Annotated in this window: 97 protein-coding genes (1 of these 97 running past the window's edge); 50 read left to right on the top strand and 47 right to left on the bottom strand. The window is 59.2% G+C overall.

Features of this window, described 5'->3' with window-relative positions; all coding sequences use genetic code 11:
- The 3 genes in view from LRK71_RS17945 to LRK71_RS17935 are tightly spaced (at most 4 nt apart) and all read right to left on the bottom strand, a layout consistent with a single transcriptional unit that may run on beyond the window.
- A protein-coding gene (locus LRK71_RS17945) for a Na(+)-translocating NADH-quinone reductase subunit C (RefSeq protein WP_232405343.1) crosses the window boundary here: on the bottom strand, positions 1-712 show its 5' portion. The gene continues 95 nt to the left of window position 1, outside the view; 712 of the gene's 807 nt are visible here — the first part of the coding sequence; the start codon lies at positions 710-712; the stop codon falls past the left edge of the window.
- Positions 705-1,904, bottom strand: a complete 1,200-nt coding sequence (locus tag LRK71_RS17940) for an NADH:ubiquinone reductase (Na(+)-transporting) subunit B (protein WP_232405342.1) — start codon at positions 1,902-1,904, stop codon at positions 705-707. Before LRK71_RS17940 ends, LRK71_RS17945 begins: the two co-directional genes overlap by 8 nt.
- Positions 1,905-1,908: 4 nt before the next feature.
- Positions 1,909-3,246: a Na(+)-translocating NADH-quinone reductase subunit A gene (locus LRK71_RS17935; RefSeq protein WP_232405341.1), complete on the bottom strand. Its 1,338-nt coding sequence runs from the start codon at positions 3,244-3,246 to the stop codon at positions 1,909-1,911.
- Positions 3,247-3,442: 196 nt separating this feature from the next.
- Between LRK71_RS17935 and LRK71_RS17930 the strand changes: the two genes are divergently transcribed.
- Both LRK71_RS17930 and nqrM read left to right on the top strand, forming a co-directional pair.
- The gene (locus LRK71_RS17930) at positions 3,443-4,468 is read left to right on the top strand and encodes an FAD:protein FMN transferase (RefSeq protein WP_232405340.1); all 1,026 of its coding nucleotides are present in this window, start codon (positions 3,443-3,445) and stop codon (positions 4,466-4,468) included.
- A 14-nt stretch (positions 4,469-4,482) separates the two neighbouring features.
- Positions 4,483-4,731 (top strand): (Na+)-NQR maturation NqrM, encoded by a 249-nt coding sequence (nqrM, locus tag LRK71_RS17925; RefSeq protein WP_232405339.1) that lies wholly within the window; start codon positions 4,483-4,485, stop codon positions 4,729-4,731.
- 89 nt (positions 4,732-4,820) lie between these two features.
- Here the strand turns inward: nqrM and LRK71_RS17920 are convergent, their stop codons facing one another.
- Complete coding sequence (locus LRK71_RS17920) at positions 4,821-5,009, bottom strand: hypothetical protein (protein ID WP_232405338.1); 189 nt, start codon at positions 5,007-5,009, stop codon at positions 4,821-4,823.
- 97 nt (positions 5,010-5,106) lie between these two features.
- Here LRK71_RS17920 and LRK71_RS17915 point away from each other — a divergent pair, with 97 nt between their 5' ends.
- Positions 5,107-5,628: a CBS domain-containing protein gene (locus LRK71_RS17915; RefSeq protein WP_232405337.1), complete on the top strand. Its 522-nt coding sequence runs from the start codon at positions 5,107-5,109 to the stop codon at positions 5,626-5,628.
- Positions 5,629-5,684: 56 nt separating this feature from the next.
- Here LRK71_RS17915 and LRK71_RS17910 read toward each other — a convergent pair whose 3' ends face one another.
- From LRK71_RS17910 to LRK71_RS17890, 5 genes are all read right to left on the bottom strand, one after another.
- Complete coding sequence (locus tag LRK71_RS17910) at positions 5,685-6,479, bottom strand: IclR family transcriptional regulator (protein ID WP_232405336.1); 795 nt, start codon at positions 6,477-6,479, stop codon at positions 5,685-5,687.
- Between the two features lie 67 nt (positions 6,480-6,546).
- Positions 6,547-7,887 (bottom strand): TRAP transporter large permease, encoded by a 1,341-nt coding sequence (locus LRK71_RS17905; RefSeq protein ID WP_232405335.1) that lies wholly within the window; start codon positions 7,885-7,887, stop codon positions 6,547-6,549.
- A gap of 47 nt (positions 7,888-7,934) precedes the next feature.
- On the bottom strand, positions 7,935-8,438 hold the full coding sequence (locus LRK71_RS17900; RefSeq protein WP_232405334.1) for a TRAP transporter small permease: 504 nt from the start codon (positions 8,436-8,438) through the stop codon (positions 7,935-7,937).
- Positions 8,439-8,521: 83 nt separating this feature from the next.
- Positions 8,522-9,586: a C4-dicarboxylate TRAP transporter substrate-binding protein gene (locus LRK71_RS17895; protein WP_232405333.1), complete on the bottom strand. Its 1,065-nt coding sequence runs from the start codon at positions 9,584-9,586 to the stop codon at positions 8,522-8,524.
- A gap of 78 nt (positions 9,587-9,664) precedes the next feature.
- Entirely contained in the window at positions 9,665-11,191 is a 1,527-nt protein-coding gene (locus LRK71_RS17890) for a class I adenylate-forming enzyme family protein (protein ID WP_232405332.1), read from the bottom strand.
- 370 nt (positions 11,192-11,561) lie between these two features.
- Between LRK71_RS17890 and LRK71_RS17885 the strand changes: the two genes are divergently transcribed.
- The 3 genes from LRK71_RS17885 to LRK71_RS17875 all read left to right on the top strand — a co-directional run bounded on the left by LRK71_RS17885 (position 11,562) and on the right by LRK71_RS17875 (position 14,806).
- Entirely contained in the window at positions 11,562-12,647 is a 1,086-nt protein-coding gene (locus LRK71_RS17885) for a TRAP transporter substrate-binding protein (RefSeq protein ID WP_232405331.1), read from the top strand.
- Positions 12,648-12,759: 112 nt separating this feature from the next.
- On the top strand, positions 12,760-13,263 hold the full coding sequence (locus tag LRK71_RS17880) for a TRAP transporter small permease subunit (RefSeq protein WP_232405330.1): 504 nt from the start codon (positions 12,760-12,762) through the stop codon (positions 13,261-13,263).
- Positions 13,256-14,806: a TRAP transporter large permease gene (locus LRK71_RS17875; protein WP_232405329.1), complete on the top strand. Its 1,551-nt coding sequence runs from the start codon at positions 13,256-13,258 to the stop codon at positions 14,804-14,806. The genes LRK71_RS17880 and LRK71_RS17875 overlap by 8 nt, the downstream gene beginning before the upstream one ends.
- A gap of 197 nt (positions 14,807-15,003) precedes the next feature.
- On the opposite strand, the gene LRK71_RS17870 is transcribed toward LRK71_RS17875, so the two are convergent.
- A complete protein-coding gene (locus tag LRK71_RS17870; protein WP_232405328.1) occupies positions 15,004-16,164 on the bottom strand; it encodes a lytic murein transglycosylase in 1,161 nt (386 codons plus the stop codon).
- Positions 16,165-16,343: 179 nt separating this feature from the next.
- On the opposite strand from LRK71_RS17870, the gene LRK71_RS17865 reads away from it, so the two are divergent.
- Positions 16,344-17,585 carry a lytic murein transglycosylase gene (locus LRK71_RS17865; RefSeq protein WP_232405327.1) on the top strand — a complete coding sequence of 414 codons (1,242 nt, stop codon included), beginning with the start codon at positions 16,344-16,346 and terminating at the stop codon, positions 17,583-17,585.
- A 31-nt stretch (positions 17,586-17,616) separates the two neighbouring features.
- Here LRK71_RS17865 and LRK71_RS17860 read toward each other — a convergent pair whose 3' ends face one another.
- Positions 17,617-18,762: a trans-sulfuration enzyme family protein gene (locus tag LRK71_RS17860; RefSeq protein WP_232405326.1), complete on the bottom strand. Its 1,146-nt coding sequence runs from the start codon at positions 18,760-18,762 to the stop codon at positions 17,617-17,619.
- A gap of 192 nt (positions 18,763-18,954) precedes the next feature.
- On the opposite strand from LRK71_RS17860, the gene LRK71_RS17855 reads away from it, so the two are divergent.
- A complete protein-coding gene (locus LRK71_RS17855) occupies positions 18,955-19,440 on the top strand; it encodes a GNAT family N-acetyltransferase (RefSeq protein ID WP_232405325.1) in 486 nt (161 codons plus the stop codon).
- A gap of 2 nt (positions 19,441-19,442) precedes the next feature.
- On the opposite strand, the gene LRK71_RS17850 is transcribed toward LRK71_RS17855, so the two are convergent.
- The 3 genes from LRK71_RS17850 to LRK71_RS17840 form a co-directional block, all read right to left on the bottom strand.
- Positions 19,443-20,651 carry a pyridoxal phosphate-dependent aminotransferase gene (locus LRK71_RS17850; protein WP_232405324.1) on the bottom strand — a complete coding sequence of 403 codons (1,209 nt, stop codon included), beginning with the start codon at positions 20,649-20,651 and terminating at the stop codon, positions 19,443-19,445.
- 134 nt (positions 20,652-20,785) lie between these two features.
- Entirely contained in the window at positions 20,786-21,721 is a 936-nt protein-coding gene (locus LRK71_RS17845; RefSeq protein WP_232405323.1) for a LysR substrate-binding domain-containing protein, read from the bottom strand.
- 1 nt (position 21,722) lies between these two features.
- Positions 21,723-22,619, bottom strand: a complete 897-nt coding sequence (locus LRK71_RS17840) for a LysR substrate-binding domain-containing protein (RefSeq protein WP_232405322.1) — start codon at positions 22,617-22,619, stop codon at positions 21,723-21,725.
- A 144-nt stretch (positions 22,620-22,763) separates the two neighbouring features.
- Between LRK71_RS17840 and amaB the strand changes: the two genes are divergently transcribed.
- Positions 22,764-24,266 (top strand): L-piperidine-6-carboxylate dehydrogenase, encoded by a 1,503-nt coding sequence (gene amaB, locus LRK71_RS17835; RefSeq protein WP_232405321.1) that lies wholly within the window; start codon positions 22,764-22,766, stop codon positions 24,264-24,266.
- Positions 24,256-25,533 carry an NAD(P)/FAD-dependent oxidoreductase gene (locus LRK71_RS17830; RefSeq protein WP_232405320.1) on the top strand — a complete coding sequence of 426 codons (1,278 nt, stop codon included), beginning with the start codon at positions 24,256-24,258 and terminating at the stop codon, positions 25,531-25,533. Before amaB ends, LRK71_RS17830 begins: the two co-directional genes overlap by 11 nt.
- 63 nt (positions 25,534-25,596) lie before the next feature.
- Here the strand turns inward: LRK71_RS17830 and LRK71_RS17825 are convergent, their stop codons facing one another.
- Positions 25,597-26,637 (bottom strand): zinc ABC transporter substrate-binding protein, encoded by a 1,041-nt coding sequence (locus LRK71_RS17825; protein WP_232405319.1) that lies wholly within the window; start codon positions 26,635-26,637, stop codon positions 25,597-25,599.
- A gap of 114 nt (positions 26,638-26,751) precedes the next feature.
- Between LRK71_RS17825 and LRK71_RS17820 the strand changes: the two genes are divergently transcribed.
- The 3 genes from LRK71_RS17820 to LRK71_RS17810 are packed head-to-tail and all read left to right on the top strand — an operon-like array spanning position 26,752 to position 28,846.
- Complete coding sequence (locus LRK71_RS17820; protein WP_232405318.1) at positions 26,752-27,240, top strand: transcriptional repressor; 489 nt, start codon at positions 26,752-26,754, stop codon at positions 27,238-27,240.
- The gene (gene znuC, locus LRK71_RS17815; RefSeq protein WP_232405317.1) at positions 27,231-28,016 is read left to right on the top strand and encodes a zinc ABC transporter ATP-binding protein ZnuC; all 786 of its coding nucleotides are present in this window, start codon (positions 27,231-27,233) and stop codon (positions 28,014-28,016) included. Before LRK71_RS17820 ends, znuC begins: the two co-directional genes overlap by 10 nt.
- Entirely contained in the window at positions 28,013-28,846 is an 834-nt protein-coding gene (locus LRK71_RS17810; RefSeq protein WP_269751795.1) for a metal ABC transporter permease, read from the top strand. The genes znuC and LRK71_RS17810 overlap by 4 nt, the downstream gene beginning before the upstream one ends.
- A 2-nt stretch (positions 28,847-28,848) precedes the next feature.
- On the opposite strand, the gene LRK71_RS17805 is transcribed toward LRK71_RS17810, so the two are convergent.
- Together LRK71_RS17805 and LRK71_RS17800 are read right to left on the bottom strand one after the other, a co-directional pair.
- The gene (locus LRK71_RS17805) at positions 28,849-31,152 is read right to left on the bottom strand and encodes a hybrid sensor histidine kinase/response regulator (RefSeq protein ID WP_232405316.1); all 2,304 of its coding nucleotides are present in this window, start codon (positions 31,150-31,152) and stop codon (positions 28,849-28,851) included.
- Positions 31,153-31,170: 18 nt separating this feature from the next.
- Entirely contained in the window at positions 31,171-32,022 is an 852-nt protein-coding gene (locus tag LRK71_RS17800) for a PhnD/SsuA/transferrin family substrate-binding protein (RefSeq protein WP_456300283.1), read from the bottom strand.
- 460 nt (positions 32,023-32,482) lie between these two features.
- Between LRK71_RS17800 and LRK71_RS17795 the strand changes: the two genes are divergently transcribed.
- On the top strand, positions 32,483-36,340 hold the full coding sequence (locus LRK71_RS17795) for a PEP/pyruvate-binding domain-containing protein (protein WP_232405395.1): 3,858 nt from the start codon (positions 32,483-32,485) through the stop codon (positions 36,338-36,340).
- A 123-nt stretch (positions 36,341-36,463) separates the two neighbouring features.
- Positions 36,464-37,375 carry a MurR/RpiR family transcriptional regulator gene (locus LRK71_RS17790; protein ID WP_232405315.1) on the top strand — a complete coding sequence of 304 codons (912 nt, stop codon included), beginning with the start codon at positions 36,464-36,466 and terminating at the stop codon, positions 37,373-37,375.
- Here LRK71_RS17790 and LRK71_RS17785 read toward each other — a convergent pair whose 3' ends face one another.
- From LRK71_RS17785 to LRK71_RS17770, 4 genes are all read right to left on the bottom strand, one after another.
- Positions 37,376-38,158: a dimethylarginine dimethylaminohydrolase family protein gene (locus LRK71_RS17785; protein ID WP_232405314.1), complete on the bottom strand. Its 783-nt coding sequence runs from the start codon at positions 38,156-38,158 to the stop codon at positions 37,376-37,378. It abuts the gene before it with no gap.
- The gene (locus LRK71_RS17780) at positions 38,139-39,770 is read right to left on the bottom strand and encodes a 5-guanidino-2-oxopentanoate decarboxylase (protein ID WP_232405313.1); all 1,632 of its coding nucleotides are present in this window, start codon (positions 39,768-39,770) and stop codon (positions 38,139-38,141) included. Before LRK71_RS17780 ends, LRK71_RS17785 begins: the two co-directional genes overlap by 20 nt.
- Positions 39,767-40,975, bottom strand: a complete 1,209-nt coding sequence (locus LRK71_RS17775; protein ID WP_232405312.1) for a pyridoxal phosphate-dependent aminotransferase — start codon at positions 40,973-40,975, stop codon at positions 39,767-39,769. Before LRK71_RS17775 ends, LRK71_RS17780 begins: the two co-directional genes overlap by 4 nt.
- A gap of 232 nt (positions 40,976-41,207) precedes the next feature.
- Positions 41,208-41,891 carry a hypothetical protein gene (locus tag LRK71_RS17770; RefSeq protein ID WP_232405311.1) on the bottom strand — a complete coding sequence of 228 codons (684 nt, stop codon included), beginning with the start codon at positions 41,889-41,891 and terminating at the stop codon, positions 41,208-41,210.
- A 648-nt stretch (positions 41,892-42,539) separates the two neighbouring features.
- Here LRK71_RS17770 and LRK71_RS17765 point away from each other — a divergent pair.
- Positions 42,540-43,844 carry an AAA family ATPase gene (locus LRK71_RS17765; RefSeq protein WP_232405310.1) on the top strand — a complete coding sequence of 435 codons (1,305 nt, stop codon included), beginning with the start codon at positions 42,540-42,542 and terminating at the stop codon, positions 43,842-43,844.
- Entirely contained in the window at positions 43,841-44,986 is a 1,146-nt protein-coding gene (locus LRK71_RS17760; protein ID WP_232405309.1) for a ParB/RepB/Spo0J family partition protein, read from the top strand. The genes LRK71_RS17765 and LRK71_RS17760 overlap by 4 nt, the downstream gene beginning before the upstream one ends.
- Before the next feature lie 137 nt (positions 44,987-45,123).
- On the opposite strand, the gene LRK71_RS17755 is transcribed toward LRK71_RS17760, so the two are convergent.
- A complete protein-coding gene (locus tag LRK71_RS17755; protein ID WP_232405308.1) occupies positions 45,124-46,164 on the bottom strand; it encodes an OmpA family protein in 1,041 nt (346 codons plus the stop codon).
- Positions 46,165-46,370: 206 nt separating this feature from the next.
- On the opposite strand from LRK71_RS17755, the gene LRK71_RS17750 reads away from it, so the two are divergent.
- Positions 46,371-47,894, top strand: a complete 1,524-nt coding sequence (locus tag LRK71_RS17750; RefSeq protein ID WP_232405307.1) for a caspase family protein — start codon at positions 46,371-46,373, stop codon at positions 47,892-47,894.
- 71 nt (positions 47,895-47,965) lie between these two features.
- Here LRK71_RS17750 and LRK71_RS17745 read toward each other — a convergent pair whose 3' ends face one another.
- The 6 genes from LRK71_RS17745 to LRK71_RS17720 all read right to left on the bottom strand — a co-directional run bounded on the left by LRK71_RS17745 (position 47,966) and on the right by LRK71_RS17720 (position 52,305).
- Positions 47,966-49,213 carry a DUF4384 domain-containing protein gene (locus tag LRK71_RS17745; protein ID WP_232405306.1) on the bottom strand — a complete coding sequence of 416 codons (1,248 nt, stop codon included), beginning with the start codon at positions 49,211-49,213 and terminating at the stop codon, positions 47,966-47,968.
- A 239-nt stretch (positions 49,214-49,452) separates the two neighbouring features.
- Complete coding sequence (locus tag LRK71_RS17740) at positions 49,453-49,872, bottom strand: ExbD/TolR family protein (protein ID WP_232405305.1); 420 nt, start codon at positions 49,870-49,872, stop codon at positions 49,453-49,455.
- The gene (locus LRK71_RS17735; protein WP_232405304.1) at positions 49,869-50,279 is read right to left on the bottom strand and encodes an ExbD/TolR family protein; all 411 of its coding nucleotides are present in this window, start codon (positions 50,277-50,279) and stop codon (positions 49,869-49,871) included. Before LRK71_RS17735 ends, LRK71_RS17740 begins: the two co-directional genes overlap by 4 nt.
- Before the next feature lie 30 nt (positions 50,280-50,309).
- Entirely contained in the window at positions 50,310-50,927 is a 618-nt protein-coding gene (locus LRK71_RS17730; RefSeq protein ID WP_232405303.1) for a MotA/TolQ/ExbB proton channel family protein, read from the bottom strand.
- 2 nt (positions 50,928-50,929) lie between these two features.
- The gene (locus LRK71_RS17725; RefSeq protein ID WP_232405302.1) at positions 50,930-51,388 is read right to left on the bottom strand and encodes a hypothetical protein; all 459 of its coding nucleotides are present in this window, start codon (positions 51,386-51,388) and stop codon (positions 50,930-50,932) included.
- A 65-nt stretch (positions 51,389-51,453) separates the two neighbouring features.
- Positions 51,454-52,305, bottom strand: coding sequence for a hypothetical protein (locus LRK71_RS17720; RefSeq protein WP_232405301.1), 852 nt, complete (start codon positions 52,303-52,305; stop codon positions 51,454-51,456).
- 178 nt (positions 52,306-52,483) lie between these two features.
- Between LRK71_RS17720 and tssA the strand changes: the two genes are divergently transcribed.
- The 20 genes from tssA to LRK71_RS17615 all read left to right on the top strand — a co-directional run bounded on the left by tssA (position 52,484) and on the right by LRK71_RS17615 (position 80,387).
- Positions 52,484-53,530 (top strand): type VI secretion system protein TssA, encoded by a 1,047-nt coding sequence (gene tssA, locus LRK71_RS17715; protein ID WP_232405300.1) that lies wholly within the window; start codon positions 52,484-52,486, stop codon positions 53,528-53,530.
- A gap of 95 nt (positions 53,531-53,625) precedes the next feature.
- Positions 53,626-54,144 carry a type VI secretion system contractile sheath small subunit gene (gene tssB, locus LRK71_RS17710; RefSeq protein WP_232405299.1) on the top strand — a complete coding sequence of 173 codons (519 nt, stop codon included), beginning with the start codon at positions 53,626-53,628 and terminating at the stop codon, positions 54,142-54,144.
- 9 nt (positions 54,145-54,153) lie between these two features.
- Positions 54,154-55,650 (top strand): type VI secretion system contractile sheath large subunit, encoded by a 1,497-nt coding sequence (tssC, locus tag LRK71_RS17705; protein ID WP_232405298.1) that lies wholly within the window; start codon positions 54,154-54,156, stop codon positions 55,648-55,650.
- Positions 55,651-55,706: 56 nt separating this feature from the next.
- Entirely contained in the window at positions 55,707-56,210 is a 504-nt protein-coding gene (locus LRK71_RS17700) for an Hcp family type VI secretion system effector (RefSeq protein ID WP_232405297.1), read from the top strand.
- Between the two features lie 71 nt (positions 56,211-56,281).
- Complete coding sequence (locus LRK71_RS17695) at positions 56,282-57,121, top strand: type VI secretion system accessory protein TagJ (RefSeq protein ID WP_232405296.1); 840 nt, start codon at positions 56,282-56,284, stop codon at positions 57,119-57,121.
- Positions 57,114-57,611, top strand: coding sequence for a type VI secretion system baseplate subunit TssE (gene tssE, locus LRK71_RS17690; protein ID WP_232405295.1), 498 nt, complete (start codon positions 57,114-57,116; stop codon positions 57,609-57,611). The genes LRK71_RS17695 and tssE overlap by 8 nt, the downstream gene beginning before the upstream one ends.
- A gap of 2 nt (positions 57,612-57,613) precedes the next feature.
- A complete protein-coding gene (gene tssF / locus LRK71_RS17685; RefSeq protein ID WP_232405294.1) occupies positions 57,614-59,491 on the top strand; it encodes a type VI secretion system baseplate subunit TssF in 1,878 nt (625 codons plus the stop codon).
- On the top strand, positions 59,455-60,492 hold the full coding sequence (tssG, locus tag LRK71_RS17680) for a type VI secretion system baseplate subunit TssG (RefSeq protein WP_232405293.1): 1,038 nt from the start codon (positions 59,455-59,457) through the stop codon (positions 60,490-60,492). The genes tssF and tssG overlap by 37 nt, the downstream gene beginning before the upstream one ends.
- Before the next feature lie 25 nt (positions 60,493-60,517).
- Positions 60,518-63,241: a type VI secretion system ATPase TssH gene (tssH, locus tag LRK71_RS17675; protein WP_232405292.1), complete on the top strand. Its 2,724-nt coding sequence runs from the start codon at positions 60,518-60,520 to the stop codon at positions 63,239-63,241.
- 83 nt (positions 63,242-63,324) lie between these two features.
- On the top strand, positions 63,325-64,182 hold the full coding sequence (locus tag LRK71_RS17670) for an ion transporter (RefSeq protein ID WP_232405291.1): 858 nt from the start codon (positions 63,325-63,327) through the stop codon (positions 64,180-64,182).
- Positions 64,172-67,930 (top strand): type VI secretion system contractile sheath small subunit, encoded by a 3,759-nt coding sequence (gene tssB, locus LRK71_RS20595; RefSeq protein ID WP_408636021.1) that lies wholly within the window; start codon positions 64,172-64,174, stop codon positions 67,928-67,930. The genes LRK71_RS17670 and tssB (LRK71_RS20595) overlap by 11 nt, the downstream gene beginning before the upstream one ends.
- A 96-nt stretch (positions 67,931-68,026) precedes the next feature.
- Positions 68,027-70,138: a type VI secretion system Vgr family protein gene (locus LRK71_RS17655; RefSeq protein ID WP_232405290.1), complete on the top strand. Its 2,112-nt coding sequence runs from the start codon at positions 68,027-68,029 to the stop codon at positions 70,136-70,138.
- A 10-nt stretch (positions 70,139-70,148) separates the two neighbouring features.
- Positions 70,149-70,772: a DUF6931 family protein gene (locus LRK71_RS17650; protein WP_232405289.1), complete on the top strand. Its 624-nt coding sequence runs from the start codon at positions 70,149-70,151 to the stop codon at positions 70,770-70,772.
- A 1-nt stretch (position 70,773) separates the two neighbouring features.
- On the top strand, positions 70,774-71,073 hold the full coding sequence (locus LRK71_RS17645) for a PAAR domain-containing protein (protein ID WP_232405288.1): 300 nt from the start codon (positions 70,774-70,776) through the stop codon (positions 71,071-71,073).
- A gap of 8 nt (positions 71,074-71,081) precedes the next feature.
- Positions 71,082-72,527 carry a type VI secretion system-associated FHA domain protein TagH gene (gene tagH / locus LRK71_RS17640; protein ID WP_232405287.1) on the top strand — a complete coding sequence of 482 codons (1,446 nt, stop codon included), beginning with the start codon at positions 71,082-71,084 and terminating at the stop codon, positions 72,525-72,527.
- A 39-nt stretch (positions 72,528-72,566) separates the two neighbouring features.
- The gene (tssK, locus tag LRK71_RS17635; protein WP_232405286.1) at positions 72,567-73,907 is read left to right on the top strand and encodes a type VI secretion system baseplate subunit TssK; all 1,341 of its coding nucleotides are present in this window, start codon (positions 72,567-72,569) and stop codon (positions 73,905-73,907) included.
- 69 nt (positions 73,908-73,976) lie between these two features.
- Complete coding sequence (gene tssL, locus LRK71_RS17630; RefSeq protein WP_232405285.1) at positions 73,977-75,404, top strand: type VI secretion system protein TssL, long form; 1,428 nt, start codon at positions 73,977-73,979, stop codon at positions 75,402-75,404.
- Positions 75,401-78,973 carry a type VI secretion system membrane subunit TssM gene (gene tssM, locus LRK71_RS17625; protein WP_232405284.1) on the top strand — a complete coding sequence of 1,191 codons (3,573 nt, stop codon included), beginning with the start codon at positions 75,401-75,403 and terminating at the stop codon, positions 78,971-78,973. Before tssL ends, tssM begins: the two co-directional genes overlap by 4 nt.
- Complete coding sequence (tagF, locus tag LRK71_RS17620) at positions 78,973-79,668, top strand: type VI secretion system-associated protein TagF (RefSeq protein ID WP_269751794.1); 696 nt, start codon at positions 78,973-78,975, stop codon at positions 79,666-79,668. Before tssM ends, tagF begins: the two co-directional genes overlap by 1 nt.
- Positions 79,665-80,387 (top strand): PP2C family protein-serine/threonine phosphatase, encoded by a 723-nt coding sequence (locus LRK71_RS17615; protein ID WP_232405282.1) that lies wholly within the window; start codon positions 79,665-79,667, stop codon positions 80,385-80,387. Before tagF ends, LRK71_RS17615 begins: the two co-directional genes overlap by 4 nt.
- 75 nt (positions 80,388-80,462) lie before the next feature.
- Here the strand turns inward: LRK71_RS17615 and LRK71_RS17610 are convergent, their stop codons facing one another.
- Entirely contained in the window at positions 80,463-82,610 is a 2,148-nt protein-coding gene (locus LRK71_RS17610) for a serine/threonine protein kinase (protein ID WP_232405281.1), read from the bottom strand.
- A 111-nt stretch (positions 82,611-82,721) separates the two neighbouring features.
- Positions 82,722-83,300, bottom strand: a complete 579-nt coding sequence (locus LRK71_RS17605; RefSeq protein ID WP_232405280.1) for an OmpA family protein — start codon at positions 83,298-83,300, stop codon at positions 82,722-82,724.
- 162 nt (positions 83,301-83,462) lie between these two features.
- Between LRK71_RS17605 and LRK71_RS17600 the strand changes: the two genes are divergently transcribed.
- Positions 83,463-84,302: a M15 family metallopeptidase gene (locus LRK71_RS17600; RefSeq protein WP_232405279.1), complete on the top strand. Its 840-nt coding sequence runs from the start codon at positions 83,463-83,465 to the stop codon at positions 84,300-84,302.
- A gap of 53 nt (positions 84,303-84,355) precedes the next feature.
- On the opposite strand, the gene LRK71_RS17595 is transcribed toward LRK71_RS17600, so the two are convergent.
- From LRK71_RS17595 to LRK71_RS17555, 9 genes are all read right to left on the bottom strand, one after another.
- A complete protein-coding gene (locus tag LRK71_RS17595) occupies positions 84,356-84,985 on the bottom strand; it encodes a hypothetical protein (protein WP_232405278.1) in 630 nt (209 codons plus the stop codon).
- A 58-nt stretch (positions 84,986-85,043) separates the two neighbouring features.
- Positions 85,044-86,540 carry a caspase family protein gene (locus LRK71_RS17590; protein WP_232405277.1) on the bottom strand — a complete coding sequence of 499 codons (1,497 nt, stop codon included), beginning with the start codon at positions 86,538-86,540 and terminating at the stop codon, positions 85,044-85,046.
- A 130-nt stretch (positions 86,541-86,670) separates the two neighbouring features.
- Entirely contained in the window at positions 86,671-87,021 is a 351-nt protein-coding gene (locus tag LRK71_RS17585) for a DUF8776 family protein (protein WP_232405276.1), read from the bottom strand.
- Positions 87,022-87,023: 2 nt separating this feature from the next.
- Entirely contained in the window at positions 87,024-87,410 is a 387-nt protein-coding gene (locus LRK71_RS17580) for a response regulator (protein WP_232405275.1), read from the bottom strand.
- A 33-nt stretch (positions 87,411-87,443) separates the two neighbouring features.
- On the bottom strand, positions 87,444-88,310 hold the full coding sequence (locus LRK71_RS17575) for a CheR family methyltransferase (protein ID WP_232405274.1): 867 nt from the start codon (positions 88,308-88,310) through the stop codon (positions 87,444-87,446).
- On the bottom strand, positions 88,310-88,789 hold the full coding sequence (locus LRK71_RS17570) for a chemotaxis protein CheW (RefSeq protein ID WP_232405273.1): 480 nt from the start codon (positions 88,787-88,789) through the stop codon (positions 88,310-88,312). The genes LRK71_RS17575 and LRK71_RS17570 overlap by 1 nt, the downstream gene beginning before the upstream one ends.
- Entirely contained in the window at positions 88,779-90,950 is a 2,172-nt protein-coding gene (locus LRK71_RS17565; protein ID WP_232405272.1) for a chemotaxis protein CheA, read from the bottom strand. Before LRK71_RS17565 ends, LRK71_RS17570 begins: the two co-directional genes overlap by 11 nt.
- A 1-nt stretch (position 90,951) precedes the next feature.
- Complete coding sequence (locus tag LRK71_RS17560; protein WP_232405271.1) at positions 90,952-91,326, bottom strand: response regulator; 375 nt, start codon at positions 91,324-91,326, stop codon at positions 90,952-90,954.
- Positions 91,323-91,610, bottom strand: a complete 288-nt coding sequence (locus LRK71_RS17555; RefSeq protein WP_232405270.1) for an STAS domain-containing protein — start codon at positions 91,608-91,610, stop codon at positions 91,323-91,325. Before LRK71_RS17555 ends, LRK71_RS17560 begins: the two co-directional genes overlap by 4 nt.
- A 456-nt stretch (positions 91,611-92,066) precedes the next feature.
- Between LRK71_RS17555 and LRK71_RS17550 the strand changes: the two genes are divergently transcribed.
- From LRK71_RS17550 to modC, 6 genes are all read left to right on the top strand, one after another.
- Positions 92,067-94,439, top strand: a complete 2,373-nt coding sequence (locus LRK71_RS17550; protein WP_232405269.1) for a methyl-accepting chemotaxis protein — start codon at positions 92,067-92,069, stop codon at positions 94,437-94,439.
- 147 nt (positions 94,440-94,586) lie between these two features.
- Complete coding sequence (locus LRK71_RS17545; RefSeq protein ID WP_232405393.1) at positions 94,587-95,528, top strand: CheB methylesterase domain-containing protein; 942 nt, start codon at positions 94,587-94,589, stop codon at positions 95,526-95,528.
- A gap of 22 nt (positions 95,529-95,550) precedes the next feature.
- Complete coding sequence (locus LRK71_RS17540) at positions 95,551-96,117, top strand: chemotaxis protein CheD (RefSeq protein WP_232405268.1); 567 nt, start codon at positions 95,551-95,553, stop codon at positions 96,115-96,117.
- A 158-nt stretch (positions 96,118-96,275) separates the two neighbouring features.
- On the top strand, positions 96,276-97,085 hold the full coding sequence (modA, locus tag LRK71_RS17535; RefSeq protein ID WP_332460279.1) for a molybdate ABC transporter substrate-binding protein: 810 nt from the start codon (positions 96,276-96,278) through the stop codon (positions 97,083-97,085).
- A gap of 6 nt (positions 97,086-97,091) precedes the next feature.
- Positions 97,092-97,784, top strand: a complete 693-nt coding sequence (gene modB / locus LRK71_RS17530) for a molybdate ABC transporter permease subunit (RefSeq protein WP_232405267.1) — start codon at positions 97,092-97,094, stop codon at positions 97,782-97,784.
- Positions 97,784-98,881: a molybdenum ABC transporter ATP-binding protein gene (gene modC / locus LRK71_RS17525; protein WP_232405266.1), complete on the top strand. Its 1,098-nt coding sequence runs from the start codon at positions 97,784-97,786 to the stop codon at positions 98,879-98,881. Before modB ends, modC begins: the two co-directional genes overlap by 1 nt.
- 26 nt (positions 98,882-98,907) lie before the next feature.
- Here the strand turns inward: modC and LRK71_RS17520 are convergent, their stop codons facing one another.
- Complete coding sequence (locus tag LRK71_RS17520; protein ID WP_232405265.1) at positions 98,908-100,284, bottom strand: formimidoylglutamate deiminase; 1,377 nt, start codon at positions 100,282-100,284, stop codon at positions 98,908-98,910.
- An 83-nt stretch (positions 100,285-100,367) separates the two neighbouring features.
- Between LRK71_RS17520 and hutI the strand changes: the two genes are divergently transcribed.
- Genes hutI through hutU form a run of 4 tightly spaced genes read left to right on the top strand, consistent with a single transcriptional unit; the run spans position 100,368 to position 105,593 of the window.
- A complete protein-coding gene (gene hutI / locus LRK71_RS17515; protein WP_232405264.1) occupies positions 100,368-101,579 on the top strand; it encodes an imidazolonepropionase in 1,212 nt (403 codons plus the stop codon).
- Positions 101,576-103,114: a histidine ammonia-lyase gene (gene hutH, locus LRK71_RS17510; protein WP_232405263.1), complete on the top strand. Its 1,539-nt coding sequence runs from the start codon at positions 101,576-101,578 to the stop codon at positions 103,112-103,114. Before hutI ends, hutH begins: the two co-directional genes overlap by 4 nt.
- Positions 103,111-103,914 carry an N-formylglutamate deformylase gene (gene hutG, locus LRK71_RS17505; protein WP_232405262.1) on the top strand — a complete coding sequence of 268 codons (804 nt, stop codon included), beginning with the start codon at positions 103,111-103,113 and terminating at the stop codon, positions 103,912-103,914. Before hutH ends, hutG begins: the two co-directional genes overlap by 4 nt.
- Entirely contained in the window at positions 103,911-105,593 is a 1,683-nt protein-coding gene (gene hutU, locus LRK71_RS17500; protein WP_232405261.1) for a urocanate hydratase, read from the top strand. Before hutG ends, hutU begins: the two co-directional genes overlap by 4 nt.
- Positions 105,594-105,683: 90 nt before the next feature.
- Here hutU and hutC read toward each other — a convergent pair whose 3' ends face one another.
- The 7 genes from hutC to LRK71_RS17465 all read right to left on the bottom strand — a co-directional run bounded on the left by hutC (position 105,684) and on the right by LRK71_RS17465 (position 112,798).
- Entirely contained in the window at positions 105,684-106,373 is a 690-nt protein-coding gene (hutC, locus tag LRK71_RS17495; RefSeq protein WP_232405260.1) for a histidine utilization transcriptional repressor HutC, read from the bottom strand.
- A gap of 83 nt (positions 106,374-106,456) precedes the next feature.
- Positions 106,457-106,906 carry an Lrp/AsnC family transcriptional regulator gene (locus tag LRK71_RS17490; protein ID WP_232405259.1) on the bottom strand — a complete coding sequence of 150 codons (450 nt, stop codon included), beginning with the start codon at positions 106,904-106,906 and terminating at the stop codon, positions 106,457-106,459.
- A 102-nt stretch (positions 106,907-107,008) separates the two neighbouring features.
- The gene (locus LRK71_RS17485) at positions 107,009-108,178 is read right to left on the bottom strand and encodes a M24 family metallopeptidase (RefSeq protein ID WP_232405258.1); all 1,170 of its coding nucleotides are present in this window, start codon (positions 108,176-108,178) and stop codon (positions 107,009-107,011) included.
- Positions 108,168-109,361: a diaminopropionate ammonia-lyase gene (locus LRK71_RS17480; RefSeq protein ID WP_232405257.1), complete on the bottom strand. Its 1,194-nt coding sequence runs from the start codon at positions 109,359-109,361 to the stop codon at positions 108,168-108,170. Before LRK71_RS17480 ends, LRK71_RS17485 begins: the two co-directional genes overlap by 11 nt.
- Positions 109,361-110,509: an amidohydrolase gene (locus tag LRK71_RS17475; RefSeq protein WP_232405256.1), complete on the bottom strand. Its 1,149-nt coding sequence runs from the start codon at positions 110,507-110,509 to the stop codon at positions 109,361-109,363. Before LRK71_RS17475 ends, LRK71_RS17480 begins: the two co-directional genes overlap by 1 nt.
- A gap of 167 nt (positions 110,510-110,676) precedes the next feature.
- Positions 110,677-111,201, bottom strand: coding sequence for a hypothetical protein (locus tag LRK71_RS17470; protein ID WP_232405255.1), 525 nt, complete (start codon positions 111,199-111,201; stop codon positions 110,677-110,679).
- 412 nt (positions 111,202-111,613) lie between these two features.
- On the bottom strand, positions 111,614-112,798 hold the full coding sequence (locus LRK71_RS17465) for a GAF domain-containing protein (protein WP_232405254.1): 1,185 nt from the start codon (positions 112,796-112,798) through the stop codon (positions 111,614-111,616).
- A 290-nt stretch (positions 112,799-113,088) separates the two neighbouring features.
- Here LRK71_RS17465 and LRK71_RS17460 point away from each other — a divergent pair, with 290 nt between their 5' ends.
- Positions 113,089-115,206 carry a molybdopterin-dependent oxidoreductase gene (locus LRK71_RS17460; RefSeq protein WP_232405253.1) on the top strand — a complete coding sequence of 706 codons (2,118 nt, stop codon included), beginning with the start codon at positions 113,089-113,091 and terminating at the stop codon, positions 115,204-115,206.
- The last annotated feature ends 137 nt before the right edge of the window (positions 115,207-115,343 follow it).

Genomic DNA, 115,343 nt, shown 5'->3' with positions numbered 1-115,343 from the left:
GCGTGGCACCCGACAGGGCATCCACATGGAATTCCTTGCCAGCCGCTGGCGCTGTCTTGGCGACGGTGATTTGCAGCTCACCGCTGTTATCCCTCAGGCGCTTGCCCTTCCACTGCGCTTTCCAGCGCGGGTTGTCGACCTCGGCTCCCAGGCCGGGGGTTTCAGCATGGCTGTAGAATTGCAGACCAAAGATGTCATTGCCGTTTTCTTCCACGGCGATAAAGCCATAAAGCGTCGACCACAGACCATAGCCATGCAGCGGCAGGATCACCTTGTCGACCGCGCCAGCCGCATCTTTCAGCAGATAGACGGTCATGTATTTTGACTGCCGCCCAATCGAGGCCGGGTCATAGTCCAGTTTGATCGAGGTAGCCGGATCATCCGCCGCAGCACGGTCGTCGAATTCGGCCACATCAAACTGATCAGTAAATCGCCCGGTTGCCAGCTCCAGCACCCGCGGCTCAAACGAGGCGCCAAAGGCCTCAGTCACATTGACGCCGGGCTCATACAGGCCTGCGACCTGCAGAATATTGATCTGCTTGTCTTTCAGCTTGTTGGCTTCCTGCGTTGGGCGCAGCGCCACTGCCGCCGCCGAAACGATCATCGAGGCACAGAGGCAGAGCACCACAGCGACAAACAGGGTTTTGCCGGTTGAATCAGGCGAGGCCTCCAGAAAGCGGCGGATGACACCTTTGTTGGTTTGCTCAGACATAACGCTTCGCTCTCCGTTTGATATTGGCCTGCACGACAAAATGGTCGATCAGCGGCGCAAAGACGTTGCCGAACAGAATGGCGAGCATCATGCCTTCGGGGAAGGCCGGGTTGATCACCCGGATCATCACCACCATGAAGCCAATCAGCGCGCCATAGATATAGCGCCCCATATTGGTATGGCTGGCCGAAACCGGCTCGGTGACCATAAAGACCATGCCAAAGGCAAACCCACCGGTGACCAGATGCCAGTACCAGGGCATTGCAAACATTGGATTGCTGTCGGACCCAATGGTGTTGAGCAGCAGCGAGAAACCCACCATGCCCGCCATGCAGCCAATGATCAGACGCCAGTTGGCAATCTTGGTGATCAGCAGGAAGGCCAAACCAATCATACAGGCCAGGGTCGAGGTCTCGCCAAAGGAGCCTTGAATGGTGCCGATGAAGGCATCCATCCATTCCACCCCATTGGCCGCCAGCTGGTCAAAGCCGGACGAGGCGGAAACCGACAGCGCAGTTGCGCCAGAAAACCCGTCAACCGGCGTCCAGATGCTATCGCCGGACATATAGGCGGGATAGGCAAAATACAGGAAGGCCCGCCCGGTCAACGCCGGGTTGAGGAAGTTCTTGCCAGTGCCGCCAAAGACTTCTTTGCCGATCACCACGCCAAAGGAAATGCCAAGCGCCACCTGCCACAGCGGAATGCTGGCCGGCACGATCAGGGCATAAAGCATCGACGTCACCAGGAAGCCTTCGTTGACCTCATGCCCGCGCACGGTGGCAAAGATCACTTCCCAAATGCCGCCCACGACCAGCGTGGTGATATAGATCGGCAGGAAATACAGCAGCCCATGCGCCATATTGACCAGCGGATTGCTGGGATCAAAGCCAATGCCAAAGAATTCCAGCACGGCAACGCGCCAGCCCGTGGCCTCGTAGGCACCAAGCGCGGTATTGACCTGCAAGCCGGTGTTATAAAGACCAAAGAGGATACAAGGGATCGTTGCGATGACCACATAGGTCATGATCCGCTTCATATCGATATAAGACCGCGCGTGGGGCGCTGCGGTGGTGACCGTCTTTGGTGTGTAGAGAAAGCTCTCGACCATCTCGTAGATGGGGAAGAGCTTTTCCCATTTGCCGCCCTTAGTAAAGTTCGGCTCAATGCGGTCAAAAAAGTTACGGAGACCCAAGAGACTATCCCTCCTTTTCGATCTTCGTCAGACTGTCGCGCAGCGCCAGTCCGTATTCGTATTTTGCCGGGCAGGCAAAGCCGACCAGCCCGAGATCTTCTTCGTCCAACTCCAGCGCACCCAGCGCCTGGGCCTGGTCGGTATCCATCACCAACAACGCGCGCAGCAACTGTGTTGGCAAGTAGTCCTGCGGCATCAACCGTTCAAAGGTGCCAGTGGGCACCATAGCCCGGCGCCCGCCATTTAGGTTCGATGTCAGCGCATAGAGCTTCTTGGAAAACAACGAGCCAAGCACCGGCTGCACCGCATATTTGCTCGCCATCGGGCGGATCCAGCCCAATGGGATCTGTTTATTGTCTTCTTCGATCACGGTGATCTGCCGCGCATAGCGCCCCAGATAGCCATCAACCCCGGTACCAGCGCGTCCCGACAGGATAGAACCGGAAATCATTCGGGCAGCGACCGTATTTTCCAGCTCGTCGGCCAGCAGCTCTTCCATAGAGGCGCCAGCGATGGTGCGCAGCAGACGCGGATTGCGCAGCAGCGGACCTGACAGCGCCACGACGCGTTCGGCATTAATGGTGCCCGTGCTCAGCAGTCGACCAATGGCAATCACATCCTGATAGCCAATGCTCCAGACCGTCTTGGTGGCGGTGGGCGGTTCGATGAAATGCATATGGGTGCCAGCCAGACCGGCCGGATGCGGGCCTTCAAAAGCGGCAACCTCAACCTCGTCGACGCTGGGGACCGAGGTCTCAGCCGATTGACACAGGTAAGTCTTGCCCTCGGTCAGGGTGCTGATCGCGCGCAGGCCGGTAACAAAATCCTCTGCCGCATCATTGATGACAACCGCCGCATCTGGCGCCAACGGCTCGGATTCCATCGCGGTGACATAGATCGCGGCCGGGCGACTATCGTGGCTGGGCACCTTGGAATAGGGGCGACTGCGGAACGACGTCCACAGGCCCGCCGCACAGAGCCGCTCTGCCAGACCTTCAGGGGTGGTGACATCGCCCACCGCCGAGAAATCAACCGGATCGGCCGCCGCCGCGTCCACTTCGATTTCAACGCTGATCAGCACCCGTCGGGCACCCCGGTTGATCGCTTTCACACGGCCCGCCACTGGCGAAACCACCTGCACCTCAGGGGTGTCTTTATGGGCAAAGATCGGAGTGCCAGCGGCGACCACATCGCCTTCTTGCACCGCGAGACGGGGTTTCAGACCCAGGTAATCGCTGCCCAGAAGGGCAACGGTCCTGACTGCCGGACCCACGTGAACCTCCTGCGAAGGCGCGCCTTCAACCGGGAGTTCGAGTCCTTTTTGTAGCTTGTAATGCCGCAACTCTATCTCTTCTTCTCTGCTATCGGTCAGAACCAACACATCGTGGCCGTTGTTCGGATTCGGCCTGCAAATAGTCTGATCTGGACCAAGTTCCCACTGGAAAAATGCAAAAGTGTCAGATCAGGCCCACCGAGGCTTGATTGACAGAGCCGCGAATAGCGTACAATAGGAGGGCGTTTCAAGGGTAGGTGAACAAATGGCTCGGCTCTTTCTTGTTGCTCTGATGGTTCTGCTTGCCGCCTGCAAGTCAGATCCGGTCACCCTGACCTTCAGCGGTGAAACAATGGGCACAACCTATAACATCATCGCAGTCGACAAGACCGCCGCGCTTTCACCCGATGTGGTGCAGGATGCGATCACCCAGGCGCTGGATCAGGTCAATGCGCAGATGTCCAATTGGGACCCCAGATCAGAGATTTCACGCTTCAACGCCGCCGCTGTGACCGACCCGATCGAAATCTCGCCGGAACTGGCCAAGGTGATGCGCGCCGCCACCGAGATCCACCGCAAAAGCGAAAAGCTGTTTGACGTCACCCTTGGCCCGCTGATCGAAATCTGGGGCTTTGGGGCGCGCAACGCCAACAGCCCGGTGCCGTCGGATGCAACGATCCAGGCCGCGCTGGCGATGGTTGGTCAGGACAAGATCCTGTCCCTGTCAGCGGCCCCCAACAGCCTGCGCAAAAGCCTGCCTGAAACTTCGGTATATCTGGCCGCCATCGCCAAGGGCTATGGGGTAGATCAAGTTGCAGCCGCACTGCAGGCGGCGGGTCTGCGCGACTATATGGTTGAAATCGGCGGCGATCTGGTCACCGCAGGCCAGAACCCGAATGGTGCCAGCTGGCGCATCGGCATTGAACGCCCTGATGCCGCAGCCCAGACGATTGAAGAAATCCTCGATGTCTCCGGGCTTGGCATGGCGACATCCGGCGATTACCGTAATTATTTTGAACAGGATGGCATCCGCTATTCCCATATCATTGACGCGGTCACCGGCCGCCCGATTACCCATGGGACCGCCTCTGTCACCGTGCTGGCCGATTCTGCCATGATGGCAGATGGCTGGGCCACCGCACTGCTGGCCTTGGGTCAGGACCGTGGGCTGCCCATCGCCGAGGCAGAGGGGCTCGCAGTTTTGTTCATTGCACGTCAGCCCGATTCCGGTGAAACAGGGTTTGAAATAACCGTCAGCACCCAGTTTGCAAAGCTGCAGGCAGAGCAATAGAAGGCACAGATCCCATGACCACTTTCCTGTTTACCTTTGGGCTTTTGACACTTGTCATGCTGGGCATGTCGCTGGGTGTTTTGTTGATGGGTAAGACCATCAAGGGCAGCTGCGGCGGGCTGAACGCCATTTCCGGCGCCGATAAATGCGTTGTCTGCAGCAAGGATATCGATCCTGACAGCCCGCTGCGTGACAAATTACAGTGTAAGCGCGCCCGGAAGATAGTGGAACAAATGGAAGCAGAGATGCAGGCCAATCCCTGACCTGCCCAGATGATTGCCAGGCCTATGTACGACAGGCGGCCCCTTGGGTCGCCTTTTTGCTGTGTCTGCCCAAGGCTTTCAGCAGGTTGTCATGACGTCTGCATCGGCACAAAGGCCAGCAACAACAGCGCCCCAGCCGCCAGCAGACCAAACAGCCAAAGCTGCCAGCGCGGCCCCTCTGCCTTCCAGACCCGGCGATAGCGATTGCCCGCCAGCACCGCCAGAAATATCAGAACCGTGGCAACAAGAGGCGTCAGAGTGATCTGCGAGGCAAGCAAGGTATTTCCCCATCGATGTTTTGTCGTCTAGACTGAATGGCACGGCACAGCACCATGAGACAACCCAAGCACCGCAACCAAAAGGGAGCATTTCGACATGCCAAGTTCATATCAGGCGCCCCACGTGGGCGACCAGCCCAAACAGGCCAGTCACAGCCAGTCTGTCGATAGCAATATCGCGCAAGAGACGGCCACAGTTGAAAAACTGATCGCGCGCAAGGGCAGCACAGTCTACACGATCTCTCCCAAAGACACGATCAGTACCGCCGTCAAGATTCTGCGGGATCGCAAAATTGGTGCCCTCTTGGTCACCAGTACCGAAGGCGGGCTTGAGGGCATCCTGTCAGAGCGCGACATCGTGCGCAAACTGGCGGAAACTCCCGGCCAGACCCTACCGCAAACGGTGGCCGACAATATGACACGATCGGTGGAGATCTGCGCCCCAGCGGATCCGCTTGTGACGGTGCTGCGGCGCATGACCGAAGGGCGGTTTCGCCATATGCCGGTGATGTCGCGGGGCGAGATTTGCGGTATGCTAACGGTTGGCGATGTGGTGAACTACCGCCTGCAAGAGCTGGAGTACGAAGCGTTGCAATTGAAACAGATGATTGTTGGCTAAGCGCTCCTTTTCTCTCTCCCACTCTGTGCCAGTGGGCGAGAGCACGGCGCGCGGGGTCAGTCCTCAGAGTGGATCGGAAAGCGGCGCCCGGTGATATGCAACAGCTCCTGCACCGCAGTCACCAGCGCCGGCCCGACGCTCTCGGTTATCAGGTCATCGGTCAGATCGACAGTGCGCGCGCCGCTCAGAAAGGCGACTGGTTCGCCAAATTCTGACGGACGATAGGGCGCTGCTATGGCATTGATCGAGCGGTTGAAACGCTGTTCTCCGCGTACAAAGGCATAGCCATCGCTAAGTAAGTCAGCCTGCGCCTCGGCCCAAGCTTCTTGGTATTGGCCTTGATCCTGTGGCGCCATGGATTGGGTCAACTTGGCCAGCTCACTCCGCCCCAGAGCCCCCAGAAAGGCCGCCCCGGTAGAAGAGGCCAGGATCGGCATCCGGTAGCCGACATTTAGCCAGATGGTGGTTGAATTGCGCGGCCGCCAAGTCTTGACGATCAGCATCTTGCCATCATCCTGGATCGCCACCCCGGTCAGCGTCTTGGTGGCATCCGCCAGCCTCTGCATGATCGGCCCGGCAGTTTCCACAAAGCCAAAAGAAGCCCCCGCGATATTGCCAAGCGCCAACGCCGCAGGCCCCAGCCGATATTTGTCATGGTGATGTCCATGGGTCAAATACCCAAGCGCACAGAGCGTGAAGGTCAGCCGCGAAACAGTGGAACGCGGCAGGCCCGTGCGTTCTGATATTTCAAGATTTCCAAGGCCATCGTCATTGGGCCCAAAGGCCCGCAACACATTGAGACCACGCGCCAGGGTGTTGGCAAACCGCTTATCGTCTTTCAGTTCTGACATTGCCTCAAGTCCTAGCCATGGTTAGAAATTCCAACTTATCGAATTTAGAGCCAATGAAAAAGCCCGTTCATCTTGCTGTCATCGACAAGACAAGCGAAATCGACGGAAAGCCCACAATGAGTGCGAGAACCAGCACATCAACGCAAAGAAACCGCCAGATGCCGGCAAAAACAGTGCCAATCGGCGCCGCTCGACCCACCACATTCGACAGAACAAAGACATTCAGACCCACCGGCGGGGTGATCAGGCCGATCTCCAGCAGCTTGACCACGACAACGCCAAACCAGATCAGGTTCATGCCGTAGGATTCGACCAGCGGCACCACCAAAGGCAGGGTCAGAACCATGATGCCAATGGGATCAAGGAACATGCCCAGCATCAGATAGACAGCACAGATACACAGCAGCAGCACCATGGGCGACAGCTGCGCGTCGGCCACCGCCTGCACCAGCGCCGGTGCCATGCCGGTCAGGGCAATGGCGGCAACAAAGATCTTGGCCCCGGCAGCCACCACAAAGATCGCGGCGGTCTGCACACAGGTTTCGCGCACCGCTTCCCACAGGCCCTGCAGGGTCAGGCGTCTTTGGCCAAAGCCGATGAGGGTGGTGATCACAACACTCACCGCCGCCGCCGCCGTAGCGGTGAAAAAACCGCCATAGATCCCCACCACGATGATCACAAAGATCAGCGCCGCAGGCCATGCCTCGCGGGCGGCGGCCATTTTCTCGCCAAAGCTGGCCGCTGCACCACGTTCGGGCACAAGTTTGGGATTGACCCGGATCCAGACCCAGATCACCAGCACAAAGCCCGCCAGTGTCAACAGCCCCGGCAGCACCCCCGCCAGAAACAGCTTGCTGACGGATGTTTCTGTGAAAATGGCATAGATGATGAACAGGATGCTTGGTGGGATCAACGATCCCAATGTGCCACCCGCCGCCACGCTTGCTGTCGCCAGACGCGGATCATAGCCAAGGCGCAGCATTTCCGGCGTGCAGATCTTACCCATGGTCGAGGCACAGGCCAGGCTTGATCCGGTGATGGCGGAAAACCCGCCACAGCCCATGACCGAAGCCACCGCCAGCCCGCCACGCTGGCGCACCAACCAGACCTTGGCCGAATTGTAGACCGCCGTGGTAATACCTGCCCGATAGGCGATATTGCCAAGCGCCACAAACAGCGGAATCATCGACAAATCAAAGCTATGCACCAGATCGAAAGAGTTCGAAAACACCAGGGACGCAGTTGCCCGGATGGCGCGTTCGGGCATGAAGGTTCCGGTTCTGAAGGCAAAAATACTAAAGGCCGCCATCGTAGCCACGCCAATCAGCGCAAAGGCAATCGGCACCCGCATCGCCAAGAGCACCAGCATCAGGCCAAAGGCCACCAATCCAATCGTTGCCGGATCCATTACATCTATTCCCGATATTAAAGAGGTCTACGGAAGGGGTGTGTCGCTTAGTCGCCTGCGGCGTCCAACGCCAACCTGCCGCCACGCCAGAGGGTCACAATATCGCTGCAGCCCATCATCAGCAGCCGCAGCCAACACAGCGCAATGCCGGTCACAAAGGCCAGCCGCCCTGGCCATTGCGGCAGGTTGAGATCACCATAAAAGGCGCTGCCAGTATTGATCTGGTGCATCAGCTCCTTCCCGCCCGCATAGATAAGCGGCGTCAGGGCAAAGACCCCGAAGAAAGTACCAAAGACCACAAAACAATCCACCAGGCGCGGCGGCAGCATATTGGTCAAGAATTCAACCGCGATATGCGCCCGCTGGGTGGTGGCAGCCGCCAGCGGCATAATGATAGCCAGCACCATCAGTTCACGCACGATGATCACCGCATCCGGCACCGAGGCGTGAAACAGGTTCAAGGCAATCACATCGGCAAAGATCATCAGAGCCAATAGAATAATCGCTGCCGTTGCCACGTCGATACAGAGTTTTTCTATCCGGTCCAGCATATCTGCCACCTTTGCAATATGTTGAAAGTTGAAACATCGAGGCAGGATTTCTCCTGCCCCGGTGCATCAGGTTCGGGTGCAGCTCAGTTGCGCTCCCAAGGGTAGCCCTCGGCCTCGAACTCGGCGGTGAAATCAGCCACAGCCTGCGTATAAACCTCGATCATGTGATCCGGGTTCAGCCCAACACTGGCGGCGTTGTCTTTCCAGTCCTGCAAAAAGGGTTCGGTGGCTGCGTTCAGGGTTGCACGCTCTTCGGCAGAAACCTCGATCACCTTGACGGGGCGGTCATATTCGCCCGCCCGCATCGCGGCCAGCGCCTTGGAATTGGCGCCAATGACGATCTGGGCAAACTTATCGGCCAGCTCGGTGCCTGCCTGAGTCATCACCGCTTTTTGCTCATCGCTCAGCGCGTCATAGCTATACTTATTCATGAACATGCCGTAGCCGCCAATCTGGCCCCAATTCAACACCGTATAGCTATCGATGACCTCATGCCATTTCAGCGCCGGAACGATGTAGGAATATCCCTGGGTACAATCGATCAACCCGGTATCAAGCCCTTGATAAGCATCATAAACGCTAAGGTTGACCATGGTGGCGCCCAATTCGCCAAAGACCTTGCCATAGACGCCGGCACCGCGCACTTTCTTGCCTGCAATATCTGCAATCGACGAGATCTCTCCGCCCTTGCAGGCGACATTCACATCCGAAGCGGTGAAGGTGCCGATATAGACCAAATTTTGGCGCGCCAGGTTTTCCGTGATCTCTGGAACCGTGCGCATCAGGTGGTCGGTGGCGCGCAGGCCAACCCAGGGATTAGGGCCGCCCAGAGGCAGATCCGCCAGCGAATAAGCCGCCATTTCCTTTTGAAAATAGGCCGAAATGATCGACCCCGCATCCGCAACGCCATCACCGATCGATTGCACCGAGGCAGAAGCCTTGAACAGAGCGCCGCCCCATTGCACATCCAACTTCAGATCGCCGTCGGACAGCTCGCCGATCCGGCCATCAAACCATTTCAACGCCGCAGGCACGGTGCCGCGCGCCGGGCCGCTATGGCCATAGAAAATGGTGGTCTGGGCTGCTGCAACACCGCCCATTGACAGGGCAACAGCTGCGGCCCCCATTGTGGTTTTCACAAAACGCATTGTCAAATTCTCCTCCCCGAGACGACATTTGAGTCTAGCTAACATACAGAACGTACTTCTGCATAGTAGAATTTACATTTACCCAGTGACTTCCCGCAAGAGCCGGTCCGTGAAAGAAGAAATCAACTTTGATTTGAGAATCTTCCCGGTTGGTGCCACCGGCAACTGCTGCGCCAAAATGATCCGGGTCGGCCGTTTATAGGGGGCAAGCCGATCGTGAACAAAGGCCGCCAAATCCTCCTCGCGCAGGTGACAGTTCGGCGCCACTTTGACAAAGGCGAGCACCTCTTCGTTGCCCGCTGCCGGCCGCCCCACAACCCCGGCCATGATGACGTCGGGGTGGTCGGTCAGCGCCGCTTCGACCTCGGCCGGGTAGACATTATAGCCAGAGCGAAAGATCAGCTCTTTTGAACGGCCGACGATATGCAGCCGCTGCTGCGCATCAAATACCCCCAGATCACCAGTCCGGACAAAGCCGTCTTTGGTCAGAACTCTGGCGCTTTGGTCTGGGTCGCGAAAATAGCCCTTCATGACCTGTGGCCCGGCCACCAGAATTTCACCGATGCCCTCGGCCGGGGTAGCGCCTATGGCGTCAAAATCCAGCTGCAGCCGACTGCCCGGCATCGGGTAGCCAACGCTTACGTCCGGGTCGCCTAACCGATTCTGGGTGCTACAGACCCCGGCGGCACCTTCGGTCAGCCCATAGCCGTTTTGCAGCGGAAGGCCATAAAAGGCCTCTGCCTCGCGTTTCCAGACTGGATCCAGCGGTGCCCCGCCAGAGGAAACAAAGCGCAGGCATCCGCCCTCATAACTGGTTTTGTTTTGCTCACGGGCATAGTGAAACAGCAGCGCATGCATCTGCGGCACCGCTGGCAGCATCGTCACATCACGTTGCAGGGCAGCATAGAGCCGTTCGACCGAAAACTTCGCTTCAAGCCGCATTTTTCCCATGGACCCGCAAATCGACAAAAAGGTGACCAGCCCAAAGATATGCGAGAGCGGTAGCGCCAGAAAGGTCATGTCCCCGGACTGCATGCCGCGCACCTTCACGGTGGCATCCGCCGCAGAAATTAGATTTTGATGCGTCAGCATCGCCGCTTTGGGCGCCCCCGTGGTCCCCGAAGTATAAAGAAGCAGCGCCACCTGTTCATCAGGGTCATCAAAACAGGGTTCCGGCCGGTTGCCACGCCGCAGAAACAGGCCCACCGCGCCAAAGCGCCCTCGCTCTGACCGCGCAGAATAGGCCTTGCCATGGATTACGGCCGCGTCAGACGCGGCATGGCAAAACACCACCACGCTGGGGTCGCTATGGGTGATCAACCGATCCAGCTCTGCATGGGTGAGCCGCGCATTCAACGGCACCGCAATGGCATCGAGTTGGCTGATGGCAAAAAGGAAGGCGCAGGCCTCCAGGCTGTTTTCAAAGACGAGGACCACCCGATCCCCCGGCCCGACCCCGCAGCCCTGCAACACAGCCCTAGCCTCTGCACTGGCACCCTCCAGATCGGCCCAGCTATAGGCGCGGTCTGCAAAATCAACCGTTGCAAGCGCATCTGGCTGTGCGGTCGCAGCGGCGTTCAAGGCGTGATGGATGCGGGTCTGCATGGGGCGTCCCTCTCTCATATGGATGGTCTAATAGCCTGACCTCTGACCCCAACCAGGGCAGGGATGGGTTGATATCGGGTATAGTGTCTTTAGTTGTAAATTTCAATATGTGGAATTATCGGCCTCATAGTGAAATCAACTCCATGGCTCGCCACCATCCTAATGCCAGGCCGCTGAAAATTTAATCATAGCCAGATACCCCCTGCGCAGCCCAATAGATCAACGGCCACGCCACCTTGTCACCTAGGTATCTGATCGCGCCAGACACTAAAATGCTTGCCCGCATCAAAGGCGAATTGACATTTTTTATGTACAGACTTAAAAATTTCATGCGTATGCTTAATAAAAATCTTCAGGGATAGAGATCGACATGAAACGCAGAGACTTTATCAAGATCGGTGCCGCAGGCGCCGCAGCAAGCTCCCTTGCGGCCCCCGCTACTGCGCAGGGCGTGCGCCAATGGAACATGGTCACCGCCTGGCCCAAAAACCTGCCTGGACCCGGCGTGGCCGCGCAGATGCTGGCGGATCGGATCACCACCCTATCCAGTGGCCGCATCGAGGTTAAGCTGCACGCCGCTGGCGAACTGGTACCCGGACGCGGCGTCTTTGACGCGGTTTCCGAAGGCACGGCCGAGCTGTACCATGCGGTTCCCGCCTATTGGGGTTCCAAATCCAAAGGTATGTTGCTCTTTGGCTCGCAGCCTTTTGGCCTGCGCGCGGATGAACAGGTTGGCTGGCTCTATCATGGCGGCGGTCAGGCGCTTTATGATGAAATCTATGGCCGCTTTAACCTGAAACCATTCCTCTGTGGTAACTCTGGCCCGCAGTGGCAGGGCTGGTTCCGCAATGAAATCAATTCTCTTGATGATCTGAAGGGGTTGAAGTTCCGCACCACCGGTCTCGCCTCAGAGATGTGCTCCAAGATCGGCATGGCCGTGCAGTCGATGGGGCCGCGCGACATGTTCCAGGCGCTACAGACCGGCGCGCTGGATGCCGGCGAATTCATCGGCCCCTGGAGCGACAGCGCCATGGGCTTCTATCAGGTGGCCAAGAACTACTACTGGCCCGGTGTTGGCGAACCATCCTCGGCCGAGGAATGCGGTGTCAACGCAACCGCATACGCGGAACTGCCCGAAGACCTGCAGCAGGCGGTCAGCTTTGCCTGCGAGAGCCTCTACAACCCGGTCTGGACCGAATACACCACCAAACACGCCCAGGCGCTGAAGCAGATGGTGGAAAACGAAGGCGTCAAGGTCAGGAAACTGCCCGATGATGTGCTGGCCGCCATGGCCTCTGCCGCCGACGAAGTGATGGCAGAGCTGGCCGAGGACGACGACGAGCTGGTGCGCCGCATCACCCAGAGCTTCCTTGCCTACCGCGAGTCTGTTGGGTCTTATATGAGCTATGCAGACAACGGCCAGATGAACGCTCGCGCCAAGGCGCTAGGGTACTAAGAGTCTGAAATCATACTGTTAGCTGTCCGGCGCGGGTCTCTCGCGCCGGATTTTTTCAATGCGGCCTTTCTGGGTCAAGACAAACCGGAGCCGGGCAAAAGATGGGACAGAGATGCAGCGATTAATCTCAATGTTGGATGGCATCAGCCGAACCACCGGCACTCTTGTGCGCTGGCTGGCGCTGGCAATGCTTATAGCGCAGTTCCTGATTGTGATTGCGCGCTTTGTCTTTGGCTATTCCTCGATCGCAGCGCAGGAATCGGTGCTCTATATGCATGCCACCCTGTTCATGCTGGGGGCGGGCTATACCCTGTTGCAGGATGGCCATGTGCGGGTGGATATCTTTTACGACAAACTTGGCCAACGCGGCAAAGACCGCATTGATCTGTTTGGCCATCTGTTCCTGCTGACCCCGGCGATGCTGATGCTGCTCTACTGGTCCTGGCCTGCGGTCTCCAACTCCTGGAAAATCTTGGAAGGGCCGATTTCCGTTGGTGGCATCAAGGCCGTGTTTCTGCTGAAAAGCCTGATCCCCGCCTTTTGCATTCTGGTGCTCTTGCAATCCCTGTCCTGCGTGCTGCGCATCCTTTTGAAGACTGAGACCCGTGATGGCTGAATATCTTGATCTGCTAATGTTTGGCGCCCTGATGGTGGCCATTCTGTCGGGCTTTCCGGTGGCCTTTTCGATTGCCGGAACAGCGATCATTTTTGCCCTTGTTGGCTGGTCTATGGGGGTAATGAACCTTGGATTGCTGGGGGCAATGTCTCAGCGGATCTTTGGACTGCTTACCAACAATGTGCTGATTGCCATTCCGCTGTTCGTGCTGATGGGGGCCATTCTAGAAAAAAGCCGCATCGCCGAGGATATGCTGGATACCATGGGGCGCTCTTTTGGGCAGCTGCGCGGCGGGCTTGGCATTTCGGTAATCCTGGTGGGCATGCTGCTGGCGGCTTCAACCGGGATTGTTGGTGCCACTGTGGTGGCCATGGGCATGATCGCCCTGCCCACCATGCTGCGGGCGGGCTATGATCCGCGTGTTGCCTCGGGACTGGTCTGTTCGGCGGGCACGCTGGGGCAGATCATTCCACCTTCGACCCTGCTGATCATCCTGTCGGATGTGGTGTCCAATGCCTATCAGCAGGCGCAGTACGAACAGGGCAAATTCACCATCGAGACCATTTCCGTCGGGCAGATCTTTGCCGCAGCGCTATTGCCGGGGCTGACACTGGTCGGGCTTTATATCCTTTATGTTCTGGCGCGCGGCTGGCTCCGGCCCCAAGACATGCCCCCTGCCCCCGCCGATATGCCACGCCCCCCCCTGAGCGAAGTGGCGCAGGCGATCCTGCCTGCCATCCTGCTGATTCTCGCAGTGCTGGGCGCTATTCTCAGCGGTATTGCCTCTCCAACCGAGGCGGCTGCGGTTGGCGGTATAGGTGCCGCCTTGATCGCTGCTGTCAAGAATGGCGCGAATCGTCGGTTGATCCTGATTGGCACCGTCAGCCTTGTCTTGCTTGCCATTGGAGCCGGGATCTTTCCGGTGCGGCTGCAACGCAGCGACCTGGGGCTTGGCAGCTATCTGCTTGGCGGCGCCTATATGGCGCTGGCGCTGGCCGGGCTGGTGGCCATTGCCCTCGCCCTACGCAGCATGGTTGTGCAAAAGGTACTGCAACCGGCGCTGAATTCCACCCTCACCATGACCTCGATGATTTTTGCCACCATGTTGGCGGCCGGGATCTTTTCGCTCGTGTTCATCGGGCTTGGCGGCGAAGATCGGGTGCATGAGTTGCTGTCATCGATGCCCGGCGGAGCCCTCGGAGCGCTGGTCTTTTCGATGCTGTTCATCTTTGTGCTAGGCTTCTTCCTCGATTTCGTCGAAATCTCGGTGATTGTGCTGCCGCTGGTGATGCCCACGCTGATGATCATGGGGCATGATCCGGTCTGGCTGTCGGTACTGATTGCCATCAACCTGCAGACCTCTTTCCTGACGCCGCCCTTTGGCTTTTCCCTGTTCTACCTGCGCGGCGCTGCACCAAAGGAAATCACCACTGGCCATATCTATGGCGGCGTGATGCCCTTTATCCTGATCCAGATTATCGCCGTGGCGCTGATCTGGTTCTTGCCAGCGATCGCCACCTATCTGCCCAGCGTAATGTTCTAAGGCACTGAATGAAAATAGGGTCAGGATCCAATGATCCTGACCCGTATCGCGAATAAACTCCACCTGATTGCCATCAACACTGGCTTTCTGGCAGTCGGTTCCTCTTTCGTCCTGGACCATCCCATTTATTAGACAGCGTCAAAACTAGCTCAGGCCAGCCCCAGATCCCATAGCCCCAAGGCGCAAAGGCCATGCTGCTATTTCAGGCCGCGCAAAAGATCCTGCGAGGGAACACCCGTGGTCGGCTGACCGATGCTGGCCTGGTAGGCGCTGATTGCCGCCTGACTTTTGGGGCCAAGCACCCCATCAGCGCCGTCGGTGTCAAAGCCCTTTGCGGTCAGGCGCTCTTGCAGCTCCACCCGGTCATCCTTAGTCAAACCGTTGGCATCAGGCGGGAACTTGCTGCGCAGCGGTGGCCCACCGGCAATCCGATCTGCCAGATGCCCTACCCCGATGGCATAGGCATCCGAATTATTATAGCGCTTGATGGCGCGGAAATTGCCAGTCACCGCAAAGCTCGGCCCGCCGGGCTGTGGTTGCAACGCCCCCGCAGCCGCCGCACCAGTGACCTCGCGCCCCCAGATTTGCCCGCGGCTCCAGCCGTTGCGCGCCAGATAGGCCGCGGTTGAGGCCAGCGCATCCGTGGGGTCTTCAGACCAGATATCACGCCGCCCATCCCCGGTGAAATCAACCGCAAAGGCCTGATAAGACGTCGGAATAAACTGGGTATGGCCCATAGCTCCGGCCCAGCTGCCAGTCATTTTCGCCGCCGAAATATCACCATTTTGCAAAATCTTCAGCGCCGCGATCAACTGCTTTTCAAAAAATGCACCGCGCCGCCCATCATAGGCCAGCGTCGAGGTGGCTGAAATCACCGGCACATCGCCGCGCCTTTCGCCGTAAAAGCTTTCAAGCCCCCAGATGGCGGTGATGATCGAGGCATCGACGCCGTATTTTGCCTCTAACGATTTAAGCGTGGCTTGATGCCGCTGATAGGCGGCACGCCCCTTGGAGACCCGTTCATCGGACACCGCGATCGACAGGTAATCCTCCAGCGTGCGCTTGAATTCGGTCTGGTTGCGGTCGCGCTTGATCACACCGGGCAGATAGCCAGCACCGCGAAACCCGGCCCGCAGGGTGGCCTCTGGAATTCCCTGATCCCGGGCACGTTTTTGAAAGCTGGCAACCCAGGCGTCATAGCCCGTATTGGGTGTCGGGCGCAGATCTGGCGGCAGTCCCGCCTTGGCCCCAGGCGCACCGCCCTGATTGGCCTGGGTGACATTGCTACAGGCCACTAAGCCAAAGGCGGCAAGGCCAAATCCAAAACTGCGTCGGCTTATATCCTTGGAAAAACTCATATCTCTGCTCGCTATTTTTTCTTTACCCTAGCGCATCTTGATCCACTTGCAATCTATCGCAAGCCACGCCCCAACCTCTGGGCGTCTCCTCGCCGAGGGTGCAATCTGACACCGTGCAAATAGACCGCAGCTGCGCTAGCCTGCCAGCCAAGACAATGACCCCACCGGAGCCCGCGCAGATGTTTACCCGCCTTATTCTCTTTGCCCTGTGCCTGTGTCTGCTGCCCTTGATGGCCACAGCACAAAACCGCGCCAAGGTAGAGCGCCAGTTTCAAACCTGGTTGCAGCAAGACATCTGGCCCGAGGCCAAGACCGCGGGCGTCTCACGCCGGACATTTAAGCGCGCCTTTTCCGACGTGGCCCTGAACTGGGATCTTCCCGATCTGGTGCCCCCCGGTGCCCGCCCAGAGGGGCCAAAACAGCAGCGCCAGGCCGAATTTGGCATCCCTGCCAAATATTTCAGCCCCGGCGCAGTGCAAAGCGCCAGCACCATGGGGCGGCAGATGGCACGGATGCATGCCACCACCCTCGCCCAGGTTGAGGCCAAAACCGGGGTCCCGGGCCGGATCGTCCTGGCGATCTGGGGCCGCGAGAGCGCCTATGGCCGGGCCCAGATCCCGCATAATGTGTTTCGTGTACTGGGCACCAAGGCCTTCATGAGCACCCGCGCATCCTATTTCCGGGCTGAGCTGATCGCCGCGCTACAAATTGCACAGGGCAAACAGGTAGATCCCAGCACCATGAAGAGCAGCTGGGCCGGTGCCCTGGGCCAGCCGCAGTTCATGCCGCGCAACTATCTGGAATATGCGGCGGATGGCAACGGTGACGGACGCGCCGATATCTGGCACTCAGAGGCGGATACGCTGATGTCGATTGGGTATTTCCTGGCGCAGCACGGCTGGCAAAGCGGCCGTGACTGGGGGTTCGAGGTCACCCTCCCCGCTGCGGTGTCCTGCGCGCTGGAAGGCCCGGATCAGGGGCGCACCATCGCCGATTGGGAAAAACTGGGCATCAAAAGGGTCTCTGGACGCGCATTTCCCGCGATGGAACGCGCCGAGCAGGGTTTCTTGATGCTGCCTGCCGGGCGGCATGGGCCGGCATTTCTGGTCACCCGTAACTTTTATGTGCTGAAGGACTACAACAAAAGCGATCTCTACGCGCTGTTTGTCGGCCATGTCGGGGACCGCATCCAATACGGGGTGGGCGATTTCACCGCCCGCTGGGATCGGCTGGATAGGCTTTACCGCTCTGACGTGGCCGCAATGCAGCGGGGGTTAGAGGCGCTCGGCCATGATGTCGGCGGTGCCGATGGGCTGGTTGGCTTCAAAACCCGCCGCTCTCTGGGGCGCTGGCAAGAAGCAACTGGAACCGCCCCCAGCTGCTTTCCGGATCGGTCAATGAAAGCATTGGCGTCTAACTGATCGCACCGCAACACTTGGCACTGGCGGGTGGTCAACCGCCCTGCAGCGCCTGCGACAGATCCGCGATCAAATCATCGATATCCTCGATCCCGATTGAGATCCGCAACAGGTTTTCAGGAATGCCCGTATGCGGCTCGATGGTGTGGCGATGTTCGACCAGGCTTTCGACGCCGCCCAGCGATGTGGCGCGGTGAAACAGGTTCAGCCGCCCCGCCACTGCCAGGGCCGCCGCGCGCCCACCCTTGACCAGGAAGGACATCAAGAACCCATAGCCACCCTGCATCTGCCGCCCCGCCAGGTCATGACCCTCGTGACTGGGCAGACCAGGATAGAGCACCTCTTCGACCTCGGGGTGGGCGGCCAGGAATTCCGCCACGGCCATGGCATTGGCACACATCTTTTCCACCCGCAGCGGCAGGGTGCGCATGCTGCGCACCAAAAGCCAGGCCTCAAACGGGCCCATGACTGCGCCGGCCTCGTTACGATCCATGCAGATCGCCTCCCAAACCGGGGTACGTACACGAGTGCTCAGCACGCCGCCCAACACATCAGAGTGACCGTTGATCACCTTGGTGGCGGAATGCATCACCAGGTCAGCCCCCAGCGCCAGGGGCTGGGTCAGCAGCGGCGTCGCCGCCGTACTGTCGACAACCAAGAATGCGCCGCAGCTTTCGGCGCAGGCCTTGGCGGCGATGATATCAACGGTTTTCAGCCAGGGGTTTGACGGGGTCTCAACAAACACAAGCTGCGCCTTGAGCCCTGCGCACAGCGCCTGCAGCGCACCCGTATCACTGGCGTCAACCTCATGCAGGGTAATGTCGCGGCGGCTGCAAAAGTCGCGGATCCATTTGGTGGTGCCCCAGTAGATCCCCGACTGTACGATCACCGCGCCGCCATTTGGCACGGTGCGAAACACGGCGGCAATCGCCGCCATTCCCGAAGGAAACAACTGCGTGTCCTCGGCACCCTCCAGTCGGGACAGGATCTCTTCGCCCAGCCGCACCGCATCATTATGCGAGCGTAGATAGACATTATCCTCGTTCACCAGTTGATAGTCCCGGTCGCGCACAAAGGTGGTTGAGGGCTGAATGGGGGGCACCACGCCACCGCTGGCCAGATCAACGGCCCCCGCCGCATGGGCAGCAATTGTGGCTGGCTTCAAATCATTGCGCTGCATCGTCCGGGTACTCCGCTGTCTGTTTTGGCCTATCTTTGAAGCGTGCCCGAGCCAAGTTCAATCGCTTTCCCGCCAAAACCTGCCCAAGACGTAGAGTGAAAACAACCCCTGCATCGCAATCAGGCTTGAGCTTTGACATCACCCATGCTCCAGATTGCACACCCGCAAAGGCACAAAGGATAGATCCCGCCAATGCCCACCCAGATCCGCCAGGCAAGCCCCCAAGATGCGGTGCAGATTGCCGACATTGCCAACCGCCTGATCCGCGACACGTTGTTTACCTTCACCACCCAGGAACGCCACCCCGAAGAAATTGCCAGTCGCCTGCGCAGCAACCCGCCGCCCTTTCTGGTGGCCCAAATCGACGAGCGCGTCATGGGCTTTGCCACCTATGGCCCCTTTCGCAATGGTCCAGGGTATCGCCACACTCAGGAACATTCGATCCAACTACTGCCCGCAGCTCAGGGCCGGGGGCTGGGGCGGGCTTTGATGCAGCAACTGGAAGAACGCGCAAGGGCGCAGGACGTGCATGTGCTGGTGGCCGGGATCAGCAGCGCCAACCCCAAGGCCGTCGCCTTTCACAGCGCCCTCGGCTTTCGCCACGCCGGGCTGATGCCACAAGTCGGGCGTAAATGGGATCAGTGGCTGGATCTGATCCTGATGCAAAAACAGCTATAACCTCAGGTCAGTTGCGCCACCGCGCGCCCCAGACGCGCCAGCGCTTGGCGCAGATCGGCCTCGCTGGTGGCATAAGAAATCCGAAAATAGGGCGACAGACCAAAAGCGCGGCCAGGCACCATGGCCACATCGTGGTGATCCAGCACATAGGCGCAAAAATCCGCGTCACTTTGCAACAGATCTCCCGCCGGAGTGCGCCGCCCCAGAACGCCTGCGCAACTGGCAAAGGTATAAAAGGCGCCTTCCGGTCGCGGGCAACTGAGTCCAGGTATCGCGTTCAGCCCATCAACCACCAGATCCCGCCGCGCCTGAAAGCTGGCAAGACGCTCTTGCAGGATCTCTTGCGGGCCGTTCAGCGCCGCCATGGCCGCCGCCTGCGACACCGAAGATGCACAGGATGTCGCCTGCCCCTGAATCACCGCCATCGCCGAAATCAAAGCGGCGGGCCCGCCGGCATAGCCAATGCGCCAGCCCGTCATCGCATAGGCTTTTGACACACCATTGATGGTCAGGCAGCGCCCTTTCAACCTGGGCTCCACCGCTGCGGGGGTGGCAAAATCGAACCCATCATAGGCCAGATGTTCATACATATCATCGGCCATGACCCAGACATCCGGGTACTGCAGCAATAGCTCCAGCAGCGGCGCATACTCTGCCGCGCTATAGGCTGCGCCCGACGGATTGGAGGGAGAGTTGAACAAAACCCAGCGCGTGCGTGGGCTAAGCGCCTGCTGCAACTGCGCCGTCGTCATGCGAAACCCGGTCTCTGCGCCGCAGGGCACCAGCACCGGTCTACCGCCAGAAAGCGCGATAATATCGACATAAGAGCTCCAGTAAGGTGCCGGTACGATCACCTCATCCCCAGGTTCCAGACTGGCCATGAAGGCATTGTACAGCACCTGTTTCGCCCCGGTAGAGACTATGATTTCATCCGCCGCGTACTCTAGCCCCTGATCACGCAGGAACTTGGCTTGGATCGCCTGTTTCAAGGCCGGGGTTCCGCCGAGGGCGGTGTATTTGGTGTCACCGGCTTGGATTGCATCCATGGCCGCCGTCTTGATCCAATTGGGCGTATCAAAATCCGGCTCACCTGCGCCCAGTACAATTACCGGCCGACCCTGCCGTTTCAGCGCTGCCGCGCGGGCACCGATCTGTAATATCTCTGAAACTTCGATGGCATCAATACGGCTGGCCCGGCGAAAATCTGACATGATGGCGTCCTACCACGAGAGAGCCCCAGCCCAATGCCGGAGGCAGCAGCGCCAAGCCTAGGTCAGGATCGACCGGAAAACCAATCGCCAAACCGGACCCAGTGCATTCCAAAACCGACTGGATACGGCACCGCTTATCTGGGCCGGTCCGGTTTTGGGGCACCGCTGGGTCCGCCTGACGATCCGATCGGGTTCTGGCGTAATTGCCGGGTAATCCAGGCCTCGAATTGCTGCACCGGCTCCGCAGCCCCACCATGCGGGCGCACCAGATAATACCGCTTGTTAGAGCGCAAGCCAGGGCCTGGCAGCTGTTTCAGCGTCCCGGTCTCCAGCTCTTGGGCGATCATATCAAAGGGGACAATCGCCGCCCCCAGCCCAGCCACGGCAGCACCAATGACCATCGAATACTGATCAAAATAACGCCCATCCTGACGTGGCTGCCCGTTCACTCCGGCCTCGCGGAACCAATCGCCCCAGGCTCCACTACGGCTGTCCAGATGCACCAGCGGCACCAGCGGCAAACTGGCGCGATCATCCAATGCGTGACTGGCATAGAGCTGCGGCGCGGCAACCGGCACCATCTGTTCACCAAAGAGAGCCACCATGCGGGCACCAGGCCAATTGTCGCGCCCATAGTGGATCGCCAAGTCAAAGGGGTCACGCGCAAAATCAAATGGTTGCAACCGTGTCGACAGGTTCAGCTCTATCTCGGGGTGACGGGCAAAAAAGTCGGGCAACCGGGGAATCAGCCAGCGATTTGCAAAGGTCGGCAAGACCGCAATCCGCAGCGCGCTGCGCCCGCCCCCCGCCGCCACTGCCTTTTGCACGGTATTGCGCAGCGCGCCAAGGTTCTGCGCCAGATCCGCCGCCAGACCGGCCCCCGCTGGGGTCAAGACCACCCCGCGCCCCACCCTTTGAAACAGGGCAAAGCCAAGATCGACCTCCAGCTCTTTGACCTTCTTGCTGATGGCGCTTTGCGTCAGGCCGATTTCCTCGCCAGCGGCGGTGAAACTTTGATGGCGGGCGGCACTGTCAAAGCAGCGCAAATGGGTAAGACTGGGTAAGCGCATCTCAAGCCTCCTGCGGTGGGATCTGGCCCTGCAGCCAGCTGCGGAACTGAACCAACGGGTCATCATCCACCCGGTCGCGAGGCCAGACCAGATAATATTCTCCCGATGTCACCGCCGGGCCATCAATGGCAAGACAGAGCCTCCCTTCTCCGATTTCGCTCTCGGCCAGAAAAGTCGGCAGCAAGGCAATGCCTAACCCATGCACTGCCGCCTGGGTCATGGCCGAAGATTGGTCAAACAACATCCCCTGCAAGCGCGGCGCCGCGACATCATGTTGGGCAAACCATTGCTCCCAACTTTCGGGGTGGGTCGCCAGATGCAACAAAGGGTAATCCAGCAGATCCGCCACCGCCGCAAGCGGTGCTGTCAGCAGATCCGGGGCGCAGACCGGCAGCACATGTTTGGGCATCAAGGGCATGTACGCCACCCCCGGCCAATCACGGCTGCCATAGTGGATCGCCGCCTGCGCGGTGCTGGTGTCAAAACTGAACGGCAGGTTATGGGTCTGCAAGTTCACGGTAATACCCGGATGCTGTCCGACAAAATCCTTCAGCCGCGGCGCGAGCCAATGCAGCCCGAATGAGGCCAGGATCGACAGGTTCAGACTGCCCCCCGTTGGATTTGCCCGCAGCTTGACCGAGGCCTGGGCCAGTCGCGACAAGATATCGCGGGCTTCGCGCGCATAATTCACCCCACCCGGCGTTAGCTGCATCCGCATTTGATCCCGGTCGATCAGATCGACCTCCATCTGCTGTTCCAACTGCTTGAGCTGGCGACTGATCGCGCTTTGGGTCAGGTTCAGATCCTCTGCCGCCGCCGAAGCACTACCCAGCCGATCAACCGCCTCCAGCGCCAGCAGAGAGGATATTGACGGCAAAAAGCGGCGCGGCGCAATCATATGATTTGACCTCATACCTTTAGGATTTAGTTTCATGTGCAATTTGGCGATCTCCGTGTGATTTATCAAAAAACGCCCAAAGGCTCCAGCCCGAAACCCCGCTGAATGCTCATGGGTGCAACATTTCCTTGAAAGGACAGCCCAATGCCACATTCCCAGATCCTCGCCGCTGCTGGTTTAAGCGCGGACAGCCTGACCGGCGGCAGCCTCAGCGTCACAACCCCGGTGGATGGCAGCGAGATTGCCCGGCTCACACCGCATAGCCTGGCCGAGGCCGAGGCCCAGATTGCACATGCAAAAGCAGCGTTCAAATCCTGGCGAATGATCCCTGCCCCAAGGCGCGGCGAGCTGGTGCGCCTGCTGGGTGAGGCCCTGCGCCGGGAAAAGGAAAATTTGGGCCGTCTGGTGACGCTGGAATGCGGCAAGATCTATCAGGAAGGTCTGGGCGAAGTGCAGGAGATGATCGACATCTGCGATTTTGCGGTGGGCCTGTCGCGTCAGCTCTATGGTCTGACCATCGCATCCGAACGCCCCGGCCACGCGATGCGCGAAAGCTGGCATCCGATGGGCACCTGCGGCGTGATCACCGCCTTCAACTTCCCGGTTGCCCCCTGGGCCTGGAATGCGGCGCTGGCGCTGGTTTGCGGTGATCCAGTGATTTGGAAACCCTCGGAAAAGACCCCGCTCACCGCGCTGGCGGTGCAAAAGATCTGCGATCAGGTGACGGCAGAATTTGGTGGTGATGCACCCAAAGGCCTGATCCAGACCCTGATTGGCGAACGTGACCTTGGCGAGGCCCTGACCGCATCACCGGATGTGGCGATCATTTCTGCCACAGGCTCGGTCCCCATGGGCAAATCCGTCGCCAGCGACATGTCGCAGCGTCTGGGCCGTACAATTCTGGAACTGGGCGGGAACAATGCGATGATCGTGGCCCCCTCTGCCGATCTGGAAATGGCCCTGCGCGCCATCGTGTTTTCGGCGGTGGGCACCGCAGGCCAGCGCTGCACCAGCCTGCGCCGCCTGATCGTGCACGCCGATGTCTATGACGCGCTGATCCCGCGCCTGATCAAGGCCTATGAAGGCCTGCCGATTGGCGACCCGCTGGCGGAAGGCTCTTTGGTTGGGCCGCTGATTGACGGCGCGGCCCTCGCGACGATGAACGATGCCTTGGCCCAGGCCAAAACCGAAGGCGGCAAGGTACATGGCGGCGGTCAGGCCCTGGGCGACAGTTATCCGGCAGCCGCCTATGCCCACCCGGCCATCGTCGAGATGCCTGCGCAGAGCGCAATCATGCATACGGAAACCTTTGCGCCAATTCTCTATGTGGTGAAATACGACGATCTCGATCAGGCTATCACGCTGCAGAATGCCGTGCCCCAGGGGCTCAGCTCCTGCATCTTTTCGACCGATCTGCGCGAATGCGAGTTTTTCCTCTCGGCAGCGGGATCGGATTGCGGTATCGCCAATGTCAACATCGGCCCATCCGGCGCTGAAATCGGTGGTGCCTTTGGCGGCGAAAAAGAAACTGGCGGTGGCCGGGAAAGCGGCTCTGACGCCTGGAAAGGCTATATGCGCCGCCAGACCAATACCGTGAATTACTCGCGGGATTTACCGCTTGCACAGGGCATTAAATTTGACATCTGAGTCCGCCTCGAGTCTCTGGCAAGATACCTGCCAGGAAAACCCTTCCTCCTCGGTCCTGACCGGGGAGGTCAGCGCAGACCTGGTGATTATTGGCGGCGGCTATACCGGATGTTCGGCGGCGCTCAAGGCGCGCGAAATGGGGGCCTCGGTCTGCCTGATCGAGGCGGAAACATTTGGCCATGGCGGATCCGGACGCAATGTCGGATTGGCCAATGCCGGGCTCTGGCTGCCCCCGGAAGATATCAACGCGCGCCTCGGCCCCAAAACCGGGGCACAGCTATCGCAGGCCCTGGCCGTGGCCCCCGATCTTGTCTACGGCCTGATCGAACGACACGGCATCGCCTGTGAACCTGTCCGCAACGGTACCCTGCACTGCGCCCACGCTGCCAGCGGAATGGCAGACCTACAGCGCCGAGCAGAACAATTGCAGGCCATCGGCGCGCCGGTTCAACTGCTGGACAAAACCGAGACCCAGGCGCGTGTCGGCTCGCAGCAGGTGCACGGCGCCCTGTTTGATCCCCGCGCGGGCACAATTCAGCCGCTGGCCTATGCACGTGGCCTGGCCCGTGCGGCCCAAGACGTCGGCGCGCAGCTATACGACCACAGCCCGGCCACCGCGCTAAGCAGGGGCAAGGCCCACTGGCAGGTCACCACCCCCAAGGGGCGCATTCGCGCCAAACACCTGCTCATGGCGACAAATGGCTATGCCCTGCCCATTGCCGGCTACCAGGCACCGAGCATCGTACACGTGAATTATTTCCAGGGTGCCACCACGCCGCTGCCGCTCGCAATACGCAACCAGATTCTGCCCGGACAAGAGGGCTGCTGGGATTCTGCCCTGGTGATGTCATCCTGGCGGATGGATCAACAGGGGCGGCTGGTGATTGGCGCCATGGGGGCGCTGGACCATTTTGGCAGCAAAATCCACCACAGCTGGCTCATCCGCAAACTGGCCGCACTGTTTCCAGCGCTGGCGGGCACCCCCCTAGAAAACCTGTGGTTCGGGCGCATTGCCATGACCTCGGAACACCTGCCCAAGATCCAGAAGCTGACGGATGGCTATGTGTGCTTTGGCTATTCCGGACGCGGCATCGGGCCGGGGACATTGTTTGGCCAACAGATAGCCAAGGCCCTGATCAGCGGCGATGAAACCGCCCTACCCCTGCCCGCCTGCACCGACCACCGCCTGCCCTTTGCCGGGCTGCGCGGCGCCTATTACGAAACCGGCGCCACCCTGACCCATCTGATCAAAGACCGGATTGGCTAGAGGCGGAAAAGGGTCAGAGATGGCTCTGACCCTTTTTCGTGACACATCGTAGAAATGCCAGGGTTACTGGCAAGCTGCCATGGCACCCCCAAGTTTCTGCAAAAGCGCCGGGTAGAAGTCAGCACCCGGGGTCAGCCCTGCACCCAAGGGATCAATCACCACGGTTTTGGCGGCACTGCCCTCCATCACCGTGGCCACCAGATCCGGATTGAACTGCGGTTCGGAAAAGACGCAGGTGACGCCATGGTCTTTCACCACTTGCTGAATTTCGGCAATCCGCGCCGGGCTGGGATCCGAGGCATCGCTCAGCGCAATCGCCCCGACCGCCTGGATGTCAAAGCCCTGCTCAAAATACTGATAGGCATCGTGAAAGACAACAAACTCCCCGCCGGTTAGGTTGGCCGAAATCTGATCTGCCACCGCCTGAATCTCAGCCTGCCCCGCAGCGGCATTGGCTGCATAGGCTGCCGCATTTTCGGGGTCCAAGGCAGAAAGTTCACCTGCGATCACCCCAAGCCAGGCCTGCGCATTCTCAGGCGCGAGCCAGGCATGCGGGTCGGTGCCGGAATGATCGTGGCCCGCGTGGCCGACGTCTGCTTGGTCCTCGGAATGGTCCCCTTCATGACCATGGTCCCCGTGATCTTCAGCATGGTCGTGATCGCCATGATCGGCGTGGCTGTCCTCATCATGGTCATGCCCATGATCGTTACCCTGCGTACCTGCGAGATCATGTTTATGCGGTTCAAAACCAACGCCTTCTCGGAAAGGCAGCACCATCGTGGCCTCATGCTCCAGCAGCTCGACAACCCGCGCCTGGTCGGCCAGCTCCGTGATGGCACCCTGCAACCAAGGCGTCAGGGGTGCACCCATCCAGAACACCAGATCTGCCTGCGCCAGCGCCATGGCCTCGGATGGGCGCATGGAATGATTATGCGGCGAGGCACCCGCAGGAACCACCAGATCAGGCATCGCGATGTCCTGCATCACGCGCGCCACCAAGCCATGAACTGGCGCAATATCCGTTGCGACCCGAGGTGACTCTGCCCAGCTTGCACTGGCAAACCCAAGGACGGAAACGGCTGTGGTCAGGCTGAGTTTTATCATCGACTCTCTCATGTGATTTTATAACATCTCACGACTTGATAAACGTCATATCATAACATATCAAGAGCCAAGTTCGCCAACCTTGGCCAGACCAGCGCACCGGAGAGCACGACCATGGAAACCATCGGGTTTGAAACCCATGATCACAGCAGCTGCATTGCCAGCTGCATTGCAACCGTTGATGCCCAGTGCAGGGCACAGGGGCTGCAGTTTACCCCGGTGCGCAAACGCGTGCTGGAAATCTTGCTGCAGGAACACCGCGCCCTGGGTGCCTATGAAATCCTTGACCGTCTGCGCGAAGAAGGGTTGGGATCGCAGCCGCCCGTGGCCTATCGCGCGCTCGATTTTCTGGTAAAGAATGGCTTTGCACATAAGATCGAGCGTTTGAACGCCTTTATTGCCTGCACCCATCCCGGCGAAACCCACGCCCCGGTCTTTATGATCTGCCGCCTGTGCACAGCCGTCGCCGAAGCCCAAACCATTCCTACCAAGGGCCAATTGGGCCAGGCTGCAAAAGAGGCCGGTTTTCATATCGAACGCACCGTGGTCGAGGCCGAAGGCCTGTGCCCCAAGTGCCAAGAGACCGCCCCAGAATGCCGCTGATTTCGCTGCAAAACCTATCGGTGCGCTTCGGTGGCAATACCGTCCTATCCAATGTGAGCTTTGCCATTTCTGCCGGTGAAATCGTGACCATCGTCGGGCCAAACGGCTCGGGAAAATCGACACTACTGCGCAGTATTATCGGCGCGCAACACCCCGATCAGGGCCAGATCAACCGCAGCCCCGGCCTGCGCATTGGCTATGTGCCGCAAAAACTGCATATCGACCCGACCCTGCCGATGACGGTGCGCCGCTTTCTCAGCCTGCCGCAGCGGGTCAGTGACCAGCAGGCCGCCACGGCCCTGGAGCAGGCCGGTGCCGGGCAGCTGGCCAGCCGCCAGATGGTCAACCTATCGGGCGGCCAATTCCAGCGGGTTCTGCTGGCCCGTGCCCTGCTCTGCGCGCCACAGCTTTTGATCCTTGATGAGGCCACCCAGGGGCTGGATCAACCGGGATCAGCCGGATTTTACCAACAGATCGAAACCCTGCGCGAAACCTTGGGCTGCGCTATTCTGATGGTCAGCCACGAATTGCATGTGGTGATGGCCGCCTCGGACCGGGTGATTTGCCTCAACGGGCATATTTGCTGCGAGGGCGAACCCGAACAAGTGGCCTCGGCACCGGAATACCGCGCCCTTTTTGGCAGTGGTACCCAAGGCGCGCTGGCACTCTACCGGCATGAACACAACCACCGACACGACCACAGCTGCGGCCATGACCATGGCCAAGACACCGCGAACCAGACCCGCCCCGCCCCCGCGAGTGAGACCCACCCATGATCAGCCTCTTTGACAGTTTTCTGCTGCGCGCCGCCCTGGCCGGAACCGGAGTCGCCGTCGCGGCGGCCCCCCTGGGCTGTTTTGTCGTCTGGCGGCGCATGGCCTATTTTGGCGATGCCACGGCCCATGCCTCTATCCTGGGGGTCGCCTTGGCGCTGGGGTTTCAAATGCCGGTCTTTGCTGGGGTGCTAATCGTCTCGTTGCTCATGGCGACAGCCGTTTCCAGCCTCAGCGGGCGGGGCTTTGCCATGGATACCCTTTTGGGCGTTCTGGCCCATTCCTCGCTGGCTTTTGGCCTGGTTGCGGTCTCGTTCTTGCAGGGCATTCGCATTGATCTCATGGCTTATCTGTTTGGCGATATTCTCGCGGTCAGCCGCATCGACCTTATGGTGATCTGGGGTGGGGCGGGGCTGGTGCTCTTGCTGCTCTGGGCGCGCTGGTCGGCGCTGTTGACCGCAACGCTCAGTCCTGATTTGGCCTATGCCGCCGGTCTCAACCCAAAGCGTGAACAGCTGGTACTGACCATCGCGCTGGCTTTGGTCGTTGCCGTCGCCATCAAGGTGGTTGGCGTTTTGCTGATTTCAGCCCTGCTGCTGATCCCGGCCGCTGCTGCCCGCCCCTTTGCCGCCACCCCTGAACGCATGGCCTTTGCCGCAGCGGTCATTGGCATGCTCTCGGCCCTGGCGGGGCTGCAACTGTCATTTCTGCTTGATACACCAACCGGACCGACAATTGTCTGCGTGGCGGCGGGCTTTTTTGCGCTGACCAGCCTGGGGGATATGATCCGGCAGCAACTGCCGATGACCGGGTCACGCGCGCGGCGGCATTAGGCCTAACTCGCATCGGCACAGGAGGCCTGCGCCGTGGGCGTGGCGACCCAATTGTTGATCGCAGCAAGCAGCGCATTTTTCCGCAGGGGCTTGCTCAGGAAATCATCCATCCCAGCGGTCAGGCATTTTTCCCGGTGAGAGTCTAGCGCATTTGCGGTCAAGGCGATGATACGGCAAGGCGGGATCTGCTGTGCGACCTCCATCTCGCGGATTTTCATCGTCGCTTCGACGCCGTCCATCACAGGCATCATCATATCCATCAACACAATGTCGGGCTGATGCTCTTCATACAGCGCAACAGCCTCGGCGCCATTTACCGCTAGGCTGATATCAAAATCCGCCCCTTTGAGCATCTTGGTTACCACCAGGCGATTGGTCCGATTGTCTTCGGCCACCAGCACCTTGATACGGCGCTGCTGGGCGGTCACAACGGATTGTGGTGCGGCAGGTATTACATCGGGGGCCTCCAGGTGGAGCACCCGGCACAGTACCTGTTTCAACTGTGCCACGCGCACCGGCTTCAACACGAATTGGCAGCTTTGCCCACCTTCACGCGCGTTCCGTGCCACGGCTTGTTCGACGGACGACAGCATGACAATTGGCACCTCCCGGTAATCAGCAATGGCGCGAATGCGCTGCGCCAGCTTATGCCCTTCCAGCTCTGGCATCTGATCATCCAGAATGATGAAATCCAATTGTTTCTGAGCTAGTTGCAGATCAGATAAGACCTCCAATGCCTCCAGCGTATTGTCAGCCTCAAAAGCCTGGCCGCCCCAACTGCGCAGCCGTTCGGCAAGAACCGTGCAACTGACGTCAAGCCCATCAACGACCATCCCGGTCATGCCCTGTAAAGGCAGAGGGCTCTCGGCAAGGCCAGTAATACCATCGCCAAGTGGCAGCGGCACCTGGATCGTAAAGACGGAGCCGACACCGAGCTCGGACTGGACCAAAATCCGCCCGCGCATTAGCGCCAGCAAACGGGACGAGATCGCCAACCCCAGTCCAGTGCCTTCAAAATTGCGCGTGGCACCGCCATCCACCTGCTCAAAGGCATTGAACACCGCATCCACCCGATCTTTGGGGATGCCAATCCCGGTATCCGTTACGGAAATGGACAGTTCGCGTTCTCCAGGGCGGCCGAGTGTTGTTCCAGTCACATCAATGTAGACATGGCCAGACGAGGTGAATTTCACTGCATTGCCAATAACATTGGTCATCACTTGGCGCAGCCGCCCAACGTCACCTTCATAGAGTTCCGGCAGATCGGGATCATAACGCAGAACAATTTCGACCCCCTTGAGGCTGGCCTTCGGCGCCAGCAGGGTGACGATATCTTCAACGCTTGTCAGCAGGTTAAAGGGGCGGTGCTCCAGCTCGATCTTGCCTGCCTCAACCTTGGAAAAGTTGAGAATATCATTGATGATAGTCAGAAGTGCCGAACCAGATTTTGCAATGGTGTCCGCGTAGACCAGTTGATCATCATCAAGATCTGTTTCCAGCATCAATTCGGCCATGCCGATCACACCATTCATCGGTGTGCGGATTTCATGGCTCATATTGGCAAGAAAATCAGATTTCGCCTGACTGGCAATCGCTGCCGTTTCACAGGCCTGTTCAAGCACAATCTCGCGCTCGTCCCGTTCCGCAAAGGTATCTTCCAGCACCTCTACCGAATGATTGAGCGCCCAGAATTCCCGTGAGGCATACCAGGGCAGAGCCGTGGCGGGCACATCGGTCTGACGCAGGGTCCCGGAAATTGCTCCCGACATGCGCTGGTGAATAATCTTGAGCGGCTGCAACGCCAGTAGGGTCACCAAGAGCAAGACCAGCAGAGTCAACACACCAATGGCCAGGATCGTCCACTTGATCGTATAATGGACTTTCTGTTCAACTAGGGCCAAACCATCTTGCACCGACCACTGCACCATCATGGTGCCAAACTGAACGCCTTCCATCTCGACGGGTTGGTCATAGGTGACAAAATCCTCGTTCACCCCCTCTTGATCGCGACTGGCAGAAGCGATCAACGTTCCCTCACTATTCAGGATCTGGATCGACAGGATGTTCCTGGCGCGTGCCAAGGTCTCGTGCAATCCGGTCTCAAGAACCGGGACATCCTCGACAATGATGGATTCCAGCATCAGCCCGCTCAACAGAGAAACGGTTAGTCCCGCTTGCTTGAGCTGCTGTTCGCGCAAGCGTTCGCCTTCATATTGCCGCACCACGCTGCCAACCGCCAAGGCCACCACAATAGCAGCCAGAGACAGCGAAAGGATAATTTGAAACAGGATACCTGTGCGTTTCATCGCTCTACGCTTCACGGTCTAGAACCGGCGGCTTTGGTCGATGGCAACGCGGATCAAATCGTAATCCGCATCTTCGCCTACCAAAAAGCCGTTCTTGGAAATACGGCGCACGATTTCTTCGTTCTGCGACGCAAACATGACATCACGCATGGCCTGCAAGGTCGAAGGGTCCAGATCAGCCGAGGCCAGCCAGGGTTTGGTGACATTGTCAAACGACGACAGAATCCGGATTTCGACCCCATTGGCCACAAGGGTTTTGAAGGTGCTTTCTTTCAGTGCCCCAGCGGTATACTTGCCAGCCCCCACTGCGACGCCAACCAGATCATGTCGGCCGAGGTAATCGAAAGTTTTCAAATCGGTACCGCTGATACCTGCCTCCAACAACTGGGCCTGGGCCAGATAGCGACCGATGGTTGACAGCTCATCCCCAAAGGCAAAGCTCTGACCTGAGAGTTCTTGCAGCGAGACTATCGGGCTATCGCGATGAACAACGATAACACCCTTGAACTGCTTTTGGCCCTCTTTCGATTCCATCGCCACAATTTGGATCAGCGGGTTTATCGCTTTGGCTATGACATAGGACGCCGGACCAAAACGAGCGAAATCCACTTCCCCCGCAGTCAGTTGGCGAATGCCCTCCTCATATTCCTTGGCGATTACCATCTTTATGGTGACTGTTTTGCCCAGGCGCTCTGTCAGGCGGTCCGCCAAGAATGACAAAAACGGATGATACTGGCGAACCGTTTCGGTGGGCTTGTCGGCGGCATAGGTGCCAAAGGTCAGGGTAATCTCCGCACGCGCCACCGTTGGCGCAGCCCCCAGAGGGCCTACAACCAACAAAAACATAACCGCCCAAGCGCGCAAATGCATACCAAGACAGGCACCCCACACGCGCAAGATGACCGGGCGTTTATACTCGTCTGCGTGCCGCATCACCATTGCCTCCTGGCCGACTTCGTGATTCCAGATCCTATTTGGTCACCCATACTCTACCCTGCGATGCAGACTGCAAGGTTAACTTTTACGTCCTTGATATAGAAAATTGGAGAAAAATCAGCCCCTAGACGACAAACAAGCAATACTTCACAATCTTAAGATAATTTTTACCAAACCGTTACAATCCTAAATATTCCCTTAATAGGCGACAGGACGTGCAGTGAAATTCCCCAGCTATATCCCGGCCTCATCGGCAAAATCCGGCTTATTCTTCGGACTTGGACTCTGTGCCATTCTGGTCCTCTTCCCCTATAAAGTGCAGGCAATTCCCTCGCCAGAACTGGTCATTGGATCAGTTTCATCCCTGTCGCAGGTCTTTGCGGTTGCGCTCGCCATGATGTCCGGGCTTGGGGCTGTGGTTGCGACCAAGCTGGGTTTCAAAACCAAAGACACAGGTCAGGCGGCCCGCTATCCGGCGCGGCTGATCCTGACCCTGGTAGCGCTGGTGACCCTGTTTGGAGCAGCGAACTACTGGCAATATACTGCGCGGAAAAACGCCGATCTGGCGCGTTTACAGGCTACCTTGGTACGCCCGGCGCAGTTTGACGGCACCAAAATCAAGGATGATACCCTTAAAGAGACCAGCTTTTCCAAGCAAACAGACAACCCGCTGGCCATTTCCACCCAAGAGGCCGCAGCGCTGCTCGCGGCAGGCGACACTGCCTTTTTTGACATCCGCGAAAGCGGCGAAAACGCCATGGGTACCCTGCCCGGCGCCGCGCATATCCGCTTCCCGGATTTTCTCCAGTCGCGCCCGCTACAGCCCGGACAAAAAGCAGTCGTCTTTTGCCACAATGGTAACCGCAGCTCTGAAACCTGCGCCCAATTGGCCAAGCTGGGCATCGATTGCAGTTTCATCGCCGGCGGCATCGAAAAATGGATCGTCGAAGGCCGCCCCTTCAGCGATACCGCAGTTGAAACCCTGGCCGATCTGCGCGCCATTCCGGACTATCCCAACAAGGATACCCTGCTCAGCACTGCGGATTTCACCACATTGCTAGAGACCGACGATCTGCAGATCGTCGACACCCGCTATCCCGGCGATTTCGCCAGCGGCCATCTGCCCGGCGCCATCAACATCCCGATCCGTGCCCTGACCACGGATGAGCTGCGCCAAAGTATCGCGCAGCTACAAGACAAGCCAACCCTGGCGGCCTGCTATGATCGGCGAAGCTGTTTTATGGGGCAGGTACTTGGCCTCGAGCTGAGCCAGCAAGGGATAGATTATCGCGGGCGCTATACCCTGCCCTGGGAATATTTCATCCCCCCCCCCCCCAAACCGCATGTGCAGGCCTGGCTGGCCGATCAGCAATCGACCTATTGGCAAAAAACGATTTCCCTGCTGGCGCAGGCGCTGATCTGGAGCCATGAGCGCAGCCATTTATTACTGGGGCTGTTCGCCCTGTCACTGCTGACCCGCATCCTGATCCTGCCCGTTGCCCTGAAATCAGAGCGTGACCAGATCACCACACAGGCCAGCGCCAAAGAGCTGGAGCGCCTAAAGGCCGACCTGGCCGATGATCCTGTGCGCCGGGCCCGCGCCATTCAGGCCTTTTATGCCACAAAGGGCCTGACGCCGCTGCGCAATCTCAGCGCGCTGCTGTTCTTGCCTGTGATGATGCTGGGGGTTTCGGCCGCCGGGGAGGCCAGCAGCCTTGTACCGATCAGCCTGCTCTGGATCCCTGATCTGGGGCAGCCGGATCCGCTGCTGCTGTTGCCGCTCATGTTTTGCGCTCTGGCCGCGATTTATCTGGTCTGGGCCGTTGCCAAAACCGCGCGTCAGGTCAAGCTTTGGCTGCTGATCGGCGTGCCAGTACTCTTTGCCATGGTCTTTGGTCTCAGTGCTGCCGCCAATGCCTACCTGTGCTTCAGCCTCAGCCTGTTGTTGCTGCAACGCGCCTATGTGACCGGGCTGCATCAGCGCCTGCATCACGGCATTGCGCGCGGGGCGCATCAGGCGCGCCTGGCCAGGCTGCCCGCCGGGGTCGTCCCCCTGGGCTACAGCGAAGAACTGGCAACCGCTGGCAACAAGGCACTGCGCCTGTCACTCTTGAAAAACGCCGGGCTGCCGGTGCCGGGGGGCGTTGTACTGCGCCACGAGGCCATTGCCGCCTACCAGCGGATGAACCGCAGTCAGAAGGACGCATTTGCCGAAGAGATCTGGCATCTGGCCGGGACAAAGCTCTGCGCCGTGCGCAGCAGCGCCAGCAACGAAGATGGCGCCGATCAGAGCTTTGCCGGCGTCTATGAATCCGAACTGGATGTCACCGCCCAGACAATGCGTCGCGCGCTGGACCGGGTGATTGCCAGCTTTTCCTCTGACCGTGCCGCCAGCTATGACCAGGCGACAAATGGCGAGAATGCGGCCAATATTTTGGTACAGCAGATGGTTCAGGCCGACTATGCCGGGGTGCTGTTCACCCAGGACCCCACCGCCCCCGGCATGACCATGGTGGAATGGGTGCGCGGCTGCGGTGACGATCTTGTATCGGGGCGGGTAACGCCCGTCTCACTGCGCTTTGGCCGCTGTACTGGTCTTGCCGCGGTACCAGATCAAGATGACACGCTGGATCTGGCACCGCTGCTGGCGCTTGGGCAGGAAATCGAGCGTATATTTGGCTGCCCACAGGATGTGGAATGGGCCTATACCGATGGGCAATTCCAGATCGTACAAAGCCGCGACATCACCACTCTGGCGCTGGGGCCAAAGGTCGAACAGATCCGCCTGGACGAATGGCGCGATCTGCTGGACCGCTTTGGCAGTGCCGATCCGGAGCAGGTGATCCTGGAACAGGACGAAATGTCCGAAGTCCTGCCGCGCCCGACGCCACTGTCCTTTTCGCTGATGACCCGCCTCTGGGCCCCCGGTGGCAGCGTCGATCTGGCCTGCCGCGACCTGGGCGTCCCCTATGGTCTGCCCGAAGGTGGCGATGGCCATCTGGTCAACCTCTTTGGCAAAACCTATGTCGATGCGGCGCTGAAGCAGCAGATGACGCTCAAGCTAAGTGCCACCAAGGCAAAACAGCTGCGGCGTCAGGCAGAACCGCAGATCGCCCACTTTCGTACAAAGGTGATGTCCGATCTGGCCGATAGGCTGCAGCTATGGCAAGCGGTGGATTACAGCGCGCTTACACCGCAAAAACTGGTACAAAGCCTGCAGGTTCTACAAAATCTCTTTGTTGACGAGGCCTATGTCGAGGCCGAGAAAATCAACATCCTGGCCGGTTTTACCATGGGCGAAGCCAGCACCGCCACAGCGGGTGATCCGGCGCTCCGCACCCATCTGATGCAGGCAGACCTGCCCCATGCGCCGTCGGCCTTGCTGGCCTCTTGCACCGGGGTCGCAGCCCGCGATCAGGCCATGGCCCTGATGGGGCACCGCGCCATGTTCGACTACGAGCTCAGTTCGCCGCGCTACAGCGAGGCCCCTGCCCTGCTCTGGCCGCTGCTGGAAAACCAGATGCCGTCCGGCACCAGATCCGCCCACCTGCCCGCCGAGTTACCCAACCACCTCAAGGAGAGCATCTCGCTGGCGCTGCGCCTGCAGGATCTCAAGGAACAGGCCAAGCATGAATCCCTACGCATTCTGGCAGAGCTGCGCCGCGCGTTCCAGGCGCTGGGGCAGATGTCGGGACTGGGAGATCTGATCTTCTACCTGACACTGGACGAGATCCAGCAGGGGAATTGGACCACACCAGAGGCCCTGCATCTGCAGGCGCAGAACAGAAAACTCCATGAGGATATGCGCAAACGCGCAGCACCGACACAGGTTCAGCTGACCCTGCGGGATTGTGAATTGCTGTCGCTCGGCGCGCAGATCGAGCAGGAGGTCGGCGCCCTCGGCGGCACCTGCGTTGCCGGCAATGGCCGCGTGACGGGGCGCGCCTTTTGGCTGGCGGATGAAACCAGCACCGACCCCGCCAGCTTTGACGGGTTTCAGGATGGCGATATCTTGGTCTGTCGCATGATCAACCCAGCCTGGCTGCCCTATGTGCAACGCTCTGGCGCGGTGCTGAGCGAGGTTGGCGGCTGGCTGAGCCACATGGCCATTGTCGCCCGCGAAAAACACATCCTGATGCTGGTCGCCTGCAAGGGGCTGGGCCAGATTGAAACCGGGGCCCGCATCACCGTGGATGAGGACGGCAGCATCACGCAGCATGACGATCAAAGCCGACAAGCCGCTAACGGCTAACGGCAAGTACACGCGGCTGCGGCCCCTCACTGGCCGTAGCCGGGGTCGGTCAAAAGTGCACTTCGCCCTTCAAAATGAATGTTTTTAATTCTGCCCAGACGGAACGCATGATATTATCCGGGCATGGATCCACATCTTGACCCCAAACAAACTGCCCGGTTGATCGCAACGCTGAAAGCGCAGATCGCCGACATGCCCGCCAAGCTGTCGCAGGCGGCAAAATACATCATCGACAACCCCGGTCCCTTTGCGCTGGATCCGGTCCGCGATACCGCCCGCAAGGCGCAGGTCAGCGCCAATAGCTTTGTACGTCTCGCCGAGCGTCTGGGCTATGACAGTTTCGAGGCCCTGCGCCGCCCCTTTCGTGATGCCCTGATCACCACCGGGGAAACCACGCTCGGCGCCGAATGGCTGACCCGCATGGCCGAGGGCGGTCCAACCGCAGCCCTGCAAGCCCGCGCGGCGCAGAGTGAACTGAACGTGGTCAGCCGCTCGCTGCGGCAGATGACGCCAGAACGCTGCGAGGCCATTGTTGCAACCTTACTGGGGGCCAAGCGCTGCCACGTCACGGCCAGCCGCGCCAGCTATGCCTTGGCCTATTATTTCCACTATATCGCGCGGATGGCGATGCCTTCGATTGACCTGGTCCCCCGCCATGTCGGCACCACGCTGGATGATCTGATGGGGCTTGGACCCGAGGATTGCCTGATCGCACTGACCTTTGCGCCCTATTCCGCCAGCACCATACAAGCCCTGCGTCTGGCACAGAAACAGGGCGCGCGCATTCTGTTGATTTCTGACAGCGAGGTCATCGCGCCGGGTATCACGCCCGATCACGTGCTTAGCGTTGCGGCAAATTCACTGCATCCATTCGGTGCCTATGCGGGTGCCATGGCGGTGCTGGATTGTCTTCTGACCCATCTGATCGAAGCCGGCGGCACCGAGGCGCGCCGCCGGATAGAGGCCTATGAGGCGCTCAGGCAGGACAGCGGCGCCTATTGGAGCGCACCGAAACTGCCACAGATCCGCAGCTAATCAGAACCGCAGTGACAGGCAGGACATGCCGCCATCCAGCTTGGCGCAGTCTGTGTTGTCAATCTGGACTACCTCAAATCCGGCCTTGTCCAGCATTTCCGCCGTGCGCGGAAAGCCCGCCGGGCAGAGCACCAGATTGTTGAAGCGGATTGCATTGGCCGCTGCTTCTTCGCCTTCAGCCACATCCAGGATGCGATAGCCTTCAAAGCAGCCCGAAGCCGACAGCCGTTTGGTGGACAGTATGGTCTCGCCGTCCATCAAGGAACAATCGGTCTTGAAATGCAGCACACCGGGCGGGGTAAAGACCTCGCGCAGGCTGTGCCCCCATTCGCCAACGATTTCGGCCAGTTCGGCGACACCAGCGGCATCGGTGCGATCCGACCGCCCCACCAGCACTTCACGCCCGGTAACCAGAATATCACCGCCTTCGATATGGCCCGGCCCCTTGATTTCGCGGACATCCGCGTAGCAGCTCCGCAAAGTTGGTGCCATTTCAGCCACTTCGCCCATGCGTGACGGCGCGCCCGGACGCATCAGAACCGCACCCTGCGGCAGGCACAGGGCTGTGTCTTCAACAAAGACCGCGTCAGGAAAGGCCTCTAGCGGGCCCAGCTCAATCACCTCGGCACCAGTGCTTTTCAGCGCTGCAACATAGGTTTTATGGGCGGCCAACATACCCTCTAGGCTGGGGGTGCCGATATCAGCCGCGCGCAGACCTTCGGTGATGCTGGCGGCGGGGCGGCGGGTAATCGCACGGGAAAATTCAAAACTTGGGTTGGTCAAAGACTTCATCCTCAGCTGGCGCAAAGACAGGCGCAGTAATTTCGACAAAGCTGGGCCCCTGGCCCAGCGAGTTGGCAACCGCCGCAGCAATCTCGGCTGGGTCGGTGCCGACAGCAATATGCCCAATCCGAAAAGACTGGGCCGTGGCGGCAAAATCGGGCGGGGTTGGATCGCAGCCCAATACCTCAACGCCCACCGCCTCCATCGAGGTGGCGATTTCGCGGTAGCCCTGGTTGTTCCAGATCACAAAGATGATGGGCAGATTTTCATCCACCGCCGTCATCACCTCGGGCAAGGAGAACTGTGCGCCGCCATCGCCCAGAATGCAGATCACAGGAGTGTCAGGTGCGGCAATCGCGGCGCCAATCGCTGCGGGAATCCCATAGCCAAGCGCACCGTAGCCTGTGGCCGCATTGAACCAGCCACCTGCGCGATCGTGATCGTAGTAGAGATTGCCCGCATAGATCGGCTGGGTGGAATCTCCCACCATCAAACAGCCTGGGACCGCATCCCGCATCGCCGAAAGAACCGCAACCTGGGCAAGATATTCGCTGCCGATCTCCTGTTCTGCGGCGCTGCGTGTTGCCGCCGCACGCGCCGCGCCATCGCGGCCCGAACAGGCCTGGGGCAGGCCCTGCAACAGGGCAGCGGCAAAGGCACCCGCCTCGGCCTCGATCGCCAGCGCGCTGGCATGGCGTCCCAGTTGCTCGGCACAGCGATCCACCCGGATCAGCTGCCGCATCTCGGGCCACTCTCCGGTGGCATACATATCATAGTCTGTAGGGCCAAACTCGGTTCCCAGGGCCAAGACCACATCGGCGCTTTTGAGTAACGCGCGCACGGATTGCAGGCTGGGGCTGGCTGGAACGCCAAGGGGATGCGCAAACATCAATCCCCGCCCATTTGTGGTTTGTACCACCGGTGCATCCAGGCGCTCGGCCAGGGCCACCAGTGCCGCGCCTGCGCGTTTGGCCCCACCCCCCACCAGAATGACCGGCTGCTTAGCCGCCTGCAACAGATGCACTGCCTCTTGCAGCTGTTCGGTCTCGATATCCTGGGGCCGCACCACCGCTGGCGGCAGCAGAGCATCCGCCGCAACACCTGCCACATCCAGCGGGATTTGCACATGTGTGGGACCAGGCCGACCCGTTGAAAACGGCGCAAAGGCCGCATCCAATGCCGGGGACAGTTCTGCTGCGGTGGCGACATGCTGCGAGGTCAGAGCCACCGTCTGCGCCAGGGCCCGCTGATCTGGCAATTCATGCAGATGGCCCATTCCTTTACCAAGGCTCGACTGGGCATTGACGCCAGAAACCACCAGCATCGGCACCGAATCCGCCCGCGCCTGTGCCATCGGTGTCAAGGTATTGGTCAGCCCCGGCCCGGTGATTACAAAGGCCACCCCAGGTTTGCCGCTGACCCGCGCATAGCCATCCGCCATGAAGCCCGCGCCCTGTTCGTGGCGCGGTGTAACATGGCGCAGCCCCGATGCGGCCAATCCGCGATAGAGCTCAACCGTGTGCACGCCGGGGATACCAAAGACGCAAGAGACATCGCGGGCTTTCAACCCATCCACCAGCGCCTCGCCAATGGTTTTTGCCGCGTCAGTCATGCGACCCCCTGTGTTGCTGATGCTGTCTGGCCCTGCGTCTTGGCCTGCGCATGAGAAATGATGCGGTTCAGGGCCAGCTCAAAATCCGTATCTTCAATAGTCAGCGCCACCCGCACCCAAGAGGTCAGGCTGTCACTAAAGGCAGAGCCCGGCATTACCGCGACACCCTGGTCCAGCAAATCCCAGGCATAGGCATCACCGCTCAGCCCGGTGGCCGCAACATTGATCATGGCAAACATGCCCGCCTCGGGGCGGTGCACCTGCAATGCGGTTTCGGCCTGCACCCGGTCAGCCAGGATCTGGGCGCGGCGATTGAACCGTGTCCGCATTCCCTCTGCCACAGAGGAGTCACGTTGCAGGGCAAGCTCTGTCATATCAGCGATAAAGGGCTGGTTACCAAAGAGCATGGTCTCGGAATAGGGCAACAGCGCATCGCAAAAGGCTTTGGAACCCACGCACCACCCACTGCGAAAGCCGGGCGCGGCGTGGGATTTGGAAATCGACGAGACCGCGATCACCCGGTCGGCATAGTCTGGGAGCGACAGCGGTGAAGTGAACTTTGCCCCTTCAAACACCAGCTGTTCATAGACCTCATCGGAAATAATCCAGAAATCATTCTCTTTCGCCAGTTCACACAGGGCGATCAGCTCTTCCCGGTCCAGAATGGCACCTGTAGGATTATGCGGGCTGGTCAGCAGCAGCGCCCGAGTGCGCGGAGTGATGCGCGACGCCACATCGGCGGCCTGCATGCGAAACCCGTGTTCCGGCGTCAGCGGCACCGGCACCATCGCGGCACCGCTGGCGGCCACAACACCTTCATAGGTGGCATACATCGGATCGCCAACCAGAACCTCATCGCCCTGCTGGGCAACTCCGCTCATGGCCGCGAACAGGGCTGTTTGGGTGCCGGGGAAGCACAGAAAGTTGTCTGGTTCAAATTGCCGCCCACGGGTGGCGGTGTAGCGGGCAGCCAGAGCCCGCCGCAGATTGATTTCACCTCGACCGTCTGAATACCCGGTACGCCCCGCCTGCATAGAGGCAATCGCCTGCTGCATCAGCTCTTGGGGGACCGGCACATCGGGTTCGCCAATGGTCATCTCGACAATATCGGCCCCCGCCGCAACGCGGTCACGCGCGGCAAGGTGAAGATCCCATTTTGCGCCGCCCAAAGAGGCCAGGCGCGCGGTTACATCCGTGGTTTTCATGGCTTTTCCACCTATTTCGGCACAAGGCTCTGAAAAGGAACGAGGACGTCACCCGCGGGGCGGCTGCCTCAATGTCCGAAGAATCTCGTGAAACACAGTAATTATACAACTGCATAATTACTGGTTCGGTCGATACAGGCAAGTGCAAAACTGCACCGGCTCACCAATGCCGACCAAAGACGCTGCCCGCCGGTGACCAGCTTCTCTTACGAAACTACCGTCGGGCGGCAGGCTAGCTAAGGATAACAATGTCGGAAATTTGTTCGTCCACATCCCTGCAGGCTGCGAGTAACCGGGGTTTCAGATGCGACAGAACATAGGTGGCATGAAACCGGCTGGGCGCTGTGAGGGTTAAGCGCCCCCCTGCCCGATCGCTACGCGCTAGCGCATCAATCCAGGCTGTATAGATGGCTGGGTCTTCCTGATGCAAAACCGCCTTGACCAGGCTCCACTCATCGCCCTTGCTCAGATCCGGTGCGGCGGCAATTTCGCTCGTGCGCAGCGGCACGACGTTTGATGGCGGCGCTTCTGTGCCGCGCATGCGGTGTTCAAAATCGGGACCAACACTGGCCCAGCTGCCACGGGTGTCTTCATAGATGCGATCCAGATCCAGGCCATATTCACTGACCCGACCGCGCACGCCCTGCTTTTTGACAACCAGCCAGCCCATCGCCCGCAGCTTGGCCATTTCGCGTTTGACTGTCCGTTCATCCACGCTCCAGAGGCGGGCGATTTCGCGTTGTCCGACAGCAAGCTCATTTCTGGTCCAATTGTAGCGCGCTGTGACCAGGGTCATGATGCGCAACACAAGACGCTGCGGCGCTTTGGGCTGCGCCAGGGCAAAGGCGCCCAGTGCAGTGAGTATGTCATACTTCAGAGCCGATGCATTTCGCCCGGCGGGTTTTTGAGCCTGCATTGTGGCACCCGTCTTTCTAACCACTCCTGGCCAGGTGTACCCCTGACCGATCAAATCTGATCAAACCGTGTAGACAAGAGCTTCGCCTGCCCGTCCGGTTTAGGATATATCTGCCTCACACCGCGGGTTGTTCCCGGATTACGTTGGGTCCTGTTCTAGGTAACTCAACGCTATTTGTTCAATATACACGATTTGCGTCCTTAGCCACGATTCTGTCAAGGCCTCTGTGCAATTCCCTCCTGACCCAATCCCTTTTTTGATAAAAAAATTGGTATCAATGGTATTGGGGGACGTTCTGGCTGTCCCCTATTTCGTTGAAAATGTCCCCCAATCGGTCGTGGTTCCTTTTGTTGTGTCCCCCTATATCTATCCCGCCCTCCGAGAAAGAGAGCAGATAAAGGTGGCCCGATTCGCAAGGGGCTGGCGAATCAATGCGGGCAGAGATCTGGCCCGTGACGCCCTGTTTTTAAGGGGGTTCAACAGTGGGTCTTGGCACAGGAAACCCTCTGTGTCCCTGCGGGGACAGGACGCTTCTCAATAGAATAATAGGTTTTGCGTTTTTTACAAATCCGGCGTAAATGGGAGTTGAGTAAAAATTAGCGTCCCGCCCAAAAAGGACGCATGGCAGAGTAAGAGCAAGGAGCCGTCATGTTAACCCACGAAGACTTGGCCCGATTGCAAGCGCAATCCCTAAAGATGCAGAGCTGGATCCGACAGCAGACCTTTTCACCCGAGCTGGAAAAGACCCTGCGGCGGTTCTCCAGCTGGGAGGTGGCCGAGCTGATCTTTAAGGTCAATCAATCCACCCTGCGTGGCAGGCTGGCGGCGGATCCTTCCCTGCCCCAGGGTCATGTAGAGGCAGACGGCCGTCAGCGCTGGTATTCGCTGGAAGAGATCAACGAGTTGCGCCGCCGGATCAAGATCAACCGCAAATCCCTGATGCCACCGCGCCCCGAAGGCAAGCGTGCGCTGAGGGTGGCGATTTCCAACTTCAAGGGCGGCGCAGGCAAATCCACGGTGGCGCTGCACTTCGCTCATGCGGCGGCGCTGGATGGGTATCGGGTGCTCTGCGTTGATTTCGACCCGCAGGCGACGCTGTCGCACTCCATGGGGCTTAGCGATGTGACCGAGGACTATACGGTCTGGGGGATCATGGCGCGCGATCTGGTGCGCGAGACCGAGCGAATGAATGCCTCGGCGCGTGGGGCCGAGACAGGCGCGGCCTTGCCAGAACGGCATCTGCCCGATGCGATTACCGGCATGGGGCTGCAGGATCTGCGGATCAATGATTTCATCAAGCCCACCAGTTGGCCCACCATTGATCTGGTGCCCAGCTGCGCCAATGCCGCCTTTGTGGAATTCGCCAGCGCCCAGTATCGCCATCTCAATCCTGAGTGGTCCTTCTTTGCTGCTGTCTCTCGCTATCTGGATCAGGTCTCTTCGGATGACTATGACTTGATCATTTTTGATTGCCCGCCTGCGATTGGCTATCAGTCGATGAATGCGGTATTTGCGGCGGATATGCTCTATATCCCCTCAGGCCCCGGGTATTGGGAGTATGACTCCACCACTTCTTTTATTGGCCAGCTTTCCGAGGCACTGGAGGATCTTTCGGCCTTTAATGGGGTTGTCCCCGCGGGGACATTCACCCTGCCAAAGGCCTTTCTGGATGTGCGCTTTTTGCTGACCCGATATGAAAGCGGCAATGATCTACACCGCGCCATGCGGGATGCTTTTATGAAGGTCTTTGAGGGGCGAATGGCGGATCACCCGATCGAGATGACCCGCGCGGTAGAACAATCAGGTCGGTTCCTCAGTTCGATCTATGAAATTGACTATCGCGATATGACCCGTGAAACATGGCGCCGGGCGCGGGCGTCCTTTGATCAAGCCTATGAGGAGTTCAAAGGCTATGCCGTAGAAGCCTGGGACCAGATGGAGGATAAAACATGAGCAAGCGTCGCGTCTTTGACATCAATTTCCCGTCTGAACCCACCAGTGATCCTGCGCCTGCTCCCTCCCCTGCCCCATCGACCAAGGATGACGGGGCGAGCCTTGCCGAAGCCCGTCGCGGCCCCATGGCGACGGCGATTTCCGAAAATGCCGAGGCTCTGAAAGCCCGCGCTATCACCGAGCAGAATATCCGCGCCGAGAATGACCGGCTGGCGCATGAATTCGTCCGCCTTAAAAAACTGGGCCTGGTGGTGGACCGGATCCCGCTGGATCAGATTGCGACCAGCAAGCTGGTGCGCGACCGGGCCGTGTCGCGCGACCCGGAACTAGAAGAGCTGAAAGCCTCCATTCGCAGCATTGGCTTGTCCAACCCGATCCGGGTGGAAGAGGCCGCCGATGGCAGCTATCAGCTGATCCAGGGGTTTCGACGGCTGTCGGCCTATCGCGCGCTGCTGGAGGAAACCGGCGCCGCAGAATACGCCAGTATCCCGGCAGGTTTGATTGCCAAGGGCGAAGATTTGCAGGGGCTCTATCGCCGCATGGTGGATGAAAACCTGGTGCGCCGCGACATCTCTTTTGCGGAAATGGCGCAGCTTGCGCTGTCTTATGCGCAGGATCCGGAAACAGACTGCGACGGGGTCGAGGATGCGGTGGCGCATCTCTATGGCTCGGCAGGCCGACAAAAGCGTAGCTACATTCGCCATTTCGCCGAATTGCTTGAAATGATCGGCGCCCATCTGCGTTTTGCAGAGGCAATTCCGCGTGCGCTGGGATTGGATCTGAAAAAGAAACTGGCTGAAGGTGATGATTTGGCCCCCGGTTTGATCCAGCAGTTGCAAGCCAGCGATGTCCGGTCTGAAGAGGCAGAACTGGCGATGCTGCGCGCTTTCTTATCACCGGGGGCCGGTTCCGGCCCAACGGCCAGGCAGGGTGTCGCGCCGGAGCGCACGACAGAGACCGGTGTTGCCAAGACCACGCTGCGCTGCAGTGTCCCTGCGGGGACAGTGCGCTGTCAGGCCCGCGATGGACGGATTGAATTGGCGATGGAGCGCGACTTCTCGGTGATTGATCGCTATCGGCTGGAAGGCGCAATTACCGCATTTTTTGCTGCCCTCGAGGATGGGGACCCTCCGCTAGAATAGCGCAGCGCGCCTTCCTTGATGCGGGAGACCGGCGGCACATCATATGCTGGGATCAGCACTGAGATAACAAAAATGGGCTGTCCCCACGGGGACAGCCCATTTGCATTGTCATTTATGCCGGGCTAGGCGCGCTGGTATCAGTTCAAAACCTTGAACGCGATGCGCCGATTTTTTGCCCGGTTCTGCGCGTTGGAGTTGGCAACCAGCGGGCTGGCTTCGCCATAGCCCACGGGCTTCAGCCGTTCGGTTGCAATGCCCTTGGTCGCCAAGTAGCTAACAACCGAGGCGGCGCGCCGCTGGCTCAGCCTTGTGTTTGCGGCCTCGCTGCCCTTGTCGTCGGTATGGCCACCAACCTCGATTACCATGTTAGGGCAGCGGCTGACGATATCAAACAGGCTGTCAAGAAACTGCGTCGAGCGCTGATCCAGCCGCGAGGTGCCGGGGGCAAAGTTCACACTTCGGCTGCGTGACAGGATGTCAAAACGCCCGATGCAGGCGGCGCGGCTGAAATCTCCGGTTGCCTCCAGCGCAGCGGTGGCACCACTGGCAGCGGCGGTTGGCAGCACTGGGGTGCCTGCGGCGCGGCGATCAAAAGTAAGGTTCAGATTGACAATTCCCAGCGGCGTAATGGTCACATTCGCGGCCTCTTGCAGTTTTTCACGCCCCTCCATCAGATTGAAATCCGCCAGTTGCAGGATGACGGGGTTCAGGGTGGAAATATTGACCCGGTCATTGTCCAGCAGGGTGACGGCAACTTTTGCCGCCAGATCCATCTCCACCCCATGCAGGGACAGGGTCACGGGCACCTCGATCACCTTGCGGTGTCGCTGGGGCAGGTCCAACAGCTGGGTCGGATCCAACACCGCTGTCACTCGCGCCTCGGGGTGAGTGAAGGTTTCAAAGAACAAAAACCGCATTCGCACATTGCGTAAATCAATCTTGGTATCAACTGAATCCAGCGCCACAACCAGCTGTGCAATACCGCCTTCGGTGATCTGGCCGCTAATGGTGGCAAATTGGCTTGTCTCTGCAATTGTGTCTTTTTTCACCGATAAAAAGGTAATGGCAGAGGCCTCGGGGTCAAGTTGCCAGCCGTGTTCAAAGGGATCCAGGGCCAGCGCAGGCTGGGCGGCCAATAACAAAAGGGCGAGAAGCGGGCGAAGATTTAAGCGTACCATGATAAAACTCATACAAGACTAAAGGGGCAGGGCCGACGATTGGGGGTGGTAAAGGCGCGCGCGGCGCAAATTACGGTCCCACAGCGCGCAACCTCTTTGATTAACTGCGATACTGACGCATAATGCAAGGATTGCGGTAATTCGGCGAGGAAAAACCTCGCCAATGTGTAATGTCCCCGCGGGGACGGGTTCGGAGTATTGGTGCAGTGAATTTCTTGTGGCCGCAGGGCCTGTTTAAACGCCTGTTTCCCCTTTTTGCGGTTTTCGCTTTTTCGGCTGGCGTGACCTGGGCGCAAGAGAGCGACAGGGAACCGCGTCTGGCTCTGGTGGTTGGCAATGCCTTGTATGGGCAGGTTGCGCCGCTGGACAACCCGGTGAATGATGCCAACCTGATTGCCAATACATTGAAAGATATAGGTTTTACGGTGACGCTGGCAACCGATCTGCGCCAAGTAGAGATGAAGCGCGCCATTGCCCAGTTTGGCCGTGATCTGCGCGCCGCCGGCAGCGACGCAACGGGGCTGTTTTACTATGCCGGTCACGGGGTGCAGAGCTTTGGCAACAACTATCTATTGCCAGTGGATGTGGCACTGGCGGATGCCGCTGATCTGGATTTGATGGCGGTCGAAGCCCAATCGGTGCTGCGGCAGATGGCCTCTGCGCGCAATCGCACCAATCTGGTGATCCTGGATGCCTGCCGCAATAACCCCTTTGAAAATGTGGCCGATCTCGATGAAAGCGGGCTGGCGGAAATGAAGGCCCCAACCGGGACATTTCTGGCCTATGCCACCGCGCCGGGCAGCGTGGCGCTGGACGGGCAGCGTGGCAATAGCCCGTTTACCCAGGCCTTGGCACATGAAATTTCCGTGCCGGGCCAACCGATTGAACAGGCTTTCAAGGCGGTGCGGCGTACCGTGCTTGAATATAGCGGCGGCCAGCAAACGCCTTGGGATACCTCTTCGCTGGTCAGTGATTTTGTCTTTGTCGATGCCCCGTCCGCCCCAGTGCTCAGCCCGGCTGAAACAGAGGAATTGCAGCTCTGGCAGTCGGTGCGAGCGACGCGGGATCCGGTGCAGTTGATGCTGTTTTTGCGGGGCTACCCCGAGGGGGCCTTTACCAGCGAGGCCCGCGCCCTGCTCAGCGCGGTGATGGATGAAGAACTGCGCGGCGGATCACCCGCGCCGGTGCCGCCATCTGCGGAACCTGACATCGGCGAAACCGCGCTGTTTACCGCTGCACAGCAGGATGGTTCTCTCACTGGGTATGAGGCCTATTTGCAAAGCTATCCTGAGGGAACCTATGCGGAAATTGCCCGCACCGAAATCTCCGCTCTAAAGGCCGGGCAGGCGCAGGACCCCGTCGGCGCAGAGCCGACCGACGCGGCGACAGTTGCAGGTGCTGAAACAACTGCGAGCGTGCCGAAACAAGCCGACGCGGGCCCGGTGACATTCGCCAGCCCGCTGGTTTCGGATCTGGCGCAGGTCAGTGGCCTCAGCCTGGCAGAGATCGTTAAGCAATCGCCAATGTTTCCTCCGATCGAGGGGCTGCCGGAAAGCTACTGGAAGACAGAGACCTGCAGCTCTTGCCATCAATGGACGCGCGACCGTCTTTGCACCCAGGCAAATACCTATCTGAGCCTCAATATGCAGCGGTCCTTGAACAAGCAGCACCCCTTTGGCGGGGTGATGAAGCGAAGCCTTAAGTCCTGGGCAGCGGGGGGCTGCCAATAGGGGCCGCAGGTCTGCGCAACCCTGTGTAGTGGCCCCCGGCCTCTGGCGGTTGGCGGCCTGGATGCGGCGTTCTAGCGGGGGGTGGTTTCAATCAAGAAATAGACCCATTCCCCTTTGAAATCAGTGGCTTGCTTTCGTGCCAGGGCAATTCTTTCGCGTAGGAAGTCCAGATAGGCCGCGGCGGGTTCGTTTATCGGGCGTGGGGCTTGGTATAGCGGTGCAGAGGCCGCAAAGGCGACGGCGATTTCCTGCCCGTAGGGTGGGCCAATTGTGATTTGCAGGCCCGGCTCTTCCGGCGTTCTGGCCCCCACCCGCTGGGCGCTTTTTGCCGGGGCAAGCCGCAGCGGGGCAGCGCCATTGGGGCTGAGGTGGATTACATCACCCGCAGCATCAAAATAATCCACGTAGATATAGGCTGGGTAGTCTGGTGCGGTCAGCTCAAAGAACAACTGTTCGCCGCCTGAATAGGCCAGCACCCGCGCCTGTGCATCTGTCCCCAGCAACAATGGATTGGTAATCTGGTCGGTGCTTTGCGGCAGGCCAACAGCTGAAATGCCGCTGAGCGCGCCACATTGCGGGCGCGGCAGCAACCGCATGCTGTCCTTGAGCGCGATATCACGCCCCATCTGCGCCTGTAGCGCGGCAAGAACCGGTGCACGCAGCGCGGCTTCGGGCAAGTGGCCGCGCAGCTCCAGGGTTGCGGTTTCGGGGTTGAACGCAACCTGTAAACGGGCGCAGGGCACCGCGCTAAGCAGGGCCTCCAGTCCATCGCGCAGATTGGCGGATCGTGCCGCCAGATCCCCCGGTCTGGTGAAGCTTTGAAATGCGGCCAGGGAAACAGGATCGACAGCGCCCATATCCTGCCCCTGAAAGGCCAGGGCGGCGGTGACCGGCGTGGCCTGTGGCGGGCTTTGCGAGAGCATGAGCGCGGCTGGCCTGGCCTCGGGCAGGGACTGTGCCGCCTGGCTGGGCAGCGTTTGTGCCGCAGGCAACGCGGAGGGCGCCGAGATCGGGGCAGGCGGGCTATTGGCCTGTGTCGCAGCAAGGGCAGGCGCGAAGTTGGCAAGGTTGGTTTTGCGCGCAGGTTCCGCGCTGGCGAACTGCGCGGCCAGGGTATTTGGGCGCAGCTGAGCGATGGCGGCTGGCTGGGCCTGCGCTGGTTGTGGGCTGGCCTGTTGTACGGGCAGCGGTTTGGCAGCGCTCGGGCGGCTTGGCGGCAGATCTGCGATCAGTGTCGTCGCCTGTGTTGCGGCTGAAATGGGCGCCTGTTGTTCTGCGTGGGTCGCTGTTTTGGTCGGCCTAGCCCTTGTCTGGGGCAAGGCCCCGGCGCTGAGGTTATCGCCTGTGGTTGCCAATTGTTTGCCGGGGTCTGCAGTGGGGGTGCGTGGTTGCGCCCGACTTCGCGCGATCTGTTGAGAGGCAAGCGTGAGGGCGCTTTCGGGGGTAGGTTGCTGCGGCACAGGCATCGGATTGAGAAGCGGTAAAAGAACCGTAATAACAGCAAGGTGAGCTAAAATTGACGTCCCGAAGGCCAGCGTCCATATGCCAATCCTTGATGTCATTTTCCCACCCCTGCGCTGGTCTCTGGTGTGACCACAAGCACTACATCGAGGAAGCCCAGAGCTTCGGCCAGGGAGACATGCGGCAGAACATGCCGCAGATCTGCGGAACGGTGGGCATTGATACGCAGACGTAATGCAGGGTCTTTGGCCAGCGCTTTGGCCAGCGCAGGCGAAATCTCTGATTTGGGCAAAGCATCGCCATCCAGCGCTAGCCTGCCGCTTTGCGAGATTGCCAGAGTGATGCCGCCCGTCGGCATATCCCGACCGGTTTGCGCCTGTGGCGGCGTGACCTCAAAGGGGGCGGTTGCGTCCATACGCCCGATCAGCATGAAAAAGACCAGCAGGAAAAACACCACGTCAATCAGGGCGATGATGGTCTCAGTGGGGACGGTTCGGCGGTTCTGTTTCAGTTTCACGGCCGGGCTTCCAATTGCAGAACCCGCATGTTTTTCACCCCGGTGCTGGCCGCCAGATCCATCAGAGAAATCAGCGCCTGGGTTGGTGCCGCGCCGGAGGGAAGGATCATCAGTTGGGTCTTTGGGTCGAGGGCAAGGCTGTGGCGCAAAAGGTGATCCAGGGTTTCGCTGGACAGCGCCTGGGTGCGCAGGTGCGGCGTACCAGTGGCATCCAGCCGGATCATAAGCCGTCGTTGCGCCGAACCGTCCGAACTGACCGCTTCATCTACCGGGCGCAGCGCCGGGATCATATCCAAGTTGAGATAGCTAGAGGTCACCATGAAAAATACCAATAGAATCAACATTACATCGATCATCGGCACCAGAGAGATCAGGGCCTGGGGGCGCGGGCGTCTAGCTAGCTGCATGGCGGCCTCTGAAAGGGGGGGCAATGCGCGTTACTGGCCATGATCTGCCAACATTAGCTGTCCAACTGCGCTTTCGATCATTTGCGCTGCCCGGTCGATACGCGCGGCAAAAAGACCGGCGGCAATTGCCGCTGGGATGGCCACAACCAGCCCGGCGGCCGTGGTCAGCAGCGCCTGCCAGATACCGCCGGCCAGAACCGAGGCATCGGCAGCCCCCTGCGCCAGCTCCAGCTCTTGGAACGATTGGATCATGCCCAGCACTGTTCCCAACAACCCGAGCAGGGGGGCGACCATGGCGATCAGCTCTAGCAAGCGGATGAGCCCATTCATCCGCTGGACCTCTTCGTTGCCGCGGCGTTCCAGTTCTGCAATCAGGATGGGCCCCTTCAGACCGTTTTGCAGGGCCTCCATTGCATAGCGCAGCACCCGGTCTGCCGGCGCCCGGTCTGCGACGATATCGCTTTGCGCGCCCGGCCTATCGCCGCTTTGCCAGCGGGCGATGGCGGCGGTGCGTTGTGTCGTTCCAGAGGTCACCGGCCAGAGCTGCGCCAGCTTCACCGCGATCACGGTCAACGAGAGCAAAGAGATTGCGGCCAGCAGGGCAATCACCGGTCCACCATTTGTGAGGATCTGTAGCAGAAAACTCATGGCTATTTCACCAGTTTGGCGGAGCTGCGAGAGGCTAGATCCAGCAGTGGAAAGCAATCCATTTCCGCCTCGTTCTGCGGCTGGCAAGAGGTGATGTCATGCAGCAAAAACTCGGAAATATTGCTGCAGGCGGTTTCAGGAATTTCAAAGAGTTTTAACGTGGTGCGCTGCACTGGCAGAGGGGCCGCATCTACTGAGAGCAGCCGGTCGATGATGCCGACCCCATCTAGAATGGCCAGCGACATTTCAAAGCCCGCAAAGCTCTTGCCGGTCTGGTTGCGAAACAGAAAAAAGGCGCGGCAGCCGCCGCCCTCGATCTCTTCCATTTTGTTCAGCTCGACCAGCAACGACCCGTCGGCAGAGGTGGCGGTTTCACTAAGCGCCTGCATCGGCAGCAGGGCCAGCAGTACCAGCGCAGCACCGCGGGCAATCAGGGGGGAAGAGGGGCAGGGTAGGGGCATCGCAGTCTCCAGTGGGTTTGAAACAGGGTTTGCAAGGGGCGGTGGGATATGACGGCGACGCCGAATTATACCAGCGAGGTCAGGGCTTTTTCGATCTTGTCCATGGCATCCCGGGCACCGTCCAGGTCGCGTTGTTTCAACAGTTTGGCGGCTTTGTGGATGGCGCGGGTCAGCCGGTCGCGGGCGGGGCCAGGGGCGCGTGCCACATCCGCCTGCAGGCTCTGGGCACGTTTGACCTGTTCCCCGAGTGAGCGCGTATCTGTGGCGCGTTGACCGCGTTTGAGAGTGGTTTCTTCGTCCTCGCGGTCTTTGCCAAGGGCGGCGATGGCGCGTTCACTGACAAGAATCAGCACCTCGGCCTCTTGCAGCCGCCCGGCATTGATCAGGGTCACCGATTTTGCCAGTGCACGGTTGAGCTTCAGTTCCAGGGGGCCGGGGGCCAGGGCGATTCGTGGCTGTAGTCGTTTCATCCTCTGTTTCAGCGGCAACACCGCCTTTGGATCAATTTCGGGGGCGTCAATATCGCTGCTATCGGCCGAGCTGGGCGTGGTGGCCCCGCTGGCCGATTCCGGCTTTAGGCTGTCCAGAATATTGCCGCCATCGTCAAAGAACAGCACGTTCACCTTGGGGCGGTTGCTCTTTAGGAACCGTTTGAGCTGCAACAGCACCTTTGCCGAAGTCTGTTCGCAGGTCATTTCCATCTGATCGCCCTGTACAACATAGGTCCCCCAAAGCATGGGAGGCTTGCCACCGGCCTTCTTCAGGGGCGCGCGCAGGGCTTCGGGTTTGTTGCCGGGTTGGATCATCAAAAGGGCATCTTTGGTGTCATCCAGACAGAAGCCAAAACTGGTCCGTCGCTTGGTGCCCTCGCGCACCATCGCCCTTATTTCGTCACCGGTAACACGGTCAGCACACATCACCACCACTCACAAAAAGGTGCAAAAACAATTGACTTTAAGATGGCGATAAGGCTCACTCGACGTCAAGTTATTGTTTTGTAAGTGGCGTGCCTGGAGGCTGCCGCATCTCTGTATATCCATATGGTATGTGGTTTTTTCCGATCGCGCTTGACCTGGTTTTTGGGGGGTCAACTGTATGGATCTGGCTGTTTTCTTACAGTCCAAAGGGGAAGACGCCCCCAGCGGGGATAATCTTGAATACGACCCGGCCTTCACAGAGATGGCGCTTGCCGCGCAGCCTGGTGAAGAGACTGTTGTCGGTGATGAGCGCGTTGACGCAACCGACCCGGATTATCCAACCGTAGAAGAAAAGGCGCTGGATGTTCTGGCGCGCAGCCATGATCTGCGGGCCGCGGTATTCTTGACAGATGCGGTGCTGCAACGCGATGGGCTGGTTGGCTTTGCCCAGGGCATCAGTTTTATCCGTGGCTGCTTGGAACAGTTCTGGCCGAGCTGTCACCCAGAGCTGGACGAAGACGACGGCGACCCGATCATGCGAATCAATGCGGTGCAGGATCTGTGCGGGCAGCCCGATGGGATGGGGGGGCCGTCGCCCGTATTTCGCTCTTTGCGGCGCTGCGCGTTAAGCGACAGTCGCGGCTTTGGTCGCTTTAGCCTGCGCGATATTGAAATTGCCGAAGGGCTGCTGGCTGCACCCGACAGCATGGATACAGTCCCGGATCGTGCCACCATCGGGGCGGCCTTCCAGGACAGCGACAGTGCTGCAATTGCAGAACGTCTTGTTGCTGTCGAACAGGCCGAGCAAGACGTCCGGGCGATTTCGGCGGTGTTTGACGCGCAGACGCCGGGGCAGGGCCCGGAATTGGACCCGCTGATTAAACTGCTGCGCCAGATCAGCAAACGGCTGCGCGACTATGGCGACCTCAGGGACGTCCCGGCGACAGAGGCGAACGATGAGGCGGCTGATGACACAGAGGCGGCTGTTGCACCGGGGCGCGGTGGTGCGGTGCCTGGTGCAATCAATTCGCCCACTGATGTGGCCAATACGCTGGATCGCATTATTGCCTATTACCAGCGGGAAGAACCCTCTAGCCCGCTGCCCTTGTTGCTGGAACGTGCCAAGCGCCTGGTGGGGGCTGATTTCCTTACCATTGTGAATGACATGGCGCCGCGTGGTCTGGAAAATGTGCAGCTGATCGGCGGCCTGGAGGATGACGACTGACAAAATCGAGGGGGAGGCAAGTGCCCAAGCCGTGCAAAAGAGGTGTTTTTGTCACGAGGCCTTGTCAAGTTTGATGACGAGTTAAGGAGAGCTAGATGGCTGGAAGTTCACAAAAGTTCATTGCCCGTAATCGGGCGCCACGGGTGCAGATCGAATATGATGTGGAACTGTATGGCGCCGAAAAGAAGGTCCAGCTGCCCTTTGTCATGGGGGTTTTAGCGGATCTCACCGGCAAATCCGAGGTCGAGCAACCCTCCGTCGCGGATCGCAAATTTCTGGAAATAGACGTCGATAACTTTGACAGCCGGATGAAATCCATGGCACCACGCGCCGCCTTTACCGTGCCCAATACCCTGACAGGTGAGGGCAATATGGCGGTCGATATCACCTTTGAAAGTATGGATGATTTCAAGCCCGCAGCCATCGCCGCCAAGGTGGCGCCGCTGAAAGAGCTGTTGGAGGCGCGCAGCCAGCTGAGCAATCTGATGACCTATATGGATGGCAAAACCGGGGCCGAAGACCTGATCACCAAGATCATCCAGGACCCCAGCCTGCTGAAGACCCTGGCAGCCCAGCCCAAACCCGGCGGTGACGCCGATGGCGACACGGAATAGGAGGTAGATATGGCAGAAGAACAACTCCAGACCGAGGTCGCCCCGGATGAAAGCGCCTTTGGTTCCAGTGAATTTGCAAGTCTGTTGCAAAAGGAATTTCGCCCCAAGTCCGACCAGGCCAAAACGGCGGTGGAAAGCGCGGTCAAAACCCTGGCAGAACAGGCCTTGGCCAATGCCGGGCTGATTTCGGATGATGCGCTGCGGTCGATCGAAAGCATTGTGGCCGAGATCGACAAAAAGCTGACAGAGCAGGTCAACCTGATCCTGCATAACGAAGAATTCCAGCAGCTTGAAAGCGCCTGGCGCGGGTTGCATTATCTCGTCAACAATACCGAAACCGACGAGATGCTGAAAATCCGGGTGATCCCGATCACCAAAAAGGAACTGGGCAAGACTTTGAAGAAATTCAAAGGCACCGCCTGGGACCAGTCACCGATTTTCAAGAAACTCTATACCGAAGAATTCAGCCAGTTGGGGGGCGAACCCTATGGCTCTTTGGTGGCTGATTTCCATTTTGACCATTCGCCACCGGATATTGAACTGCTGGGTGAGATGTCGAAAATTGCCGCCGCCGCCCATGCGCCGCTGATCACTGGTGCCAAGCCGTCGCTGTTTCAGATGGACAGCTGGTCGGAACTGTCCAATCCGCGCGATCTGACCAAAATCTTTCAGACCCCGGAATATGCCGCCTGGCGGTCGTTGCGCGAAAGCGAGGATTCCAAATATGTCGGGTTGGCAATGCCGCGGTTTCTGGGCCGGATGCCCTATGGCTCCAAAACAGATCCGGTGGATGAATTCGCCTTTGAGGAAGATACAACAGGGGCCGATAGCGAAAAATATGCCTGGGTGAATGCGGCCTATGGCATGGCCACCAATATCACCCGCTCGTTCAAATCCTATGGCTGGTGCTCGCGCATTCGCGGGGTTGAAAGCGGTGGCACCCTGGAAGAGCTGCCCTCGCATACTTTCCCGACCACTGATGGCGGGGTGGATCAGAAATGCCCCACCGAGATTGCCATTGATGACCGGCGCGAAGCCGAGCTGGCCAAGAACGGCATGATGCCGCTCTTGCACCGCAAGAATACTGATGTGGCAACATTCATGGGGGCGCAATCTCTGCACAAGCCCACCGAATATGACGACCCGGATGCAACCGCCAACGCCAACCTTGGCGCGCGTTTGCCCTATCTTTTTGCCACCTGCCGCTTTGCGCATTACCTGAAATGCATGGTGCGCGACAAGGTTGGGTCGTTCAAAAGCCGTCAGGACATGGAATCCTGGCTGCAGAACTGGATCAACAATTACGTTGATTTCAACGCCGATATTTCATCCGAGAACGAAAAGGCGCGCAAACCTCTGGCGGCGGCCGAAGTGGTGGTCGAAGAGGTCGAGGGCAACCCGGGTTATTACAGCTCAAAATTCTTCCTGCGCCCGCACTACCAGCTGGAAGGCCTGTCGGTCTCGCTTCGGCTGGTGTCAAAATTGCCCTCGGAAAAGGGAGGCTGACAACCACTCTGGCCTCAAATTTTTGTCAATGAGTTACGGTTTGAAAGGATAGCAAAATGGCTGCTAGCATGTTCGTGGAAATCTCGGATATCGAGGGTGATGCCACCGAAGATAAACACAAGAACTGGATTGTCATTCAGTCTGCCAACTGGAATGTGGAACGCGCGGTTGAAATGACCGACCTGGGATCGACCCAGCGCATGCATTCCAATTCCAATTTTGGCAAGATCGAGCTGACGTCGCAGATGGGCAAGGCATCGAACGAGCTGGCCAAATCGGTTGCCAACGGCACCGTACGCCCGGAAATCATCATGCATTGGTGTCGTTCTGGTGATGCCCAGGCCGAAGGTCTGCTGGAATATTCCGTGTGGAAGCTGAAAGATGTGGTGATCGACAGCTATTCGATCTCGGCCACTGATGACGGCATCCCAGAGGAGACCTGGTCGCTGGCCTATGCCGCGATTGAGCACACCTATAAATCCACCAACCAAAAGACAGGTAAGTTGGAAAGCCCGATTGTTTTCCAATGGAACGTTCAAACCGGCAAATTCGAGTATTGATTTGCCCTTCCCTCGGGCGTGGCTGCACGTCCGGGGGCTTTATGTGTATTTGACATGGCGGAGTATTGCCCATGACCCCTGAAGCGCATTTGCGGGCTGGTGATCCGGAACAGGCCCTGGCCTCCTTGCAGGCCCAGGTGCGCGCGGATCCTTCCAATGCCAAGCTGCGGATCTTTCTGTTTCAGCTGCTCTGCATAATGGGAGACTGGAAGCGGGCGGTGGCGCAGCTGCGGCTGAGCGCCGAACTGGATGCCGGGGCAACTGTCATGGCGCAGGCCTACCGAGAGGCCATCTTATGTGAGGTTTACCGCGAAAAGGTGTTCAAGGGCGAAAAAGACCCTTTGATCCTGGGCGAGCCAGACCCCTGGCTGGCGCAGTTGATCGAGGCGCAGAAACAACTGGCCCAGGGCCATGTGGATCAGGCGCAGGCCCTGCGCGAGGCTGCCTATGCGGCGGCCCCGACAACGGCGGGAACAGTGAATGGCACAGCCTTTGACTGGATTGCCGATGCCGATATGCGCCTTGGCCCGGTGCTGGAGGTGATCCTGAATGGGCGCTATTTCTGGCTGCCCTTTGCCCAGATCCAGAGCCTTGAAATCGATGAACCCAGCGATCTGCGCGATACCGTTTGGATGGCAGGCACGTTGACCCTGGCCAATGAAGGTGCCTTGGCGGTGCTGATCCCAACCCGCTATCCTGGCAGTGAAACGGCGGATCCAGCGGCCCAACTAGCGCATACGACCCATTGGCAAGAGGCCGGTGGCGGGGCCTATATTGGTCTGGGACAGCGGCTTTTGACCATCGGTGACGAGGATTTCGCCCTGATGGATATCCGCCAGCTGCAGATCGGCGACGCCGGTGCTGATGATGCGCTGGACAACAGTGATGCTTTGGGCGGCAGCGATGGCTGACAAGATGCTTGCCGAACGCCTGCAACCTTCGCTGTTGGATCGATTGACGGACAACGCACCGAGGGATCGCAAGGAAAGCCGCGATGCGCGGGTGATTGATCTGAACCGGCTGCGCGAAATCATTCAACGCGATCTGTCCTGGCTGCTCAACACCCAAAATGCCGGACGTCAGATTGATGGCGACCGCTACCCAGCGGTGGCGGGTTCCGTATTGAACTATGGGCTGAGCGAAGTAACGGGCGAGTTCTCGACCACCGAAAAGGCCGAAAGGATCCGCCGCGCGATTGAACAGGCCATCACCAGTTTTGAACCCCGCATTATCGAAGGCACGGTGGATGTGCAGTTGATTGGCGATGTGGAGGCGGCAGGCATGACCATTGGGCTGGATATCCGCGCCGACATGTGGGCGCAGCCGCTGCCGCTGGAATTGTACCTGCGCAGCAAGGTCGATGTGACCACCGGAGAAGTCAAAATGGAACGGGGGCTCTGATCATGGATACCCGCCTGCTGGGCCATTATGAGAACGAGCTGAACTATCTGCGCGATATGGGCGCAGAATTTGCAGCTGCCTACCCCAAGATCGCCTCGCGCTTGGGGATGGAGGGGGTCGAGGTTCTGGACCCCTATGTTGAACGGCTGCTGGAAGGCGTTGCCTTTTTGTCGGCGCGCGTCCAGCTAGAGCTGGAGCTGCAATATCCCAATTTCACCTCGAACCTTCTGGAAATCATCTATCCGCATTATCTGGCACCAACCCCGTCGATGATGATTGCGCGGCTTGACCCGGACCCCAGCAATTCGGCGGTCAAAAGCGGCTATCTGATGCCGCGTGGCTCGGTGCTGCGCTCGCGCCTGCAAGACGGCGCGCAGACCGCTTGCGAATTTCGCACCGCTGCCGATCTGACGCTTTGGCCGGTAGAAATTACAGAGGCGCAGTATATCGACGGGCGTGGTGATCTGGTGGCCGCCGGGGTGGCCGCCGGCTATGAGGCCCGCGCCGGGATCCGGCTGCGCCTGAAACGCAGCGACGGAGAACCGCTGCGCGACCTCGATATGGATCGCTTGCAGATCTATCTGGGCAATGCTGCCGGCAACAGTTGGCCATTGCTGGAACTCTTGTGCACCCAAGTGCAGGGCATCGTGGCGCGCTCGACCGATCGGCGGGCAGACTGGCAGCTTCCCCTGCCTGACGGGGCGGTGGTGCAAAAGGGCTTTTCCCGCGATGAGGCGCTGTTGCCGGTGCCCGCGCGGGTGTTTGATGGTTACCGCCTGCTGCAGGAATTCTTTGCCATGCCCGAGAGGTTTCGCTTTGTTGAACTGCAGGGGCTGCGCCCGGCGCTGCAACAAAGCACCGGGGCAGAGGTGGATCTTTACATTCCGCTGCGCGAAGGGCTGCGCGAAGCGGCACCTGTGGTCCTGCCCGAGGTATTTCAGATCAATTGTATCCCGGCGGTGAACCTGTTTGAAAAGCGCTGCGATCGGGTGCGGCTGACCACACGCGACACCGAACATCAGGTTATTCCCAACCGCACGGCGGGGCTTGATTTTGAAATCTACGCGCTGAAAAAGGTGATCGGGATCAGCGGCGAAGGCGCCGACGATATCGAGTTCCGGCCGTTTTATTCATCCGATGATTTCACGGCTGCCGGCGAAACCCACCCGGCCTATTACACTCTGAAACGGCGCATGCGGGAACGATCCGAAAAGGAACGGCTGCGCGGGGTGCGTTCGTCTTATCTCGGCTCTGAGGTCTACCTGACGCTGGTGGATCGTTCGCAGGCGCCCTATGGGCCGGATCTGGAACAGTTGGCGGTACAGGCGATCTGTACCAATCGCGATTTGCCACTGCTTTTGGCGGCCGGCAATGAGGGTCTGTTTCATCTGCCCGAAGGTGGCCCGGTCAAGCAGATCACGCTGCCGATTTCACCAACGCGGCCGCATCCGTCGCTGGGGCAGGGGGATACCGCCTGGCGGCTGATTTCACATCTGAGCCTGAATTATGTGTCGATTGCCGACAGCGGGCGCGGCCAGGCCGCCGAAGCCCTGCGCGAACTGGTTGGCCTATATGCGCCGCTGGGAAACCGGGTCACCGAAAAGCAGCTAGAGGGTATTGTCTCGGTTTCAAGCCGCCCCATCGTGCGCCGGATGAGCGATGAAATCCTGTCAACGGCGGTGCGTGGGATGGAAATATCCATCGGTTTTGACGAGAGCTTTTTTGAAGGCAGCAATATCTATGCGCTGGGGGCGGTGCTGGAACGGTTCTTCCATGGCTACGCCAGCATCAACACATTCACCGAAACCGTACTGACAACTGAAAAACGAGGGGAAATCGCCAGATGGCGACCACAAAAGGGCCTGGGCCGAATGATCTGAGCCACTTTGACCGGCTGGCCAAAGCCCCTGAGGAACACCATGTTTTTCAGGCCCTGAGGGTATTGGAAGCGCATTACCGGGACTCTCCTCGCCTGGGCGAGAGCCGCCGCCCGCGCCAGGATCCGTTGCGCCTGGGGCAAGAGGCAGAACTGGCCTTTCCGCCCTCAACCATTGCCAGTTTCACCCCCGCCACCAAGGACGGTCCAGCCCGGTTGACCAATCGGTTCTTTGGGCTGTTTGGCCCGCAGGGGCCACTGCCACTGCATATGACTGAATATGCCCGCGATCGCTACCGCAACCATCGGGACCCAACGCTGGTGGGCTTTGCCGATATGCTGACGCATCGGATGATGTCGCTGCTCTATCGGGCCTGGGCCGAGGGCGCTCCGGCGGTCAGTTTTGATCGCGACGAAGATCCGCTGGCGGACCGGGTGGCGGCGCTGGCGGGTTATCACGGTACGGGGCTGCGCAACCGAGATGAGATGCCGGACCTGTCCAAGCTGCATTTCACCGGAATCATGGCGCAGGGTACCAAGACGCCTGCAGGGCTGGTGGCGCTGCTGTCGGATTTCTTTCAGGTGCCGGTGCATCTGGAAGAATTTGTCGGTAGCTGGCTAGAGCTGGAACCGGATGACCGCTGGCAGATGGGGCGCGGGCAGGGGGGCTTGGGGCAGAACACCAGCCTTGGCGAGAGGGTCTGGAGCCGGTCTGCCAAGTTTCGCCTGCGTATCGGCCCGCTTAGCCTGCAGGATTATGAACGCCTATTGCCGGGCGGTGCGGCATTGGCGCGTTTGCGGGCGATTGTGCGCAATTACCTGGGGGATTTTCTGGATTGGGATGTGAACCTGGTGCTTGCCGGCGATGCGGTGCCGCGCGCCAGTCTTGGCGGCACAACCCGGCTGGGTCATACCAGCTGGATTCGCAGCCGCCCGGACCCAGAGGCGGACCAGGCGGATGTGAGCGATTTGTATTTGTACCCCGGTCTACACGCCGGAACGTAAGAGTGCCTATAGGGAGTGAAGTGACATGACCGAGATCAGCCGTGTGGCGCTATTTGGGAAGCTCAATAAACTGGGCTATCAGGCGGTAGAGGGAGCAACCGTATTCTGCAAGATGCGCGGCAATCCCTATGTGGAACTGGTGCATTGGATGCATCAGCTCTTGGCCCAGCCGGATAGCGATCTGCATCGAATTATCGCACATTACGATCTCGATACTGGTAAAATCTCCAGCGAAATGACCCGCGCGCTGGACATGTTGCCGCGCGGTGCCTCGGCGATTTCGGATCTGAGCGATCATTTGATGGATGCGATGGAACGCGGCTGGGTCTGGGGCTCGTTGCTGTTTTCCGCCAGCCAGGTGCGCAGTGGCTATCTGCTGTTGGGGATGCTGAAGACACCCGCGTTGCGCAATATTCTCACCTCGATTTCGCCAGAACTGGCGCGGATTGGCGCCGATGATCTGGCCGATAACTTTGCTGCAGCCACCGATGGCTCCCCCGAGGCTGGGATGTCGGCCCAGGATGGCAGCAAGGTCACCGGTGGCGGGGCCGAACCCGGCGAGACCTCTGCCGCTATGGCCCCCGGTGCCATGGGCAAGGGAGAGGCGCTGGCGCAGTTTTGCACTGATCTGACGGAACAGGCCCGCGCGGGCGAGATCGACCCGATTGTGGGGCGCGATGAAGAGATCCGCCAGATCGTCGATATCCTGATGCGGCGACGCCAGAACAACCCCATCCTTACTGGAGAGGCCGGGGTGGGTAAGACGGCAGTGGTCGAAGGTTTTGCCCTGCGGATTGCGCGCGGAGATGTGCCACCGGCCTTGCAGAATGTGCGGCTCTTGGTGCTGGATATCGGGCTGTTGCAGGCTGGGGCTTCGATGAAGGGGGAATTCGAAAACCGGCTGCGTCAGGTGATTGATGAAGTTCAGGCCAGTCCGGAGCCTATCGTGATGTTTGTCGATGAAACCCATACGCTGGTGGGGGCCGGCGGCGCGGCAGGCACTGGCGATGCGGCCAACCTGCTGAAACCGGCCCTGGCCCGTGGCACCCTGCGTACTATCGGTGCAACCACTTGGGCGGAATACAAGAAATATATTGAGAAAGACCCGGCTCTGACTCGCCGCTTTCAGGTGGTAAAAATCGACGAACCCTCGGTGCCAAAGGCGATACTGATGATGCGGGGCATTGCTTCGATGCTGGAAGGGCACCACCGGGTGCAGATTCTGGACGAGGGTATTGAGGCTGCCGTCAGCCTGTCGGCCCGCTATATTCCGGCGCGGCAACTGCCGGATAAATCGGTAAGTCTGCTGGATACTGCCTGTGCCCGCGTTGCCGTCAGCCAACACGCGGTTCCAGCAGAGGTTGACGACAGTCAGCGCCGGATCGAGGCCCTGACCACCGAGCTGGAGATCATCAGCCGCGATGAAACCGCCGGCTATGAGGTGGCAGAGCGACGCCTGGCCGTAGCGGATGCAAAGGCCCGCGAGGAAGAGCGCCTCGCCGCTCTGACCATCCGTTGGGACAATGAAAAAGCGGTGGTCCAGGAGATCCTCGACCTGCGCGCCAAGCTTCGAGAGGGGGCCGCGCCCGTGGATGATGCCGCAGATGCTGGGGAAGAGGCGGCCGAGGGCACATCGAATAGCCCGCTAACCGAGGAAGAGCGCGCCGCCCTGATGCAGCAGCTCAAGGGTAAGAATAGCGAATTGGAAGTGCTGCAGGGTGATTCCGCCCTGATCTTGCCGATTGTCGACCAGCAGGCGATTGCCAGCGTGGTGGGCGACTGGACTGGCATCCCGGTTGGCCGCATGGTCAAGGATGAAATCGACACCATCCTGCACCTCGAAGAACATCTTGCTAAGCGGGTGATCGGTCAGGATCACGCGATGCAGATGATCGCCAAACGGATCCAGACCAGTCGCGCCGGGCTGGACAATCCCAACAAACCCATCGGGGTTTTTCTACTCGCCGGGACCTCGGGCGTTGGCAAGACCGAAACGGCCCTGGCCCTGGCCGAGGTTCTCTATGGGGGGGAACAGAATGTCATCACCATCAATATGTCAGAATACCAAGAGGCCCATACCGTTAGCAGTCTGAAGGGCGCACCGCCCGGATATGTCGGCTATGGCGAAGGCGGCGTACTGACCGAGGCGGTGCGGCGCAAGCCCTATTCCGTGGTGCTGCTGGATGAGGTCGAAAAGGCCCACCCGGATGTGCATGAGATCTTTTTTCAGGTCTTTGACAAGGGCGTGATGGAGGATGGCGAAGGGCGGGTGATTGATTTCAAGAATACTCTGATCTTGCTTACCTCTAACGCGGGATCAGACATGATTATGGATATGTGTTCTGATCCAGACCTGATGCCCGCCCCGGAAGGCATCGCCAAGGCGCTACGCGATCCGCTGCTGAAGATCTTTCCGGCGGCGCTTTTGGGGCGTCTGGTGACCATTCCCTATTATCCGCTTACCCCAGATATGATTGGCGAGATCACCAAACTGCAACTGGGGCGCATCAAGAAACGGGTGGAAGAGGCCCACGGTGTGCCGTTTTCCTACACCGATGCGGTTGTCGACAAGATCGTCGCCCAGTGCCAGGAGCTGGAAAGCGGTGGTCGGATGATCGACACGATTGTGACCAATTCCATGCTGCCGGATATTTCCAACGAATTCCTGCGCCGCCTGATGGTGGGAGAGCAGGTCTCGACGGTGGCCATCGATGTGAACGAGGGGGCATTTTCATACAATTTTGACTGAGCCCCAGGCACAGCCCCGCAGCAGTGAAGAAGCCTGCAAGCCGCATCGCCTTATTGTGATCCGCCAACCAAATGGAGTCCTTCGTGCATCAGAGCGCCGACACCCAACTGACCCTACAGGATCGGGCCCGCATCTTTGTGGAACGCCCGGTCGTGACCAATGCCATTCTGGGGATCATCATCTTTAATGCGGTGACCCTTGGGCTTGGGACTTCTCATGTGGTGAACAGTCATATCGGTGGGTTGCTCGGCGTGATCGATAGCATGGTGCTTACCATTTTTGTGGCCGAGCTGGCGCTTAAACTGTTTGCCTATCGGCTCAAATTCTTTGCCTCGGCCTGGAATATCTTTGATCTCTTGGTGGTCAGCGTTGGCCTGTTGCCCGACAAACAGGGGCTGTCGGCCCTGCGTGGGCTGCGGGTCATCCGGGCGCTGCGGCTTTTGTCGGTGATCCCGCAGATGCGAAAGGTGGTGCAGGCGCTGCTTGATGCGTTGCCGGGCATGGGCGCGGTGATCGTGATGATCTCGATTGTCTTTTATGTCTTTGGGGTGATGGCAACGCTGATGTATGGCGCGGCCTTTGATGTCTGGTTTGGCACCCTTGGGCGGTCGCTTTATTCGCTGTTCCAGATCATGACGTTGGAGAGCTGGTCGATGGGCATCGTCCGCCCGGTGATGGAGGTTTACCCCATGGCCTGGTCCTTCTTTGTGCCTTTTATCGTGATCACTGCTTTCTCGGTGCTGAATCTCTTTATCGGTCTCTTGGTCAATACCATGCAGACCGCAGTGGAGGCCGAGGCCGAGGCCGAATTTGAACAGCTGCGCGAATTGGTGCGTCAGGAAACCGATGTGGTTGATGCCCATGTGATGGAGCTGCACGCCGAGCTGAAGGCCCTACGTCGTGAAGTCGCTGAGCTGAAAGGAGGCGACAATGGCGGATAGTTCACAGAAATTTATTGCCCGCAACCGGGCGCCACGGGTGCAGATCGAATATGATGTCGAACTATATGGCGCTGAAAAGAAGGTGCAGCTGCCCTTTGTTATGGGCGTGATGAGCGACCTTCTGGGTAAAAGTACCACATCGCAGCCTAGCGTCGAGGACCGCAAGTTTCTCGAGATTGATGTTGATAGTTTTGACAACCGGATGAAGGCCCTGGCACCACGGGCGGCCTTTCGGGTACCCAATACGCTGACCGGCGAGGGCAATCTGGACATAGATCTTACCTTTGAAAGTATGAGCGATTTTACTCCCGGTGCAATTGCTTCAAAGGTGGACGCCCTGCGCCCGCTACTAGAGGCACGGCAACAGTTGCGGACCTTGATGGCCTATATGGATGGCAAAGCCGGTGCCGAGGGTCTGATTGAACATATCCTGCAGGACCCGGCCCTGCTTTCGGCTCTGGCGGCTGGCGACAGCGCGGGCGCGACTGATCAGGACAATGCCTTGAACAGCCTGCGTGGGTTTGCGCAGCCCAAGGCGGCAGAGGACCAAAGCGCGGAGGTGCTTGCCGCATTGCGCAACATTGAACCGGCAGAGGTGTCGGCTGCTGCTGACAGTTCTGATGTGCTGCGGGATCTGGCCAGAGCGACAATCAGCGAACCGGAGCAAAGCACCCCGGCACATGCGGCCATACTGGATGATCTGGCGGCCTCTGCCCCATCCGATCCACAAGCGACGGAGGGCGAGGTCGATGAGGTCTTGCAAGATCTCGGCGCGCTTGGCGCTGAGGATGCTGCGGGGGGGGATACAAGCGAAGATAGCCTGGCGCAGGCGCTGGACAGTCTGGATGCGCCTGTGGAGCAAGACGGAGAGCCAACCGAGGATATCCTGAAAGAGCTTGCGGCGCAGGAACGCCCAGCAGAGGGTGGCGCAGGTGACCCGGCAGAAGAGGATCTTTCGCAGCTCTTGGGGGATCTGGTCACGCATGCCCCGGCAGAGGTTGCAGAAGCGACCCCTGAGCTGGGCGATATTCTTGAGAGTTTGAGTGACAAGGAAGCAGAGCAAGAAACCGGACCAGAGGTTGCTGACATTCTGTCCGATGTTGCAAGTCTGACGCCCGAGGCGGATTTTTCTGCCTCCGAAGACGCGGCGCTTGCCGACATTCTGGGGGATCTCGATCTGCAGGACCACGCGGGCGCTGCGGCAGATAACAACCCGGACCTGGGAGAACTGCTTGCAGATCTTGCGGAGACCCCGGTTGAAACAGACACCTCGGATGCGGCTGATTTGGACGATATATTGTCCGGGTTAGAGCCTGTTGTAGAAGAGAACGTCGAGGTCGAGGATCCGGATGCCGTGCTCTCGGGCCTTGTCGCTAAAGCCGAGGCGACCCCGCTGGTTAATGCCCCAAGCGAGGACGAGTTATCGGAGCTGCTTGCCGATCTGGATGCGCCATCTGATCCTGCGACAGCGGAAAACGCGGATCTCGACCTCGATGGCCTGTTGGGCGACCTTGTGGAGACCACTGCCGAAACGGATACCGCGCATGCGGCTGATTTGGGCGACATATTGTCCGGGTTAGAGCCTGATGCAGAAGAAAACGTCGAGGTCGAGGATCCGGACGCCGTGCTCTCGGGCCTTGCCACTGAGACCGAGGCGACCTCGCTGGTTAATGCCCCAAGCGAGGACGAGCTATCGGAGCTGCTTGCCGATCTTGATGCGCCATCTGATCCAGCGATAGCGGACAGCGCGGAGCCTGGCCTCGACGATCTGTTGGGCGACATTGCGGAAGGCCCCGGCGCGCCAGAGGCTGCAACGCTGGCGGCGGATTTATCGGATCTGGATGATCTGCTTGGGGATCTGGAGGCAGAGCCTGCGATGGCAGTGCCAGAACAGGATGCAAAACCGGTCATAAGCGAGCCGGAATTTGCCTATGGCACGATCACTGCGCAGCGTCCGTCATCGCAGCAGTTGCAGCGCAAACGCTTTCGTATCGCCCTGTTCGGGGATTTTTCGGGCCGTGCTGCGCGCGGGCAGGTAGAGACCGGTCCCGCCCTAGCGGCCCGCCCGCCCATTGTTCTGGATCCGGATACCCTGGAAGAGGTGATAAAGCGGTTTGCTTGCGAGCTGGTCCTGCCGCTTGGGGCGGAGGGTGCGGGGCAAGAGGCTATCTTGGTCAAACTCTCGGAGTTTGACGATCTGCACCCGGATGAATTGTTTGAAAACGTGGCCCTGTTTTCAGAGCTGGTCAGTCTGCGCAAGCAGTTGCAATCGGGGGTTACCGTTGACCATGCCAGCCGCAGTCTGGCCGATTGGGCCAAACGCTTTGGCACGCCCGTTCGGGTGCCTAGGCGCGCGTCTGGCGGGCAGGCGGTACCGGCCGATCGACGGCTGAGCGCCTTTCAGCAGCTGATTGGGGATCAGGGCAACAGTCTGCGGGAGGCTTCGGCGATTGATGCGCTTTTGGCGCGGATCGTCGGGCCGCATATTCGCGCCCTGCCCAACCCGGATGTCGCGGCGATGCAGCAGGCCGTGGATGCGGCCCTGTCGGATGCGATGCGTCTGGTGCTGCACCACCCTGAATTTCAATCGGTTGAGGCCCAGTGGCGCTCGTTGGATCTGATCGCCCGCTCGGTCGAGGTGGACGATACGCTGGAAGTCGTGCTTTACGATGTTTCCGCCGAGGAGCTGGCCGCAGATCTGGCGACGGCGGATGATCTTTCGCAAAGCGGCCTGACCCGTTTGCTAACCGAAGGGCCGCTGGATCCTGAAACCGGGCGCGGCGGCTATTCGGCGTTGATTGGGCTCTATGGGTTTGAAGAAACCCCGCCCCATGCCGAGCTGCTGGGCCGCATCGCGCGGGTGGCAGCGCATGTGGATGCGCCCTTTTTCACCAGCCTATCGCCGGGGTTCTTGACGATGGCCAAGCAGGACCGTGCGCCGTTGGTGGCCCGGGCCTGGGACACGTTGCAACAGATGCCAGAGGCCGGACATCTGGGCCTAGTCAGCCCGCGGTTTCTGCTGCGCCGCCCCTATGGTGCCAAGAGCGATCCGCTGGACAGTTTTGCCTTCGAAGAGTTTACACAGAGCGAAGGGCTGCGCGGTATGCTCTGGGGTAATCCGGTTGTACTGGTGACAATCCTGTTGGCGCGCTCTTTTAAGGAAAATGGCGCGGCGATGCAGCTGGGTTCGATCATGTCGTTGGGGGGTATGCCCTATCATACGGTGACAGATCGCTTTGGCGATCAGGTGGCGTTGCCCTGTACCGAACGCAATATTGATCTGGACAAAATCGCCATGGCCAACGACCGGGGCGTTATGGCGCTCAGCGCGGTCAAGGGCCGCGATGAGTTGCGCCTGACCTCGTTTTTCTCTGTTGCCGGGTCAGAGATTCTTGGCCCCTGGAGCGGGGTTCCGGCACCAGCACCGTCGCCTGCCGACCCGCGTGAAAAGACCGGTCCGGCAGCGCAGGAACCGCAGCCAGATAGCGCGTCAGAGACGGGGCCAGAACCAGCCCCGGCCCCAACAGATGCCGCCGCAGATCCGGGGTTAGATGATTTGGGACTGGATGATCTGGATCTTGAGGGCACCGCCAGCACGGCCGCCTCGGTTGGCGGCGACAGCGATCTGGATGATCTGGATGCGCTCTTGGCTGGTTTTGACGCCGAAAGCGGGGCTGCAGGGGATGGTGATACGGCTGACAGTGGCGAAATGGACGCCGAATTGGCGGCGCTGCTGGCGGATTTATGATGCGGAATTTCAGAATGACAGGGGCGCATTTTCGCCCAGATTTAGGCCCGGCCCCCGATGTGGGCAGCCCAGTCCCGAATGGGAAAAGGAGGAGCCATGGTTGAGAGCAAAGCACATGACAGTGACATGGTCTGGATGTCCGGCAGCTATTCCGTTCGGGATCTGATGCTGAAACGTGCCATCGTGCGCGAAGGATTGAGCAGGCTGACCGAAACAACGGTAGAATTCCAATCCAAGAACAAGGCGGTCAAGCTGGAAGACATCGTGGGCCAGACGATGAACCTGCATGTCCAGACCGATGCAGGCACTGATCAGAAGTTCTCGGGTCTCTGTGTCTCGGTTGAAAATATGGGCTTCCGCGATGGATATGGGCTCTATGTTGCCGAGGTGCGCCCCTGGTTCTGGTTGCTGACCCGCACCAGCGACAGTCGTGTGTTCCAAGAGCTGTCGGCGGTGGATATCATTCTGCAGATCTTTAGCGAAAACGGCTTTAGCGATTATCGCAACCGGCTGAGCGAAAGCTATGCGCCGCGCGAATACTGCCTGCAATACCGCGAAAGCGATTATGATTTCATCTGCCGCTTGATGGAGGAAGAAGGGATCTATTTCTACTTCGACAGCACCAGCGATAAAAACGCGGCAGAGAGCCTGGTGCTCTGTGATGGGATGAGTGGTCATTCGCCGGTGAATGGCGAGCCAAAGGTGAAATTTTATGCGCGCGATGACCGGGATCGGCGCCGCGAAGATCATATCTCGGAATGGGCCCAGGAAGAGGTGCTGACAGGCGGCAAGGTGACGTTGACGGATTTTGATTTTCTGTCGCCAGCGGCAGACTTGCAGGTCAAGAATGCCATTCCCAAAGGCAGTCACAGTCATAAGGATTTTGAGCGCTACGACTATCAGGGCCGCTATCGCAAGGACACTGCACTTGGCGATAAACGGGCGCGGGTGCAGATGGAAGCGGAAGCCATTCGTCACAAACGCTGGCGCGGTGCCGGCAGTCTGCGTACCCTGGGAACCGGCTATACCTTTCAGTTGGAAAATCATCCGGACAAGCCGGCAAATGGTGAATATCTGGTGGTGGATGCGACCCATTATTTGCAGGTGGCGGGTGACTACAACGAACGGGAAAAACGCACCACTGCCGCCGCCGAAGAGGGCGAGATGCGCCGCGATATCAAGCCGCGCAATATGGACTTCCCCGAAGAGGTCAAGGGTGATGCCTATGCCTGCACCTTTGGCGCCATCGAAAAACACGAACAGTTTCGCGCACCGCTGACCACCCCCTGGCCCCAGGTGCCGGGCCTGCAGACCGCAACGGTTGTGGGCCCCAGCGGCGAGGAAATTCTGACGGATAAACATGGCCGCATCAAGATCGAGTTCCACTGGGACCGCGAGGGCAAGACAGATGAGACCTCTTCTTGTTTTGTGCGGGTGGTCACCCCCTGGTCGGGCAAAAACTGGGGCATGGTTGCGGTGCCGCGCATCGGCCAGGAAGTGGTGGTGCAGTTTGAGGACGGCAACCCGGATCGCCCGATCTGCACCGGTATGCTTTATAATGCCGATACCATGCCGCCCTATACCTACCCCGATGATCAGACACAGCTGGGGATAAAGACCAACTCCTCCAAGGGGGGGGGCGGTTATAATGAGCTGATGTTTGACGACAAGAAGGACGAAGAGCTGATGCGGGTGCAGGCGCAAAAAGATCATCAGATGTTGATCAAGGACCGCTCTGCTGTCACCATCGGACTGGATGCTCCGGACCCCGAAGTCAGCGCTGCGGATGAAAAAAGCTATGCGCTGACCGTGAAACAGCACATGGATGAGGTGGTCAAAACGGGCAACCGAACCGAGGTGGTCGAAACCGGCGACAAGGCGGAAACCATCCAGACTGGTAATATGACGCTGGATGTAGATACCGGCAATCTGACCGAAACCATCGCCAAGGGGAACCACGAAGAAACGGTCAGCCTTGGCAATCTGACGGTGGATGTCACGGCGGGCAAGGTCAAGATGACTGCGGGCCAGGAAATCCTGCTGCAGGTTGGGCCCTCTTCGGTGAAAATTGATAACTCTGGGGTGACCATCAAGGGGCCCATGATCAAGGTCGAAGGCAGCGCCATGGTTGAGGCCAAGGCGCCAATGACAACCGTCAAGGGCGATGCGATGCTGACCCTCAAGGGCGGCCTGACGATGATCAACTAGGGTGGGGAATATGTCGGAAAATTTTGAAAATCTGGTCAAGCTTCCGCCTGATCCCGTGGCCAAACTGCTGTCGCATGCCAATGTCTTGTTAAAGACCCCGCTGCAGGCCCCGCCCACGGCCCCGGCGGCGATGGTGCTGCAAGAACTCTATCAAAAGGAGGCGCTGGTGGATTTGCTGCGTTTGCTGGGTGTCTTGCTGCCGCCGCGTGAACGGGTCTGGTGGGCCTGTCTGGCAGCGCGGGATTACATCGGGCCGCGTTCGGATAAGGATCCGGCTTCGCTTAGCTGTTCAGAGGCCTGGGTGCGGGACCCCAGCGAAGAAAACCGCGATGCGGCGCGGCTGACGCTGGATCATGCCTATGTCGATGATGACACGGTGAACTGCGCCCTTGCGGTACTCTATGCGCCGGGCACGCTGGGGCCGGGGGATTTGAACCAATATCCCGCGCCCGCGGGCGCGTCAGAAGCAGCCTCCTTTGCCATGAATATGGTAGCATTGAGCCAATTGTCTGATAAGTTTGAAGAACACGGCCGTGTTTTGGTCGCACGCGGGCTGGATATTGCGCGCGGTGGTAATGGGCAGGGCGGCGCCAAGACGGGGGCTGCTGGTTCGGGTAACGAGAAGGAGATCTAAGATGGGAATGCCCCAGGCCCGCGTATTGGATCTGCATGCCTGCATGTTGCCTTCGGTGCCGCCACCGCCGGTTCTGCCAGTGCCAACCCCCATTCTGCCGCCCTGTGCGGTGACGGTTCTCGTCGGGAAACTGCCAGCCGCGCGTTTGGGGGATATGTGCACCGCCGCCCCGCCGCATCCCATTGTCAAAGGGTCTACCACTGTTTTGATTTGCGGCATGCCAGCGGCGCGTATCACTGATAATGCGGCTTGTGGCGGTCTGATCGTCAAGGGCGAATTCACCGTTCTGGTTGGAGGGTAGCTGGATCAATGGCGGTGACACTCAAGTTCCAGAATTCAGGCGCAATGCCGGGGGATGCGGCACCTGTTTCTATGTTAGGGCCCAGCCTGACCATCGGGCGGGGGGCCAGCAATGATCTGGTTCTGCCGGACCCGGATCAGCTGCTGTCACGCAATCACTGCGCCATTGAGGATCACAACGGCAATGTTGTGGTGGTTGATCTTAGCGCCAATGGCACCTTTCTGAACTATTCGAAAATTCCACTGGGGCGCACGCCAACGCCGCTTAATACGGGCGATGTCTTGTGCATAGGCAATTACGAACTGCTGGTGGATATTCACAGCGCCTCGGCGATGGATAGCATTCCCGATCCGCTTGCCGAGGCACCAGCCTCGCATGGGGTGGCCAGCAATGCACCGGATCCCCTGGCCTTGCTGGACGATGCCGGGCCTGCCGGGGACTTCCTGGATGATCTGCTGGGCGATTCCAACCCGACCGGGCCATCGCAGTTGAACCCGGTTGACCCGATTGATGATCTTCTTCCCCCGCTGGGAGAAGAGGAAGACCCGTTCTTTCAAACCCCAAAAGATGGGCGCGAAGGCACCGGGGCAAGCCTGCCGAGCCATTCGCCCTCGGCGGCGGATAGTTTTGCTGCGCCAAGCGCCCAGTCTTCGACAATTCCGGATGATTGGGATGATGATTTCCTCTCTGGTATTGGCCCCGCCGATACGCCGGAAACCGCGCCAGTCCCACCAACGCCAACCGCACCCCCGGCAGCGGCTTCGCCCGCAACCCCTGTGCCCGAGGCTACGCCAGCGGCCCCACCGGATGTTGTCGGCCCAACGCCCGCATCGCTGCCATCCGCAGTCAGCGAACCGGCGCAACCAGCGACCTCTGACGTGGTGCCTGCCTTCCTACGTGGTCTTGGCGTGGCAGAGGATGCCCTGGGGGACGAAGACCCGGTCAAGGCGCTGGGGCGCATGGGGCGGGTGCTGCAAACCCTGGTGACTGGCCTGCGCGAAATTTTGATGACCCGGACTTCGATCAAATCAGAGTTCCGCATCGAACAGACGATGATTTCGGCCGGGGGTAATAATCCACTGAAGTTCTCGATCACGCCGGATCAGGCGATTGAGGCGATGCTGAAACCCGCGACCAAAGGCTATCTTAGCCCGGAAACCGCCGTCGAAGAGGCGCTGAAGGACATCAAGGCGCATGAGGTCGCCATGGTGACCGGCATGGAGGCGGCGTTGAAAGGCGTCTTAACCCGGCTTGACCCGAAGGCATTGGAGGCGCAGATCGAAGACAAAGGCGGTCTTAGCGGGCTGCTGCGCGGTAAGAAGGCGCGCTATTGGGATGTCTATGAGCGTCTGTTTTCCGAAATCTCGGATCAGGCCGAAAATGATTTTCACGACTTGTTCAGCCGCGAATTTGCGCGGGCCTACAAGGCGCAATTGGACAAATTGAAAGACTGACCCGCGCAGCGTTGCGTGGGCAAACAAGGGGAGAACCAGGTGTCCTGGGACAGCAAGGTGCTTTGGACTGAGGGGCTGTTTTTGCAGCCGCATCATTTCCAGCAATCAGATCGCTATACCGAAGGCTTGGTGACGGGCCTGGCCCGCCGTTTAGGTCCCTATGCCTGGGGGGTGAACGGGCTGGAAATTGACCATGAGGCGCTGAAGATTGGCCAGTTTGCGTTAAAATCCTGCGAGGGGTTGACCCAGGATGGCTGCATCTTTCGCGTGCCGATGGCCGATCCGCATCCCCCCGCGCTGGAGGTGCCAAGTACAATCAAGGACTGTGTGGTCTATCTGACGGTGCCGCAACGCCGCCAGGGTGCGGTCGAGGTCGACCTAAGCGGCGCCGAACGCTCTGCCAGCCGGTTGCGCCCCGCCAACCAGGAGGTCACCGATGTCACCAGCACCGAGCGCAAGCCGGTGGCGTTGGATGTGGGCAAGATGCGGTTGCAGTTTGCCCTTGGAGTGGATGACCTGGCTGACCTTCTGGCGATCCCAGTGGCCCGGATCATCGAGGTGCGATCTGATAAGGAAATCGTTCTGGATCAGGCCTTTATTCCCTCTTGCCTGGATGCGCGGGCGGCCTCTGTGCTGCAGGATTTCTTGCGCGAACTCGAAGGGCTCTTGGCGCATCGGATGGAGGCGCTGTCGGGGCGGTTGGCCGAGGCGGGATCTGCCCGAGGGGTGGCGGATGTTTCTGATTTCATGTTGCTTTCGGTGGTGAATCGCATGTTGCCGATGGTGCGGCATCTGCGCCAGATTGAAAACCTGCATCCCGAACGGCTTTATATGCTGTGTGCGGGTCTCGCCGGAGAGCTGTCCGGCTTTATGGCGGCGGATAAACAGGTCCCAGAGCTGCCCGCTTATACCCATGATGATCTGATGGGATGTTTTGCCCCGCTGATCCGGGTGCTGCGGCAATATCTCAGCTCGGTTCTGGAACAGACGGCCATCGCCATCAAACTGGAAGAGCGCAAATATGGCATTTCGGTGGGGGTGATTGCCGATCGCAAGCTCTTGGGAAATGCAGGTTTTGTGCTGGCGGTGAGTGCCGATCTGCCCGCCGAAGATGTGCGGCGGCATTTTGCTGGTCAGGCCAAGATCGGCCCGGTGGAAGAAATCCGCCAGCTGGTCAATTCGGCGTTGCCGGGGATCACGTTGCGGCCGCTTCCGGTTGCACCGCGCCAAATCCCCTATCATTCCGGAGTGGTCTATTTCGAGATGGATAGTGAAAGCCCGTATTGGAGCAAGATGACCACCTCGGGCGGGGTAGCGGTGCATGTCTCGGGGCAATATCCGGGGTTGAAGATGGAGCTTTGGGCCATTCGCAACGGCTAAAGGCCTAGCGTGTTTGATCTGCCTGCAGTGGCGGATGGTTTTGGTGGATTGGTGATTGGGGTATAGATCATGGGCGATTTTGACGATCCCTTTGCGGAACCGGGGGACACCGACAAGACGGTGATCCGCCCTAATCCCGGTGGTCGCCGCTCTGCGTCGCCGCAGCCCATAACGCCGCAGCCTGACGCGGCCCCGGCTGCAGGTGCCGCGTCTGACGCGGCCATTGGTGTGCCTCAGGCTGCGACCCCGGCGGCTCAGGCCTCTCCGATGGGTCAATCCGGTGCCGGAACACCAGCCCAGATGGCGCTGACGGGGATGAATCCCCTGGCGGCCTGTGCCTCGGCGCTGTTTGCCCTGATCAGCCGTATCCGCAATCGCGCCCAGCATATGGACCCGGACGGGCTGCGCAAAAACGTGGTTGCCGAGGTGCGCGCTTTTGAAAACCGGGCCCTGCAGGCTGGGATCGCGGCGCAGACTGTAAAGGTCGCCCGCTATGCGCTTTGTGCGACCCTGGATGATGTGGTGCTCAACACGCCCTGGGGCGGACAATCCAGCTGGGGGTTACAATCCATGGTGGGCACCTTTCATCGCGAAACTGTTGGCGGTGACCGGTTCTACGATCTGCTGGCCCGGCTGGAAAAAGAACCCGGCGCCAATATCGATATGCTGGAGTTCCTATACATGTGCATGTCGCTTGGCTTTGAGGGACGGTTGCGGATTGAGCAGGGCGGCGCAGAAAAACACTTGCAAATTCGGGCTGCTCTGGCGCGGATCCTGCGCAATCAGCGTGGGCCGATAGAACGCGATTTGTCGCCCCATTGGGAAGGGGTGATCAAGCCCTTCAAAGTGTTGTCTGCCTGGCGCCTTGTCTGGATCGCGCTGGGGGTGACTGCGGCCCTGCTGCTGGCGCAGTTTCTGGGGCTAAGCTGGGCTCTGTCCAACAAGACCGAAAATGTGGTCGGAAAGTTGACCATTGTTGATGCCGGGCCGCCTGCACAACTGGAACGTCGTGCCCCACCGCCCCCCCCGCCGCCGCCGATACAGACACTGGAGGAACAGGTGGCAAAAGTGGCCGATTTCCTGGGGCCTGAAATTGATGAGGGCATCGTTTCGGTCTTTCAAAAGGGCAATACCCTGATCATTCGGCTTGCGGGGTCGGGGATGTTTGGATCCGGCTCGGATCAGCTGAGCGATGGCTTCCAGACCTCAGTAACGCGGGTGGCCGAGGCATTGAACGACGAAAAGGGCCGGGTCATCGTCGCGGGGCATTCGGATAATATCCCGATCCGATCGTCGCGGTTTCCGTCCAATATGGCGCTGTCGCTGGCGCGGGCCAAATCGGTGATGAAGGGCATGTCGCGGGTGCTGGACGATCCTGGCAGACTATCCGCCGAGGGGCGGGCCGAAAAAGAGCCGATTGCCGATAATGGCACCCGCGAGGGCCGCGCCAAAAATCGCCGTATTGAAATCTTGCTGGTGCAGGAGGTCGACCAATGATCCGCCGTTATCTTCTGCCGTTGTTGCGCTCGCTTTATTCAGCGCTTGTCTTGTTGGCCATCGTTCTGTCGGCCTGTGTCTGGTTTTTTGCCCCCTATCTTGGCAGTGTCGATTGGCGCCCCTTTGACAGTATTCAGGCGCGGGTAATTGCTATTTCTGTCATCTGGGTGGTGGTGCTGATGATCATCACCTTGGTGTTCTGGCTGCGGCGGCGGCGGGATCGCAAGATGGCCGATGACATGGTCGAAGCGGTTGAAACTGTGGATGACGATGACGTCATGCTGGAAGAACTGGGCGAGCTGCGGAGCAAGTTCAAACAGGCGATGACAGCGCTGCGTAAATCCAAGAATGGCCGCAGGCATCTGAATGTGCTGCCTTGGTATGTGATGATTGGTCCACCAGGGGCGGGGAAGACCACGGCGATTGTCAACTCTGGTCTGCAGTTCCCGCTGGCGGATAAGCTGGGAAAAGCCGCCATTGGCGGCGTTGGCGGCACGCGAAACTGCGATTGGTGGTTCACCAATGAGGCGGTTCTGATCGACACCGCCGGGCGCTACACCACCCAGGAAAGCGATGCCGAAGCGGATAACGCGGCCTGGCTGGGCTTTTTGGGCCTGTTGAAAAAATACCGAAAACGCCAGCCGATAAACGGGGCGCTGGTGGCGATTTCTCTGTCGGATCTGTCCCTGCAGGATGAGGTCACGCAGCAAGCGCATGCTCAGGCGGTGCGCCGTCGTCTGTCAGAGCTGCGCGAGCGGCTTGGCGTGCGCTTTCCGGTCTATGTGCTTTTCACCAAGGCGGATCTGATCGCGGGGTTCCAGGAATATTTTGACAGTCTTGGCAAGGAAGAGCGCGAACAGGTTTGGGGCTTTACCCTGCCGTTGGGCAAAACCAAAAAAGACCCGGCTGCGATTGAACATTTTGACGCGGAATTTGCCGCGCTTCTGGGGCAGATGAACGCGCAGCTGCTAGAAAAAATGCAGACCGAGACGGACCACCAGCGCCGCGCCCTGGTGGCGGGGTTTCCCGGCCAGGTGGCTGCCATGCGCAGCGTTGCCAAGGCTTTCCTCAACGAGGTGTTTCAGGACAATCGCTATGAACAGCGTCAGATGCTGCGCGGCATTTACTTCACCTCGGGCACCCAGGAAGGCACCCCGATCGACCGCCTGATGCTGGGTATGGCGCAGACCTTTGGCATTGGCCGTCAGGCGATTGGCACTGGTCAGGGGGTGGGGCGCTCTTACTTTTTGACCCGCCTGTTCGAAGGCGTGCTGTTCCCTGAGGCCGGCCTGGTTTCTGCCGATGACAAGGTCGAACGGCGCTATCGCTGGACCCGACGGCTGGCCATCGCCGCGACGATCCTGGTGGCGGCCGCCATGGGCGGGCTCTGGGTGAATTCCTATCTGAAAAATGCCGACTTCATTGGCCAGGCCGAACAGCAGGTAAGTGCCTATCAAGAGGCGGCCGGCACGCTGCCCCCCAGCCCGGTTGGTGATACCGATCTGGTGCCAGTGGCTGCAGCTCTGAACCTGCTGCGGGATATGCCGGGCAATCCCGTGCTCTCTGATCCAGAGCCGGACCGCGCCATGACCTACGGCCTATATCAAGGTGAGGTCATTGGCACCCAGACTGCCCAGACCTATCGCGCAGCGCTCAACCAGCGCTTTCTCCCGCGGCTGCTGGTCCGGCTGGAAGAACAGATTGCAGGCAATGTGAACAACCCGGATGTGCTTTATGAGGCGCTGAAGATTTATCTGATGCTTGGGCTTCAGGGACCGATGAACCCGGATCTGATCAAGGAATGGATGCGGCTGGACTGGGAGCTGGTCGCCTACCCGGGCGCTGCGCGCACTGAACTACGCAGTGATTTGATGGATCACCTTTCTGCCCTGCTGTCGCAGCCAATGGAAGAGATCGGGCTGAATGGCCCGCTGGTTGAACAGGTGCAAAACATCCTGTCGGAAATGCCGCTGGCGCAGCGGGTCTATAATGGGATCATCAATTCCAATCAGGCCACCAGCCTGCCGAAATGGCGACTGACAGAGATCGGCGGACCTTCGGTCAAACGGGCGTTGGTGCGCAGTTCAGGCAAGCCCCTGAACGATGGGGTCGAGGGTATTTTTACCTATGAGGGCTTTAACAACATCTTCTTGCCAGAGGCGGTAAGTGTTTCAGAACGGGTGCAGAATGAAGCCTGGGTGCTGGGGCAACGGGCAGGCGAAGGCCAAAGCGAAGCCGCGCTTCTTGCGCTAAGCCGGGATGTGCTGGATCTTTATTACAATGACTATATCAGCCGTTATGATCAGATCCTGGGCGATGTGGATATCGTACCGCTGGAATCCCTGAGCCATGCGGTCGAGGTGACCAATGTGCTGTCCGGCCCAACCTCGCCGATCATGAATATCCTGACGGAGATCAGCCGCGAAACCCGGCTGGCGGAAGATCGCTCTACGCTGGATTCGGAGGCCTTGAACGAAGGCGTATCGCAAGTGGTCGGGATCGAAACCCGCTCTGGCCTTTCCATTCAGGGGCAAATCCTGCTGGAGGCCCTGGTCAGTTCGGCGGCGAATGCGCCGGGTGAGACGGCAAAACCGCCGGGGGCCTATGTGCAAGAGCGGTTCCAATGGCTGCATGATCTGGTGGCTCGCCCAGAGGGGCAGCCCTCGCGGCTGGATGATCTGATGGGCTCACTACAACTGGTCTATCAAGAGCTGAACAAAATGTCGTTCAGCGGTGTCACCTCGGGGGAAAGTGGGCAGGCGTTGTTACAGTTCCAGCAGGTGGCCTCGCGGATTGATGGCCCGATTCAACGTTGGGCGACGCAGGTTTCGACCGGTTCCTCGGGGATTACCTCGGAAGGGACGCGGGCCTCTATCAATGCGCGCTGGCAATCTGCGGTGTTGCCGTTTTGCCAAAAGGCGCTGGACAACCGATACCCGTTTAATCGGCGCGCGCGGGCGGATGTGGCCATGGTGGATTTTGCCAAGCTGTTTGCGCCGGGTGGTTTGATCGATGGGTTTTTTGATGAAAACCTACTGAAATACGTTGATACTCGCAGCCGCCCCTGGACCTGGAAGCGGGTGAATGATGTCGATCTGGGCATCAGCCAGGCGGTGTTGCAGCAGATGCAATATGCCGCTGAAATCCGCGATGCCTTCTTCAATAGCAGTGCCAATCCGGCGGTGCAGTTTCAGATCACGCCCAAGGCGTTGGACCCCAAGGCAAAAGAGGTCCTGCTGGAGATTGATGGCTCCAAGATTGCCTATAATCACCGCATGGGCCAGCCCACCCCGGTTGCGGTCAACTGGCCTGGATCGGTGGGTCTGGCTCGCATTACCCTGCTGCCGCAACGGCGAGGCAATGAAAACACCCTGTCCCGCGATGGACCCTGGGCCTGGTTTCGCCTGCTGGATGCGGCCGAAGTGCGGCGCACCAATGTCAGCGATCGGCGGCGGGTGAATTTCCGTGTCGGTGGCCGTCTGGCCCTGTTTGAGTTGCAGTCGGGATCTGTTGTGAACCCCTTTGCTTTGCCTGCCATGGCCAAATTCAGCTGCCCGAAGTCGATGTAATGGGGCATGTTTTTGGAGCCTTTGGCAAGATGCCCGCAGTTGGAGATTTCTTTCGTAGCAACGTGCCGCCTGGCTTTGTGCGGGTCTGGGATGCCTGGCTGCAACAGGTGCTGCTTACGGCGCAGACGCAGTATGGCGACCAGTTTGATCCGCACTATATGTCGGCCCCCTTGTGGCGTTTTACCCTGGCGGCGGGGGCGGCAGGGCCGAGCAAGGTCATGGGCGTTTTGATGCCCTCGGTGGATCGGGTGGGGCGCCGCTTTCCCTTGACCCTGGTGGTGCCGCTTGACGGGTCTGCTGCTCCGGCGCAGGATCATTTTCAGGCCTCTACCCTGTTTGAGCAGATGGAAAATATTGCGCTTTCCACGCTTGAAAAGGATATATCCAAATCCGGGCTGGAGACCGATCTGGCGGCGTTGTCCCTGGCAGATATGCTGCGCCCCGCGCCGATGCAGCAGGCGGGGAAGACCCTTGTTTTTCGCGGTACGGATGACAGTTGCGGCAGGGATCCGCAGCTCGATGCCCAGCTGGCCGGTGTTTTGCTGGCGGAAAAATCCCCTGCAGGCTGCCTGTGGAGCACCCATCTGGCAAGCGGACCGCGCCTGCTGGTCACGGAGGATCTCCCGCTGGGGCAAGCGGCGCTTGGCCTGTTTGATCTTGGTGCCCCCATCTGGCAGGAGGCTTCGCCACTATGACAGAGAACTTGACATATCGCTATGTGGCGCAGACCCATGTCGGGTTGAAGCGCCGGGTAAATGAGGATGCGATCCTAGCCCTGCCAGAGCATGATATCTGGCTGGTGTCAGATGGTATGGGCGGCCATCAGGCGGGTGATTTTGCCAGTGCGCTGATCGTGGATGCCGTGGCCACCCTGGCGCAGGGACTGGATCCCGCTGCCAAAATGCACGGGCTGCGCGACAGGATACAGGGCGCCCATCGCGCGATCCAGGCCGAGGCAGAGTTGCGCGGCGGGGCCACCATCGGCGCAACGGTTGTGGCGTTGATCCTGGCCAATGGGCATTTTGTTGGCATCTGGGCTGGTGACAGCCGTCTCTACCGCCTGCGTGACGGCGAGATCGCCCTGCTGACCCAGGATCATTCGGCGGTGGCTGAATATGTAAAGGCCGGCAAGATGAGCTGGGATGAAGCAGAGCAACACCCGCAGTCCAACGCAATCACCCGTGCAGTTGGCGTCGGTGATGGGCTGGATCTGGATAAGGTCCGCGGAACCATTGCGTCGGGGGATCGCTTTTTGCTCTGCTCGGATGGGCTGACCAAATATGCCAGCTTTGCAATGTTGCAAGACGTCCTGTCCACCGCGCCGCTTGAAACTGTTGGCGACCGGCTGTTGCAGATCGCCCTGAACGGCGGCGGTGCGGATAATATCTCGCATATCGTTGTGGATGTGATCTAAGGCGGTCTGCCTTTCCCCTGCTTTTGGTTAAAGGCGGGAGGCTTTAGGCGGATGGGCGAGACAGCAGAGTGGAACCTAGGGCAGGGCGGTTTCCAATATTCTGGAATCCAGTGACAGGATCAGCCCTTCGTCCTTAATGCTGTTCTCTTTCAGGGATTCGGCAAAGCCTACCGCGCTTTCAGAAGTGGGTCTCAGACCAGCAAAGAGCGGTTCTGTCGAGTGCAGCATTAATATCCGGCTTTTGCCCAGAGTGCTGTCATCGACCCGAAAGGCCAGGCCGCCGTTTTCTGCAGAATCTGCCAGACTATAGGCCACCCGCACGGGCACTGGCCCGGCAGCACCCGCGCGCAGATTGGCAATCGCATTGTCCTGACGTGAAATATTGGGCAGCAAATGAAAGACATTCCCGGATACATCCAAAATAGAGACGGTCAGATAGCCGCTGGTCATCGTGGCTGGAATCACCACATCAATCACCGGGTTTTCCCCGACAAAGAAGCGACCCGAAGGGTTGGGGCTGCCGTCGCCTCCGACCTGAAAGGCAACTTCTAAATCGCCCGTTGGGGCCTTGGGCAGGGCTGTTTCCACCACGCAAAGCGCGGGATTCAACACCTCGGTGTCCAGGGCAATTTCGCGGGTGCCGGCAATTTTGCGCAGGTTGTCAAATAGCTGCACGCGGGTCGCTGGTTCGGCAAGTGTGCCAGTGATTTTGACTGTGTCATCAGGGGCAAAACCTCCTCCAGAGGTTCCGCCTGTAACCCGGAGCGGGCCGCAGTCTTCAAAGCCGCCGACCAGCCCACGCACCTGGGCGATGGGGAGAACCGGTAGCCGGTAGGTGATTTCTGCCCGCCCGGTCATGCCGCCGGGCAACCCCTCTTTGAACAGGGCATTGAGCCGCGCTGCCAGCTCTGGGTCGGTGGTAACACCGCTGAGTTTTGCTTGATTGTTGCTAACCGCAAGACGCCAGTTCTGTAGTTCCATCATGGGCGAGACCATTGCCAGGATGTCGTCGCCCCAAGTGTCGGAAATATCCCCCTGTGCGAGGGTCAGATCAGCCTGTTCAACCAAGGCGGCCAGGGCATCACTGCTGTCCTGCGAGGGCATGTTGCCAATGGCACGAGTTTGCCCGGATTCTGGTTTTTCGACAATAAGCGTGAAGGGATCCGCCTGCGGATAATTTGGCCCCAAGACGCTGTCCAAAGCACCGCTGAAATAGGCGCCAAGGGCTGCAACTACCAGCACAAGGCCCGCCAGCCCAGCTAGGAGCGGCGTCTTGCTACGGTTGGTCTCGGTCGGGGTTGGCTTGGTGTCGTGCCTTTCCGCCGGGTTTGGGGCAACCGACGGGACAATGATCGTGGCCTCCTCTTGCAGAGGGGCTGTCTCGGGCGTTTGCGGGTCGTCCAGGCTGTCCAGAAAGGATAATACCTCGGCTGCGCTGCCCAGGCGGGTGTCTGGATTGGGGTCGCACATCCGCTGTATAAGCCGTTGAAATGGCTCGGGCAGCCCCTCTGTATTCAGTGCTTTCTGTTTGTTTTCAACCACCTCCATAGGATTGGAACCCAGCGAAGGGGCGGCACCGCGAAAATTGGCCAAGAGCAAAGCGCCAAGCGCGTAGACATCGGCCCGCGCATCGGTCTGCCCCGCCATCTGTTCTGGTGCGGCGTAAGAGTATTTCCCTGCAAATTCATTGCCAACAATGGTTTCCGCGCCGGGCTTTGTATCTTTGGCGATGCCAAAATCAATGATAACCGCCTGCGCCGGATCGCCATCGCGCAGGATGATATTGTCCGGGCTGAGATCGCGATGCACGATATTACGGGCATGGGCTGCCTTTAGGCCTTCGGCAACACGGCGGCAAATTATCAAAAGATCTGCGGCCTCCATTGGTCCCTGTTTCAGCTTTTTGTCCAAGCCAGGACCATCGACATAATCCATCAACAGATAGATATGGCCGTCGGGGGTGCGGTGGTTCTCGGAATAGCGCACCACGGCGTCGTGCCGAATTTCGCGGATGTTTTCCTCGCGGGCCATCAAGACGGTAAAGTCTTCGTTGCCGGAAAGCTCATGCTTGAGCACCTTGATGGCGACGAGGTTGCCGGAAATTTCCGAGCGCGCCTTATAGACGTCAGAGGTGCCGCCCCGGCCTAGCAGCATTTCAATGCGATAGGTATTGTTCAGCAAGTCGCCGGGCTGGAACATATCACTTGGCCGAGAGCTCATCATGCGCCTTGGCCCTTATCTGCTGTCAATGATCGCAGCGGGACATTGCAGAGGGGCACAACAGATCCGCCAGACTGCGCAGACCCCTGTGCGGCCGTGGGAAAACGCACCGGGTTAGCCCAGAGCCTGGAATTCTACCCGGCGGTTTTCATCTGCGCGCGGATCATTGGCATTATAGGGGGCTGTTTCGCCCATGCCGATGGCGCGCAGCATGCTTTCGGCAACGCCGCAGGTGCTGACCAGATAGCGGCGCACTTCCTTGGCGCGTAGCAGCGACAGCCGTTCATTATAGGACGCAGAGCCAGAACTATCGGTATGGCCGATGATCTGAAAAACCGTGCCCTCCATTGCCTTCATCGAGGCGCACATATTTGCCAGCTTGGGCTGCTGATCGGCGCGCAGGGCGGCGCTGTCAAAATCAAAAGAGATCTGCACATTGATTTGCGACTGACGTTCAACCGGGGTGTATTCTTCGCTTGCGGCGGCAACGGTTGCGGTTTCTTGGGTGTCAGGTGCCTCTGCCGAGCCGACACCACTGGGTACGATCACCAGGCCTCGGGTTTTTTGCTGTTCAAACGCTTTGGTGATCTCTTCGACAGAGAGTTCCTGATCACTGTCTTGCGCCTGCGCCAGTGAGACCGGAAGAAGCAGGGCTGAGCAGAGACAGGCAATACCAAATTTAACGCGGACCATAACGTGCCCCCTATACTGAAAAACAACTCATGAAAAAGTCTATACCACAGGATCGGTTCTGCCAATGGGGCGGTGGGGATAAGATCGCCGCCGGGGCGACAAAAGACTTTACTCGCCGTGTCCACCGTTCTTGAATGGTGTTGGTATTGAGTAGAGGGTGTTATGCGGGTTCTGCCGGCGATTATTGTATGTCTGGGGCTGCTGTTGGCCCCTGCGGTCTGGATGGGCCTGAAATGGCTGCTCTCGGAGGAAGATTTTCAGGGCGCGGCGGTTGATTCCACCGCGCGAATTGAAATCGAAATGCTGCGGCAACAGATTGAGGATTTGCAGCTACGGCTGAGCGATCTGCAAACCGAGGTGACACGTTTGCCGCTGGCTGGCGGCGGTCAGATGGCGCCAGAGGCTTCCTCTGCCGAGGCAGAGCGTGCAATCTGGGATCAGACCGAAGGGGCCGATCTGGACTATGCTCAGGTTGTGCTGATTGCCGATCGGGTCAATGTCAATCGTGGGCTACAGGTGACTGGCGGGCGCTACCTGACAGAGCGGTTGGGCCGTCCGCGCGAAAGCCTGAGTGACACCTGCCAACCCATGACCAATCCTGATCTGAAGGCAAAGCTGGTGACAGAGCAGGTAGGCCCCATTCGGGTTAGCATGCTGCGCCCAGCCATCGAGAGCCTGAAGGTGGTGTTTGAGAATATCCGTAAGGCCGACCCCGACCTCTATAACCGGATTAATACGGCGGGGGCGCTCTGTGTGCGGCGTATCCGTGGCACAACAGATTCACTTTCGACTCATAGTTATGGCCTGGCGGTGGATCTGAATATTGATGGTCAACTGGACAATTTCACCGATGGAAAAACCCAGTTGGGCTTGACTATCATGGCGGATTTTTTCTTTGACGAGGGCTGGGTCTGGGGGGCCGGGTTTCGCCGCGAAGACAGCATGCACTTCGAAATTAGCCGCAGCCAGTTGGACAGCTGGATGAGCGAAGGCCTTCTGTAGCACGGCCGTCGCTGTCCCTAACCCGCAACAGGAATGGCGCACTGTGGGGGAGGCTATGAGCGGAGCAGGATTTTGTTTGACCCTATCGCCTGGGCCAGTTGCTGGTACTGGCTGGCGCGTGCAGCGGACTGGGTGGAGGAGCGCAGCAATCGCGTTTCGGCTTCTTCCAGGATAACGAGGGCCTGCTGGTAGCTGCTGGCGCGCTTTTCTGGGGCGATGGAAACCAAGGGCCTGGAGGAATATTGACCATCAGCGCTACGCAGCCTTGCCCGGGGTTGGTTTGGGTCGGAATTGTCGCGGGCCAGCTGGCGCAGCTCTTCTGCCGTGTCGCTCAGGATTTGCTTCATTTCGTCATGACCGCCCATCTGGGTGGCATCAGCTATTACGGCTTCCAGCCGTTCTGCCAGGCAATCGACAACGAACCCGGCGCTGCCATTGCAAAGCGCCGGGGCCTGTCCCAACCGGCTGGCAATCTGTGGCACAGAACTGACCCGCGAGGTCGGAGATCGGCCAGTGGGGTTGCCCTCGCCTTCTTCGTTTTCTTCGCTTCCGTATTCTGAATATCCACCATAATCACTGGTGTCGGAACCGGTGTCCCCGGTTTCCTGCGCCGCCAGCGGTGAAAACAGGCCAAGTCCAAGAATAAGAGCTGTGGCAAGGGTCGTTTTGAGACAACGTAACATGAAGAAAACCTTTCACTTATTACTGCTTATATTCCTGCATCGCCCAATTACGGGTGACTTAGTCTTCCAACCCATAGGCCCGGCGGATACCGCGTTGGGTGCCGGGGCCAAAATCGCCGTCAATAGAGCCTTGATAAAATTCATGCGCTCTCAGCTCGCTTTGCAAGGCCCGGCGGGTTGCCAATGTGAACATATTAGGGCGTTTGCTTAGCAGGTCGAGCACATCGCTGCTGCCCGTGCGTAGGGCAGCATAGAGGAACCGGGCGGCATCCTGCGGGCCCTTGTCTGGAACCAGGCCATCGTCGATCAGGGCTGCAAAATTGAACTGCGCCTGCGGATGGCGCAGTTCTGCAGCCCGTTGAAAGAAGCCATAGGCTTTTTGTGGATTAGCAGGCAGACCAAGGCCGCCCTGATGGTGTAGGAAGCCTAGATCATTGATTGCATCGGCGAAATTTTGTCGTGCGGCCGCCTGATATAGCTGTAGCGCTTTCTGTGGATCCGCTGCCACCCCGGTGCCGCGTTCATAAAGCTTTGCCAGTTCGAACTGGGCCTCAGGTGCGCCGGCGGCCGCTGCCCGTTCCAAAAAGGCCACGGCGGCCGCTGGGTCAAATTGCCCCGCATTGGGGTTGAGCCGCATATAGGCCAGGCCCAGCATGGAGCGGGTGTCGCCCAGTTCGGCCAGGGCCAGTAGCTGTTCTTCCTGATCTGGTTTAATTGCTGACCAAGAGTCAGAGGTGCCAGCCGGCAGGGCCTCACCATCGCTTGCAGAGGCCAAATAGAAGGGGACCCCCGTCAACGACCCGTAGGTATGGGGTTCTTGCCGATTTCCGGTTTTTTCCAGAACAAGGTCACGTACCTGGCGAAACATCAGGCTGATCTCTAGCCCGGGCTGCACCATTTTCTGCATCAACGCCTGGGCATAGGGACTGTTGTTGCCGGTGCCGTCCAGCGCCACCTGGCCATCCCGCGCAGCAAAGGCCACCAGGGTGCCGCGCTCAGGATCCACCGCCGCCATGCCGCCGCCGCCACTGCTGCGGGTTTCTTCTACGGGGGCTGTGGCTTCGGCAATCTGATCCAGGGCGATGGCATCCCCTAGCGGGTTGTCGCGGCAGCTATCCAAGATGACGATACGCATCTTGCGCGCCCGATCCACTGCCGCCAGCAGTTGTTTCAATGAGGCGGATTGGCGCTGCACATCACGATTGTTGGTGACCTCGGCATCCACCGGAATCAGGAAGTTTTCCCCCTGTACCTCGATGCCATGCCCAGCATAGTAGACCAGCGCCAGGTCGGCTACTTCGGAGCGAAAGGCAAAATCTTCCAGCAGGCGGGTCAGGTCCTGCGCCGTGGCATCCAGCGCGAGGATCACGTCAAAGCCGATACCTTCCAGACTTTGGGCCATGCCACTGGCGTCATTGTGCGTGTTTTGCAACGGCGGCAAATACTGGTAGTCGGCCATGCCAATCACCAGTGCAATCCTATCCCGCCCGGCCTCGCCCATCTGGGGGAGTATAAGGCAGACTGCTGCTGCCAGGATTTTGAAAAAACCAGCCATACCATTACCAATACAGAGACAAAACGCGCCTTATTGGTAATCTAACGCGTTGCCGCTGCAAAGAAAGGGAAAAAAGCCGCTCAAGAGACAGGCTCAAGCGGCTTTGATCGGTTTTTCTGGGTCTTTCCCCTTATGAGGGAATAAAGTTCCCGATTTCACTCAGGCGATCCCGTAGCTTCTGCAGCGTAACCGTTTCGGTTGCCGCTTGAAGATCTGCTGCGCCCGTGTCCAAAACCTGGGTTTCGACCTGCTCATAGAACTTGGCCAGTCCTGCAAGCGTTTGCATCACCAAATCAAAATCCTGCAACGACTGGGTTTCCTGGCGGTTCGGTTTGGTGCCACGATCAAAGATATCGTGGACCACATCCTCTAGGGTTTGCACCTTGGAATAGAGCTGCCGCATTTCACGCGCTGAAATGGCGCTTAGTCCCGAAATCGTATCGCTTTGTACGCTTTGTACGCTTTTGCTTTGCACATTCATGACTACAGCCGCCCGACGACCTGTTCGATCGCCTGCTTCATGGTCGCAACAGTAAAAGGCTTGCGGATGATATTGTTCAGCCCGAGCTTTTTACCCACTTCGATGATTTCTGGTGTTGGTTTGCCCGTCACCAGAATAAAGCCAAGACGCTGGGTTGCCTGATTGGTGCGTACCGCCTGCAACAGGCCCAGACCATCCATGCCCGGCATGTTGTAGTCAGACAGAACCAGATGCACAGGCGTCGTCGTCAACTTTTGAAAGGCCGACTGGCCGTTGTTTTCGACCATGTAATTCTTGATGCCAAGCTCGTCCAGACACTGGGTAATGATGCCGCGGCTTGTGGACATATCATCCACGACCATAACGCGTAGAGAGTCTTTTAAGCTCATGATGTTTTCCTCGTGTTGCTCTTGTCTGCTCGTTTATTGAGCATCGCCTCCGTGGGGAGTGTTGATGTAGGTCGTGATTCCAGAAGTTTTCAGTTTTGCCTCGGCCGGCCCGGACATGCGTTCCGAGTGGCCGATGAACAGATATCCTCCGGGGGTCAAACAGCGTTGAAAGGCTTGCCAGACCTTCTGCTGGGTCGGTGTATCAAAGTAGATGGCCACATTGCGGCAGAAAATTGCGTCGAATTTTCCCTTAAATGGGAAAGGTTCGATCAAATTCAGCACCCCAAAGGTGATCATCGACCTTAGATTTTCGGGCATACGCCCATCTGGTTCCATCTTGGGGACCAGGCTGCGGTATTCAGCCGGGATCTGGTCCAGTTCGTCCCGCGGGTATTTTGCAGCCTGCGCGAGTTTGATAACCTGCGGGTCAATATCCGTTCCCAGGATTTTGAAATCATACTTGCCGATCTCCGGGCACATGCTGTGCACGATCATCGCCATGGTAAAGGGTTCCGGCCCCTTGGAGCACCCCGCAGACCAGATCCGGACCCGTCCCCCATTTCGCGCCCGTTCGATCAACTGCGGCAAGACATCGGTCCGCAGGGTATCGAAGTGATGCGGCTCACGGAAGAAATGTGTGACATTGGTGGTCAGCAGCGACAGCAATTTGCTGCGCTCTGCGTCACTGTTCTTGCCATTCAAACGGGTCAGGTAGTCTTTGAAGTTAACGACATTCTGCTGTCTCAGCTGGCGGGCAAGCCGCGCAGAAACCAGGGGTTTCTTACTGCTCGACATCGACAGCCCAAAGTGTTTGTAGGCAAAATCAGCAATTGCCTCAAAATCCTGATCCGTCAGGTTGAACCCGTCGGTCGCGGAGCCGATGGAACCCGCAGCAAGCATTAGAGCACCTGCTCTGGAACAGAGATAACTGCGTCCAGGTTGATGATCCGCACCATGGTTTCATCATGTGAAATGATGCCCTGGATATATTCCATCGTGTTGCGGCTATCGACCGGGGGTGTTTCCTGGATCTCTTCAGGATCGATCGAGATGATCTCAGAGACGGATTCGGCCAGCAGGCCAACGGGTTTGCCATCCGAAGAGACGACGATCACAACATTGCGCTCGCTGGCTTCGGTGGTTTCCAGGCCAAACCGGGCCGAGAGGTCATAGATCGGGATCACCGCTCCACGCAGGTTCATCACGCCCAACACGTCCGAAGGTGCATGGGGCAGGATGGTGACCGGCGACCAGCGACGAATCTCACGGATCTGGGTGATCTTCAGACAGAAGGCCTGCCCCGCGACGGTGAAGCTCACAAACTCGCTAAACTGAGCGTGCTTAACTTCTTGGTCATTACTTTTTACTTCAGCTTGCATTGCTCATTCTCCGCTCGGTGTCAAAGGCACCTGCCGTGGTAGGCGAGGTTGCCAGTATGCTTTCAGGATCAAGGATCATAGCGATCTTGCCGTCCCCTAGGATGGTTGCGGCGGCGACGCCGGCAATTTCTCCGCAGACACCATCAAGGCTTTTGATGACGACCTGGCGTTGGTCGTGGATGTCATCCACTGCCAGGGCGCTGCGTTGTCCGGTTTCGGTTTCTACCAGCAGGTAGACGCCGGGAGGGCGGTCGTTGTCTTCCTTGCGCAGGCCAAGCGCGCCGGCGACGTCACAGATCGGAACAAAACTGCCGCGGATAGACAGCAACGTGCCATCGGCGCCCAGGTTGTTGATCATATCGTCATTGCCGCGCATTGTTTCGACGATCGAGGTGATCGGAACCACCATGGTCTGATCCGCCACTGAAACCACCATGCCATCCATAACCGCGAGGGTCAGAGGTAGGATGATGGTAAAGGTTGATCCCTTACCCGGCGTGGAGCTGATATTGATCCGTCCGCCAAGTCCGGTCACGGCGTTTTTGACCACATCCATGCCAACCCCACGACCCGAGAGGTTGGAGACCTCTTTCGCTGTCGAGAACCCTGGCAGGAACAACAGATTGTCGATCTCGCTATCAGTCAGCTCGGCGTTTTCGGGAATCAGGCCCTTGTCGATGGCAATCTGCTTCACACGGGGGCGGTTGACCCCTGCGCCGTCATCTTTGACTTCGATACAGACAGAGCCGGATCGGTGTGAGGCGCTCAGCCGGATTTCACCAATCCTGTTTTTATTGGCGCTTTCCCGATTTTCGGGCGATTCGATGCCATGATCGACTGCGTTGCGCAGGATATGCGTCAAAGGGTCTGCCAGGCGTTCGATCACTGTCTTGTCGACTTCGGTGTTTTCGCCTTCTGTCACCAGCTTGCAGGTCTTGCTTGTCGCACTTGACGCTTCTCGTACAATCCGGGCCATGCGTTGGAACAACGGTTTCACCGGCTGTGCCCGGATGGACATGACGCCTTCTTGAATGTCGCGGGCCAGATTCTTAAAGCCCTCGAGTTCTGTTTCAACGTCCCGTACATCGGCCACATCGAGATTGGCAATTTGCTGTGCCAGCATCGAGTGGTTGATAATCAGCTCCCCAACAGCGTTGATGAGCCGGTCCACCCGTTCGAGATCCACACGCAGTGTTGGATTCGGCCCACGCTGCTCTGATTTTGTGCTCTCGGCTTTGGGGGCTGAAGGTTTGGCGCCAGAGGCTTCTGGTTGTGCTTCAGGCGTCGGCACGGGGGCCGGCTGTTCAAAAGGGGGTGTTGTTGTCTCTTCAACCATGGTTGTGGGCTCCGCTACCGGGGTAAGGTCTACAGGGGCCGACCCGAAGACGGCGTCCAAAGCAGCCAGAGCTGCGGCATCCGCATCCGCATCACCCGCACCTTCGATTGACAGTTCGCAGAGGCCTTCAACAAATTCAAAGACGGCTTCTACAGTGGATCGTGGTTCGCTGGTGGTCAGGGTCAGATTCCAGCTCAGATAGCTTTCTTCCGGATCCAGACTGTCAAAACCAGGCAGTTCAGAATCGTCAAGCACGATTTCCAGCGGGCCCATCTCTTGCAGAGCCTGGAACAGGAAAAAGGGTTCGTTTCCTGTGCTGTACATGTCCTTCAAAGGGCGGAAGTGGATCTGATAGGTCTCTTCCGTGGGCGCCTGTGGTATATCGATTGCGGCAATATCTATCGGTCCGCCCAGCCCCATGGGCTCAAACGTCAGGTCCTCTTCCTCTTCAGGAATATACTTGTCCAGCGCTTCGATCAGCATGTCGTGATGCGCCTGATCGGTTTCGCCGCCATCGCGGGCAACCGCCACCAGATTGTACAGGTGGTCACAAGAGCGCAGCAACAGCTGGATCAGGGGTTCGTCCAGCTCCATCCGGTTTGCGCGGACTTCATCAAAAACGGTCTCAAATCTGTGGGCAAAAGCCACCAACTCGTTCAAGCCAAATGCGCCCGCGCCACCCTTGATCGAGTGAACTGCGCGGAATACGGCATTGACTACCTCTGGGTCATGATTGCCACCTTCGATGGCACTCAGACCCTCATCCGTTGCTTCAAGGAGTTCTTCGCACTCCTCAAAGAAGGTGTCCTGAATGGAGCCAGCCATCTTACGCCGCGGCTCCGGTCACGCGCTTCAGCGCAAAGATCAGGGAGGCATCGTCAAATGGCTTGGTGATCCAGCCGGTTGCCCCTGCATTGCGGGCACGGGCCTTCATTTCAGGCGCGCTTTCGGTGGTCAGAACCAGGATTGGAACCTTGGAGTTGATATCGGTGCCGCGCAGCTCTTCAATGACGCCAAATCCGTCCAGGTTGGGCATGTTGATGTCGGTGATGACAACGTCAGGAGCGACATCTTCGTACATATCGACGCCTTCACGTCCGTCAACGGCGCTGACGTATTCGAAACCAGCTTCTTCCAACGTAGCTGCAAGAAGGTTTCGAATGGTGCGGGAATCGTCGATTGCCAATACTTTGGTTTTCATGCTGTTACCTCGTCTTCAAATCGGTTGGGCTCTAGACCCAAGAGCGTCAGGGAGTTGCGGCAGGATTCGGTAATATGGGTTACCGCGAACCCCAATTCTTCAGAGCGCCACTGCTGCTCGGCACTGAGAAGCAGTTGCAGGCAACGCGATGGCATTGCTGCTACATTGCTGCAGTCAATCTCGACAGCAGCGGTGCGCGCCTCGCCCAGAAAAGTCGCAAGCGGACTCAACTCGGCAAATGCATTTGGCAAATCCAAAAGGTGTTTCTGCGTTTCTGTGGTCATCTTCCGCGATTCTCACCCCCGTTGTCGGTGACATGTGTGTATTCGATGGCTCCATAGTTAGGTCGTCTGGCTTAACAATTGATTGCTGCAAGATGTCAGAAAAGCGGTTTTGTGCGCTCCGTAACCAGGGACAATTCTTGATTTTCTTAAAGTTTTCCCAGTCTTCGAGGTGATTCTTGCAAGCGGTGGGAATGGTAGAAAATGAAACATCTGCACGTGTCCGTGAAAGGTTCGCAATTCCGCTCCGTATATATACGGGCTGTTTTGCCATGCTGTTCAGCAGCGCAAAATGGCGGTCCCGGGTCCCTGAAACCTGCCAAGATCAGGCGAATTCAGGGTAAATTGCTAAACTTCAAAACACTGTGCCAGCGGCGTAAGCGGCAAATTAACATCTCTTCTGCAGTCTGACGCTTAGTTCCGATGCGCATTGCCGCAGTAAAGCCTCAGGAGAAAGAAATGCAGGGTCTGAGATCTCTCAAGATTGCCTTCAAGTTGCCACTGTTTGTGGTTGGCTTTGGTGCGCTGCTTACAGCTATTATTGTTACGGTCAGTACGGTCAACTTTCAAAAAAGCGCCTTTAATCAAGCCGAGAATCAGTTCGAATCCTTGATTGCCGGGCGCAAAACCGCGCTGGAATCGCTTTTCCGCGGCATCAATGCGGATCTGATGACACTGGCGGCAAACCCGTCAACGGCAACGGCGCTGCAACGGCTCTCAGCCGCCTGGAGCAATCTGGGCCCCGAGGCCTCTGATGTGGCGCGCGCGGCCTATATTACTGACAACCCATTCCCGCAAGGCGAACGGCATAATCTGGATCGTGGGAAACAGACGATTCCCTACAATATTCATCATTCAAAGTTTCATCCGGCCTTTCGTACCCTGCTGACGGCCAAGGGGTATTATGATGCCTTCCTGATCAGCATGCCTGGGGATGTGATTTATAGCGTCTTCAAAGAAGACGACTATGGCACCAACCTTATGACCGGCCCCTATAAGGATTCGGATCTGGGCAATCTGTTCCGGGCTGCATTGGATGCCGCAGAAGGCGAAGTTATCTTTTCTGACATCCGGCCCTACGGCCCCAGCGGCGACATGCCTTCAGCCTTTGTGGCTACCAAGATCGTGTCAAACTCTGGCCAAACCGTTGGTGTTATCATCGTGCAGATGATGGTTGGCCTCATTGATGGCATTATGAATGATGCAAAAGGCATCGGTGACACGGCCGAAGTCTTCCTGGTTGGGGATGACCTCAGGGCGCGCTCCACGTCTCGGTTTGAAGGTGGCCATGCCACCCTTGATCAGTTGCCCGCCACATCCTACCTCACAGAGGCCCTGGCAGAGCGCGGCGCCTTTACCACGGATGCAACAGGCCTGCGTGGCCAGGAGGTCGCCGCCTATGCTGAACATATTCAAATGTTGGGCACCAATTGGGCCATTGCAATTGAACAGGACAGAGACGAGCTGCTGGCGCCCGTAGTGCATGATCGCAATATCTTGGTGCTCGCATCCATTGTCGGCGCTGCTGTCATGTCGATCCTGGGCTGGCTCTTTGCTGGCACCATTACCCGACCACTGGACCGGATTTGCCGCAGTATGGAGGCAGTCTCTTCAGGTAACCTGAATACCGATGTGCCAGAGGCAGGTCGCGGTGATGAAATCGGGGCGATCGGAAAAACCTTGGTAAGCATGCAGGAAGATCTGCAACAGGCCAGAATCGCGGAAGAACAGCGCGCCGAATTGCAGCAGGAACAACAGATTGTTGTTGAAAACCTGAGTGCCGGTCTGGTGCGGCTGTCCGAAGGTGATTTTTCGCAGCCGATTGAACAGGCCTTCTCGGGGGAGCATGAGAAGCTGCGCCAGAACTACAACCAGACCATAGACACGCTTAGCGGCACTGTTTCCAAGGTGATCGAAGCCTCGGGTTCCATTCGCAATGGCGCGACTGAAATCAGCCGTGCCTCGGATGATCTGTCGCATCGTACCGAAAGCCAGGCGGCCACGCTGGAAGAGACCGCCGCCGCGATGGACGAGCTGACCGCAAGCGTCAAATCCGCCGCCGAGGGGGCGCGCAGCGTCGAGGCGACGATGGAAGCGGCCAAGAAAGAGGCCGAGATCAGCGGCGAGGTGGTGCAGAGCGCGGTTTCGGCGATGACCGAGATTGAGCAAAGCTCGAACCACATCGGTCAGATCATCTCGGTGATTGACGATATTGCCTTCCAAACCAACCTCTTGGCACTGAACGCCGGGGTCGAGGCGGCCCGGGCTGGCGAGGCTGGAAAAGGCTTTGCGGTTGTGGCCTCCGAAGTGCGCGCCCTGGCGCAGCGGTCTTCGGATGCGGCGATGGAAATCAAGACGTTGATCGGTGACAGCTCGAAACAGGTGGCGCGTGGCGTTGATCTGGTGGGCAAGGCGGGCGAAGCGCTGGAAAGCATCGTTGGCCAGGTCAGCCATATTTCGAAACTGGTGTCCGGCATCGCCGAGGGCGCGGTGGAGCAATCCACGGGCCTGAACGAGATCAACACCGGGGTGACCCAGCTGGATCAGGTGACCCAGCAAAACGCCGCCATGGTGGAACAGGCAACCGCCGCTGGGCATTTGCTCAACTCTGATTCGACGCAGCTTTCGCAATTGGTTGCTGGTTTTCGCATCAAGGCGGGCGCAACCGTGGCCCGGGTGCAGCCAGATCAATCCAGTGCCGTGCCTGCGGGCCAGCTCCCATCTGCCCATGGTGGCGTTGATTGGGAAGTGGATGACGCCCTTGTGTCGTCCGGTAGCGCAGCCTTTGCAGCAGATGGAAATGCCGCCAAGGACCTGTGGCAAGATTTTTAAGTGACGCTCTCCGGGGTGCCAAACTGCCCCGGGCTGACCATTAACTTCGGTTCTTACCGATCAACCTGACTGGGTGACACATTGCAGCCTCAGAACCTATTGATCATTACAACAGACCGGGCCTTTGCTCGTTCAATTCAAAGCCATATGGAAGCCAGCTATCCGGGAATGAAGGTGCTGTTGGCGAATAACCTTATGATGGCCTACAATCAGGCAGAGGCCGCACAGCCGGTGTTTGCCTTTGTCGAGGACGGGTTCACCAAACTGCCCGAGTTTGAGATGATGTTGGCCTTGTTCTCGGCGCTTGATACGCGCTGGGTGGCGGTGATGGACAGTGCGGGGGCGACGCCTGCGCGTACGTCCTCGCCCTTGCTGAATGTCGGTGCCGGCATCTTTGAGCTGACCAAAACCGATACGCCACAGCAATTTTCCCAGTATTTTGACATGATGGTCAAGGCGCCAAGGCGTGAACAGGCTGGCCCCCGAGGGATGGGGGGTGGGGCAGCTGCCCCTGTGAAAGACTTCAAGAAAATCATCTTGATCGGCTCTTCCACCGGTGGCGTAGAGGCTCTGCGCAGTGTTCTTGTTGGTTTTCCGGCGCAATGCCCGCCGACCATGATCGTGCAGCATACTGGCAAGAATTTTGGTCAGGGCCTTGTGTCGTTGTTGGATCGGATCTGCGCCGCCAAGGTGGTCCAGGCCGAAGACAATACAAAGCTGGAGGTCGGCCATGTCTACATTGCCGCAGGTCAGCGTCGCCATATGGGTATGACTCAGCGCAAACCGATGCGCACCCGTATGAAAGAAGGCCCGCCGATTTCCGGTCATGTTCCGTCTGTTGACGCGTTGTTCACCTCTGCAGTGCCATATGGGAGTGACGTAGTTGCAGCGATCCTGACGGGCATGGGCCAAGACGGTGCCAGAGGACTGTTGGAACTTCGCAAAGCAGGGGCTGCCACCTTTGCACAGGATGAAAAGTCTTCTGTGGTTTATGGTATGCCAAGGGTTGCTTGGGAAACTGGCGCCGCAGAAAAACAAGTCTCCCTTGCCCGTATGGCTGGGGCTCTTCTTCAGGCCGCCAAGTCCTGATTATGTTGATAAGGAGCGTACTGTGACAACAGTTTTTGCCAATACTACCTCGGTCACGGTCCTGCAGGGCGAATACCGGGTTTCGACTGACCCAAAAGTGGTGTTCTCTACTGTTTTAGGCTCTTGCATTGCCGCCTGTATCTATGACGCAGAAAACGGCGTTGGCGGTATGAATCACTTCCTATTGGCCAATGCAAACGGCAATGATGTCAACGCGCGCTATGGTATCCATGCGATGGAACTATTGATCAACGGCATCATGAAAAAGGGGGCCCAACGGCAAAACCTGAAGGCCAAGGTCTTTGGCGGGGCAAAAATGTCGGTCAACCTGTCGGACATTGGGGCCTCTAACGCGCATTTTGTGCAGGGCTTCCTACAGGACGAAGGCATTCCGGTGATTTCCTCCAGTGTTGGCGGGACCTCGGCCCGGCGTGTGCGTTTTCATGCAGTTTCCGGAAGCGCCCAGCAGACACGGGTTGAAAACGACCGCCGCCTTGGCGAGCAGGAAATGGCAGCAGCCCGTCGTCCGGCGCCAAAGCCAGCCCAGGCTCCAGCCGCGGCCGATCCGGGTGGTTTGACCCTGTTCTGATCGCGCGTGACCTCTTTTGCCAAAGCCCGCACCATGAAACTGGTGTGGGCTTTGGCGTGATATGCGCTGCGATTTACAGATTTGACTTGCCCCGCATAGATCGCAAAGCTACCCCAAGGGGGAGGTATCTGAAGCAGGCTGCGGGAGGGTCTGACGTCGTGTCCCGCATCACTCGATTCCTGACAGCGGCTGCCTGGCCCGGCCTATTGGCTCTGGCGGTCATGCTTGGCGCAGCAGGAAGTCTGCGCGCAGCAGATGTGACGCTGTTTGCAGCTGCCAGCCTGAAAAACGCCCTGGACGAAATCAGCCAGTCTTTTGAGGCAGAAACCGGCTATAGCCTGGCAATCTCGCTTGCGGGGTCCTCGATTTTGGCGCGTCAGATCAGCCTAGGTGCCCCGGCTGATATCTACTTACCCGCCAGCCCCGACTGGATGGATTATCTGCAAGCCAAGGGGCATGTGCTGCCCAACAGCCGACGAAATTTGTTGGGCAATCACCTTGTTCTTGTTGCTCCGCGCGACAGTGGTCAGCCGATTTCTGGCTTTGACGATCCGGGTCTGATGGCGCAGCTGGGGCAGGGCAAACTGGCTATGGCGCTGGTGCAGGCGGTGCCGGCTGGGATCTATGGAAAATCGGCGTTGCAGTGGTTGGGGCTGTGGCAGCGGTTGGCACCGCAGGTTGCCCAGGCGGACAATGTGCGCGCAGCACTTGCGCTGGTGGCGGCGGGGGCGGCACCGCTGGGGGTGGTCTATGCCAGTGACGCGCGGGCGGAACCCCGCGTTATGATCCTGGCCGAATTTCCGTCTCAAAGTCATGCGCCGATCCGCTATCCGCTGGCGCTGATCCGGCCGGTGGCCAATGCCGAGACAGCGCCCAGCCCGGCGGCCGCCAGCCTGTATGCCTATCTGCAAGGGCCCGTGGCGCGTGCGGCCTTTCTTGAGGCGGGCTTTGACGTTGATGTGGAGTAACCCCGCATGAGCTGGCTTGGCCCCGAGGAATGGCAGGCGGTGGCGCTGTCTCTCAAGGTTTCGATCTGGGCCAGCCTCTTGACGCTGCCCTTTGGTATCTTCGCCGCCTATGCGTTGGCGCGCTGGCATTTCCCCGGCAAACACCTGCTCAATGGGTTGGTGCATTTGCCGCTGATCCTGCCGCCGGTGGTGACGGGCTATCTGCTGCTTTTGATCTTTGGCCCGCAAAGCGCGGTCGGCAGTGCGCTACAGCAGATCGGCATTGTGTTCGCCTTTCAATGGACCGGCGCGGCGTTGGCGGCTGCCATCATGGGCTTCCCTTTGATGGTGCGGGCCATCCGCTTGTCGATCGAAGCGGTTGATCCCAAACTGGAAGAGGCCGCCGCGACCCTGGGCGCCAGCCGGTTCTGGGTCTTTGTCAGCGTGACCCTGCCGCTGATCCTGCCGGGCATCCTGGCGGGGGGCATCCTGGCCTTTGCCAAGGCCATGGGAGAGTTCGGCGCCACCATTACATTTGTCTCGAATATTCCGGGCCAGACGCAGACGCTGCCCTCGGCGATCTATGCCTTCTTGCAGCAGCCCGGCGGTGAATCTGCGGCGCTGCGACTGGTGGCTGTTTCTGTTGTGGTGGCCATGGGTACGTTGGTCTTGTCGGAAGTCTTGGCACGCCGGGTCAGCAAACGGATCGGAGGCGCGTGATGCTTGAGGTCGATCTGGTGCAGCAATTGCCGGGGTTTACCCTGGATGTCCGCTTTCAGGCGCCCACGGGTGTGACCGTGCTGTTTGGTGGATCAGGCGCGGGAAAAACCACTGTTGTCAACGCAGTGGCCGGATTGCACCGCCCCGAGAGCGGGCGGGTGGCGCTGCATGACCGGGTGTTGTTTGATCTGGAGCGCGGGATCTGGTTGCCGCCGCACCGTCGCCGCATTGGCTATATCTTTCAAGAAGGCCGCTTGTTCCCCCATCTGAACGTTCGCCAGAACCTGTTGTTTGGCCGTTGGTTCGCGCCAAAAGGCGCGGCGCGGGAAGATTTTGACCGGATTATTGCAATGCTGGGCATCGCGCCCTTGCTAGAGCGGCGACCGAGCGGTCTATCGGGCGGCGAAAAGCAGAGGGTTGCCATTGGCCGCGCGTTGCTCTCTGCGCCCGATATGATCCTCGCGGATGAGCCTCTGGCGGCGCTGGACGCCGCCCGCAAGGAAGAGATTATGCCCTATTTTGAACGGCTGCGCGACGAGGTGAAAATCCCGGTTCTCTATGTCAGCCATTCCGCCGCCGAGGTTGCCAGACTGGCCACCTCTGTTGTGGTGCTGAAGGATGGCCGGGTGCAGTGTCAGGGCAGCGCCGCCGAGGTTCTGGGGGATGCGCAGGTGATGCCAACCGGGGTGCGGGCGGCTGGTGCTCTGCTCGAAGCGCGGTTGCTGCGCCACCATCCCGATGGGCTGAGCGAGCTGTCGGCTGGCGGTATTTCCCTGTTTTTGCCACAGGTGCCACAGGCTCCGGGCTGCCTGCTGCGTCTGCGTATTCTAGCCCAGGATGTTATTCTGTCCCGGCAAAAACCCGAAGGCCTGTCCGCGCTTAACATTCTGCCCGCAGAGGTGGAAAATATCCGCAGTGGCAGCGGCCCTGGCGCAATGGTATCGTTAAAAACCGATGCGGGCCGGGTGTTGGCCCGTATCACACGCCGATCAGCCAAGGTGCTGGAACTGGCGCCGGGTAGCCACTGCTATGCGGTGGTCAAATCTGTTGCCATTGCCCGCAGCGATGTGAGCAGCAGCGCGGCTGCTGCCCCATAGCCCCAGGGCGGCGGGGGAGGGGGCGACTAGTCAATTGCTGCAAGCAGCTCTGCCATGGCGCTGCGATACCGGGTCAGGATTTGATCCCGTGCGATATGGCGCCCTGCCTGAACACAGTGCCGTCCGGCAGACCACAGGTCGGTGACCACATGATCCTTGGCCGCAAAGACCAGCCCGTCCAACAATTGATCTTGGCCAAGCGCACAGAGCGAGGGATGATTGCTGTCGATCGCAACCAGATCTGCCAGTTGGCCCGGCGCGATGGTCCCGGCCGTACGCCCCAGCGCCTGGGCACCGCCCTGGGCTGCCCCGGAATAAAGTGCATGGCCAACCGACCCTTCGCCCTGCACAAGCACATTGCGCGATAGATCGCGCAGGCGCTGGGAATATTCCAAGGTGCGCAGCTCTTCGGTGAGCGAAATCAGCACATTCGAATCCGACCCAACCCCAAAGGCACCGCCGGCCTCTAGGTAGGTTGGGCCGTTGAAAGGGCCATCGCCAAGGTTGGCTTCGGTCACCGGGCACAGCCCCGCCACCGCGCCAGAACCGGCCATCGCACGGGTCTCAGGCTCGGTCATATGGGTGGCGTGGATCAGGCACCAGTTTTGATCAACCGGCGCATTGTCCAACAGCCACTCTACCGGGCGTGCGCCCAGACCTGCCCGCACCTCCTGCACTTCTTTGGGTTGTTCCGCGATATGGATATGCACCGGATTCGAAGTATTGCCCTGGGCGGCCAGAACAGCCACCAGATCATCGGGCGCGGTGGCACGCAACGAATGCGGCGCGATACCAACCCGGCAATCTGCGGGCAGGGTGGCTTTGGCATGGGCGCGGGCCTGATCGACCAGTTGGCAGAAACGGTCCACATCATTGCCAAAGCGCATCTGACCCGGTTCCAGCGGCTGTTTGCCAACGCCCGCATAGCTGTACAGCACCGGCAGATGGGTCAGGCCAATACCGCTGAGCTGGGCAGCCGCCATGATCCGGTCGGAATGTTCGCTGAGATTATCATAGGGACTGCCAGATTTCTGGTGGTGCAGATAGTGGAATTCTCCAACCGAGGCATAGCCTGCTTCCTGCATCTCCAAGAACACTAGCGCCGCGATGGCTTCGATCTGCTCTGGGGTCAGATGCGCGGTAAAGCGGTACATCAGGTCGCGCCAGGTCCAAAAGCTATCACGCCCGGCCTTACGGTATTCCGTCATCCCGGCCATGGCGCGCTGAAAACTGTGGCTGTGCAGATTGGCCAGCGCCGGCAAAACCGTATCGACACGCTGATCTCCGGCCTGTGGTTTGACCCCCGTTTCAATGGCGCTAATCGCACCATCGCGCAGGGTCAGCCGGGTGTTTTGTACCCAGCCAGTTGCCAGAAGAGCTCGGTTTGCAAAGATCACGGTCATGTCACGTCCTCATTTTATGTCTAGACATATGGCATATTGATTTGTACCAGAAAAGAGGGAAATGCAGAATTGGTGAGGCAGATATGCAGGACGTCAATCAAGTTTTAGTCGCGCTTCGCGCTGCAACCATGGGCGAGACGGCAGTGCCGTATGGTCTGATAGAGGCGGCAGCGATTGCCCTGGTCGATGGCAAGATCGCCTGGATCGGTGCCGAGGCAGAGCTGCCGACGCGCTATGCTGATCTGCCCAAAACTGATCTGGGGAACCGGCTGGTGACGCCGGCGCTGATTGATTGCCACACCCATGTTGTGCACGGCGGCAACCGTGCCGCAGAGTTTGAGCTGCGGCTGAACGGGGCCAGCTACGAAGAGGTGGCCCGTGCCGGTGGCGGTATTGTTTCCACCGTCGCTGCGACCCGCGCCGCCAGCGTTGATGCGCTGATCGCCCAGGCGCTGCCCCGGGTTGATGCCATGCTGGCCGAAGGGGTCAGTACCATCGAAGTGAAATCCGGTTATGGGCTGGACCGCGAGACCGAGCTGAACATGCTGCGCGCCGCCCGTGCCCTGCCGCAACACCGTCCCATTCGGGTGGTGACCAGCTTCCTTGGTGCCCATGCAATCCCGGCGGAGTATAGCGACCGCCCGGATGCCTATATCACCGATGTCTGCATCCCCACCCTGCGTGCGGCGCATGAGGAGGGGCTGGTCGACGCTGTCGATGGGTTCTGCGAAGGCATCGCCTTTTCCCCGGATCAGATCGCGCTAGTCTTTGATGTTGCCCAAGAGATGGGCCTGCCAGTGAAGCTGCATGCCGAGCAACTGTCGAACCTTGGCGGGGCGAAGTTGGCGGCGGGATATGGCGCGCTCTCGGCGGATCATATCGAATATCTGGATCAAGATGGCGTAGAGGCCCTGGCCGCAGCGGGCACCGTTGCCACTATTCTGCCCGGCGCATTCTACACCCTGCGCGAAACCCAGGCACCGCCTATCGCGGCGCTGCGCGCGGCGGGTGTGCCGATGGCGTTAGCAACGGATTGCAATCCCGGCTCTGCGCCGATGACCTCTTTGTTGCTGACGATGAACATGGGCTGCACCCTGTTCCGCATGACCCCGGAGGAGGCTCTGCGCGGCGTCACATCCCATGCCGCCCGTGCCCTTGGCCTGACCGATTGCGGCACCCTCACTGTTGGTCGGCGCGCTGATCTTGCCATCTGGGATGTCAGCCACCCGGCTGAACTGGCCTATCGCATCGGCTTTAACCCGCTTCATGACCGCATTTTTGGAGGTTCCAAGTGACCACAGTAACCCTGACCCCCGGCAATGTTTCCCTAGCAGAGTTGGAACATGTGTTTCGCACAGAATGCCCCGTGCGCCTGGATGCAGCCTGCCGCCCCGCCATTGAACTTGCCCAGAGCCGCATCGCCGCGGCCGCCGCCGGCAATGCCGCAGTTTACGGCGTGAACACTGGCTTTGGTAAATTGGCCAGCGTCAAGATCGCGGCGCAGGACACTGCCACGCTGCAGCGTAATCTGATTCTCAGCCATTGCTGTGGCGTCGGTCCGGCCATCCCACGTGGCCACGCGCGCTTGATGATGGTGCTCAAACTGCTGAGCCTGGGGCGCGGTGCCTCGGGCGTGCGGCTAGAGGTCGTCGATCTGCTGGAGGCCATGCTGGAGGCGGGCGTCACCCCGGTTATTCCCGCCCAGGGTTCGGTTGGGGCTTCGGGGGATTTGGCACCGCTATCGCATATGGCCGCTGTGATGATGGGCGCTGCCGAGGCCGAGTATAACGGCGAGATCATGCCCGGCGCTGAGGCCCTGGCCGCCGCCGGTCTGACTCCGATTGAGTTTGGCCCCAAAGAAGGGCTGGCGCTGATCAACGGCACCCAATTTTCCACTGCGTTTGGCCTGGCCGGGTTGTTTGGCACCTGGGCCGCTGCCCAAAGCGCGCTGGTGACCTCGGCGCTGACCACTGATGCCATCATGGGGTCCACCGCGCCGCTGCAACCCGAAATCCATACGCTGCGCGGCCATCGGGGCCAGATCGAGGCCGGCGCCACCATGCGCGCCTTGCTGGAGGGATCGGTCATCCGTGAAAGCCACCGCGAGGATGACGCCCGGGTGCAGGATCCCTATTGCATTCGTTGCCAGCCGCAGGTTGTCGGCGCGGCGATGGATGTGTTGCGTCAGGCGGCGCAGACGCTTGAGATCGAAGCCAATGCTGCCACCGACAATCCGCTGGTGCTGGTGGGCGCTGACTTGATCGTTTCCGGGGGGAACTTCCACGCCGAGCCTGTCGGTTTTGCCGCTGACATGATTGCCTTGGCAATTGCCGAGATCGGCGCGATTGCGCAGCGCCGCATCGCCCTGATTGTCGACCCGGTGCTGAGCCACGATCTGCCGCCCTTCCTGACGCCAAACCCCGGCCTGAATTCGGGCTACATGATCGCCGAAGTGACGACCGCCGCATTGATGAGCGAAAACAAGCATCTGGCCAACCCCTGTGTCACCGACAGCACGCCAACATCGGCCAATCAGGAAGACCACGTGTCGATGGCGGCCCATGGCGCGCGCCGCCTTGGGCAGATGCTGCAGAACCTGGAACGCATCCTCGGGGTAGAGCTGCTCTGCGCGACGCAGGGTGTCGAGTTCCGCGCGCCCCTGGCAACCAGCCCGGCGCTGTCGCAGGTCATGGCACAGCTGCGCGCGCAGGTCTCACCCCTGGGCGATGACCGTTATACTGCCCCCGACATCGAAGCCGCCTCGGCGCTGATCACCAGCGGCGCTATCGCCCGCTGCACCGATGTCCCCATGCCGGAGCTCTCTGCATGATTGATCCAGTTGAAATCCATCGGGGCGACAGCCCCCTGGTGCTGGGCCTGCCGCATACTGGCACCCATGTGCCTGCCGATATCCTGGCTAAACTAAACCCACGGGGGCGGGGGCTGGATGATACAGATTGGCATATTCACCAGCTTTATGAAGGGCTTGTACCCCAGGCCACTACGGTACGTGCCACCTTTCATCGCTATGTGATTGATGCCAATCGCGACCCTTCGGGACGTTCGCTCTATCCGGGGCAAAACACCACGACGCTGGTGCCGCTGACGGATTTTGATGGCCATGATATTTGGGATCAGCCCCCCAGCTCCGCCGAGATTGACGCCCGCCGAGACGCTTTTCACGAGCCCTATCATGCCGCGCTGGAGGCCGAGCTGATGCGGGTGCGGGATCTGCACGGCTTTGCTATTCTCTATGATTGCCATTCGATCCGGGGGAATATCCCGTTTCTGTTTGATGGCACTCTGCCGGATTTCAACACCGGTACCAATCTGGGCGCCACCTGTGATCCCGGCATCGAACAGATTGTCACCGGGATCTGCGCCGAGGCTGCAGGCTACAGCTCGGTATTGAATGGTCGCTTCAAGGGCGGCTGGACCACCCGCCACTATGGGCTGCCGGACGAAGGGCTGCACGCCATCCAGATGGAACTGGCGCAATCCACCTATCTTAGCGCCGAGGCTGCGCCCTGGACCTATGACCAGACCAAGGCCAGCCGCCTGCGTGTTCACCTGAAACATATACTCAACAGCCTGGCTGACTGGGCTCCTCAGACCGGAGGTACAACATGACCGATCCCCGCAAGAATACCCGTGATATCTATCCGCCCACAGGATCCGAGATCACCGCGAAAAGCTGGCAGACCGAAGCGGCGATGCGGATGCTGATGAACAACCTGCACCCGGATGTGGCCGAAAACCCGCATGAGCTGGTGGTCTATGGTGGTATCGGCCGCGCCGCGCGTACCTGGGATGATTTCGACCTCATCGTTGACAGCTTGAAAGACCTGGAAGACGATGAAACCCTGCTGGTGCAATCTGGCAAGCCGGTCGCCATCGTTAAAACCCATGCGGATGCACCGCGGGTACTGATTGCCAACTCCAACCTGGTGCCGCATTGGGCCAACTGGGATCACTTCAACGAGCTCGATAAAAAAGGTCTGATGATGTACGGTCAGATGACCGCAGGCTCGTGGATCTACATCGGAACCCAGGGCATCGTGCAGGGTACCTATGAAACCTTCGCCGAAGCTGGGCGCCAGCACTATGATGGCGATCTGACAGGCAAATGGGTTCTGACCGGTGGCCTTGGCGGCATGGGCGGTGCTCAGCCTTTGGCGGCTGTCATGGCCGGCGCTTGCTGTTTGGCTGTGGAATGCAATCCCGATAGCCTCGATTTCCGCCTGCGCACCCGCTACCTGGATGAAAAGGCTGAAACCCTGGACGAAGCGCTGGCAATGATCGAGCGCTGGACCAAGGCAGGCGAGGCTAAATCCGTTGGCCTGCTGGGCAATGCCGCCGATATCTTCCCAGAGCTGCTGGCCCGCGCCGAAGCAGGGGGCATCCGCCCCGATATCGTCACCGATCAGACCTCGGCCCACGACCCGGTGAACGGTTATCTGCCGCAGGGCTGGACCATGGGCGAGTGGAAGGAAAAGCGCGAGACCGACAAGAAAGCCGTCGAAAAAGCCGCCCGCGCCAGCATGCGCGTGCAGGTGGATGCGATGTGCAAATTCCATGCCATGGGTGTTCCCACCGTGGACTATGGCAATAACATTCGCCAAATGGCGCTGGAAGAAGGGCTGGAAAACGCCTTTGATTTCCCCGGCTTTGTCCCCGCCTATATCCGGCCACTGTTCTGTCGGGGTATTGGTCCCTTCCGCTGGGTGGCGCTGTCTGGTGATCCCGAAGACATTCGCAAGACTGACGCCAAGATGAAAGAGCTGTTCCCCGAGAACACCCATCTACACAACTGGCTGGACATGGCGGATGAGCGCATTGCCTTTCAGGGCCTGCCGGCGCGGATCTGCTGGATTGGTCTGGGCGATCGCCATCGGGCCGGGCTTGCCTTTAATGAGATGGTCAAGAACGGCGAGCTGAGCGCGCCGGTTGTCATTGGCCGTGACCATTTGGATTCTGGTTCGGTGGCCTCGCCCAACCGCGAAACCGAAGCCATGATGGATGGTTCTGACGCGGTTTCGGATTGGCCGCTGCTAAATGCCCTGACCAATACGGCTTCGGGCGCGACCTGGGTGTCGCTGCACCATGGTGGCGGCGTTGGCATGGGCTTTTCCCAGCATTCCGGTGTGGTGATCTGCGCCGATGGAACCGATGCGGCGGCCAAGCGGCTGGAGCGTGTGCTGTGGAACGACCCGGCTTCGGGCGTCATGCGCCATGCTGATGCGGGTTATGAAGAGGCCAAGGAATGCGCCCGCGTGCACAATCTGCGCTTGCCTGGCATCTTGAAGTAAAACACCAGCGGCAACGGGTTCAATCGGACCCGTTGCCACCCCCTGCTGCCCCCCCCAAGCGCGGCCATGATCCGCGCGCTTGGCACCTGCCTAATAGCGCGAGGTCATACGGTGACCGGGACGGAAGCTCTGGCGGACAAAGGTGATGGCTTCGCCTTTCAGCCAGGTAGAGCGTTCAACCGTGAATAGCGCCGCCCCCTGCGCGCAGCCCAAGTGATCCGCTAGGTCCGGCGTTGCTGCTGTCGCCGAAAAGGCAATCTCGGCATCCGAAAACGGCACGGTTGACACGAGCCACTCATTTGGCCCGATTTCGGAAAAATCAGCCTCTTGGGCCTGTGGCAGCAGGCCAAGGCTGATCCAGCGTTCTTCGAACTGATAGGGTGCGCCATCTGCATAATGCATACAGGTCAGGCTTAGAACCGGGCAATCGGCCGCCAGCTGCAACCGGGCGCGCAGCCACTGCGGTGCCGCCGCAACTTCCTGGCTGACCAGCGCATAGCGGTATGTGGAATTTTGCTCTTCGATCTCGACCCGCACGATGGGGATGGAAAACCGTGCCTGGCGCAGCGGTGCCATCCGCACGCGGGTGCCAGCTTTGCGGCGGCGTTCGACCACGCCTTCATCGGCCAATTCACGCATCGCGCGGTTGACGGTGGCCCGGGCGCAGCCATAGATTTCGGCCAGATCCATCTCATTGGGCAGCAGCCTGCCTGGCTCCCATTCACCAGAGGTGATTTTAGCCATGATGTCCGATTTGACGTCTCTGAATGTAGCCTTCATGTGACTCTGCTCCTGATTAAGCACAATCATAAGGCGGTTTTGTCTAAGAGTATAGCCATGAGCCAACAGGCCCCGGGGGTGGCCTATAGCACATCAAGCGAGACTTTGACCCGTTCCATCACCACCGAGCTGTTGAACCGGCTGACATTTGATTCATCAAAGAAGTGTTCTTGGGTAAACGCCTGATATTCAGTGATATCCTGGACCACGACAATCAGGATGAAATCGGCGGCGCCAGTGGCGTAATAGCACTGCTGTACCTGCGGTGACGCCCGCATGCGCTGTTTGAATGCATCCAGATGCTGGCGGCTTTCGCGCTCCAGTATCACTTCGACAATCACCGTCATCTCGCGGCGAAGCTTGGCAGCAGATAGCACCGCGATTTCGCGTTCGATCACCCCGGTCTCGCGCAGCCGTTTCAGCCGTTTTTGCACGGCCGCTGGCGATAGGCCTAACTCGGCGCTCAGCGCCTCTGCGGTCAGGCGGGCATTGCGCTGGACCTGTTTCAGTATCTTGAGATCTTTGTCATCCATATGCAGATAAAGCGTGGAACCCCGACAAAGGACAAGCTGAATATCTAGCCCGTCCAGGCCCAATGCTCTGCTTGGCCCCTGTAAGATCGACCAAATTCCCGGCTAAATTACTGGCAGCTCGGGCGCGGCGCGCTGGCTGAGCAGCCTTGCCCCCTGATCGGTGATGACGATATTTTCCTCATGTACCATGATTAGCCCATCACCGTACCCTAGCGAAGGCTCCAGCGTCAGCACCATGCCTGGCTTCAGCCTGCTGTGCTCAAACGCAGCGATAGAGGGCTGTTCGGTCAGCTGCATTCCCAGCCCGTGCCCCAGCCGCCCGATGTCGCCGCCCTGCTGGTCCAGCTCGGCAATGACGCGCTGCATAGCCTGGAACAGATCGCAAAAGCTGTTACCCGGTCTGGCCGCCGCCAGCCCTGCCTCGGTGGCGCGCCACAGTACATCATAGGCGCGGCGGGCCGCGTCATCGGCAGAGCCAATCGCAAAATTTCGGTCAAAATCGCAGAAGTAGCCATCCCAGCTGGCACCAGTGTCCAGCATCAGGATATCGCCGTCTTGCAGGGCGCGGCGTCCCGGTGGCGAGATCACATCAACGTAGCCGCCCGGCCCGGCACCGCCGACCAGATAGGGTAGATCATCTGCCCCCTGCGCCAGCCCGGCGCAGCGAAAGGCCCGAAAGGCTTCTTCCAAGGGCATGCCCTGCGCAACCAGTTCCGGCACTTTAGCAAAGGTTGCAGATCCGATGGCGCAGATATGGGACAGCTTGGCGATCTCGGCCTTGGACTTGACCATGCGCAGGCCTTGCACCAGCCCGGTGGCATCTGCCAGTTCCAGTCCCGGCAGGCAGGTCAGCAGCCGCTGCCAGTCTGCCAGCGGCATTCGCCAGGCGGTTTCGTGCCCGGTCAGGATCCCGAGGCGACCGCGCCGTTGCGCCAGTGGTGCCAGAAGCTCTTGCAACAGGGTGATGCCATCGTCCTGCGGGGCAGGGGCGCTCCAGCTGCGAATGTCGTCGACCCAGGTTTGACGCATCAGGGCGGCACCAATTTCAGGGATCACCGCGATGGGCTTGCCGGTGGCGGGTACAAACAGAAACCAGGGGCGCGTCGGGCTTTGCCAGAACAGGGTGTGAAAGCCGCTGAAATAGCGCACTTCTGGTTCGGACAGCAGCAGCAGGCCGTCGAGACCCTGCGCCAACATCAACGCCTGTGCCTTTTGGGTGCGGGCGGCAAATTCAGCCTGGGCAAAGCCGCGCTCTGGCGGGTTATGCAACATCGCTGCCCGCCATGATCCGGTCAAAGATTTCGGGGTCGGTGACACCTTCAGAGCCGATCAGCAAGACCCGCGAGTCGCTTGCTAGCCCCAACTGCTGCGCCAGCGCAGGATCGGCGCAGGCAGCAATCAATGCTGCAAGCCCTGCAACCGCGCTTTCACCGGCTTCGATGCTGGGATCCCCCGGCAGTGGGCGGGCCAGAAGCCGCACAGAAGGGGCCACCAGGCTATCCGGAATTGTCAGGAAATCGGCGGCTTCCTCGGACAGGATCTGCCAGGCCATGGGAGATGGCTCGCCGCAGGACAGGCCAGCCATCAGGGTTTCCTCTTTAATGGCAAAATTGGTCGACTGACCGGCGCGGCCACTGGCAATGAGGCAAGCGGCCAAGGCGGGTTCAACTATGACCACCCGTGGCGACTGCGCGCCCCAGTGCTGGCGCAGGCCTGCGGCAACCCCGGCCGCTAGTCCTCCAACCCCACCCTGCAAGAACACATGGGTGGGCGGCTGTTTCAGTGCATCACAGATCTCTTGCACCATAACGCCATAGCCGGCCATCACATCGCGGGGCGGTTCTGAATAGCCCTCCCATGAGGTGTCGGAGACCACAAACCAGCCGTTTTTTGCTGCGTCCTGTTTCGCGAGCAAGACCGAGGCGTCATAATCGCCATCAATGCGGATTACTTCGGCGCCCAGATCATGCATCGCCGCCGCGCGACCCGCGCTGACCTCGGCGTGAATATAAATTCGGCAGGGCGCGCCAAAACGCTGGCAGCCCCAAGCGAGCGAGCGCCCGTGATTGCCGTCGGTGGCCGATACCAAGGTGATTTTCGCGGCCTCTTCGCGGTATTGGCCTTTGCGAATATCCGCCAGCGTGACTGCATGGCCCAGCCGGGCTGAAATTTCGCGCTGCAACACCCGCAGAGCCGCATAAGACCCGCCAAGCGCCTTGAAACTGCCCAGCCCAAACCGCGGACCTTCGTCCTTGTAAAGCACCGCTCCGACGCCGATTCTGGTGGCCAAGGACGCCAGAGATACCAGCGGCGTCGCACTGTAGCCGGGCCACTGGGAAATCTCCGTGCGGGCGGCGGCAAAATCCTGAGGTGTGATCACCCGGACGGCGGCATCACCTGGCTGTTTCGTCGCGGTAAAGTGGTCCAGTTTGGCAAAGGGAAGCAGGTCTGACATCACGCGGTCTTTCGCTTGGGAAGGCGATCGCGCACCAGGGCGGCCCAAAGCTCGGCCCCGAGCGGCAATAGCGCATCGTTAAAATCATAGTCTGCCGCATGAAGCGGCTGACCATGTGGCCCATCGGTGCCATTGCCCAGCAGGAAAAAGCACCCTGGCACAGCGGCGGTGAAATGGGCAAAATCCTCAGAGAAGGTCATCGGGGGGCAGTCAGCCAGGGTCTCCAAGCCCTGCGCCTGCGCCACCCGAACCAGGGCCTGTACCGGCTCTGGCGCATTCAGGGTTTCGATGAACTCGGTGTCAAAGCTGATTTCGACCTGGGCGCCATGGGCGGCGGCCAGGCCGGTGCTGATCTGGCGGATAAAGTGTTCCAGCGCCTGGCGGTCGGTCGGCAGGCGGGCACGCACGTCGCCTTTGAGCGTGACCTGCCCGGGCAGGACATTGCGCTGCCCATCGGTGATGAATTCGGTGACCGAGACCACCGCCCCAGCCGCCGGATGCAGCTTGCGCGAAACGATGGTCTGCAGCGCCATGACCAGTTCGGCACCCAGGCTCAGCACCTCAATCCCGACATGCGGCATCGAGGCGTGACCGCCCTGACCGTGCAGGGTGATTTCAAACAGGCTCTCGCTGGCGCAGATTTGCCCGACACGGGTTGCCACCTGACCCAGCGGGGCACCGGGCAGATTGTGGATGGCATAGACCTCTTGCATCGGAAACTGATCCAGCAGGCCGGCGTCAAGCATAGCGCGCGCGCCCAGCCCGTGTTCTTCGTTGGGCTGAAAGATGAACACCACGGTGCCGTCAAAATCCGGATCTGCCGCCAGCTTTTCTGCCGCCCCAAGCGCCATAGCCATATGCCCATCGTGACCGCAGGCATGCATCACACCGGGACACTGCGAGACGTAGTCATGGCGGCTGATCTCTTGGATCGGCAGGGCATCCATATCGGCCCGCAACCCGATGGCGCGATTGCCGGTGCCGGATCGAAGTAACCCAATGACGCCGATGCCTTCATGCACTTCCAGGTTCAGATCCCGCAGCCGCTGCGCCACAAGGGCTTTGGTACGCTGTTCCTGAAAGCCCAGTTCGGGCTGCTGATGCAGCTGGCGCCGCAGGGCCGTCAGGCGATTGTGAAATGTGGTCATGGCAAATCCCTCTGCTGGTTTTGCACTTTAGTCAAAATCACCAAAGAGGGGCATCAAAGATGCACTATGCTATGCGGAATATAATCTTGTTTTGGTTGTTTGGTGATCTTTTTCGGCACCAGCCCTGGGCCTGGCCTTACCTATTGCGGTTGCCGAGGTGCGGTCTCTCAGCAGGCGGGCACACCCATGCGGATAATTTCGCTGCCTTTGATCTTGAACAGGCGTTTGATGCGCTTGCGCCCCGTCTGCATATACCATTGGTTCAGTTTCGCTGGGTAGTGCTGGGCAATAATGTGGGAGTAATAGTCGAATTTCTCTGGCGAGAGGGGGTGACCACTTTCAGAGGGCCCATGAAACCCAAACTGGGTTCGTGGCGAAATGCAGGTATTGGGCAGGCTTAGCAGCAGGGTACAGGTTGAATAACAAACCCTTCCACGGATTTCGACCTGCCGCCCCGAGGCGCGCAGCTCGCGCAGCTCTATCAGGCGCTCTCGCAGAAAACCGCCACGATCATCGCGAACAACATAGGGGGGCTGACCCGTCGCTGCAGCAGGCTCCGCCGGGCTGAGCAAGGTCAGAGCCACGAGCGCGAGGGTCGCAATCGCTTCGCCAAGATTTAGCAGATAGGTTTTGATACCTCTGGTGGGTCCGGATTTTGCGGCTGGGATTGCTGCATTTTCTCGATGGTCCATTTCGGGTGTCCTCGCAGTAACGTCTTTGGTCGAGAACAGGGCTAAGCAATCGAAATGCATCGGTTGTGGGTGGGTTGTGGCGAAAGTCGGGCTCTTGCTTCTAACTTGACAATAATTTTCAATGAGATGGGTTCGGGGGCACCAGAAGAACGGTGCCAATCAGTCGGAGTACAATCCGCAGAACGCGATAACCCGTCGCAGGTATTGCTGTGGTACTGTCGGTCAATACCCATAGCAGCCCGACGCCGATCCCGGCGGCCCAGTCCAGAGGGTTGGCCTTGAGGGGCGAGCGCGGGTAGATACAGATGACCGAAAGGACTATAAATACCTCGCCCCGGGCGGCGGCGCGAAGGCTCTCGCAGAGTGCCAGGCCGGGTAGGTCTTTATCGAAAGATGGCAGCGGGATAGGGCGTTAGCGCAGCAGTTTTTGCATCGCGGTCACTTCTGCCTGCAGGATCTGCAATTCGCTGTTGGGAACATCGGTTTTCTGTGCAGCTAGATCGGCAAGACGTCCGTGCATCAGGTCCAGCTTTTGGTGGATCCCGTTCATAACCTGCTTTGGTATGTCCTGCGCGGCCTGCGGTATGCGCTCGGCTTGCTGTTCCGCCTGGTATTTGCGCAGTTCCGATGTCACTCGCGATGAAAGCAGTTTGAACAGGTCCGATTCTAGGCTTTTGTCCATCAGATCGCGGTCATGTTGCAGCGCAAGATGACCAATGACCTGGTCGGCTTCATTGCGAATATTCAGCCCCAGATAAGAGGTAAGGCTATCCGCCGGTTCGCTGCCTGGGCGGGGCGCTTGATTTGGGAACATCTGCGGCAGCGGGCCATGGGTCAGTACGATATCCTGTTCCTTGAGCCGCGCACAGGGGCCGATGTGATAGGCAACTTTCTGGCCTTCCGATTCAGTGATCGGCTTGCCATCCTGGCAAAAGGCCAGGACGCGGAAATGGCTTTCATCGTCGGAAATGCGTTCGGCGATAAAGGCTGCGCGCACCTTCAGGGCGGTTTGCATTTGTTCGCACAGCAAGCTCAACGTGCCGAGATTATCGGTGCGGTCGGGGCCTTCTGCCAGGGCCGACAGAATGCGCATCGCATGTAGCGTCACCAGCTCTGCGCTGAGCCGACTAACGAACATTCCCATGATTTCAATGACGTTATCGGCTTCTTGCTGGTCAAGTTCACGCCGCCAAGAGGCCTGGATCACGCCAATGGATTCGCCTTCTGGGCTTGTTAGCGGCATGGCGACATAGCTTTGGATCTGTTGTTCGATAAAGATTTCGTCGTCCGGGTAGGCCGCCTGAGCATCACACAAGAGCACATGGGGCTGCGAGGTGTTGACCACATTGCAGCAGGGGGTCACGCAGGACTGATAGGAAAAGTCGGTAATGGCTGCGCCATTCATATAGCCGGCAAGGACGTTGAACCGGTCGTCCTCCATCACCATCAGTTCCCCGATAGAGACGATATCGGCACCAAAGCAATCGGCCAGGGTTTCGACAAAAAACTGCATGAAACTGCGCCCGGTCGAGGTTGCAAGGATAAGGAGTTCGTCGGCACCCCCTTGCCCGAGAGTGTCTTGTTCCTGTGTGGTCATCGTTTTATCGCCCTGCACCTGCCACAAGAAAAATCGGTCACTCGTCGGAGTCGTAGCAAACCCGAAAATTCTTCATATTTAGTTTACATATCCTTGATGGTGTTTGACAGGCTTTTGCCTGGGTTTGGATCGGAACAGGGGGTAAAATTGCGGGATTTTGATCTGGGCTGTGCAAAGTTACGTTTGGTCCTGACGGCAAAGCAGCAAAATAACACCCTGCAAAGGGCGGGAACGGTCGGCTAGGCTCTGTATTCTAGGCCATGAAACAGATGATCCAGCCGGAGGCAACCATGAGCGACCTGAAAACCCAGTACCGAACCTGCAATATCTGCGAGGCCATGTGCGGGTTGGTGATCACCCATGATGAAGACAGGGTGCATGCGATCAAGCCCAATCCGGCGGATCCGCTGTCGCGTGGGCATATCTGCCCCAAGGCCATCGCCCTGCAGGATTTCCGCATCGATCCCGACCGGGTGACCCAGCCGCTGAAAAAGGTTGATGGCAGCTTTGTTCCGATCAGCTGGGAAGAGGCCTTCGACTTTGCCGCAGAGCGCCTGCGCGCGGTGCAGGATGTTCATGGAAATAATGGGGTTGGCGTTTATCTGGGTAATCCAAATGCGCATAAATTCGGCAATCTGCTAAACCTGCCGGGGCTGGTCAAGGCGCTTGGCACCCGCAATCGCTATTCCTCGGCGACGGCGGACCAGATCCCGCATCACGTGGCCTCGGTTCATATGCTGGGGCATCCGATGCTGATCCCGGTGCCGGATCTGGCGCGTACCGATCTGATGTTGATCCTGGGCGGCAATCCGGTGGTTTCTAATGGGTCGATGATGACGGCGCCCGGCTTTGGTAAGCGCATGGATGAAATCAAGGCCCGTGGCGGCCGGGTGGTGGTGGTTGATCCGCGCCGTACCGAAACCGCCACGCGCGCAGGTGAGCACCTGTTCATTCAGCCCGAAACCGACGCCTTCTTGCTGCTGGCGCTGATCCACGAAGTCTTTGCTCAGGGGTTGGCGGATCTGGGCGCGCTGAAGGATATCACCGATGGGCTTGTGGTCCTGAAGGCTGCAGTGCGCCCCTTTACCGCTGATCTTGCGGCGCAGCACACCGGCATTGCCGCTGCCACGATCCGCAGCCTGGCCTATGATTTTGCCAAGGCCAAATCGGCGGTGTGCTATGCCCGTATGGGGGCCTCAACCCAGAGCTTCGGTGGCCTGTGCCAGTGGGCCAATAATGTGCTTAATATAATTACCGGCAATTTTGATCGTCCGGGGGGGGCGATGTTCACCACCCCGGCACTGGATTATGTCGGTATGAGCAGCCGCAAGGGTCAGCGGCGCAAATACCCTGAAAAACGTTCGCGGGTGTCGCAGCAGCCCCTGTATAATGGCGAATTCCCGGTCTCGGTCATGGCCGAGGAAATGGAAACCCCAGGTGAAGGCCAGATCCGGGCGCTGGTCACGGTGGCGGGTAATCCGGTGCTGACTGCACCCAATGGGCCGCGTATTGACCGCGCCTTGGCGCAGCTGGATTTCATGGTCTCGATCGACCTGCATATAAATGACACCACCCGCCATGCCGATTTAATCCTGCCCGCCTCTGTGGCGCTGGAAGAAGACATCTATGACATGGTGTTCCACAGTTTTGCCGTGCACAATACTGCCGCCTATGCGCCACCAATCTTTGCGCCACCCAATGGCAACCCGCAGGAATGGGAAGTGATCGCCCGGCTGGCGGCACGGCTCTCGGGGTCCAACCGGATCGGCCCGTCTCCCACCCAGATGCTTGAGGCTTTGCTGTCGCAGGGGCACCATCCAGAGGCGGCCTCGCTTGCAGCGCTGCAGAACGCACCGGCGGGGTCGGTCGATCTGGGTCCGTTGGTGCCCAATATCGCCGCGCGTCTGGAAACCCCAGATGGTCGGCTGGCGCTGGCACCGCAGGTCTTCCTAGATGATCTGCCGCGGCTGCTTGCGTTTGAACGCCCGGTCAGCGCAGAGTTCCCCTTGGTGATGATCGGTCGCCGTCAGGTGCGCAGTCATAACAGTTGGACGCAAAACAGCCCTCGGCTGGTCAAGGGCCGCAATCGCTGCACCCTGCAGATCAACCCCACAGATGCGGTGCGCCTGGACCTGGTCGAGTCGCAAGAGGTCCAGATTGACAGCGCCACCGGCAAGGCCTGCCTGCCCATCGAGATCAGCGAGGACATCGCTCCGGGGGTGGTCTCCATTCCGCAGGGCTGGGGCCAACGTCAGGGACGGTTGAATACCGCCACCCAGGTTCAGACCGTGTCGATCAATGACCTGACCGATGATAGCCGTATCGACCCGATCAGCGGCAATGCCGCCTTTAACGGGGTGCCAGTGCGCATTACCCCGCAAAAGCCCTTGGCCCGCGCCGCCGGCTAGCGGTTTGGTTTGGTGCATGTTTGGCGCGACTCGGGAGTGAGTCTGTGGGTAATGTTGTGGGTAAGTGCTGGTTTGGGATGTTTGTGGTTTGTGGCAAGGGTTCTGGGCGGTATTTAGGTGAGGTTTGCGGGTTTTTT

Origin of the sequence: Pseudophaeobacter flagellatus, assembly GCF_021228235.1 — a bacterium.
In the GTDB taxonomy this organism is placed as follows: Bacteria; Pseudomonadota; Alphaproteobacteria; order Rhodobacterales; family Rhodobacteraceae; genus Pseudophaeobacter; species Pseudophaeobacter flagellatus.
Note: the sequence above shows the minus strand (reverse complement) of the source record. Positions and strands in the feature narration are given on the sequence as shown.

Excerpts from the sequence above, each read along its gene's own strand:
- LRK71_RS17555 (WP_232405270.1), bottom strand. The coding sequence starts at position 91,610 with ATGACCACAGAAACGCAGAAACACCTTTTGGATTTGCCAAATGCATTT.
- tssM (WP_232405284.1), top strand. The coding sequence starts at position 75,401 with ATGATCCGCCGTTATCTTCTGCCGTTGTTGCGCTCGCTTTATTCAGCG.
- LRK71_RS17915 (WP_232405337.1), top strand. The coding sequence starts at position 5,107 with ATGCCAAGTTCATATCAGGCGCCCCACGTGGGCGACCAGCCCAAACAG.
- LRK71_RS17565 (WP_232405272.1), bottom strand. The coding sequence starts at position 90,950 with ATGGCTGGCTCCATTCAGGACACCTTCTTTGAGGAGTGCGAAGAACTC.
- LRK71_RS17480 (WP_232405257.1), bottom strand. The coding sequence starts at position 109,361 with ATGTCAGACCTGCTTCCCTTTGCCAAACTGGACCACTTTACCGCGACG.
- tagH (WP_232405287.1), top strand. The coding sequence starts at position 71,082 with ATGGCGGTGACACTCAAGTTCCAGAATTCAGGCGCAATGCCGGGGGAT.
- LRK71_RS17520 (WP_232405265.1), bottom strand. The coding sequence starts at position 100,284 with ATGACCGTGATCTTTGCAAACCGAGCTCTTCTGGCAACTGGCTGGGTA.
- LRK71_RS17570 (WP_232405273.1), bottom strand. The coding sequence starts at position 88,789 with ATGCAAGCTGAAGTAAAAAGTAATGACCAAGAAGTTAAGCACGCTCAG.
- nqrM (WP_232405339.1), top strand. The coding sequence starts at position 4,483 with ATGACCACTTTCCTGTTTACCTTTGGGCTTTTGACACTTGTCATGCTG.
- LRK71_RS17735 (WP_232405304.1), bottom strand. The coding sequence starts at position 50,279 with ATGCAGCTAGCTAGACGCCCGCGCCCCCAGGCCCTGATCTCTCTGGTG.
- hutG (WP_232405262.1), top strand. The coding sequence starts at position 103,111 with ATGATTGATCCAGTTGAAATCCATCGGGGCGACAGCCCCCTGGTGCTG.
- LRK71_RS17475 (WP_232405256.1), bottom strand. The coding sequence starts at position 110,509 with ATGACCACATTTCACAATCGCCTGACGGCCCTGCGGCGCCAGCTGCAT.
- znuC (WP_232405317.1), top strand. The coding sequence starts at position 27,231 with ATGCCGCTGATTTCGCTGCAAAACCTATCGGTGCGCTTCGGTGGCAAT.
- LRK71_RS17930 (WP_232405340.1), top strand. The coding sequence starts at position 3,443 with ATGGCTCGGCTCTTTCTTGTTGCTCTGATGGTTCTGCTTGCCGCCTGC.
- tssH (WP_232405292.1), top strand. The coding sequence starts at position 60,518 with ATGACCGAGATCAGCCGTGTGGCGCTATTTGGGAAGCTCAATAAACTG.
- LRK71_RS17485 (WP_232405258.1), bottom strand. The coding sequence starts at position 108,178 with ATGTTGCATAACCCGCCAGAGCGCGGCTTTGCCCAGGCTGAATTTGCC.
- LRK71_RS17790 (WP_232405315.1), top strand. The coding sequence starts at position 36,464 with ATGGATCCACATCTTGACCCCAAACAAACTGCCCGGTTGATCGCAACG.
- LRK71_RS17615 (WP_232405282.1), top strand. The coding sequence starts at position 79,665 with ATGACAGAGAACTTGACATATCGCTATGTGGCGCAGACCCATGTCGGG.
- tssB (WP_232405299.1), top strand. The coding sequence starts at position 53,626 with ATGGCTGGAAGTTCACAAAAGTTCATTGCCCGTAATCGGGCGCCACGG.
- tssG (WP_232405293.1), top strand. The coding sequence starts at position 59,455 with ATGGCGACCACAAAAGGGCCTGGGCCGAATGATCTGAGCCACTTTGAC.
- LRK71_RS17850 (WP_232405324.1), bottom strand. The coding sequence starts at position 20,651 with ATGTCAGATTTTCGCCGGGCCAGCCGTATTGATGCCATCGAAGTTTCA.
- LRK71_RS17875 (WP_232405329.1), top strand. The coding sequence starts at position 13,256 with ATGGCTGAATATCTTGATCTGCTAATGTTTGGCGCCCTGATGGTGGCC.
- LRK71_RS17460 (WP_232405253.1), top strand. The coding sequence starts at position 113,089 with ATGAGCGACCTGAAAACCCAGTACCGAACCTGCAATATCTGCGAGGCC.
- LRK71_RS17800 (WP_456300283.1), bottom strand. The coding sequence starts at position 32,022 with ATGCATTTGCGCGCTTGGGCGGTTATGTTTTTGTTGGTTGTAGGCCCT.
- tssC (WP_232405298.1), top strand. The coding sequence starts at position 54,154 with ATGGCAGAAGAACAACTCCAGACCGAGGTCGCCCCGGATGAAAGCGCC.
- LRK71_RS17700 (WP_232405297.1), top strand. The coding sequence starts at position 55,707 with ATGGCTGCTAGCATGTTCGTGGAAATCTCGGATATCGAGGGTGATGCC.
- modC (WP_232405266.1), top strand. The coding sequence starts at position 97,784 with ATGCTTGAGGTCGATCTGGTGCAGCAATTGCCGGGGTTTACCCTGGAT.
- LRK71_RS17870 (WP_232405328.1), bottom strand. The coding sequence starts at position 16,164 with ATGAGTTTTTCCAAGGATATAAGCCGACGCAGTTTTGGATTTGGCCTT.
- tssA (WP_232405300.1), top strand. The coding sequence starts at position 52,484 with ATGGATCTGGCTGTTTTCTTACAGTCCAAAGGGGAAGACGCCCCCAGC.
- LRK71_RS17895 (WP_232405333.1), bottom strand. The coding sequence starts at position 9,586 with ATGCGTTTTGTGAAAACCACAATGGGGGCCGCAGCTGTTGCCCTGTCA.
- LRK71_RS17865 (WP_232405327.1), top strand. The coding sequence starts at position 16,344 with ATGTTTACCCGCCTTATTCTCTTTGCCCTGTGCCTGTGTCTGCTGCCC.
- LRK71_RS17810 (WP_269751795.1), top strand. The coding sequence starts at position 28,013 with ATGATCAGCCTCTTTGACAGTTTTCTGCTGCGCGCCGCCCTGGCCGGA.
- LRK71_RS17795 (WP_232405395.1), top strand. The coding sequence starts at position 32,483 with ATGATGTCCGGGCTTGGGGCTGTGGTTGCGACCAAGCTGGGTTTCAAA.
- amaB (WP_232405321.1), top strand. The coding sequence starts at position 22,764 with ATGCCACATTCCCAGATCCTCGCCGCTGCTGGTTTAAGCGCGGACAGC.
- LRK71_RS17825 (WP_232405319.1), bottom strand. The coding sequence starts at position 26,637 with ATGATAAAACTCAGCCTGACCACAGCCGTTTCCGTCCTTGGGTTTGCC.
- LRK71_RS17590 (WP_232405277.1), bottom strand. The coding sequence starts at position 86,540 with ATGGCTGGTTTTTTCAAAATCCTGGCAGCAGCAGTCTGCCTTATACTC.
- LRK71_RS17600 (WP_232405279.1), top strand. The coding sequence starts at position 83,463 with ATGCGGGTTCTGCCGGCGATTATTGTATGTCTGGGGCTGCTGTTGGCC.
- LRK71_RS17560 (WP_232405271.1), bottom strand. The coding sequence starts at position 91,326 with ATGAAAACCAAAGTATTGGCAATCGACGATTCCCGCACCATTCGAAAC.
- hutU (WP_232405261.1), top strand. The coding sequence starts at position 103,911 with ATGACCGATCCCCGCAAGAATACCCGTGATATCTATCCGCCCACAGGA.
- LRK71_RS17885 (WP_232405331.1), top strand. The coding sequence starts at position 11,562 with ATGAAACGCAGAGACTTTATCAAGATCGGTGCCGCAGGCGCCGCAGCA.
- LRK71_RS17605 (WP_232405280.1), bottom strand. The coding sequence starts at position 83,300 with ATGGTCCGCGTTAAATTTGGTATTGCCTGTCTCTGCTCAGCCCTGCTT.
- LRK71_RS17695 (WP_232405296.1), top strand. The coding sequence starts at position 56,282 with ATGACCCCTGAAGCGCATTTGCGGGCTGGTGATCCGGAACAGGCCCTG.
- LRK71_RS17465 (WP_232405254.1), bottom strand. The coding sequence starts at position 112,798 with ATGACCACACAGGAACAAGACACTCTCGGGCAAGGGGGTGCCGACGAA.
- LRK71_RS17550 (WP_232405269.1), top strand. The coding sequence starts at position 92,067 with ATGCAGGGTCTGAGATCTCTCAAGATTGCCTTCAAGTTGCCACTGTTT.
- modB (WP_232405267.1), top strand. The coding sequence starts at position 97,092 with ATGAGCTGGCTTGGCCCCGAGGAATGGCAGGCGGTGGCGCTGTCTCTC.
- tssF (WP_232405294.1), top strand. The coding sequence starts at position 57,614 with ATGGATACCCGCCTGCTGGGCCATTATGAGAACGAGCTGAACTATCTG.
- LRK71_RS17655 (WP_232405290.1), top strand. The coding sequence starts at position 68,027 with ATGGTTGAGAGCAAAGCACATGACAGTGACATGGTCTGGATGTCCGGC.
- LRK71_RS17890 (WP_232405332.1), bottom strand. The coding sequence starts at position 11,191 with ATGCAGACCCGCATCCATCACGCCTTGAACGCCGCTGCGACCGCACAG.
- hutC (WP_232405260.1), bottom strand. The coding sequence starts at position 106,373 with ATGAAGGCTACATTCAGAGACGTCAAATCGGACATCATGGCTAAAATC.
- LRK71_RS17880 (WP_232405330.1), top strand. The coding sequence starts at position 12,760 with ATGCAGCGATTAATCTCAATGTTGGATGGCATCAGCCGAACCACCGGC.
- LRK71_RS17840 (WP_232405322.1), bottom strand. The coding sequence starts at position 22,619 with ATGATTGCGCCGCGCCGCTTTTTGCCGTCAATATCCTCTCTGCTGGCG.
- tssL (WP_232405285.1), top strand. The coding sequence starts at position 73,977 with ATGGGCGATTTTGACGATCCCTTTGCGGAACCGGGGGACACCGACAAG.
- LRK71_RS17770 (WP_232405311.1), bottom strand. The coding sequence starts at position 41,891 with ATGCAGGCTCAAAAACCCGCCGGGCGAAATGCATCGGCTCTGAAGTAT.
- LRK71_RS17595 (WP_232405278.1), bottom strand. The coding sequence starts at position 84,985 with ATGTTACGTTGTCTCAAAACGACCCTTGCCACAGCTCTTATTCTTGGA.
- LRK71_RS17610 (WP_232405281.1), bottom strand. The coding sequence starts at position 82,610 with ATGATGAGCTCTCGGCCAAGTGATATGTTCCAGCCCGGCGACTTGCTG.
- LRK71_RS17645 (WP_232405288.1), top strand. The coding sequence starts at position 70,774 with ATGGGAATGCCCCAGGCCCGCGTATTGGATCTGCATGCCTGCATGTTG.
- LRK71_RS17730 (WP_232405303.1), bottom strand. The coding sequence starts at position 50,927 with ATGAGTTTTCTGCTACAGATCCTCACAAATGGTGGACCGGTGATTGCC.
- LRK71_RS17545 (WP_232405393.1), top strand. The coding sequence starts at position 94,587 with ATGGAAGCCAGCTATCCGGGAATGAAGGTGCTGTTGGCGAATAACCTT.
- LRK71_RS17910 (WP_232405336.1), bottom strand. The coding sequence starts at position 6,479 with ATGTCAGAACTGAAAGACGATAAGCGGTTTGCCAACACCCTGGCGCGT.
- tssB (WP_408636021.1), top strand. The coding sequence starts at position 64,172 with ATGGCGGATAGTTCACAGAAATTTATTGCCCGCAACCGGGCGCCACGG.
- tssE (WP_232405295.1), top strand. The coding sequence starts at position 57,114 with ATGGCTGACAAGATGCTTGCCGAACGCCTGCAACCTTCGCTGTTGGAT.
- LRK71_RS17725 (WP_232405302.1), bottom strand. The coding sequence starts at position 51,388 with ATGCCCCTACCCTGCCCCTCTTCCCCCCTGATTGCCCGCGGTGCTGCG.
- LRK71_RS17860 (WP_232405326.1), bottom strand. The coding sequence starts at position 18,762 with ATGCAGCGCAATGATTTGAAGCCAGCCACAATTGCTGCCCATGCGGCG.
- LRK71_RS17755 (WP_232405308.1), bottom strand. The coding sequence starts at position 46,164 with ATGGTACGCTTAAATCTTCGCCCGCTTCTCGCCCTTTTGTTATTGGCC.
- tagF (WP_269751794.1), top strand. The coding sequence starts at position 78,973 with ATGGGGCATGTTTTTGGAGCCTTTGGCAAGATGCCCGCAGTTGGAGAT.
- LRK71_RS17820 (WP_232405318.1), top strand. The coding sequence starts at position 26,752 with ATGGAAACCATCGGGTTTGAAACCCATGATCACAGCAGCTGCATTGCC.
- LRK71_RS17855 (WP_232405325.1), top strand. The coding sequence starts at position 18,955 with ATGCCCACCCAGATCCGCCAGGCAAGCCCCCAAGATGCGGTGCAGATT.
- LRK71_RS17900 (WP_232405334.1), bottom strand. The coding sequence starts at position 8,438 with ATGCTGGACCGGATAGAAAAACTCTGTATCGACGTGGCAACGGCAGCG.
- LRK71_RS17905 (WP_232405335.1), bottom strand. The coding sequence starts at position 7,887 with ATGGATCCGGCAACGATTGGATTGGTGGCCTTTGGCCTGATGCTGGTG.
- LRK71_RS17650 (WP_232405289.1), top strand. The coding sequence starts at position 70,149 with ATGTCGGAAAATTTTGAAAATCTGGTCAAGCTTCCGCCTGATCCCGTG.
- LRK71_RS17760 (WP_232405309.1), top strand. The coding sequence starts at position 43,841 with ATGAGCAAGCGTCGCGTCTTTGACATCAATTTCCCGTCTGAACCCACC.
- LRK71_RS17575 (WP_232405274.1), bottom strand. The coding sequence starts at position 88,310 with ATGCTTGCTGCGGGTTCCATCGGCTCCGCGACCGACGGGTTCAACCTG.
- LRK71_RS17780 (WP_232405313.1), bottom strand. The coding sequence starts at position 39,770 with ATGACTGACGCGGCAAAAACCATTGGCGAGGCGCTGGTGGATGGGTTG.
- LRK71_RS17765 (WP_232405310.1), top strand. The coding sequence starts at position 42,540 with ATGTTAACCCACGAAGACTTGGCCCGATTGCAAGCGCAATCCCTAAAG.
- LRK71_RS17805 (WP_232405316.1), bottom strand. The coding sequence starts at position 31,152 with ATGAAACGCACAGGTATCCTGTTTCAAATTATCCTTTCGCTGTCTCTG.
- LRK71_RS17775 (WP_232405312.1), bottom strand. The coding sequence starts at position 40,975 with ATGAAAACCACGGATGTAACCGCGCGCCTGGCCTCTTTGGGCGGCGCA.
- LRK71_RS17720 (WP_232405301.1), bottom strand. The coding sequence starts at position 52,305 with ATGTGTGCTGACCGTGTTACCGGTGACGAAATAAGGGCGATGGTGCGC.
- LRK71_RS17580 (WP_232405275.1), bottom strand. The coding sequence starts at position 87,410 with ATGAGCTTAAAAGACTCTCTACGCGTTATGGTCGTGGATGATATGTCC.
- LRK71_RS17845 (WP_232405323.1), bottom strand. The coding sequence starts at position 21,721 with ATGCGCTTACCCAGTCTTACCCATTTGCGCTGCTTTGACAGTGCCGCC.
- LRK71_RS17490 (WP_232405259.1), bottom strand. The coding sequence starts at position 106,906 with ATGGATGACAAAGATCTCAAGATACTGAAACAGGTCCAGCGCAATGCC.
- LRK71_RS17585 (WP_232405276.1), bottom strand. The coding sequence starts at position 87,021 with ATGAATGTGCAAAGCAAAAGCGTACAAAGCGTACAAAGCGATACGATT.
- LRK71_RS17470 (WP_232405255.1), bottom strand. The coding sequence starts at position 111,201 with ATGGACCATCGAGAAAATGCAGCAATCCCAGCCGCAAAATCCGGACCC.
- hutI (WP_232405264.1), top strand. The coding sequence starts at position 100,368 with ATGCAGGACGTCAATCAAGTTTTAGTCGCGCTTCGCGCTGCAACCATG.